Source organism: Pseudomonas sp. ES3-33 (assembly GCF_000952175.1).
Lineage (GTDB): Bacteria > Pseudomonadota > Gammaproteobacteria > Pseudomonadales > Pseudomonadaceae > Aquipseudomonas > Aquipseudomonas gregormendelii.
Window position 1 is genome coordinate 1 of sequence record NZ_JZRI01000055.1, and the last position, 90,882, is coordinate 90,882.

Sequence of the window (90,882 nt, forward strand, 5' to 3'; positions counted from 1 at the left end):
AGAAGTTTTCCAAGTTTCCTTAGTAACTTCAACCACTTGCGCTTTCGATCTCTCGTTAGCGGGAGGCGAATTCTACAGCGTTACACGCTGCTGTCAACACCTCTTTCTCAACTTCTTTTGCGCTTCGATGACCTGAAGCAGCTGACCGTCAAAACTGCGTAACTCATTGTTTACCAAGGAGTTTTCCGTTTCGACTGCGCCGGAAGTGGGGCGAATTATAGACACCTGAGATCTGCCGTCAAGCGTAAATTCTGCTTTTCCATCAATTAGTTAGGAAAGGGCCGAAAACGCGCCTTTCCTTCTATATAAGTACACCTCTATATAGAAGGAACAGCTTAAAGCACCCCGGCTTCCTTGAAGGCGGCCACCGCACCAGCATCCAGACCCAACACCCGCTGCAGCACCTCCAGCGTGTGCTCTCCCAACAAAGGCGGCGCATTACGGTATTCCACCGGTGTTTCGGACAGGCGAATCGGACTCGCCACTTGCGGCACCATGCCAGCGAGCGCATGGGGCAGTTCAATCGCCAGCCCTCGAGCCTTCACCTGGGGGTCGGCAAACATTTGCGCCAGGTCGTTGATCGGCCCGCAGGGCACGCCCGCCTGCTCGAGCTGCAACACCCACTCGGCGGTTGTCTTGAATACGGTCGCCTGGCGAATGAGAGGAATCAGTTCGGCACGATTGGCCACCCGCAACTTGTTGGTAGCGAACCGCGGATCGTCAGCCCACTGTGGCTGACCCGCCACCTCGGCAAACTTGCGGAACTGCCCATCGTTACCCACGGTAAGGATGAAATCACCATCCGCCGTAGGAAAATCCTGATAAGGCACTATGTTTGGATGGGCATTGCCCAAGCGCTTGGGTGCATTACCGGTCGTCAAGTAGTTCATCGCCTGGTTAGCCAGACAGGCCACCTGGACATCCAGCAACGCCATATCAATGTGCTGGCCGCCGCCACTGTGATCCCGATGCGCCAGCGCTGCCAGAATCGCGACGGTCGAATACAGCCCGGTCAATATGTCCGTCAGGGCGACGCCAACCTTCACCGGCCCCGCGCCCTCATCACCCTCAGGCCGCCCGGTGAGGCTCATCAAGCCACCAAGCCCCTGGATCATGAAATCGTATCCAGCGCGCTTGGCATAGGGGCCGGTCTGGCCGAATCCGGTAATCGAGCAATAGATCAGATTGGGATTTATAGCCTTAAGTGACTCATAGTCCAGACCATAAGCAGCCAGGCCGCCGACTTTGAAGTTCTCGATCAGGATGTCCGACTTGGCCGCCAGGTCGCGCACCAGCTTCTGCCCTTCAGGGCGAGTGAAGTCGATGGTCACCGATTGCTTGTTGCGATTGGCGGACAGGTAATAAGCCGCTTCGCTGGTGTTCTCGCCATAGGCATCCTTCAGGAAAGGCGGGCCCCAGGCGCGCGTGTCATCACCATTGCCCGGGCGCTCGACCTTGATCACTTCAGCGCCAAGGTCAGCGAGGATCTGCCCGGACCAGGGTCCGGCCAGTACGCGTGATAAATCCAGTACCCGCAGATGCGAAAGCGCGCCCATGGCCGTTCTCCTATTAGTAGAACGCCTGCAGGCCAGTCTGGGCGCGACCAAGGATCAGCGCGTGAACGTCATGCGTGCCCTCGTAGGTATTCACCACTTCCAGGTTGACCAGGTGCCGTGCAACGCCGAATTCGTCGGAGATACCGTTGCCGCCCAGCATGTCGCGAGCCATGCGCGCGATATCCAGGGACTTGCCGCAGGAGTTGCGCTTCATCATCGAGGTGATCTCGACCGCTGCAGTGCCTTCGTCTTTCATACGACCCAGACGCAGGCAGCCTTGCAATGCCAGGGTGATCTCGGTCTGCATGTCGGCCAGTTTTTTCTGGATCAACTGAGTGGCCGCCAAAGGACGCCCGAACTGCTGACGATCCAGGGTGTATTGACGAGCGGTGTGCCAGCAGAACTCAGCCGCACCCAGCGCGCCCCAGGAAATGCCGTAGCGGGCGGAGTTGAGGCAGGTGAACGGACCTTTCAAGCCGCGCACGTCCGGGAAGATGTTCTCTTCAGGAACGAACACGTTGTCCATGACGATTTCGCCGGTGATCGATGCCCGCAGGCCTACCTTGCCGTGAATTGCCGGTGCGCTCAGGCCTTTCCAGCCCTTCTCGAGTACAAAACCGCGGATATCGCCGGCATCGTCCTTGCCCCAGACCACGAACACGTCGGCGATCGGGCTGTTAGTGATCCACATCTTGCTGCCTGTCAGGCTGTAGCCGCCTTCGACCTTGCGCGCACGGGTGATCATCGCTCCCGGGTCGGAACCGTGGTTAGGCTCGGTCAGACCGAAGCAACCGATCCACTCACCCGACGCCAATTTCGGCAGGTACTTCTGTTTTTGCGCTTCGGTACCGAATTCATTGATAGGCACCATCACCAGCGAGGACTGCACGCTCATCATCGAACGGTAACCGGAGTCGACGCGCTCAACCTCACGAGCGATCAGGCCATAGCTGACGTAGTTCAGGCCACTGCCGCCGTATTGTTCAGGGATGGTTGCGCCCAACAGGCCCACCTCACCCATCTCGCGGAAGATCGCCGGGTCAGTCTTTTCATGACGGAAAGCTTCCAGAACACGCGGCGCCAGCTTCTGCTGAGCGAATTGCTCGGCGGTATCGCGAATCATGCGTTCTTCTTCAGTGAGCTGTTGATCCAGCAGCAGCGGATCGATCCAGTTGAAGCTAGCTTTACCGGCCATGAGCAAGTCCTCTCGAAAGGCATCAAATAACGTGGATTGATCCTAGGCCTGCCCAAGCGCAAGGGCAAACGAGGATTTTGCATACTGTTGTGCTAATTTCTCACTCCGTAACATCGCCAAAGTCGAATCATGCGATGGATTAGTGAGGTTGAGGTACATGCGCAGAAAAATCCCCAGTACAACCGCCCTGATCAGCTTTGAAGCGGCTGCGCGCCACGAGAGCTTTACCAAGGCAGCCCAGGAGCTTTCGCTGACGCAGGGCGCCATTTGCCGACAGATCGCCAGCCTCGAGGAGTTCCTGAGTGTCGAACTGTTCCGACGCTCTCGTCGCGGAGTGAAACTGACCGAAGCCGGGCTTTCCTACAGCCGGCGAGTGGCCACCCAGCTGGACGCGGTTGAGCGCGATACCTTGTCGGTGATGGGTCAGCAAGGCGCCAACGTCATCGAACTCGCTGTGGTGCCGACATTTGGCACACAGTGGCTGCTGCCTCGGTTGAAAGACTTCCAGCACAAGCATCCGGAAGTAACCGTCAACCTGACCAACCGGACCCGCCCCTTCCTGTTTGCCGACACGGATTTCGATGCGGCTATCTACTTTGGCGACGCCGATTGGTCGGGTACTGAATCCCACAGGCTGATGGGGGAAAATCCGATGCCTGTCTGCAGCCCGCACCTGCTTGGACACCAGGATTCGCTGACACCCGCCCAAATTGCAGAGTATCCACTGCTGCAGCAGACCACCCGCCCCTATGCCTGGCGCCAATGGTTCAACTCGCAGCACCTTAATATCCCGCGGGACATGACAGGGCCGCGCTACGAGCTATTCTCCATGCTCGCCCAGGCAGCGATGCACGAGATGGGCATCGCGCTGATTCCGCCTTTCCTGATTCAGCGTGAGCTGGCGGAGAAACGCCTGGTGATTGCGAACCCAAATGCGCTGTCGAGCATCAAGGCCTATTACCTCATGATTCCAGAGCGAAAGGTCGAATCGGCCTCTTTGAGGGCTTTTCGTGATTGGCTGGTCAATCAAGCGCAGGGCTATAGCCTTGAGTTCTAGCGACTTACAGCGATAAGCTGACTTCGTAGTCAGGTAAATCAAAGCACTACAGATATAAGTAATTGTCGCATTTAAGCAGACTGTACTTGAAGGGAGCACAATCGTGCCACAAGCTCGTGCCACCGTGGCTTTGAGCCGGTATTGCCTAGCGATGATTACTCATTCACCTGACTCATGCGCAAAATCCAGAATCTTCCAAAAACGCCCTGCAGGCCCCGATTAACAAGGGCTTGGCCCGAATGCTTGCGACATTCGGTCACGGGGTGACTTGTAGTTAATTTTCCGTCACGCATCATAATCCCTTGAAGGGTGCAAAGTTCGCCTGCAAAATGCCGCGCCCCGCCCTTATTTAGCGGGATCGTGCTGATCGGCCGCCCCAGCTCGCACCATCCGAAGTGCCTGGGTTTACTCAATAAGATCACGCAGGAGATTTGACGTGCACATTGGTGTTCCTCTCGAAACCCAGACGGGTGAAACACGGGTTGCTGCAACCCCGGAAACCATCAAGAAGCTGATCGGCCAGGGTCATAAGGTCACTGTGCAAAGCGGCGCCGGCATCAATGCCAGTGTTGTCGACAGTGCCTATGAAGCGGCAGGCGCGATTATTGGCAGTGCCAATGAGGCGTTTGGTGCCGAGCTGATTCTCAAGGTGGTCGCTCCCAGCGACAGCGAACTCGCTTTGATCAAGAGCGGAACCGTTGTGGTGGGCATGCTCAACCCGTTCAGCAATGAAACCATTGCCAAGCTGGCCGAGTGCGGCGTTACCGCGTTTGCCCTGGAAGCGGCGCCACGCACCTCTCGGGCCCAGAGCCTGGACGTGCTGTCCTCCCAGGCCAACATCGCCGGCTATAAAGCCGTATTGCTGGCCGCTCACCACTATCCACGCTTCATGCCGATGCTGATGACCGCTGCGGGCACCGTGAAAGCGGCGCGGGTGCTGATTCTCGGCGCCGGCGTCGCGGGTTTGCAGGCGATTGCCACAGCAAAGCGCCTGGGTGCAGTGATCGAAGCGTCTGATGTGCGTCCTGCCGTTAAAGAGCAGATCGAATCCCTCGGCGCCAAGTTTGTCGACGTGCCCTACGAAACCGATGAAGAGCGTGAGTGCGCCGTCGGTGTCGGCGGCTACGCCCGGCCCATGCCTGCCAGCTGGATGCAGCGCCAGGCCCTGGCCGTTCACGAACGTGCCAAACAGGCTGACATCGTCATCACCACGGCCCTTATCCCTGGCCGCAAGGCACCGACATTGCTGAGCGCGGAAACCGTGGCGCAGATGAAACCCGGCTCGGTGGTCATCGACCTCGCCGCAGCCCAGGGCGGCAACTGTCCGCTTACCGTGGCGGACCAAGTAGTAGTCGAGAATGGCGTGACCATTTGCGGCCCGACCAACCTGGCCGGCGCAGTGGCGGCAGATGCTTCGGCACTGTACGCACGCAACCTGCTGGACTTCCTGAAGCTGGTCTTCAACAAGGAAGGCCAGTTCGAGATCAACCTCGAAGACGACATCGTCGCCGCGTGCCTGATGTGCCGCGACGGCCAAGTCATCCGCAAAAACGCCTAAGCAGGGATTCAGACGATGGAAGAGCTTATCTCCCCCGGTATCTACAACCTGATCATCTTCGTGCTGGCGATTTATGTCGGTTACCACGTGGTCTGGAACGTTACGCCTGCACTGCACACCCCCTTGATGGCAGTGACCAACGCCATCTCGGCGATCGTGATTGTCGGCGCCATGCTGGCTGCGGCGCTCACCGTGACCCCGCTGGGCAAGACCATGGGCACTCTGGCCGTGGCCCTGGCGGCAGTGAATGTGTTCGGTGGCTTCCTGGTCACCCGCAGGATGCTTGAGATGTTCAAGAAAAAAGCCCCGAAAGTCGTAAAAGAAGAGGCGCCCAAGTAATGAGCATGAACCTTGTCACGACGCTCTACTTGATCGCGTCCATCTGCTTCATCCAGGCCCTCAAAGGGTTGTCCCATCCGACAACCTCCCGACGCGGCAACCTGTTCGGCATGCTCGGCATGGGCCTGGCGATCCTCACCACAGTAGGCCTGATCTACAAGCTGGGCGCTGAGCTCGCCACCGCGGGCATCGGCTACGTCATTGTCGGCCTGTTGGTCGGCGGCACCGCCGGCTCGATCATGGCCAAGCGCGTTGAAATGACCAAGATGCCGGAACTGGTCGCCTTCATGCACAGCATGATCGGCCTGGCGGCGGTATTCATCGCCATCGCAGCGGTGGTCGAGCCGCAGTCCCTGGGCATCGTCAAGCAGCTGGGCGATGCAATCCCTGCGGGTAACCGCCTTGAACTGTTCCTTGGCGCAGCTATCGGTGCAATCACCTTCTCCGGTTCGGTGATCGCATTCGGCAAGCTATCCGGCAAGTACAAGTTCCGCCTGTTCCAGGGCGCACCCGTGCAGTTCGGTGGCCAGCACAAGCTGAACCTGCTGCTGGGCCTGGCAACGCTGGCCCTGGGCATCACCTTCATGCTCACCGGCAACCTCGGTGCCTTCGCACTGATGCTGGCCCTGGCTTTCGTCCTGGGCGTGCTGATCATCATCCCGATCGGTGGCGCGGACATGCCGGTGGTAGTGTCGATGCTCAACAGCTATTCGGGCTGGGCGGCGGCAGGTATCGGTTTCTCGCTGAACAACTCGATGCTGATCATCGCCGGCTCGCTGGTGGGTTCGTCCGGTGCAATCCTCTCGTACATCATGTGCAAGGCCATGAACCGTTCGTTCTTCAACGTACTGCTCGGCGGTTTTGGCAACACGGCAGACGCCGGCCCTGCAGGCGCCAAGGAAGCTCGTCCGGTTAAATCCGGTTCGGCTGACGACGCAACCTTCCTGCTGACCAACGCCGATACCGTGATCATCGTTCCTGGCTACGGCCTGGCGGTCGCTCGCGCGCAGCATGCGCTCAAGGAACTCACCGAGAAGCTCACCCATCGCGGTGTGACCGTGAAGTACGCCATTCACCCGGTGGCGGGTCGGATGCCTGGGCACATGAACGTATTGCTGGCCGAGGCCGAAGTGCCCTACGACCAGGTGTTCGAGATGGAAGACATCAACTCCGAGTTCGGCCAGGCCGACGTGGTGCTGGTGCTCGGGGCGAACGACGTGGTCAACCCGGCGGCGAAGAACGATCCTAAATCGCCGATTGCCGGCATGCCGATTCTCGAGGCGTTCAAGGCCAAGACCATCATCGTCAACAAGCGCTCGATGGCCAGTGGTTATGCCGGTCTGGACAACGAACTGTTCTACCTCGACAAAACCATGATGGTGTTCGGCGACGCTAAAAAGGTCATCGAGGACATGGTCAAAGCCGTCGAGTAAAACCTGCTCCAGCGCAATACCCAAAACCTCAGCCTTTAGTAGGCTGGGGTTTTTTATTGCCTGTAAAAATCCCCGCCAACCCGACCAAAGGCTCTAAATCAGTGGTCTGCATTCGACCATGGTAGCGGGAGGATTTTTCTGGAAATCACTAAACTGCCCACCTTGCTTCCGTTGCCCGAGATAACAATCCATGTATCGTGATCGTATTCGCTTGCCTTCGTTGTTGGATAAGGTGATGAGCGCCGCCGACGCCGCCGCTTTGATTGAGGACGGCATGACCGTCGGCATGAGCGGCTTCACCCGCGCGGGCGAAGCCAAGGCCGTGCCCCACGCACTCGCCGAGCGCGCCAAAATCTCTCCGCTGAAAATCACCTTGATGACCGGCGCCAGCCTGGGCAACGACCTCGACAAGCAGCTCACCGAGGCTGGCGTGCTATCGCGGCGCATGCCGTTCCAGGTGGACAGCACCCTGCGCAAGGCAATCAACGCCGGCGAGGTCATGTTCATCGACCAACACCTTTCGGAAACCGTCGAGCAACTGCGCAACCAACAGCTCAAGCTGCCGGATATCGCCGTCATCGAAGCCGTAGCGATCACCGAACAGGGCCATATCGTGCCCACCACCTCGGTAGGCAACTCGGCCAGCTTCGCGATTTTCGCCAAACAGGTCATCGTCGAAATCAACCTTGCACACAATCCAAACCTGGAAGGTCTGCACGACATCTATATCCCGACCTATCGCCCGACCCGCACGCCCATTCCGCTGGTAAAGGTGGATGACCGCATCGGCAGCACTGCCATCCCGATCCCGCCGGAAAAGATCGTGGCGATTGTCATCACCAATCAATCCGACTCGCCATCCACCGTCTTGCCGCCGGACGTGGACACTCAGGCCATCGCCGATCACCTGATCGACTTCTTCAAGCAGGAAGTCGCTGCCGGGCGCATGACCAACAAGCTTGGCCCCTTGCAGGCTGGCATCGGCACCATCGCCAACTCGGTGATGTGCGGCTTGATCGATTCGCCGTTCGAAGACCTTACGATGTACTCGGAAGTCCTGCAGGACTCGACATTCGACCTGATCGACGCCGGCAAGCTGAGCTTCGCCTCAGGCAGCTCGATCACTTTGTCAGCCCGGCGCAACAGCGACGTGTTCGGTAACCTGGAGCGCTACAAGGACAAACTGGTCCTGCGCCCTCAGGAAATTTCCAACCACCCGGAAGTCGTACGTCGCCTCGGTATCATCGGCATCAACACGGCGCTTGAGTTCGATCTGTACGGCAACGTCAACTCTACGCATGTCTGCGGCACGCGAATGATGAATGGCATCGGCGGCTCCGGCGACTTCGCACGAAATGCCCATCTGGCAATCTTTGTGACCAAGTCGATCGCCAAGGCCGGCGCGATCTCCAGCGTAGTCCCCATGGTCAGCCACGTTGACCATACCGAGCACGATGTCGACATCCTCGTGACCGAAGTTGGCCTGGCGGACCTGCGCGGCCTTGCACCCAGGGAACGCGCACGGGTCATCATCGACAACTGCGTGCACCCCGACTACCGCCAGGCGCTGGATGACTACTTCACCGCGGCCTGTGCCATCGGCGGGCATACCCCCCACATCCTGCGCGAAGCACTGAGCTGGCACATAAACCTGGAAGAAACCGGCCGAATGCTGGCCGTGTAAATAGTACAGATAGCCGCTGGCGCAAACACAGTTTCGCCAGCGACCTATTGGAAAGCCCCTATCCGAATAAAACTGTACTACTGTACTGGTTGTTTCCTACAGAAAAGTCCCCAACGTATCGGTATCAACGGCACAATCGCACCAATAAAGTGCCGACAAGTACAGTTGCCTCAATTTAGACCAGTACACCCCCTATTAACAGTTAACTGGTACCTCACAATACAGTTGAACTGTATCTACAGGGACTGGCCAAACGAGAGGATCATTGGCATCAGTTAAACCACTACCTAATCCCGCCACAAGCGGAAGGATGTCAACCATGGAACGTACACTCAGTTCCGAACTGTTCTTCGAAGATACCGCTGCAAAAACCCAGGCTTCGATGCCTCTTCGCGTTATCGCCAACCTGATGTTGTGGCAGCGCCGCATCTCCAGCCGCCATCAACTGGCTCGTCTGGATTCGCGTCTGCTGGCTGATGCTGGGATTAGCGAAGCACAACGCTACGAAGAGCTGAGCAAGCCGTTCTGGCGCTAAGTAGCGTCGCTGGCTCTGACCTGCAGGGTCCACCGCCAGCAACCCGAATTGCACAAACAAGACCCGTCGCCGGAAACCGCGACGGGTTTTGTCGTTTCAGGCCCCTGAAAAACTCAACCAGTACAGTTTCTTAAGCAGTGAATACTGCAAGTACAGTTCTGTAGGAGCTGCCGAAGGTTGCGATCTTTTGATCGTTGGCGTGGCGAAACAAAGATCAACAGATCGCAACCTTCGGCAGCGCCTACGCAGGGTTTCTTCGGCGCTGGACTGTTCGAACCAGCCCACCCCGGCCTAATATCCAAGGGGAACGTGGCGAATGCTGCAAAACAGACGTCCCATTAAACAAGCCACCTCCCAATCCGGTTCATTTTAAGGAGTTACACCATGTCCCGTCTTCGTCTGCTCAGCGCTGCAGCCCTGCTCGCCGTGGCTGCCAATTCCCACGCCACCAGCTTCATCGTGACCACCGATGCCGTCGTCGGTGCACTGAAAGCCACTTCCGATGCGACTTCCGACGTCACCTCCTCTTTCCGAGATGACAAGATCGTCCGTGCCGCGCGCGATGACGCTGCCAGTTTCGTAGCCAGCGAAGGTTCGATCCGTGGCGTGAAGCTGGAAAGTGCTCTGGACCACATTCGCCACCAGGCACCTCAACTGAACGCAACCGACGCACAACTGGCCCAGGCTATCCTGACCATCTGACTCGGATGACTGCCATGGGGCGCGCAAGTCGTGTCCCATTGTTTCCGCGCTGGCTCTAAAACAGGCATTACGCTAGCCTTCGGACTCGTTTTCCAACTATCGAGCCTCATGCGTTTTCTTTCAAATCTGTTGATCACTCCGGTATTAATGGCCATTGGCTGGTCGGGATCTGCCCAAGCCTACGACGCCTTCAATCTGTCCACCCAGGGCATCGTAGCCAGCGGCTATGCCACGAGCATGGTGACCTCGGCCCCCTTCGACCGTAAGCTACTGCTCGCTGCACAGGATGACGCTGCCGCTTTCATCGCCACCGATGGAGCATTGCTTGGCGCGCGCCTGGAGTCCGCACTGGTTTATCTGCGCCATACACGGCCAAAACTTCATGCAAGCGACCTTGAACTGGCGCAGGCAATTCTCGTCCAATAGTTATCCTTGTCCTTCCGGAGTCGTTCCATGCGTAACCCGCTGATTGCCGCCACCCTTGGCCTGTTGTTGCTGGCCGACCTGGCCCAGGCGCAAACCCTGGTAGCCACCAGTAATATTGTTATTCGTGCCAGCCAGCGCACGCTCGATTTCACCTCGGACACCACCACGTCGATCCGTGATTCGAAAATTGTTCGCGAAGCCCATGACGATGCCGCCAGTTTTGTGGCCAGCAATGGCGACATTCGCGGAGCACACCTTGAAGCCGCCTTCGATACCTTGCGTACCCGCGTGCCCGAAGCGCGCGACGCCAGTGACCAGGTTCTCGCCGAAGCCATCCTCGCACTGTGAGGTCGGTAGGCGCCTGGCTGCTGGCCGGGGTCGTGTTGCTGCTTGGCAACACGGCTCAGGCTGACCTGCAATTACGGCTCAAGACCACAGGCCTGAGCCCCGCACAACAACAGGCCAGCCAGGCGCTCCTTGATGAAGCCATGCAGGCGTTACCGCCACAGTTCATCCAGCAACTGGACCGTCGCATCGACGTTGGCTGGACCGACGACATGCCCGCCAATGCCTATGGCCAGGCTTCATTGGTTTCTGAGCTCGACCTGAACCGCAACCTGCTCGACAGCCTCACGGACGGCAGTGCCGCCAGCAAAAAAACCTATCGCCCCCACGGCACCGTGCGCCGGGAGATGCTCGCCACGGTGTTGCACGAGCTCACGCACATCTATGACCGCTCTCGTCTGTGGACGGGGACCGAACGCACGCTGATCCAGCGCTGCACCCGGCGCAACAGCAGTGCCGGGCTGGTCGGCATGCCAGACGAGTGTCGCGGCCAGAACGACCGCCGCTTCACCCTCAGCGACGATCCACGCCTGCTTGATCTTGCTGGCTGGCAACAATATGTCGGTCGCCGTGGTGAGCGTGAACAGCACAATCGGCAGATCGCGCGCAGCCCGGACATTTACGAGACGAGCAGCCCGAAGGAGTTTGTGGCGGTCAACATGGAGTATTTCCTCCTCGACCCAAGCTACGCCTGCCGTCGCCCGGCGCTCTATCGCTACTACCAGGAACACTTTGGCTGGGCCCCCGCTGCCAAGGAGACCTGCGCCAAATCTTTCGCCTTCCTCAATGCAGGCAACGATTTCGCCAGGCAACCCCTGGGTCAGGTAGACCCGGAGCGGGTTTACGCCGTGGACTATCTGCTGGCCGAAGCCAATCAGAACTGGGTCAGTCGCTGGGGCCACAGCATGTTGCGCCTGGTGATCTGCGCGCCGGGGCGACCGCGGGGGCCGGATTGCCGCCTGGATCTTGATCAACACCTGGTGCTGTCGTACCGCGCCTTCGTCGGCGACGTGCAGCTATCGAGCTGGGACGGGCTGGTCGGCAAGTATCCGTCACGCCTGTTCGTGCTGCCGCTAGCCCAAGTGATCGACGAATACACCAAGACCGAGTTACGCAGCCTGGCCTCGATCCCGCTGACCCTGTCACGCAAAGAGATCGAAGAGGTGGTCGAGCACGCGGCCGAGATGCATTGGAGTTACGACGGCAACTACTTCTTCCTGTCCAACAACTGTGCAGTGGAAGGGCTGAAACTGCTACGTAGTGGCACCAACAACAAGCAATTGGTGGGCCTGGACAGCATCATGCCCAATGGGTTGCTGGAAGTGCTCAAGGGTCGCGGGCTGGCCGATACCAGCGTCCTTGATGATCCGCGCGAGGCCTTGCGCCTGGGCTATCGCTTCGACTCGTTCCGCGACCGCTACCAGGCGATGTTCGAGGTGCTGAAAAAGCATTTGCCAATCAAGCAGGAGAACGTCGAGGACTGGCTGGCGATCAAGGCTACAGAGCGGCGCCAGTGGATCGACCAGGCGGACCTGCGCACCAGTGCCGCCCTGCTGCTGCTCGAGCAGGCAGCGTTCCGGCAACAACTGGTGCTGGCGCAGGATGAGGTCAAGCAACGCTATCTGGGCGCGCGGGAATTGAAGAACGGCGGCATGGACAAGGCCAACGCCACGCTGCAGCAGATTCTTGCCAACAGCGGGTTTCTAAGCCGCCCGGCAGAATTGCTGGGTACTGGCGGTTACGGATTGCCGCAGCCAAGCGAGTGGCAGCGCCTTGAATCGGAAAGCAGCCTTCGGCAGAAACAGCTTCAGGCGCTGACCGGCGATCTGGACAAGGAAGTCAGAGCCCTGCTGGACCCGGCCCGGGCAGCAGAGATGGCGGAGAATGAGGCCAACCTGAAGCAGGTTGGCGAACATTTACGCAAATTGCACAAGGCAGCCGGAGGGCTGGAACTGCCTTGAGCAAAAGCCGCTGACAGGCGTCAGACTCGAGCCTTGCGCACGCCTTCGGACAAGGCTGCGCAAAGGCTCAGTACGCCGTCGATCGCCTGGTCAGGTGTGGAGGCATTGGCAATGTGATCGATCAGTGCCGAACCCACCACTACACCGTCCGCAAGACGCGCGATCGCCGCCGCCTGCTCTGGCGTGCGGATGCCGAAACCAATGCTGATCGGCAGGTCGGTATGGCGTCGCAGGCGAGCAACAGCCTCTTCCACGTGTTCCAGGGTCGCCGCGCCCGCACCGGTCACACCGGCTACCGACACGTAGTACACGAAACCGGAGCTGCCGTTCAGCACCGTTGGCAGGCGCACATCATCAGTAGTCGGCGTGGTCAGGCGGATGAAATCCAGGCCGGCAGCCTGTGCCGGATCGCACAACTCACCGTTATGCTCAGGCGGCAGGTCAACCACGATCAGGCCATCCACGCCGGCAGCCTTGGCGTCTTCAATGAACTGCGGCACGCCATACATGTGGATCGGGTTGAAGTAGCCCATCAACACTAGCGGGGTCTCAGCATTGCCTTCACGGAACTCGCGAACCATCTGCAGGGTTTTCGCCAGGTTCTGTTTAGCGCCCAAGGCACGAATGTTGGCCAGCTGGATCGCCGGGCCATCGGCCATCGGGTCGGTAAACGGCATGCCCAGTTCGATAACGTCGGCACCCGCGCCAGGCAGCCCCTTGAGGATCGCCAGCGAAGTGTCATAGCTTGGGTCGCCGGCGGTGACGAAGGTCACCAGGGCAGCGCGATTCTGTTCCTTGAGTTCGGCAAAACGCGTTTGCAGGCGGCTCATCAGTGTTTCTCCTGCTTGGATTGCATGTGTTGGGACTGCTCCATGTGGTGCATCACAGTCTGCATGTCTTTGTCGCCACGGCCGGACAGGTTGATCACCATCAAATGATCTTTTGGCAACTTCGGCGCACGCTTGAAGACTTCAGCCAGGGCGTGGGCGCTTTCCAGTGCAGGAATGATCCCTTCCAGGCGGCAGCACTTATGAAATGCGCCCAGGGCTTCGTCGTCAGTCACGGAGGTGTACTGCACGCGGCCGATGTCATGCAACCAGGCGTGTTCCGGACCGATACCGGGATAATCCAGGCCAGCGGAAATCGAGTGAGCGTCGATGATCTGGCCGTCATCGTCCTGCAGCAGGAAGGTGCGGTTGCCGTGCAACACACCTGGAACCCCACCGTTGAGGCTTGCCGCGTGCTTGCCGGTTTCGATCCCGTGACCGGCCGCTTCAACGCCGATGATTTCCACGCTCTGGTCATCGAGGAACGGGTGGAACAGGCCCATCGCGTTGGAACCACCGCCGATGCACGCCACCAGGCTGTCTGGCAGGCGGCCTTCCTGGGCTTGCAGCTGGTCCCGGGTTTCCTTGCCGATGACGGCCTGGAAATCACGCACCATGGCAGGGTAAGGGTGCGGGCCAGCCACCGTGCCGATCAGGTAGAAAGTGCTATCGACGTTGGTCACCCAATCGCGCAGCGCCTCGTTCATCGCGTCTTTCAAAGTGCCGGTACCGGCAACGACTGGAATGACTTCGGCACCCAGCAGCTTCATGCGGAACACGTTGGCCTGCTGACGCTCGATGTCAGTAGTGCCCATGTAGATCACGCAGTCCAGACCGAAACGCGCCGCGACCGTGGCAGTCGCCACGCCGTGCATGCCGGCACCGGTCTCGGCAATAATGCGTTTCTTGCCCATGCGCCGCGCCAGCAGGATCTGGCCAATGCAGTTGTTGATCTTATGCGCGCCAGTGTGGTTCAGCTCTTCGCGCTTGAGATAGATTTTCGCACCGCCACAGAACTCAGTGAGACGCTCGGCGTAGTAGAGCGGGCTCGGACGACCGACGTAGTCGCGCTGGAAGTACGCCAGCTCCTCCTTGAAGGCCGGATCTTCCTTGGCCAGTTCATATTCACGGGCCAGCTCGAGGATCAACGGCATCAAGGTTTCAGCAACGTAACGGCCGCCGAAGCCGCCGAACAGGCCGCTGGCATCGGGGCCACTGCGCAGATTGGTCTGGGTCATGAGTTGCTCCAGTTGAATTCGTGTGATGACAATGACGCTCACTTTACCCCTGACGCCCTGCACTGAAAACCGATAAGATCGCTACAACCTGTCAGGAAAACTCACATATCCCATGAGCCATGACCTCCCGCCGTTAAATGCCCTTCGCGCCTTCGAGGCCACTGCGCGCCTGAACAGCGTGAGCCAGGCTGCCGAGCAGTTGCACGTCACCCACGGGGCAGTTAGCCGGCAATTGAAGGTACTCGAGGAGCATCTGGGCGTCAGCCTGTTCATCAAGGACGGTCGTGGCTTGAAACTCACAGATGCAGGCGTTCGACTGCGCGATGCCAGCAGTGAAGCGTTCGAGCGCTTGCGGACAGTTTGCGCAGAGTTGACTCAAAGCACCGCCGACGCGCCTTTCGTGCTGGGCTGTTCGGGGAGCCTGTTGGCGCGCTGGTTCATTCCGCGCCTGGGTCGACTGAATGCAGACCTGCCGGACCTGCGCCTGCACCTTTCAGCGGGCGAAGGTGACCTCGATCCACGGCGCCCCGGGCTGGATGCCTTGTTGGTATTCGCCGAGCCACCCTGGCCAACGGACATGCAGGTGTATGCCCTGGCCAGTGAACGGATCGGCCCGGTGATGAGCCCGCGCTTCACCGGTTATGCACATTTGCAGAATGCGCCGGCCAGCGCACTGCTCGGTGAGCCGTTATTGCACACCACCTCCCGCCCGCAAGCATGGCCAAGCTGGGCACAGCAAAGCGACCTCAACGCCAAGGCGCTGACGTACGGACAGGGTTTTGAGCATTTGTATTATTTGCTGGAGGCGGCAGTAGCAGGGCTGGGCGTGGCAATTGCACCCGAACCGCTGGTGATCGAAGACTTGAAGGCGGGTCGCCTGGTTGCGCCATGGGGTTTCACTGAAACGACGGCGCAACTGGCGTTGTGGTTACCCAAGCGCGCCGCAGACGGGCGCGCCAGGCAGTTGGCGCAGTGGCTTAAAAACGAGCTGCGCCAAGCGGATTAGTCACCACGTTTGCACAGCAGATAAGCGGCCAGCAAACCCAGTGCACCGACAGCGACACCGGCTGTGGTCCAAGGGTGTTCCTGAGCGTAGTCACGAGTGGCAATCCCGGTTTCACGGGTTTTGACTTTGACTTCTTCGTAGGCATCGCTAAGCAGGTGGCGCGAGTGCTTCAGCGCGCTCTCAGCGTTGGCTTTCAAGACTTTCAGGGTTTTGCGCGACTCGTCCGAGGCGTCGTCCTTCAGGCTTTCCAAAGACTTCAGAAGACTCTCGATCTCGGCTTCCATGCTTTGCAATGAGGCTTTACGTAAAGAGGTGTTGGCCATGGTGGCTCTCCTGCATTGATGATGAGTGGCGTGTGTTGGTTGGGACTACAGCCGTTTGAGAAAGTGCAGTAAATCTGAACTTCTGTATCGAGTTGACCGACAGAAGTAATACGAAAATTCACTGCTAGTCTGTATTTCATACCCCAAGGAGAACGCCATGACTGATCACCATACGTACAAAAAAGTCGAACTGGTCGGCTCATCTGCCACCAGCATCGAAGACGCGATCAACAACGCACTGGCCGAAGCAAGCAAGACCATCAAGCACCTGGAATGGTTTGAAGTGACCGAGACCCGTGGGCATATCGAGAATGGTCGGGCCGCGCATTTTCAGGTAACACTCAAGGTCGGCTTCCGGATTGCCAGCAGCTGAGTTTGAGCTAGTCTTCTGAACTTGCGCGCTGGCCGAATGCCATAGGGAATGGCAAAAGCGCTACATGAGTGCACCCCTGTGAAACCGGGGTGCCCCTATTATCCGACCAGAGAATGCATCCGATGAAGAAGTTTATTTTGGCGGTAGGTCTGCTGAGCCTCGCCGGTACAGCATTCGCAGCTGGCAAACCTTGCGAAGAGCTCAAAGCCGAAATCGCCGCGAAGCTCGATGCCAAGGGCGTTTCTGGTTACTCGCTGGAAATTGTCGATAAAGGCGCTGCGGCTGGCGGCCAGGTTGTTGGCACCTGCGAAGGCGGCGCCAAGGAAATCGTCTACAAGAAATAAGCGGGTTGCGCCGCACTGAAAGCCGACGCAATGGCGTCGGCTTTTTTACGCCTGGCGTCTGAGTGTCAGCCTTTCATGACCTGCGCCAACAGCTCGTAGGAATGCACGCGATCGGCATGTTCATACAGGTCGCAGGTGAAGATCAGCTCATCCGCCTGGGTTTGCTCGATCAGCACCTCCAGTTTGGCGCGAATTTTCTGCGGGCTGCCAACCATCGCCAGGCCGAGGAAATCAGCCACTGCCTCCTTCTCATGGGGCAACCACAGACCGTCCATGGTTTTAACCGGTGGACGCTGCACAAGGCTCTGGCCCCGCATCAGCGCGAGGATTCGCTGGTAGACCGACGTCGCCAGGTAAACGGCTTGCTCGTCGGTATCGGCAGCCACCAATGGCACGCCCAGCATCACGTAAGGCTTGTCCAACACCGCAGAAGGCTTGAAATGATTGCGATAGACGCGAATCGCCTCATGCATGAAGCGCGGTGCGAAATGGGAAGCGAAGGCGTAGGGCAAACCGCGTTCACCGGCCAGTTGCGCACTGAACAGGCTTGAACCCAGCAGCCACACCGGAACATTTGTGCCCGTGCCAGGCATGGCGATGATCCGTTGATCCGGCGTGCGGGGGCCCAGGTAGCGCATCAGCTCCGCCACGTCAGACGGGAAATCGTCGGCGCTGCCGGAACGTTCCCGCCGCAGGGCACGGGCGGTCATTTGATCGGAGCCAGGCGCACGCCCCAGACCGAGGTCGATACGGCCGGGGTAAAGACTTTCCAGAGTGCCGAACTGTTCGGCAATCACCAGAGGCGCGTGGTTGGGCAGCATCACGCCGCCGGAACCGACACGAATGGTCGAGGTACCACCTGCCAGGTAACCCAGCAAAACCGAGGTGGCCGAACTGGCGATGCCGTCCATGTTGTGGTGTTCGGCCACCCAAAAGCGGTTGTAGCCGAGCTTTTCGACATGCTGTGCCAGGTCGAGGGAATTGCGCAGGGACTGGGCCGCACTGCCATTTTCCCTTACAGGTACAAGGTCCAGGGTCGAAAACTTTACGTCGGTCAATCGTTTCATAAACCTGCTTCTCCAATCGGGGGGAGCAGGTTTTTTCTTGCGAACGAAAACCTGCCGAATCCATAAGCGTGATTCATGCAATGAGGGCATATACCCGAGATTCAATAGCCAAGGCAAAAAAACCTACGAAAATGGTAGGACTTTTCAGATCGGGTGAACTTTGCACCTGCGTCTATCCTCAGAACCCTAGCAACCGAAAACCACGAAGGCGCGACGATTCGCGCCCGATCTTGAGGAGGCAGACATGGCTATCACAAAGAAAGCATCGGCTCATTGGGAAGGTGACCTGAAAACCGGTATTGGCTCGGTTTCCACGGAAACCGGCGTACTGCGCGAAGCTCCGTATGGCTTCAAGGCCCGGTTCGAAGGCGGTAAAGGTACCAATCCGGAGGAATTAATCGGTGCGGCACACGCAGGTTGTTTCTCCATGGCCTTTTCGATGATCCTCGGCGATGCCGGGCTCAAGGCTGACAGCATCGATACCAACGCCGAAGTGACCCTGGACCAGGTTGATGGGGGGTTTGCGATCACGGCGGTGAAATTGATCCTGAAGGCGAAGATCCCGGGCGCCACCCAGGAGCAGTTCGAAGAATTGAGCAATAAGGCCAAAGAAGGCTGCCCAGTGTCCAAAGTGCTGAATGCCAAGATTACTCTGGATGCGACCCTGGTGAGCTAAATTGGCCCAGGCGTGACAATGATCGCAGCCCGCAGTCGCTTTTACCCAGGTAGAAGAGGCCATGGGCTGCGATTTTTTTGTCCTGAAACAAAACCAGCCAGGTCAAACTGTGGTCGAATAAATGACAGCAGCTCTAGCGCACGACCGTGCGCGCTGCCAGAAAAGGAGCTTCACATGAAACGTTTTGCCTTGGCGATCATCTGCGGTGCACTGGCGACTTCGGCCATGGCGGCGCCCAAGGATTGCGAAGAACTCAGGAAAGAGATCGAAATCAAGATCCAGGCCAATGCAGTGCCTTCCTACACCCTTGAAATCGTGTCCCGGGAAGAAGCCGAGAAGCATGACGTGGCCATGGTTGTGGGTACCTGCGAAAACGGCACCAAAGCCATCGTGTACCAAAAGAACGATAACTGATCCGACTACATCAGGCAGTTGACCTCCCGGTCCTCGGCCACGATCTCGCGCTTGGCGTTGTACAACCTGGCGCTGGGGGTGAACGCCAGATTCCGGGCCTCCAGCAGATAACGCTGGCCAGCCTCGAAATGGTCGTAGTTGATGGTCAGGTAACACAGGCGCTCTACCGGCCCGGTCATCAGGCTCCCGCCGCCGCCAAATACCTCGAAGTCGAAACGTACCAGCAGTTCATGACTGCCGGGGGCGACCTGGAAGAAGCGGCCATCGCGCAACCGCTGCTTATCCAGGCGCTCGGCCATCAGCAACTTGCCACCAGGACTCGGCGTCGCGAAGTCTACCCACGCCATCTGCGGATTGATGGCTGACATCGGGCTTTGGCAACCGGCGACGACACTGGCGGCGAGCAATAGCAGCAACCTGCGCATTATAGATGTCCTTGGGCGTGGACATTCAGCATAGCGCCGATCAAGTGCGCTGGCAGCCTGCCGGTGCACCTTGGCCTACGACTTTGCGCTGTTGATCGTAGAGCTTGGCCCATGGCCTGAAACCGATGTTGCCCGCTTGCAGCTGATAGCGTTCGCCGGCGTTGAAATCCTTGAATTTCACATGCAGTTGGCAATCGCGCCACAACGGCTCGGCGTCAGGACCGATGTTGGCAGGGTCGACCGGAAACTGATAACGCACGGTCAATTCGTGGCTGCCGGGCTCAACCTCGAAGTAACGCTTGTCTATGGAAGCTTTGGCATCGACCTGCAATGCTTGCAGCGCGGTGTCTTCCTGCTGCGAGTCGAGGTCGACCCAAGCCTGGGATGGATCGTGATGAGGCAATCCGAATCCAGCACAGCCTGTCAGCATCAACAGGCCGCCCGTCAGCATCAATTTGCGCATAGCGGAGCTCCAGTGCGGCGGGATAGTCTTGCGGGCAGACTTTCCAGGAATAATTTTATTTTGATCAGGCCTTTTCCAAGCCATGGGTTACTTGATCGCGTTTTACGCATTTTGTTTCCGGGTGTGCTGCTTTTGTTGCTCAATGGCTGCGCCAGCGTCAGCTATTACAGCCAATTGGCCAGCGGACAGTTGCAGCTGTTGCGCGCTCGGGAGCCAGTGTCCGAGGTGATCGCCGATCCCCGGCGCGATCAGCAGCTGCGCGCGCATCTGACCCAGTCGCAAAAGGCCCGCTCGTTTGCCAGCGATCATCTGCGCCTGCCGGACAACCAGAGTTACCGCCTGTATGCCGACATCGGTCGCCCGTTTGTGGTCTGGAACGTCTTTGCCACACCGGAGTTTTCCCTGGCAGCGCAAAATCACTGCTTTCCGATTGCCGGCTGCGTGGCCTATCGCGGTTACTACAGCCAGGGTGCAGCCCGCGGCGAGGCTGCCTTGCAGCGACTGCAAGGTATGGACGTTTCGATTGGCGGCGTCGAGGCCTATTCGACGCTCGGCTGGTTCAACGATCCGATCATCAGCTCCATGATGAATTGGGGCGACGAGCGGCTGGCCACGTTGATCTTCCACGAGCTCGCCCATCAACGTCTTTATGTCAAAGACGACACGGAATTCAACGAGTCATTGGCGACATTCGTGGAGCAGGAAGGCACCAGGCAATGGCGCGCCTTGCGTCGCCTGCCGCCGGATAACGGCGCACAAGCCCGGCAACGTGATCAATTCATCGAACTGGTACTGGCGACCCGCTCGCGACTCGAACAGCTCTACACCCTGCCTCTCACACCTGAACAGATGCGCCAGCGCAAGGCGGCGGAATTTGAACGGTTACGCGCTGAATACCGCAAGATCCGCGACAGCCAGTGGGCAGGAGACAAACGCTATGACGCCTGGATAAATGCCCCGCTGAACAACGCCCGGTTGCTGCCATTCGGCTTGTATGACCAATGGGTGCCGGCGTTCGAGGCGCTGTTCCGGCAGGCGCATGGGGACTGGCCTGCTTTTTATGCGGCCGCAGAGAAACTCGGAGCACTGCCAGTGGCAGACCGCAAGGCGGCGCTGAAGGTGTTGGCAGGACCATGAGAATTTGCAGCTGCGCTGCAAGTACGCCATCGCGGGCAAGCCTTTACAGCGATGGCGTACTGTTTAACCCCGCAAAAACGCCTGATGCAGCTCATCCAGCGTTTCAAAATGATAAGCAGGGGTTTGTGCACTCAGCTCCTCACGGCTGCCGAAACCATACCCCACCGCAGCCGCATCCAGACCGTTGCTGCGCGCGCCGATGAGGTCGTGCTTGCGGTCGCCGATCATCAGGGTGGTGGTCGGGTCCAGACCTTCTTCGGCCATCAGGTGAGCAAGCAGCTCGACCTTATTGGTGCGGGTACCGTCCAGTTCACTGCCGTAGATCACCTTGAAATGTTTGGCGAAATCAAAATGCCGGGCAATCTCACGGGCGAAAATCCATGGTTTGGAGGTCGCGATATACAGCTGGCGGCCCTGCCCGCCGAGGGTTTCCAGCAGAGGTGTAACCCCGTCGAAGACCCTGTTTTCATACAATCCGGTGACCTTGAAGCGCTCACGGTAAAAATTCACCGCCTCCCAGGCCTTGGGCTCGTCGAAGTCGTAAAACTGCATGAAGGCCTGCAGCAATGGCGGACCAATAAAGTGTTCAAGCCGGGAAAGGTCGGGCTCATCGATCCCAAGTTTGGCCAAGGCGAACTGAATCGAGCGGGTGATGCCCTCGCGAGGGTCGGTCAGCGTGCCATCAAGGTCGAACAAAACGTTCTGGTAATGCATGTGCAATCCTGAGTTGAGTGTGCCGGGTCAGAGCTGGTCGTAGCCTTCAGCCAGATGCAGGTCCTTGAGTTTCACGTAGTTCGCCGCGCTGTAGGTGAAAAAAGCGCGCTCCTTGTCAGTCAGCTCACGAACCTGCTTCACCGGGCTGCCGACATACAGAAAACCGCTTTCCAGGCGTTTTCCCGGAGGCACCAGGCTGCCTGCGCCGATGATCACATCATCGGCGACCACCGCGCCGTCCATGACAATACTGCCCATGCCAATCAATACCCGGCTGCCCACACTGCACCCGTGAAGCATGACCTTGTGGGCGATGGTCACGTCGTCGCCGATCAGCAACGGGAAGCCATCAGGATTAAACGGGCCGGCATGGGTGATGTGCAGCACGCAGCCATCCTGGACACTGGTACGCGCACCAATGCGGATGCGGTGCATGTCGCCACGAATCACCGTGAGCGGCCAGACGGAACTGTCTTCGCCGATTTCGACGTCACCGATAACCACCGCCGAACTGTCGACAAAAGCGCCCTTGCCCAGCGATGGCGTGTGGTTCTGATACTTGCGAAGCGTCACGATAGGCTCTCTCTCTGTTGCTGATAGCTGCGGTCGGCGTCGATTGTAATTAAGATGGGGCAATGTTTCTTCCAGCCAAGGTGCCAACCGTGAGCGTGAACAACCCTCTTTTGCAGTCCTACGACCTGCCGCCGTTCTCCGCGATCCGTGCCGAGCACGTGCAACCGGCCATTGAACAGATCCTGGCGGATAACCGCGCCGCCATTATCGAGATCCTCAAGACCCAGGGCAAACAACCGACCTGGGTCGGCCTGGTGTTGGCGATGGACGAACTGAACGATCGCCTGGGCGCCGCCTGGAGCCCTGTCAGCCACCTGAATGCGGTGTGCAACAGCGCTGAATTGCGCGAAGCCTACGAATCCTGCCTGCCAGCCTTGAGCGCCTACTCCACCGAGATGGGCCAGAATCGCGAGTTGTTCCAGGCCTTCGAAGCCCTGGCCAACAGCCCGGAAGCTGAAGGATTTGACGTTGCGCAGAAAACTATCCTGGAACACTCGCTGCGCGACTTCCGTCTGTCGGGCATCGACCTGCCGGAAGCCGAGCAGAAGCGTTACGCTGATGTACAGAGCAAGCTGTCGGAGCTGGGCAGCCGCTTCTCCAACCAGTTGCTCGACGCCACCCAGGCGTGGACCAAGCACGTCACCGATGAGGCCAAACTGGCCGGCCTGACGGATTCCGCCAAGGCGCAGATGGCCGCCGCCGCGCAGGCCAAGGGGCTGGATGGCTGGTTGATCAGCCTGGAGTTCCCGAGCTACTACGCAGTGATGACCTACGCCCACGACCGCGCCCTGCGTGAAGAAGTCTACGCCGCCTACTGCACCCGTGCTTCGGACCAGGGCCCAAATGCTGGCCAGAATGATAACGGCCCGGTCATGGAAGAAATCCTCGACCTGCGCCAGGAGCTCGCCAAACTGCTGGGCTTCGCCAGCTTTTCAGAACTGAGCCTGGCCACCAAAATGGCCGAGTCCAGCGACCAGGTAATCAGCTTCCTGCGCGACCTGGCCAAGCGCAGCAAGCCTTTCGCTGCCCAGGACCTCGAACAGCTCAAGGCCTACGCCGCCGAACAAGGCTGCCCGGACCTGCAAAGCTGGGACAGCGGTTTCTATGGGGAAAAACTGCGCGAACAACGTTACAGCGTTGCCCAGGAAACACTTCGCGCCTATTTCCCGATCGACAAAGTACTCAGCGGGTTGTTCGCAATCGTGCAGCGCCTATACGGTATCGAGATCGCCGAGCAGAAAGGTTTCGACACCTGGCACCCGGATGTACGCCTGTTCGAAATCAAGGAAAATGGTCAGCACGTGGGCCGGTTCTTCTTCGACCTGTATGCCCGCGCCAACAAGCGCGGCGGAGCCTGGATGGACGGTGCCCGTGATCGTCGTCGCACCGCTGACGGTTTGCTACAGAATCCCGTGGCCAACCTGGTGTGCAACTTCACGCCAGCCGACAGTGGCAAACCAGCCCTGTTGACCCACGATGAAGTGACCACGCTGTTCCACGAATTCGGCCACGGTCTGCACCACCTGCTGACCCGCGTCGAACACGCCGGCGTATCCGGCATCAACGGTGTGGCCTGGGATGCGGTCGAACTGCCAAGCCAGTTCATGGAGAACTGGTGCTGGGAGCCCCAAGGGCTGGCATTAATCTCGGGTCACTACGAGACCGGCGAACCGCTGCCTCAGGACCTGCTGGAAAAAATGCTGGCCGCGAAAAACTTCCAGTCCGGGCTGATGATGGTCCGTCAACTGGAGTTCTCGCTGTTCGATTTCGAGCTGCACGCCACCCACGGTGATGGCCGCAGCGTACTGCAAGTACTCGAAGGGGTGCGTGACGAAGTCTCGGTGATGCGTCCACCGGCCTACAACCGCTTCCCCAACAGCTTCGCGCACATCTTCGCCGGCGGATACGCGGCGGGTTACTACAGCTACAAGTGGGCTGAAGTGTTGTCCGCCGACGCTTTCTCCAAATTTGAAGAAGACGGCGTACTCAATGAACAAACCGGTCGCGCCTTCCGCGAGGCGATCCTGGCACGCGGCGGTTCCCAGGAGCCTATGGTGCTGTTCGTCGACTTCCGTGGCCGTGAGCCATCGATTGACGCACTCTTGCGCCACAGCGGCCTGAGTGAGGACGCAGCAGCATGAGCGAGGGGCCTGTGATTACCAAGAGACGCTTCATCGCCGGCGCAGTTTGCCCGGCTTGTAGCGAGCCGGACAAGCTGATGATGTGGAGCGAAAACGACGTTCCCCATCGAGAATGTGTGGCCTGCGGTTATGCCGACACCCTCAATGAACAAGGCTTGTCAGTGCCCAGGGAATTGGGCACTCGGGTCAACACTTCAGCACTGAAAGTCGCGGACGCGAAAGTTCAGGCGGTGCAGTTTTTCCCGAATCCAAAATTGAAAAAGAAGCCTGACGAGCAACAGTGAGTTACCGCCACCCTTTACCCGTGAATGGGAATGGGGTGGCACTGCTCCCCCAGCGCGCGTTTATTCTACATTTGCCGACTTGAGCCAACTCTTCATCGAGCAAGCAGCGAAAGGGCTGGTGCTGCAATCACCATTGGCCAATGCCGTACGCAGTTTGCCAGTATCGGCCTGCAGGATGTAACGCACACCATCGCGGTAATGGGAATTGTCTCCGAAGCCGCCTTGGGTCATTTCATCCAGGGCCTCCTCCTTGCTCCACCCCTGGATGACGACTCGATACATCGCCGCCATCAAACCGGTGCGATCGGAGCCATGCTTGCAGTGCATCAGCACAGGCCCCTTGCTTTCTGCATCGCGGATAGTTCGAAGCACCTTAAGTACATCCGCATCATCGACGTGATTAGTTCGATACGGCAGTTGTACCTGGGTGACTCCAGGTGACGACAACCAGCCCAAATCTGGCTCGGGCAGGAAGTTAATGACCGTGGCTACCTTGAGCCGTCCCAGTAGAGGCACTGCCTCTCGATCTGGCAACGCGCTTCGGTATAGCGTCGGGGTCATCTGAAACAGGTTGTACCGAATTTCCACCGGTTGCGCCCATTCTTCCGGACGCGTCGACCCCGTGTCTTCGGCATGAGCGTACGAGCAACCGAAAATTGCGGCCAGCAAGCATAAGAGTGCAGCAGGTGAAAAACCGGGTGGGAACATGCTCGAACGACCATGGGCAGATGTGGATAATTGACCACAGTTTTACTGCCGAACAGTCAATGATATGTGAGGTATTTGTCAAAGAACCGTGAATGAAAAAAAACGGCGCAAAGATTCGCGCCGAAAGTCAGGGAGCCCGCTCGACAAGTATTCGTTTTAAACAGTTAGAACAGCGTAATGCTTACATCAGGGGTTAACGATTTTTGAATACGCTTTAGCCAATGCCAGAAGAATGGCCTTATCCTGCGGATCGAAATCGCCGTCGCCATCCAGATCGCAGTGGGCTGGGCCCATGGTGAAGGTTATCCCGCCATCGTTCGATACGGCTTCACGATGAATGCACTTCAAGAGATAGTCGACTCTATCGCCATTAACGGGATGATAGCCCTCCTCTTTTGTAGCGAACTGCATGGACACCCGAACTTCCATCGGACTTACGACTGAAGGCCTCAGCAATTGAAGAAAGATGCCGCGCTGGTTGTAGAAAGACATTTATTAAATCCTTTTAATAATTGGGGCATGAACACTTTCCGTGAACCAGGAGCATACTGACAGTGCTGCTGATCACGCCAGCCGCGATATATTTCTCAAGATGACCTGAACCTCTCAATCATAGCCAGGCGCCCAATGGCACTGGTCGAACGCGCCATCGCCATGTACTGTATGGGCATACAGCTCAAGAGACACTTTCGATGGCTACTCCACTTCCGCCGCGTGGCCGGGGCACCGCCACCAACCCGCACAATCGTTTCGCGCCGAACCGTTCGGTAGCCGAGGACGACGGTTGGTACCAGGAAGTACCGCTCACCCAAGGCACGGAAGTACGCTTCGAAACGGCGAAGACCATCATCACCCGTAACAACTCCCCAGACCTGCCTTTCGATCGCTCGATCAACCCTTACCGCGGGTGTGAACACGGTTGCATTTACTGCTATGCCCGGCCCAGCCATGCGTATTGGGACATGTCGCCCGGACTCGATTTCGAAACCCGGCTGATCGCCAAGACCAATGCCGCCGACGTGCTGGAAGAGCAGCTGTCACGACGGGGCTATCAGTGCGCCCCCATCAACCTGGGTTCCAACACCGACCCGTACCAGCCGATCGAACGCGAACACGGGATTACCCGCAAAACCCTGGAAGTTTTGCTGCGCTACCGCCATCCGGTCACCATCATCACCAAGGGTTCGCTGATTCTTCGAGACCTGGACCTGCTGACCGAACTCGCCCGGCGGCGGCTGGTGGCGGTGATGATCAGCCTGACCACGCTGGACGATGAGCTCAAGCGCATTCTCGAGCCCCGCGCCGCAGCACCGAAGGCCCGGCTGCGGGCAATCCGTGTGATGCGTGACGCCGGTATTCCTGTAGGGGTGCTGTGTTCGCCGATGATTCCAATGATCAACGACAGCGAACTCGAAAGCCTGCTTACCGAAGCGCAGGCAGCCGGTGCCCAGAGTGCAGCCTACATGATGTTGCGCCTGCCTCTGGAGGTGGCACCTTTATTCGAGGAATGGCTGGCCGCGCATTATCCTCAGCGAGCTGCGCATGTATTGAGCCTGATCCGCCAAAGCCGTGGAGGGGAGCTGTACGACAGTCGATTCGGCGCTCGAATGCGCGGCGAAGGCCCCTTTGCCGACTTGCTGGCGCAGCGCTTCGCCAAGACCATCAAACGCCTGGGGCTCAATCGTCGGGAAGGTTTTGATCTGGACTGCAGTGCCTTCTGTCCCCCGGGTCGCCAAATGTCGCTGATTTAGGGAGAATTAGCCTATTGTTGAAGCGGCACAAAGCATGTGGCCACCACACCAGTCACGTTTTTTGTGACCTGGAACACATGTTCTAGAGCGGTTGATTCAGTTTGAGTTAAGTTTCGCGGGCTACCTTGTTCATCGAGTGACTGACGGGTCGAGATTTCTTGGCCTGGATGTTTTTAACAGCCACTGGCTTCACATCGGACAACACGGGACAATTCCCCCACTCCGCCCAAGAGGATGAATTTATGAGTGACAAGGATAAACAGCCGCTGGCTGCGTCGGCTTCCGCCCAACCCGAAGCGGAGTCTGCCGATGCAGCGCTGCAGCATATCGTTGATGGCTTCTTGCATTTTCATCACGACGTCTTCCCCCAGCAGGAAGAACTCTTCAAAAAGCTCGCGACGGCACAAAGTCCCCGGGCAATGTTCATCGCTTGCGCCGACTCGCGCATCGTTCCTGAACTGATTACTCAAAGCGCGCCCGGCGATCTGTTTGTGACCCGTAACGTAGGCAACGTCGTGCCACCTTATGGGCAAATGAACGGCGGCGTTTCCACTGCCATCGAATATGCGGTGCTGGCGCTGGGTGTACAGCACATCATCATCTGCGGACATTCCGACTGCGGCGCCATGCGCGCAGTTTTGAACCCCGATAGCCTGGAAAAAATGCCGACGGTCAAAGCCTGGCTGCGGCACGCAGAAGTGGCGAAAACCATGGTTCATGAGAACTGCAACTGCGCCGACGAAAACGAAAGCATGCATGTCCTCACTGAAGAGAACGTGATCGCGCAACTCCAGCACCTGCGCACGCACCCATCCGTGGCTTCGCGCATGGCCAACGGCCAACTGTTCATCCATGGCTGGGTCTACAACATCGAAACCAGCGAAATAAAAGCTTACGACGCGGACAAAGGTTGTTTCCTGCCATTGGATGGCAGCCATCCGATCCCCGTGGCGACGCCCAAAGCGCGCTTCTAACGCCTCCTAAACCCCTGTGTAGCAAAGCCGGCCGCTGAATAAGCAGCCTGGCTTTGCCACGCCTGAAGAAATGTCGGGAGAATCAACATGCGTGCTGCGCAACTCAAAGCTGCACTGCCGCGGGAGCTGCTGGCTTCGGTGGTCGTATTTCTGGTGGCCCTGCCCTTGTGCATGGGTATCGCCATCGCTTCCGGCCTGCCACCCGCCAAAGGCCTGATCACCGGGATCATCGGCGGCCTGGTTGTAGGCTGGCTCGCCGGCTCCCCCTTGCAAGTCAGCGGTCCTGCCGCCGGGCTTGCGGTACTCGTCTTCGAACTCGTGCGTCAGCATGGTATTGCCATGCTGGGGCCGATCCTGCTCTTAGCGGGTTTCCTGCAACTGGTGGCCGGTCGGTTGAAACTGGGCTGCTGGTTTCGGGTGACGGCACCCGCCGTGGTCTACGGCATGCTCGCAGGCATTGGCGTGCTGATCGTATTGTCCCAAGTGCATGTGATGCTCGACGCCGTGCCCAAACCTTCCGGCCTGGACAACCTGGCCACCTTCCCCGCAGCCGTTGCGCAAGCTTTGCCATCGGTGGGCTGGCAGGCTGGTTTGCTCGGCCTGGGGACGATTGCAGTGATGTGGCTGTGGGAAAAATTTCGTCCGCACTCACTGCGCTTCATACCTGGCGCCTTGCTCGGTGTAGGGCTGGCAACCGGGGCCAGCCTGGTGTTGGCCTTGCAGGTCAAACGAGTGGAAGTCCCGGCTAACCTCGCGGAAGCGATCGACTGGCTGAAACCGGCGGACTTGCTCAACCTGGCCGACCCCACCCTGCTGATCGCGGCGTTTGCCGTGGCATTTATCGCCAGCGCCGAAACCTTGCTCTCCGCCGCCGCCGTCGACCGCATGCACAGTGGCCAGCGCTCTGACTTCGATCGGGAGCTGTCTGCCCAAGGTGTGGGCAACATGCTCTGCGGCCTGCTGGGTGCGTTGCCAATGACCGGCGTGATCGTGCGGAGCTCGGCCAACGTGCAAGCCGGCGCGACCACGCGATTGTCGACGATTTTCCACGGGCTATGGTTGCTGGCTTTCGTCCTGTTGCTCTCCAGTGTGCTGCAGAGCATTCCGGTAGCGAGCCTGGCGGGCGTTCTGGTTTACACCGGTTTCAAACTGGTCGACCTCAAGGCGTTTCGCGGCCTGGGGCGTTACGGCAGGATGCCGATGTTCACCTATGCGGCGACCGCATTGGCGATTGTCTTCACCGACCTGCTGACCGGCGTGTTGATCGGCTTTGGCCTGACGCTGGCGAAGCTGGCGTGGAAAGCTTCGCGCTTGAAGATCAGCCTGATCGACCTGCCTGCCGATGGCGAGATGGAGTTGCGCTTGAGCGGTGCCGCGACCTTTCTGAAGGTACCGGCGCTGACGCAGGTGCTGGGGACTATCCCGCCGGGCGCGACTGTGCACGTGCCGCTCAATAACCTGAGCTACATCGATCACTCGTGCCTGGAACTGCTCGAAGAGTGGGGACGAGCCAATGCGGCGAAAGGTTCGAAGCTGCTGATCGAGGCGCGTGGGTTGAAGCGCAGGCTGGAAGGGCGTTTACGGACCACTACTGGCGTAGGGTCTGCAGGGGTCTAAAGCAAAAGATCGCAGCCTTCGGCAGCTCCTACATTGGACCTGTGTGCATTGCGTAGGAGCTGCCGGAGGCTGCGATCTTTCAAGTATTACGGTTAAGCCGCAGGCTGATCCAGGTCCAGGCCCACGCCTAACCGGCGCGACATGCACGGCCAGCGTTTCCACGCGGCGCCAGTGTGCGGGCTGCTGAGCTTCTCGCGATAGGCTTCAACCGACTCCAGCGCAAAACTCTGGTCGTCGAGCATTTCGTCGAGCGCGTGATGCACGGCCTCGTCCAGCTGGTTGGCAAATTCCTCACCGATCAACTGGTGGGCAATCAGGTTGGCAACAGTCATGTCCAATGGGATCAAGGGCTGGCCAAGATGCTTGATGTACAGGTCATTGACCTCTTCGACAAAGCGATGTGCCAGGTACGCTTCATCCAGCAGGCTGTCGAGCCCGATGTGGCCGGCCATGATGGCGGGCGGCTGGAGGAAATACTGCTCGGCGATTTTCAACACTGGGGTGATCTGCGACTGGATACCCGCTTCCTTGGCCACTTCGTTGGCTGCATCCAGCAGGTCAGGCACCTCGTCAATGTAGGCCGCAACAAAACGAGTGAGCACACCCTTGGCGTCCGTCTCCGGCAGCTGGATGGACGGGTGCAGATGTGGCAGTTTGCTTTCCAGCTGACGAGTCAGCAAGCCAGTCTCGGCTTCGTGCTGTTGGGCTTTTTGGATCTGCTCGCGCAATGCGGCGGTGTTCATGAAAACTCCAGGAAACAAGGCAAAGAAATAGGGAAGACATAACTTAGCTGGCGCAGGAAAATTCTTCAGACGCATTTGTCATAATTATTTCACCCTTAAGACATCAAAGTTATATCCATTTGCCACCACTCGTCTGCATCCTTCTCCATTCGTGCCCTTGAGCGCAAGTGCGTCCTGTCACGGTTCATTTACCCCATCGCATTGCGAGGTCTCAGTCGCTGTCTATACTCGGGTTGGAATGGAGTTAGCTGATGACGCCCGACTGCACACGCAGCAAGGCCCGGCAATCAAGTTCGTAGTCTGAAAAGCCGCTCCCTTGCCACTGGTGAAAGCCGGCGGGATAACAAGAACGATAAGGGGAACCCGCAATGATGCGACATCCACACGTCTGGATGGGCCTCCTGTTGTGGTCGATTTTCAGTCAGGCGCAAGCGGCCTGGACTGTGAATATGGCGCCTGGAGCGACTGAAATCAGTCACGCAGTATTTGACCTGCACATGACCATTTTCTGGATTTGTGTAGTGATCGGCATCATCGTCTTCGGCGCCATGTTCTGGTCGATGATCCTCCACCGCCGCTCAACCGGGCAGGTGGCCGCAAAATTTCATGAAAGTACGACCGTAGAAATCCTCTGGACCATCGTGCCCTTCCTGATCCTGGTAGCGATGGCGGTTCCCGCGACTGCAACCCTGATCAAGATGTACGACACCAGTGAGCCGGATATCGATATCCAGGTCACCGGTTATCAGTGGAAGTGGCATTACAAATACCTGGGCCAGGACGTCGAGTTCTTCAGCAACCTGGCCACCCCCGCCGAGCAGATCCACAACAAGGAAACCAAGGGCGAGCACTATTTGCTCGAAGTCGACAAGCCGCTGGTGCTGCCGATTGGCGCCAAGGTGCGTTTCCTGGTGACCTCCGCCGACGTTATCCACTCCTGGTGGGTGCCCGCCTTTGCGGTCAAGCGCGATGCCATTCCCGGTTTCGTCAACGAAGCCTGGACACGCGTCGACAAGCCCGGCATCTACCGCGGTCAGTGCGCCGAGCTGTGCGGCAAGGACCACGGTTTCATGCCGATCGTGGTCGAGGTCAAGGAAAAGGCCGACTATGAAAAATGGCTGGGCGAACGCAAGGCTGAAGCGGCGCAGCTCAAGGAGCTGACCAGCAAAGAATGGACGCTCGACGAACTCAAGGAACGCGGTGACAAGGTCTATCACACCACCTGCGTAGCCTGTCACCAGGCCGAAGGCCAGGGCCTGCCGCCAATGTTCCCGGCACTCAAAGGCTCGAAAATCGCCACCGGACCGAAAGAAGGGCACTTGGGCATTGTCTTCCACGGCAAACCAGGCACCGCCATGGCAGCGTTCGGCAAGCAGCTCTCGGAAGTCGACATAGCAGCGGTCGTGACTTACGAGCGTAACGCCTGGGGCAACAATAAAGGCGACATGGTCACGCCAAAAGAAGTGCTGGAGCTGAAACAGGCGGAAAGCAAATGACCCGGTCTATTGCGTACCCAAGGAACCGGTCGGGGCAGCGTGCCCCGGCCTGCCCAGCCCATCTGTTTGCAGGAGACACGCCATGAGCGCCGTCATCGATGACCATGGTCATGCCGACCACGCCCACGGCCCCGCCAAAGGCCTGATGCGCTGGGTGCTGACCACCAACCACAAGGACATCGGCACACTGTACCTGTGGTTCGCGTTTTCCATGTTCCTGCTTGGCGGTTCGTTCGCGATGGTGATTCGCGCCGAGCTGTTCCAGCCGGGGCTGCAAATCGTCGAACCGGCCTTCTTTAATCAGATGACCACCATGCACGGCCTGGTGATGGTCTTCGGTGCGGTGATGCCGGCATTCGTTGGGCTGGCCAACTGGATGATCCCGTTGATGATCGGCGCGCCGGATATGGCCCTGCCGCGGATGAACAACTTCAGCTTCTGGCTATTGCCAGCTGCGTTCATCCTGCTGGTATCGACCCTGTTCACGCCCGGCGGCGGGCCTAACTTCGGCTGGACGTTCTACGCCCCGCTGTCGACAACCTATGCACCGGAAAGCGTGACTTTCTTCATCTTTGCCATCCACCTGATGGGGATCAGTTCGATCATGGGCGCGATCAACGTGATCGCCACCATCCTCAACCTGCGCGCTCCAGGCATGACGTTGATGAAAATGCCGCTGTTCGTCTGGACCTGGTTGATTACCGCTTTCCTGCTGATTGCGGTGATGCCGGTACTGGCCGGTTGCGTAACGATGATGCTGATGGACATCCACTTCGGCACCAGTTTCTTCAGTGCGGCCGGGGGCGGTGATCCGGTGTTGTTCCAGCACGTGTTCTGGTTCTTTGGGCACCCCGAGGTGTACATCATGATTCTGCCGGCCTTCGGTGCCGTCAGCTCGATCATCCCGACCTTTTCACGCAAGCCTCTGTTCGGTTACACCTCGATGGTCTACGCCACGGCGAGCATCGCGTTCCTGTCGTTCATCGTCTGGGCGCACCACATGTTCGTGGTCGGCATTCCGCTGGTGGGGGAGTTGTTCTTCATGTACGCCACGCTGCTGATCGCGGTACCGACCGGGGTCAAGGTGTTCAACTGGGCCAGCACCATGTGGCAAGGCTCGCTGACCTTCGAGACGCCGATGTTGTTCGCTGTGGCGTTCGTGATCCTGTTCTCCATTGGCGGCTTCTCCGGCTTGATGCTGGCCATCGCTCCGGCGGACTTCCAGTACCAGGACACCTACTTCGTGGTTGCGCATTTCCACTACGTGCTGGTGCCAGGGGCGATTTTCGGGATCTTCGCCTCGGCTTATTACTGGCTGCCGAAATGGACCGGCCACATGTACGACGAAACCCTCGGCAAGCTGCACTTCTGGCTGTCGTTCATCGGCATGAACATGGCCTTCTTCCCGATGCACTTCGTGGGGCTGGCAGGCATGCCGCGGCGGATTCCGGACTACAACCTGCAGTTCGCCGACTTCAACATGGTGTCGTCGATTGGTGCATTCATGTTCGGCACCACTCAGCTGTTCTTCCTGTTCATCGTGATCAAGACGATTCGCGGCGGCCCGCCAGCACCGGCCAAACCATGGGATGGCGCGGAGGGCCTGGAGTGGAGCATCCCGTCACCGGCGCCTTATCACACCTTCACCACGCCGCCGGAAGTGAAATGAACACCCTCGGCCTTGCACGAATTCCTGTGGGAGCTGGCTTGCCAGCTCCCACAGGGGTCTCGGTATGGAGTTGGAATCATGGCTGACTCGATTTCGATGAAAAAACTGGTCACCCGCCTGCTGATGGTGGTGGTGGCAATGTTCGTCTTCGGGTTTGCCCTGGTGCCCATCTACGACGTGATGTGCAAGGCATTCGGTATCAATGGCAAAACTTCCGGACAGTACGAAGGTGAACAGACGGTGGATCTGTCTCGCCAGGTACGCGTGCAGTTCCTGTCGACCAACTCCGCCGACATGTCCTGGGACTTCTATCCCAAGCACGATGAGTTGACCGCCAACCCTGGCGCCGTGAACGAGATGATCTTCATCGCCCACAACCCTACCGATCGCCCGATGAGCGCCCAGGCCGTGCCCAGCATCGCGCCCAGCGCTGCGGCAGCGTACTTCCACAAAACCGAATGTTTCTGCTTTACCCAGCAAGTGCTGCAGCCCGGTGAACGGATCGAGATGCCGGTACGTTTCATTGTTGACCGTGACATGCCCAAGGATGTGAAGCACCTGACGCTGTCCTACACGCTGTTCGATATCACCGCCCGACATCCCCCGGTAGCTGTAAACACTGGCGGCTGAGCGTGCCCGATAAGGAGAACAATAAATGGCAACTCATGAGCACTATTACGTACCGGCCCAGAGCAAGTGGCCGATCATCGCCACGGTCGGCATGTTCGTCACCGTGTTCGGCCTGGCCACCTGGTTCAACGACCTGAAAGCGGCGCGCCCGGAATCCCACGGCCCGCTGATCTTTTTCGTCGGCGGCCTGCTGGTGGCGTACATGCTGTTCGGCTGGTTCGGTACCGTGATCAAGGAAAGTCGCAGCGGCTTGTACAGCGCGCAGATGGACCGTTCATTTCGTTGGGGCATGAGCTGGTTCATCTTTTCGGAGGTGATGTTTTTCATCGCCTTCTTCGGTGCACTGTTCTACGTGCGCCACGTCTCCGGCCCTGCGCTCGGCGGAGAAGGCGCCAAAGGCATAGCTCACATGCTTTGGCCTAACTTCGAGTTCGTCTGGCCATTGCTGAACAACCCTGACTCGAAACTGTTTCCGCCACCCAAGGAAGTCATCAGCCCATGGGGCCTGCCGTTGCTCAACACGGTGTTGTTGGTGAGTTCCAGCGTGACCGTCACCATCGCCCACCACGCCTTGAAAAAGGGCCATCGCGGCGCGCTGAAGATCTGGCTGGCGATCACCGTGCTGCTGGGCTGCGCGTTCCTCTTTTTCCAGGCTGAAGAATACATCCACGCTTACAAGGAACTGGGCCTGACACTGGGTTCGGGCATCTACGGCGCGACGTTCTTCATGCTCACGGGGTTCCACGGCGCCCACGTGACCATGGGCACGATAATCCTGTTCGTGATGCTGATGCGGGTGATGCGCGGGCACTTCGACAACGAGCATCAGTTCGGCTTCGAAGCGGCGAGCTGGTACTGGCACTTCGTGGACGTGGTGTGGATCGGTTTGTTCGTCTTCGTCTACGTACTTTGAGGCATCACCAAGGCGCGTGAGACACCAGCTGGCCGCTGAAGAATCCCCAGGCGATCAAGCCGACGGTAATGGCGGCCAGGGCTACACGAACACTCAAGGCAATGACGAGACGGTTAGAGCTGCTGTCGTCCTTGACCAGAAAAAACAGGCCGCTGAACAGGCTGACAACCGTGGCAATCAGCATCAGGACGATGGCTGCTTTGAGCATGGTGAGACTCCAGGGGAAATGCGATGCACTTGAGTATAGCTATCGCGACTACCGACATTCTGGCGACGTCATGAAGCGCTTCCGGCCAGGCATCGTGCCGAGTTTGGTGGTGGCCTTGTTGCTGCCACTGCTGGTCTCGCTCGGTTTCTGGCAACTGAATCGCGGCGCGGAAAAAAGCGCGCTGCTGGACAGTTATGCCGAGCGCCGGCTGGCGGAACCGATGGCCAGCACTGCGTTACAGCACACCGAGGATCCTGCCTTCCGCCGGGTCGTGCTGCGTGGCCAGTTCGATGCCGCGCACAGCCTGCTGCTGGATAACCGCCAACGGGACGGCAAGGTCGGGGTCGAGTTGCTGCAGCCGTTTCAGGATCAAGCCAGCGGCCAATGGCTGCTGGTCAATCGCGGTTGGCTGCCCTGGCCGGACCGGCGCATCCCCGCGCAATTCACCACGCCTGGCGAGGTCTTGACCCTCACCGCCTGGGTCTACGTTGCTCCGGGCGCTACTTTCCAGCTTCACGCCGACCCGGCCACCACCACCTGGCCGCAACTGGTGACAGCGGTGGAACCGGCGAAGCTCTGGGCAGCATTGGAGCGTGATGGTTTCCCTTACGAATTACGTGCAGAACCGGGTCCCGGGATCTACCAGGCCGATTGGCCGGTGGTCGCCATGGGGCCAGAAAAACACATCGCTTATGCCGTGCAGTGGTTCGCCATGTCGATCGCCCTGCTCGGCCTGTTCATCTACCTCGGCTGGCACAACGCAAAGGAGAAACACCATGGGAGCGGCCATGAATCCACCCAGCATGTCTGAAGCGAAGTCGCCGGCAAGTCGGCGCAAAGGGCGTTTGCAGCTGCTGCTGATTCTGCTTGGGGTGATCGGTCCGATGATCCTCGCCACCGGCATGTACAAACTGCAGTTCTGGGTACCGGAGGGGCGCAGTTATCACGGCGAACTCATCGGCAATGGCCAGACCCGCGCCGATCTTGGCGTGCAGGCTCAGGAGCAACGCTGGCAAATGCTGGTGACTGCACCCAAAGACTGCTCGGTTGACTGCCAGCAGCTGGTGTACCTGGCGCGCCAGGTGCAGATCGGCCTCTCCCGCGATGCATCCCGGGCCAGTCACGCCCTGGCCGCCGCGCAGCCGCTCAACAGCGAGTACGAAGCCAAGCTCGCCCGCGAATACCCACAACTGCAACGTTATCCCATGGACCTGACCACGTTCAGCAAGACCACTGGTGACCACGCCGTGCCGCAGCTGTGGATCATCGACCCCCACGGCAACCTGGTGCTGCGCTACGACCCGACCGTCAAGGGCAAGGACCTGCTCAACGACCTGCGCCACCTGCTGAAACTGTCGAACATCGGATAAGGGCATCGTCATGGCCAAACCTGGATTTCGCCTCGCGCTGTTTGCCACCCTGCTGGCACTGATAGTGGTGCTGCTCGGCGCCTATACCCGCCTGACCCACGCCGGCCTTGGCTGTCCGGACTGGCCGGGCTGCTACGGCTTCATCAGCGTGCCAAAAAGCGAGGCCCAGCTGGCCCATGCCGAATTGCATTTCCCCGACACGCCCGTCGAAGCCCATAAAGGCTGGAACGAGATGATCCATCGGTACTTTGCCGGCACCCTTGGGCTGCTGATTGCCGTACTGGCCGGCCGTGCGTGGGTGCATCGTCGGCACCCGGGGCAACCGGTGAAGTTGCCGTTGTTTTTGTTGGCCGTGGTGATCGCCCAGGCCGCGTTCGGCATGTGGACCGTGACGCTAAAGCTCTGGCCGCAAGTGGTCACCGGGCATCTACTCGGCGGCTTTGCCACCTTGAGCCTGTTGTTTCTCCTGACCTTGCGCCTGTCCGGGGTATTGCCCGCACTGACCGTGCCACGACGCCTGCAGCATTGGGCGACGGCTGGCTTGCTGCTGGTGATCGGACAGATCGCCCTTGGAGGCTGGGTCAGTTCGAACTATGCCGCCGTAGCCTGTATCGACTTCCCGACCTGCCACGGGCAATGGCTGCCGCCGGCTGATTTTGCCAACGGCTTTCACCTCACACAGCACATCGGCCCGAACTACCTGGGTGGACAACTGGACAGCGATGCCCGCACCGCGATTCACCTGACCCACCGAATCGGCGCGTTGCTGGTAACGCTTGTATTGCTCGGCCTGGCGTGGCAACTCAAGGTCGTCGGCATGACCCGGCTGGCGGGGCTGGTGCTGGTGGCACTTGCCGCCCAGATCACCCTCGGCATCAGCAACGTGCTGTTCCACCTGCCATTGCCGGTGGCCGTCGCGCATAACGCCGGCGGCGCGGCACTGCTGCTGACGTTGGTGCTGGTCAATTATCACGCGCGAACCAGCCTGGTTCGGGTCAAGCAGCAATTCCCTGCACGCTGGCGGTTCAGCCCGCGTAAACATTCAGCCGGGCCCATAACAATAAAAGGAGAGATGCCATGGCGACTCTGATCGGCGAACGTCACAGCCAGGCGATCTGGCGTGACTATCTGGAGCTGACCAAGCCGAAAGTGGTGGTGCTGATGCTGATCACCTCACTGGTCGGCATGTTCCTCGCGACCCGCGCCGGGGTGCCCTGGACGGTGCTGATCTTCGGTAACCTGGGGATTGCGTTGTGTGCCGGCGGCGCGGCGGCGGTCAACCATGTGGTGGATCGGCGCATTGATGCAGTCATGGCCCGCACACACAAACGGCCCCTGGCCGAAGGACGGGTTTCACCGGCCGCCGCGCTGACCTTTGCCCTGGTGCTGGCCGTGCTCGGCCAGGCCCTGCTGTTGACGTTCACCAACCCGTTGACCGCCTGGCTGACCCTGGCCTCCCTGCTGGGTTACGCGGTGGTCTACACCGGTTTCCTCAAGCGCGCGACTCCACAAAACATCGTCATCGGCGGATTGGCCGGTGCCGCGCCTCCGCTGCTTGGCTGGACCGCTGCGACCGGCCATGTCAGCGCCGAACCGCTGCTGCTGGTCCTGATCATATTCGCCTGGACCCCGCCGCACTTCTGGGCGCTGGCGATTCACCGCAAGGAGGAATACGCCAAGGCCGACATCCCGATGCTGCCCGTGACCCACGGCGAGCACTACACCAAGGTGCACATCCTGCTTTACACCTTCGCGTTGCTGGCCGTCAGCCTGATGCCTTACGTGATCCACATGAGCGGCCTGCTCTACCTGGCCTGCGCGCTCGTCCTGGGCGCGAGGTTCCTGCAATGGGCCGTGGTGCTGTACCGTGGCACTCGGCCGCACGCGGCGATCAACACCTTCAAGTACTCTATCTGGTACTTGTTCCTGCTGTTTATCGCGCTGCTCGTAGACCACTACTTACTGTTGAACCTATGACTCGAACCCAGAAAACCGTCTTCATCCTCGTCGCCCTGATCGCGCTTGTGCTGGGCCTGACCATCAATAAAGTGCTGTCTGGCAAAGGCCAGGGGGACCCGACGGAGTTGATCGACGCCGGCATCATCCTGCTGCCGCAAAGCCGCAACCTGCCGGATCTGACCATGACCGACCAGGATGGCAAGCCGGTTGCGGTCGACGAGTTGAAAGACAAATGGTCACTGCTGTTCTTCGGCTACACCTTCTGCCCGGACATCTGCCCGACCACCCTCGCCCAACTGCGCCAGATCAAGAGTGAGTTGCCGGCGGACGTGGTGGACAAGCTGCAGATCATCCTGGTCAGTGTCGACCCCAATCGCGACACGCCCAAGCAGCTTAAGCAGTACCTGGGCTACTTCGACCCGCAGTTCATCGGCCTGACGCCGACCTCGATCGCCGACCTGCAAAAATTCGCCAATGCGGTGAGCATCCCGTTCATCCCGGCAGATACCACCAAGCCAAACTACACGGTGGATCACAGCGGCAACCTGGCGGTGATTGGCCCGGATGGGACGCAGCGCGGGTTTATTCGGGCGCCGTTGAATAATGTGAAGCTGGTGGCGCAGTTGCCGGTGATGCTCAAACGCCAATAGTTTTTTGAGGCACAAAAAAAGATCGCAGTCTGCGCCAGCTCCTACGGAATCGGGTCGTTACCGATGCTTGTGCAGGAGCTGCCGAAGGCTGCGATCTTGTGTTTTTATCGCTAGATCAGAACGCTGGCAATACCGCGCCTTTGTACTTTTCCAGGATGAAAGCTTTGACTTCAGGGCTGTGCAGGGCCGCGACCAGTTTCTTCATGTCTTCGCTGTCCTTGTCGTCCGGACGGGCCACCAGAATGTTCACGTAGGGCGAGTCGTTGCCTTCGATGACCAGCGCGTCCTTGGACGGATCGAGCTTGGCCTCCAGCGCGTAGTTGGTGTTGATCAGCGCAAGGTCGACCTGGGTCAGCACGCGCGGGATGGTCGCCGCTTCCAGTTCGCGGAATTTCAGGTCCTTGGAATTCTCGGTGATGTCCTTGACGCTCGACAGGATGTTGTTCGAATCCTTCAACTTGATCAGCCCAGCCTTCTGCAGCAGCAACAGGGCGCGACCGCCATTGGTGGCGTCGTTGGGGATTACCACGTTGGCGCCGCCTGGCAAGTCGGCCAGGGTTTTGTGTTTGCTGGAATAGGCGCCCAGTGGTTCCAGGTGCACGCCGGCAATGGCGACCAGGTTGGTGCCCTTAGCCTTGTTGAACTCATCCAGGTATGGCTGGTGCTGGAAGAAGTTGGCGTCCAGGCGCTTCTCGGCCACTTGCACGTTGGGCTGGACATAGTCGGTGAAGACCTTGACCTTCAGGTCCACGCCGTCCTTGGCCAGGGCTGGCTTGATGAATTCGAGAATCTCTGCGTGCGGGACTGGCGTGGCGGCAACGGTCAGGGTGTCCGCCTGGGCAGAGAACGCAGCAACGGCGGCGAACGCGACGAGTAGTTTTTTCATTCAGCTAACTCCATGTGAGGCGCCAGTTATGCGGCGCCTGCCAGCGAATGGCCGGCTCATTTGCAAAAGACGAGAGTATTTATTTGCGGGAAAAATGCACAACCAATTTGTCACCAACGGTTTGCAGCACCTGGACCAGCACCAGCAGCAACACCACAGTCACCACCATCACATCGGTCTGGAAACGTTGATAGCCGAAACGGATCGCCAGGTCACCCAGGCCGCCAGCGCCGACGACACCGGCCATTGCCGTGTAGGACACCAATGTAATCGCTGTCACTGTAATCGCGGCGAAGATGCCCGGACGGGCTTCCGGCAGCAGGGCATTGGTGATGATCTGCCGAGTGGTCGCACCCATGGCCTGGGTCGCCTCGATGATGCCGCGATCCACTTCACGCAAGGCGGTTTCCACCAGTCGCGCGAAAAACGGCGTGGCGCCCACGACCAGCGGCGGAATCGCACCGCCTACACCCAGGGAGGTGCCGGTGATCAGCACAGTGAACGGAATCATCACGATCAACAGAATGATGAAGGGCAGCGAACGCAGGATGTTCACCACCAGCGACAGCAGGGCGTACAGCCCCTTGGCTTCGAGCAGTTGACGCGGGCTGCACAGGAACAGCAGCACACCCAGCGGCAGGCCCAACAGCACGGTGAACAACAGTGAACCGCCGAGCATCAGCAGCGTGTCGCCAGTGGCCAGCCAGATTTCGAACCAGTCGATGTTGGAGAAGAAACTTGTCAGGGCTTCCATCAGCGCAGCACCTCCATGTGAACGTCAGCCGCGGTGAAGCGGGCAAATGCCGCCTCCATGTCGCCACCGGTGACGGCCAGAGTGAGTTGCCCATAAGGGACGTCTTTGATGCGGTCGATGCGGCCGGCGAGGATGCTGTAGTCCACACCCGTTTCGCGAGCGACAGTACCCAGTAAAGGCGCGTAGGTCGCTTCGCCCTGGAATGTCAGACGCACGATGCGGCCTGGGACATGGGCGAAGTCGTCGCGTTGTTCGCCTTCATCGATCTGCTCGTCTTCCTGCACAAAGCGCTTGGTCGTCGGGTGCTTGGGATGCAGGAACACATCGGCAACCGAGCCCTGCTCGACGATCACACCAGAGTCCATTACCGCCACCTGGTCGCAGACCCGACGAATCACGTCCATTTCGTGAGTAATCAGCACGATGGTCAGCTTCAACTCGCGATTGATCTCAGCCAGCAACTGCAGGACCGACGCGGTGGTTTGCGGGTCCAGGGCGCTGGTGGCTTCGTCGCACAACAGGATTTTCGGCTTGGTGGCCAAGGCGCGGGCGATGCCAACGCGCTGCTTCTGCCCACCAGACAACTGAGCCGGGTATTTTTTGGCGTGATCGGACAGCCCGACCCGCGCCAGCAATTCGGCCACGCGCTGGTCGATCTCGCTGCGCGACAGCTCGCCGGCCAGGGTCAGGGGCAGCGCGACGTTATCGGCCACGGTCTTGGAGGCCAGCAGATTGAAGTGCTGGAAAATCATCCCGACCTGTTGGCGGAAGCGTCGCAGGCTGCTGGCGTCGAGCGCAGTGACTTCTTCGCCGTCGACGAAGATCTTGCCGCCAGTGGAATTCTCCAGACGATTGATCAGGCGCAGCAGGGTACTTTTGCCCGCGCCGGAGTGGCCGATCAGGCCAAACACCTGGCCATTCTCAATCGTCAGACTGGTCGGGTGCAGGGCGGGAATTTCCTTACCGGCGACGCGGTAGGTTTTGTGGACGTTTTGAAACTCGATCACGTAGCGAACCTTGTGGGGCGCGTTGGAAAAGGGTCAGCGGTTAGCCGGGCGCGCATTTTAGCCTGTCCGTATAGAGGTTCTTAGCATTTATTTCGCATTCAACCAGCGATTTGGCAATAACGCGATCAAAGGTCAGAAAAAAGGAACGGCTGAAACGGTCACCAGTCACTAATTAGGCAGCTCGAGAATCGCCAGGTGCCGTGCCTGGAACATTGCTCACAAGTCCGGCTAGGACGAGATCGCAAAGAGGAGTTTACGACTGATGAGTACCAAGAAACCTGCCACACCTAAAAGCGAACTGGCCGGGACCGATACCCTGGACCGTAACAATACCAATACCAAGCTCGACAGCCTGGAAACATTCCGCTCCGACGCCACAGGCCAGGCCTTGCGCACCAATCAGGGCGTAAAGGTTTCGGACAATCAGAACACGTTGAAGGTCGGCGCGCGCGGGCCTTCGCTGCTCGAAGACTTCATCATGCGTGAAAAAATCACGCACTTTGACCACGAGCGTATTCCCGAGCGTATCGTCCACGCCCGCGGCACCGGTGCTCATGGATACTTCCAGGCCTACGAAAACCATGCGGCATTGACCAAGGCCGGTTTCCTCCAGGACCCGGGCAAGAAAACCCCGGTATTCACCCGCTTCTCCACGGTGCAGGGCCCTCGCGGCTCGGGCGATACCGTGCGCGATGTGCGCGGTTTTGCCGTGAAGTTTTTCACCGACGAAGGCAACTTCGATCTGGTGGGCAACAACATGCCGGTGTTTTTCATCCAGGATGCGATCAAGTTTCCCGACTTCGTCCACGCCGTGAAACCTGAGCCCCACAACGAAATTCCTACTGGCGGCTCTGCCCACGATACCTTCTGGGACTTTGTTTCGCTGGTCCCGGAGTCGGCGCACATGGTGATCTGGGCCATGTCCGACCGCGCGATTCCCAAGAGCCTGCGCAGCATGCAGGGCTTCGGCGTGCACACCTTCCGGCTGATCAACGCCGAAGGCAAATCGCGCTTCGTCAAATTCCACTGGCGCCCTTCCAACGGCACCTGCTCGCTGGTTTGGGATGAAGCACAGAAGCTCGCCGGCAAAGACACCGACTTCCACCGTCGAGATCTGTGGGAAGCGATCGAGATGGGCGATTACCCGGAATGGGAATTGGGCGTGCAGATTGTCGAAGAGGAAAACGAACACTCCTTCGACTTCGACATTCTCGACCCGACCAAGATCATCCCCGAGGAAATCGTGCCTATCACGCCACTGGGCAAAATGGTGCTGAACCGCAACCCGGATAACTTCTTCGCCGAAACCGAACAGGTCGCGTTCTGCCCGGGGCACATCGTGCCAGGCATCGATTTCTCCAATGACCCGCTGCTGCAAGGCCGGCTGTTTTCTTACACCGACACGCAGATCAGCCGTCTTGGCGGCCCCAACTTCCACGAAATCCCGATCAACCGTCCGGTGGCACCGTTCCACAACGGCCAGCGCGACGCGCTGCACCGCACCACGATCGACAAGGGCCGTGCGGCCTACGAGCCTAACTCCATCGACGGCGGCTGGCCGAAAGAGACGCCGCCGGCGGCACAGGACGGTGGTTTCGAGTCCTATCCCGAACGCATCGACGCCAACAAGATCCGCCAGCGCAGCGAGTCATTCAGCGACCACTTCTCCCAGGCGCGGCTGTTCTTCCACAGCATGACCAAGCACGAGCAGGAACACATCATTGCGGCCTACAGCTTCGAGCTGGGCAAAGTCGAACGTGAGTTCATTCGTGCCCGTCAGGTGAACGAGATCCTCGCCAACATTGATCTTGAACTGGCCGCACGCGTAGCCGCTAACCTCGGTTTGCCGGCACCCAAGGCCGGCACGGTCGATGTGCCGAAGACGTCGCTGGATCGCTCACCCGCGCTCAGCCAGGCCAACCTTCTGCCCGGCAACATAAAGAGCCGCAAGGTGGCGATTCTGGCGGCCAACGGTGTCGATGGCGCAGCGATTGACGCGCTGAAAAAGGCGCTGGCAGCCGAAGGGGCGCACGCCAAGCTGCTGGGGCCGACTTCGGCACCGGTGAAGACCGCAGACGGCAAGACACTGCCGGTGGATGCGTCGATGGAAGGCTTGCCGTCAGTGGCGTTTGACGCGGTGTTCGTGCCCGGTGGCGCAGCGTCGATCAAGGCCTTGAGCACCGATGGGGTGGCGCTGCATTACGTGCTGGAAGCCTACAAGCATCTGAAGGCGATCGCCTTGCACGGCGAAGCCAAGCAGTTGCTGGACGTGCTGAAGCTAGAAGCGGATGCGGGATTGATCGTGGGGGCGGATACGAAGCTGTTCAAACCGTTTATTGCAGCGATCGGGCAACATCGGGTTTGGGATCGTGAGCCGAAAGCCAAGGCGGTTCCGGCTTAATATTTGTTGCGTTTGTAAGGATGCCATCGCGGGCAAGCCTTGCTCCCACAGGGTTTACGGCTGAACACACAGGCTGTGATCAGCGCTAACCACTGTAGGAGCGAGCTTGCTCGCGATGCTTTTAAGGTTTACGCGGAATCAAAACCATCTGCGCAGGAATATTGCGCAGAATCTGCTTCTTCAGCTTCAGATCAAAGCCCGAATCCAGCTTCTTCACTCGCTTGGTCAACAAAGTTGCCAACCATGGATAGTCCTGGGTGCGCGGCGCCTGAATGCTGACATCGCACTGATAATTCACTACATCGGCAGCGATCGCGTCCAACTGGCGGCGCAACTTGGCCATATCTGTCAGGTTTAGCGCCACCGTGGTGCTTTCGGCCGTAGGGTCGATGACTTTGGCCGGTGGCTTGGCTTCGGCCGCCATGAGCGCCGCTTCCGCTTTATCCAGTTCGGCCTTGCGTGCATTGACGATGGCATTGTTGACTCCGCCGGTCAGCGCGGGTGCCTTGGGCATCAGCGCCCGAGCCCGGCTGAGGGCCGTGGCGGCAGCATTCACATCACCTTTTTGCAGCACAATGCGGCTACGCAGCAGATAAGCCTCGGCCAATTGACGCTGGTACTGCTCGAGCGATTGGTCATTCGGGGCCTCGGCCTGCAAGGCAGCCAGTTGCCCTTCGGCAGTCGCCAGCTCACTGCTGGCGAGGCTTTGTTCCAGTTGCGCGACAGCCGCAGCTCGCGCATCAGTGACCTCGGGGGTCGCCGGTGGCGTACTTTGGCAAGCGCCCAGCAGCATGGAAAATGCGACAAGGAGCAGATAACGGGAGGTGAACGGCTTCATTCCTGCGACTCTCTATTTGCGCAAAAAACGAGCAAGTCTACACCCCTCGACGGGGCAGGACAAAACTCAGCAGAAACAGCGCGGCCGCCGTCACCACAATCGACGGGCCCGCCGGAGTGTCCTTGAACCAGGACAACGCCAGGCCGCCACACACGGCGAGCATGCCCAGCAGGCTCGCGCCCAGTGCCATCTGCTCCGGCGAGCGAGCGTGACGCTGCGCTGCCGCCGCCGGAATGATCAGCAGCGAAGTGATCAGCAACACCCCGACAATTTTCATCGCGACCGCAATGACCACGGCAATCAGCAGCATCAAGGTCAGGCGCAGAGATGCCACCGGCAACCCCTCAACCTTGGCCAATTCCTCGTGCACAGTGATGGCCAGCAAAGGTCGCCACATCGCCAACAGCACCACAAGAACCGCCGCACTTCCGCCGAGAATCCAGGCCAGATCGCCGGGACTGATGGCGAGCAGGTCGCCAAACAGATAGGCCATCAGGTCTATCCGCACTTCATGCATGAAGCTTAGTACCACCAGGCCCAATGAGAGGGTGCTTGGTGCAAGAATCCCCAATAGCGTGTCCGACGCCAGAGGCTGGCGTTGCTGCAAGGTCACCAGCAGCACCGCCAGCAACAGACAGCCCACGGTGACCGCAACGGCAGGACTGACATCCAGCAGGAAACCCAAGGCTACCCCGAGCAGGGCGGCATGGGACAGGGTGTCGCCAAAGTAGGCCATGCGCCGCCACACCACAAACGAACCCAGCGGCCCCGCCACCAGCGCCAGGGCCAAGCCTGCAAGAAGGGCGTAGAGCAGAAAATCAGCCATGCTTGCAGCTATCTCCATGAACATGGGTAGAGGCCGGTGAGGCCGTACTGACCACCGAACCATGCAGGTCATGGGCATGGTCATGGTGGTGGTGGTAGATCGCCAGGCTTTGCGCGTTCTTGCCGAACAACTCGACAAAGGCCGGATCGCCGCTGACTTGCTCGGGGTGCCCGGAACAGCACACATGGCGATTCAGGCACACCACCTGATCGGTCGTGCTCATCACCAGGTGCAAGTCGTGAGACACCATCAGGACGCCGCAACCGTGGCGATCGCGCAATCGGGTGATCAGGCTGTAGAGCTCGGCCTGACCCGCCACGTCCACGCCCTGTACCGGCTCATCAAGCACCAGCAGTTCAGGTTCGCGCAACAGCGCGCGGGCCAGCAGCACCCGTTGCATCTCGCCGCCGGAAACACTTTGCACCGGGCTGTCGATCACGTGCTCGGCACCGACCTCCTTCAAAGCAGCCAAGGCCCTGGCACGGTCTACACCCGGCACCAGGCGCAGAAAGCGCAGCACCGAGAGCGGCAGCGTCGGGTCGACGTGAAGTTTTTGCGGCATGTAACCAACCCGCAGCTTCGGCTTGCGCCAAACGCTGCCACTGTCCGGTTTCAACAGACCTAACACGGCCCTTACCAAGGTCGTCTTACCCGCACCGTTCGGACCGATCAAGGTAACGATTTGCCCGGGTTCCACGCCAAGTTCGATGTTATCGAGGACGTTTTGCCCGGCGAAGGTTACGGTAACCTGTTCAAGACGGATCAGCGCGTTGCTCATCAAGCCCCCTGGCAACCCGAGCACAGCCCGACGACCTCAACGGTCTGGCCTTCAACCACAAACCCGACATCACTGGCGCTGTCGATGATCGCGTCGCTGATGGACTTCTGTTCAAGCTCGATAGCTGCGTGACACTCCCGGCAGATCAGGAACTGGCCCTGATGCGCATGCTCGGGGTGATTGCAGCCGATGAAAGCGTTGAGTGACGAGATCCGGTGCACCAGGCCGTTTTCCAGCAGGAAATCCAGGGCCCGGTATACGGTAGGCGGCGCGGCTCGTCGGCCGTCCTGTTCGCTGAGCACCGCAAGAATGTCGTACGCCCCCAGCGGCTTGTGGCTTTGCCACACCAGTTCCAGCACCCGACGGCGCAAGGCTGTCAGGCGCAGGCCTTGACGCGCGCACAGGGCGTCAGCCTCCGACAGAGCGCTGTGGACGCAATGAGAGTGGTCATGGGGACGACTGGCTATCGGTGTTTTTGGCATGAGCGGCGACGAGTTTTGTGAGAGACGTTATTATGTTACCCCTTCTCGCCTCTTCGAGTGGTCATTGTGTCCCGACTTTTTTCTTTCTTTGTTACATTTCTCGCCAGTTCGATCATGATGGCCAGTGCCCATGCCGAGGTGCGGGTGTTGACCAGCATCAAGCCTCTGCAACTGATCGCTGCGGCCGTCCAGGACGGCGTGGCGATTCCGGAAGTACTGCTGCCGCCTGGCGCTTCTGCGCACAATTATGCCCTGCGCCCATCCGATGTACGAAAGGTGCAGGCCGTCGATCTCGTCTACTGGATCGGCCCCGATATGGAAGGCTTCCTGCCTCGCGTGCTGAAAGGTCGCACGCTGCCAAGCGTCGCCGTGCAGGACCTGCCGGGTCTGAAATTGCGCCATTTTGCCCAAGACAGTCATTCCCATGCCGAGGAAGCGGACGAGCATGATCATGATCATCGTCCGGGCAGCCTGGATGCGCATTTGTGGTTGTCCCCGGTCAACGCCCGGGTAATCGCCACGAAAATGGCCGCCGACCTCAGCGCTGCGGACCCCGCCAACGCTGCGCGTTACGAGAGCAACCTCAAGGCCTTCGATGAGCGCCTGGACGCACTGGACCTGCGTTTGAAAAAGCGCCTGGCAGCCATCGCCGACAAACCGTACTTCGTGTTCCACGAGGCCTTCGACTACTTCGAGGACGCTTACGGCCTCAAGCACGCGGGTGTGTTCAGCGTTGCCGCCGAAGTGCAACCGGGTGCCCAGCACGTTGCCGCCATGCGCACGCGACTGCAGGAAGTCGGCAAGACCTGCGTGTTCAGCGAACCTCCATTACGCCCGCGCCTGGCGGAAACCCTGGTGGCTGGCCTCCCGGTGAAACTGGCAGAGCTGGATGCGCTGGGCGGATACACGCCAGCGACCGCCCAGGGGTATGAGCAGGTGCTGGAGAAGTTGGCCAATGATCTGGCGGGGTGCCTGGAGTCACTGTAAGCAACACCACCCCCTGTAGGAGCGAGCTTGCTCGCGAAGAAATCTGCAGCAATGTGGGGTGCCAGGCACCCCGCGTTATCGTAGAAGACCCTCGCGAGCAAGCTCGCTCCTACACGTAATGGGGTTACAGGGCAAACGGCAGCGGTGTACTCACCTTCTGCCGCTGCGCCAGCCGACGCTGGAACTCCATCGGATCGTGAATCAACACATCCTGGCCGGCAAACGACTCGGCGGCGATCAACCGCGACAGCCAGAACCGCACGCACGCCACTCGCAGCATGGTCGGCCACAACTCAGCCTCCGCCGCGGTGAAGGGACGCAAGCCTGCATAAGCCCCCAATAGCGCCCGGGCCCGCGGCCCATCAATGACTCCGTCTTCGTCCGAACACCAGTCATTCAAGGCGATCGCGACGTCGTACAGCATCGGCCCGGAACAGGCGTTGTAGAAGTCGATCAATCCGGTCAGGTGCGTGCCTTCGAACATCGCGTTATCGCGAAACAGGTCGGCGTGGATATTCGCCCTGGGCAGCGCCAGAATTTTCGTCTTCTGCCGGTTGATTTCGTCCAGCGCGCGCTGCAGCAACTCGTTCTGCTCGGCATCCAGGTGCGAAAGAAACTGCGTGCCCTCCTCCAGCATCCAGTCCAGGCCGCGATCGGTCTTGCGCTTGATCATATTGGCCTGGGTGGCCAGGTGAAGGTGGCCGAGCAGCTCACCGACCTGAGCGCAATGCTGCGCGTTGGCCTCCTTGATGTGCTTGCCCGCCAGGCGCGGCTGCAACAATGCAGGTTTGCCGGCCAGTTCACGCAGGGCCACGCCATCGGTGGTGCGCAAGGCATAGGGCACTGGCAGGTCGGCAGCGTGCAGCACGTCCAGCAGTTCAATGAAGAACGGCATTTCCTGCACCGGCCCACGCTCAACCAGGGTCAGGACGAACTCGCCCTGCTCCAGGCTGATGAAGAAATTGGTATTTTCGCTACCGGCGGCGATCCCCTGGAAATCAAGCAGGCGGCCGAGCCCGTACGGGGCGAGAAAGGTTTCCAGCTCGGGCCGAGCCAGGGGGGTGAACACAGACATGTTTTAACTGCCAGTACGGGCGCCGCCGGGTCAGCCAGCGCCAATTGAAATTAAGAAACTACTTCCACTCGAAGATCTTCCACGACGGAATCAGCATATCTGGCTGATCCGAGCGGATGAAGTTTGCATCGGTCCCGTCTGCGCGCACCAGGAAATACGGCGGCGCTCCCTTCGGCGTGACCTTGATCGCATACAGGAAGCCGTTTTGACGGTATTCCTGAATGACCTTGTCGCCTTCCGTGCGAATGGTGACATCCGGGTCCGAGGATGGCGCATCGTCCGCTGCCATGACGGCCAACGGTGTAATTGCAAACAAGCCAGCCAGCAACAGGCGATTTAGTGTGCGCATGATAACCTTGTCCCTTTGTCGTCAACGGTCCCGCTATTCTAGCGCCGGACCCGCCGAAAAGGTTGATCCTGCTCATGAGCCAAGCCCCCCTCGTCCTGGTGGACGGTTCTTCTTACCTGTACCGCGCCTTTCACGCGCTGCCGCCGCTGACTACTTCCAAAGGCCTGCCCACCGGCGCGGTCAAAGGCGTGCTGAACATGCTCAAGAGTCTGCGCAAGCAGTACCCGGACAGCCCCTTCGCTGTGGTGTTCGACGCCAAGGGCGGGACGTTCCGCGATGAGATGTTTGCCGAATACAAAGCCAACCGCCCAAGTATGCCCGACGACATGCGCGTGCAAATCGAACCGCTGCACCAGAGCGTGAAGGCTTTGGGCTTCCCGTTGCTGTGCGTCGAAGGCGTCGAGGCCGATGACGTGATTGGCACGCTGGCCCGCAGCAGTGCGGCGGCCGACCGTCCGGTGGTGATCTCTACCGGTGACAAGGACATGGCACAACTGGTCGACGGCCACATTACCTTGGTCAACACCATGACCGGTAGCGCGCTGGACGTAGAGGGCGTGAAGGAGAAATTCGGCGTCGCTCCCGAGCAGATCATTGATTACCTGGCATTGATGGGCGACTCCTCCGACAACATTCCAGGCGTGCCGGGCATTGGACCCAAAACCGCATCCGGGCTGCTGGTCGGCGTGAATGGCGGATTGACCGAGTTGTATGCGCAGCTCGACATCGTTCCGACCTTGCCGATTCGCGGCGCCAAGACCCTGCCGGCCAAGCTTGAAGAGCACAAGGAAATGGCATTCCTCTCCTATCGCCTGGCCACGATCAAGATCGACGTCCCTCTCGACATCGGGCTCGACGACCTGCAAATGGGCCAGCCGGACCACGACAAACTCGCCGAGCTGTACACGCTGCTCGAATTCAAGAGCTGGTTTGAAGACAACCAGCGTGAGGCCAAGCGCTCGGGCCAGGAGATTGTCGAAATTGCCCAGGAACAGCCGGGCGCCGTCGAGGCTCAATACGAAACCATCCTTGACCAGGCACGCTTCGAAGCCTGGCTGGACAAGCTCAACAAGGCTCCGTTGATTGCGTTTGTTACTGAAACCAATGGCGGCGATGCCCAGCACTCGCAACTGGTGGGCCTGTCCTTCTCCGTTGCCGCAAATGAAGCAGCCTACATTCCCCTGACCCACTCCTACATGGGCGTCCCGGAACAGCTGGATCGCGACAGTGTTTTACTGGCGTTGAAGCCGCTGCTGGAAAATCCGCACAAGCTCAAGGTCGGCCAGCACGCCAAGTTCGAAACCAACATCCTGGCCAACTGCGCTATTGGTGGCGATCAGAGCAACGGGATCACGGTTCGGGGCATTGCCTACGACACCATGCTCGAATCCTATGTACTGGACTCGACGGCAACGCGCCATGACATGGACAGCCTGGCGCTGAAGTACCTGGGCCAGAGCAAGACTGACATTCAGGAGATCGCAGGCAAAGGCGTCAAACAGCTGACTTTTGACCAGATCTCCCTGGAACTTGCCGGCCCCTACGCCGCCGAAGACGCCGATGTGGTCTTGCGTCTGCACCTCGCCCTGCAGGAAAAACTCGCAGCGACACCGAGCCTGTGCAAGGTCCTGGACGAAATCGAAATGCCGCTGATGCCGGTGCTGGCGCGCATCGAGCGTCAGGGCGCGCTGGTGGACGCCAATCTGCTGGGCATCCAGAGCGTTGAGCTCGGCGAAAAACTCGTCGCCCTTGAGCGCGAGGCGTTTGCCATCGCCGGCGAGGAATTCAACCTGGGCTCACCCAAGCAATTGGGGGTGATTCTTTACGAAAAACTGGGTCTGCCAGTCCTCAGCAAAACCGCCAAGGGTCAGGCCTCCACAGCCGAAGCGGTACTGGCCGAGCTGGCCGAACAGGATTATCCGCTGCCCAAGGTGCTGATGCAGTACCGCTCGCTGAGCAAACTGAAAAGCACCTATACCGATCGGCTGCCAGAGCAAATCAATGCGCGTACCGGCCGCATCCACACGTCCTATCAGCAGGCCGTGGCGGCCACCGGACGCCTGTCGTCGATCGACCCGAACCTGCAGAACATCCCGATTCGCACCGCAGAAGGCCGGCGAATTCGCCAGGCGTTCGTTGCGCCGAAGGGCTACAAGCTGCTGGCGGCGGACTATTCGCAAATTGAACTGCGGATCATGGCCCACCTGGCCAAGGATGAAGGACTGTTGCATGCCTTCCGCAATGATCTGGACGTGCACAGGGCCACCGCCGCCGAAGTGTTTGGCGTCGAGTTGGCCGATGTCACCACCGACCAGCGCCGCAGCGCCAAAGCGATCAACTTCGGCCTGATCTACGGGATGAGTGCGTTTGGCCTGGCCAAACAGATCGGCGTAGATCGCAAGCAGTCCCAGGCGTACATCGACCGTTATTTCGCGCGCTACCCGGGCGTACTGCAATACATGGAGCGCACCCGCGCCCAGGCAGCCGAGCAAGGTTATGTCGAGACCATCTTCGGCCGCCGCCTGTACCTGCCGGACATCAACGCGAAGAACCCGGCCCTGCGCAAAGGCGCTGAACGCACAGCGATCAACGCCCCCATGCAGGGCACTGCGGCGGATATCATCAAAAAAGCCATGGTGGCGGTGGATAACTGGCTGACCGCGTCAGGCCTGGATGCCAAAGTCATCCTGCAGGTGCACGATGAACTGGTGCTGGAGGTGCGTGAGGATCTCGTGGACCAGGTGCGCGAAGAAATCCGCACTCACATGAGTAATGCCGCAAAACTGGACGTGCCGCTGCTGGTCGAAGTCGGTGTGGGTAATAACTGGGATGAAGCTCACTGAGCCCCAATTCATCCCATACTGCAGGGGCGAGATCGCTCGCGAAAAACTTGAGGGCGTCGAGGATGATCTGGCGCCCCGCAGAATCGCTAGACCATCGCCCGGAGCAAGTTCTCTACAGGAACCGCACCGCGGCAATTAGTCGCGGCCTCGCGGGTTAGACCGTAATGTTCTTGGGGTTATTCCAAACGCATTCGAAAATAATCTGAACTAAAGCGCCAAATCACCACTCAGAGTTACTGAATGGCTGGTGAAGCCCTTCGATGCTCCTATGTTGTGTTAAGTGTTGGCAGATATCTGGACCCCGCCCTAGCGGTCCAGAACTTGAACCCCGGAACTTCCCCCTCCCCATAGAAGTCCGGGGTTTTTTTTGCCCGCGATTTATTGCTCGGCCGTTTGCGCACCCTTGTCTGCCAGTTCCATCCAGCCCGCCAGTACAGTGTAGGCGTCTTCCAGGCCCAGGCGCTTTGGCGCCGAAAATAGCTGGATCGAGATCGCGTCGCCCCAGCCTTTACGGATGTCCGACTGCACTTTGAGCAGAACGTTTTTCGCCGCGCCGTAGGTCAGTTTGTCGGCCTTGGTCAGCAGGATGTGCATCGGCATGCCGCTGGCGACAGCCCAGTCGAGCATCAACAGATCGAAATCGGTCATTGGATGACGGATGTCCATCATCAGGATCAGACCTTTCAAACTCTCGCGACCACCCAAATACGCTTCCAGGTGACGCTGCCAGTGCAGCTTCAGCGGGATGGGTACTTTTGCATAACCGTAGCCCGGCAGGTCGACCAGACGGCGATCATCGTCTAGCTTGAAGAAGTTCAAGAGTTGCGTGCGACCGGGCGTTTTCGAGGTCCGCGCCAGGCTGGCATGCGTCAGGGTGTTCAACGCGCTGGATTTACCGGCGTTGGAACGGCCGGCAAAAGCCACTTCGAAGCCTTCGTCGTCGGGACATTGATCGACTTTGGCAGCGCTGAGCATGAAGGTGGACTGTTGGCACAGGCCGAGGATGGGGTTCTTGAGTTGCATGGGATTTCCGATGTGGGCGGCGCCGGGAATGGACGCGGCGAGCAGTGTCGTTTCCGTTTCAGTGACGCCAGTATATAATGCCGCAGATTTTGTGTGCGCTTTGTCCCAGCGTAGGATGAAGAACACGAGAGCGATAGACCTTGATTGCGCATCAGAACGCAGCACGCTCTCAACCCTGAAAAGGTCGTTTTATGACGAAATGGCTGCTAGCTGCCGGTATCTTGATGCCGCTTTACAGCGCTCAGGCTACACAGGATCCGGAAGCTGTGTACAACCGTGTTTGTGGTGCCTGTCATTCCGGCCAGCTACCCATGGCGCCCAGAAAGGGCGATCAGGCAGCTTGGACGCCGAGGTTGGCGAAAGGTATGGAGACGCTGGTGCAACACGTGACCCAGGGTTTCAAGGCGATGCCGCCGCGTGGTTTGTGCATGGACTGCAGTGCCGAGGATTACCAAGCCATCATCCAGTGGATGAGCGAGTGATCCCGGTCCATAACTCTTTAACCCTTAGCCGTAGTTGGATTAGCTGATGAACAAATTGATCGTGAGTCTGCTGTTGACCGTGGGGATCTCCGGCATTGCCCATGCTGCAGGTGATGCGACTGCTGGTCAGGCGAAAGCCGCAGTATGTGGCGCCTGTCATGGCCCGGATGGCAACAGCATGGCGCCTAACTTTCCGAAACTGGCAGGCCAGGGCGAACGTTATCTGAACAAGCAGTTGCACGACATCAAGTCCGGCAAGCGTGTCGTACTGGAAATGACCGGCCTGCTGACCAACCTGAGCGATCAGGACCTGGCTGATATTTCCGCCTACTTTGCCAGCCAGAAAGGCAGCGTTGGCGCCGCCGACCCGAAAGTGGTGTCTCGCGGTGAAGCCTTGTTCCGTGGTGGAGACCTGGCCAAGGGCCTGCCTGCCTGCACCGGTTGCCACTCGCCTAACGGCGCCGGCAACGCTGCTGCCGGCTTCCCGCACCTGGGTGGCCAGCACGCTCAATACATTGCCAAGCAACTGACCGACTTCCGCAAGGAAGAAGGCGGCCGCACCAACGACGGCGACACCAAGACCATGCAGACCATTGCCAAACGCCTGAGCGATGAAGATATCGCCGCGGTGTCGAGCTACATTCAGGGCCTGCACTAAGGCCGGCTGATGGAGCATCACGGGGGACGGACATCTCCTGCAATGTTAACGCTCCATTAATCCGTCGCAGCAAGTATAAAAAGGGTGGCTCTGGCCGCCCTTTTTTGTGGCCGCTGCCGTTACACTACAGAACTCAAGCCCGCCATGACCTGTCTCAATACAGGTCGCGCGAGGCGACCAAAATTGTCCAGGAGTAAAGCATGCGTAATCTGATCATCAGCGCCGCTCTCGTCGCTGCCAGCCTGTTCGGCATGACTGCACAGGCAGCCGAAGCACCTGCCGCCCCCTATGTCGAACTGAGCAACCCGGTTCAGGTCGCCGTGCCCGGCAAGATCGAGGTGGTAGAGCTGTTCTGGTATGGCTGCCCGCATTGCTACAAATTCGAGCCAGTGATCAACCCTTGGGTTGAAAAATTGCCATCCGATGTGAACTTCAAGCGCATCCCGGCGATGTTCGGCGGCCCTTGGGACGCCCACGGCCAAATGTTCCTGACCCTGGAATCGATGGGTGTCGAGCATAAGGTTCATGCCGCCGTGTTCAAGGCGATTCAGGAAGAACACAAGAAACTGGTAACTCCGGAAGAAATGGCCGAGTTCCTGGCAACACAAGGTGTCGACAAGGATAAATTCCTCGCTACTTTCAACTCCTTCGCCATCAAGGGCCAGGTCACTCAGGCTCGCGAACTCGCCAAGAAGTACGAGATTACTGGCGTGCCAACCATGGTCGTCAATGGCAAGTACCGTTTTGACATCGGCTCTGCCGGCGGCGCCGAACAAGCACTGCAACTGGCCGATAAGCTGGTCGAACAAGAGCGAGCGGCTAACAAGGCTGCTGCCAACTAAGCGCGGGGCCTGCCATGCGCCGCTGGGGAACTGAACGAGTGGTTGGCCTGCATGATCCGCGGGTCAACGAACATCACCTGGAATCGACCGGGTTGCCCGCTGACAGCCGTCTGCGGCTACTCAGTTTTAATATCCAGGTGGGCATCAGTACCGAGCGTTATCGGCACTACCTGACCCGGGGGTGGCAGCATTTGCTGCCCCACACCGGGCGCGCCACCAATCTGCAAAAGATCGGCGACCTGCTGGGTGACTTCGATCTGGTCGCCTTGCAGGAAGCCGATGGTGGCAGCATCCGGTCGGGCTACGTCAACCAGGTCGAACACCTGGCCCAGCTCGGGGCCTTCCCCTACTGGTACCAACAGCTCAATCGCAATCTCGGTCGCCTCGGCCAGCACAGTAATGGCGTGCTCAGCCGCCTGCGCCCCTGGGCGATTGAAGATCATCCGCTGCCGGGGCCCAAGGGTCGCGGGGCAATTCTGGTGCGTTTCGGCGAAGGCCCGGAGGCCCTCGTCGTGGTGATGATGCACCTGGCGCTCGGGGCGCGGACGCGTAGCCTGCAACTGGCCTACATCCGCGAACTGATTGGCGGGTACAAGCACCAGGTGTTGATGGGCGACATGAACACCCACGCCAGCGACCTGCTGCAGAATTCGCCGCTGCGCGATCTCGGCCTGCTCGCCCCGCAGCTGGAAGCGACCTTCCCCAGCTGGCGTCCACAACGCTGCCTGGACCATATTTTGCTGAGCCCGACCCTGACCCTTGAAAAGGTCGAGGTCCTGGCACAACCCATTTCCGATCACCTGCCGGTCGCGGTAGAGATTCGTCTGCCGGGTTCGCTCACGGCTGATGCATTCCCCGCATTGAGTCCTGCCCCCTAGCGGATCCCATGAATGAGCGACGAAGCCCAGCGCTGGAAAGAGAAATACCTTCAGAGCATCGAACATCAGGAAAAACTCGAACGGCGCTGGGAGGCCCGGCTCGATTTGCTGCGCCGTGGACTGGTGCGCAGCACGCTGGCGGCCGAGGGCACTGATCGGACGGTCGATGAATGCATGAAGGAAATGCGCGATGTGGTGCGTACCGATGACATGGACGCCGGCCTCGCCGCATTGTTGCCGCGCCTGGAAAAAGCGGTGCTCGATTCCGAGCAACGCCGCGAGACCCGGGTCAATCAAATCAGCGCCGCACTGACGGCACTGGTCGCCCAGTTGCAAACACTGCCGCTGCCGCGAGAAGTGAGTCGCCCCCTCAAGCAGTTTGCCAAGCAACTGGATGCACGGGTTGGCCAGGCTCGGGAGATGCCGCTGCTGCTTAGCGAGTTGAGCGGGCTGCAGGGTAAAGCGCTAAGTCGGCTTGAAAGCCCAGAGGAATCGGGACGACCAAGCCTGTTGCAACGCCTTTTTGGCAACCGTGAAGCGGAGGACACCGCTCCCGCGCAGGTGCCAGCAGCGATGGCGCCAGTACGCGCACCGGTGATTGAGGCGCCCGCTGCCGAGCCCCCCCCGCAACCACCTGCAGCTACTGAACAGCAACCCCCGCTGGCTACAGTGCCAGTGCCAGTGCCAGTAGCGGCACCGGCACCGGCACCGGCACCAAATGCTGCACAGCCAGCGCCAGCGGCGCCGCCGCCGCCGCCGCCGCCGCCGCAAGAGCCTGGGCAACCTGAGCAACCGGAGCAACCGGAGCAACCCGCAGTTGCCACCGAAGCGTCTGCGCCGACCAGCGCTGAAACGCCCACCGTCGAAGACGTGCCCACGCCTCCAGACACGCTCGACACTCCGGTCGCCGAGGCGCAACCTCCCGAGCAAGACACGCTCTACGCGCTTCCGGACTCGCCAGAGCCCACCTACAGCTCGGTGGCCAGGCACATTGAAGACACGTTACTGGGCCTGCTTGACGACCTGACACTGCCCGAACGTCATCGTCCGCAAGCCGAGGCCATGCGCCTGCGCCTGCAAAATGGTTTGAACTGGTATGAGCTGATCCCGATCCTCGACGACCTGGCCACCTTGATGCTGGCGATCACCGGTAGCGGCCAGCATGAATTCGAAACCTACCTGCAGCAGCTCAACGAACGCCTGGAGGCTTTCCAGAGCAACCTGAGGGCGGCCAGCGACGGGCATGCCGACAACCGGTCTGCTGCGCGCGAGATGGACTCGCAAATCCGCGAACAGGTCGATGGCTTGCAGAGCAGCATGCAGGACGCCGCAGACCTGGACGGGCTCAAGCATGCCCTGGAGAACCATCTGGAGGGCCTGCTGGGCACCCTGGACCATTTCCAGAAACAGCGTGACGAGCGTGAACAGGAAGTGGCGAGTCGCCTGCAAGGCCTGGCTGATCGGGTGGCCCACATGGAACACGAAGCCCTGGGCTTTCGCGAACACCTTGAAGAACAGCGCCAGAAAGCCCTGATCGATCCGCTGACCGGCCTGCCCAACCGCGCTGCCTGGAACGAGCGCCTAGATGAGGAAATCAGCCAATGGCACCAACAGGGAAACAGCCTGTTGTTGGCCATGCTCGACCTCGACCATTTCAAGCGGATCAACGACAACTACGGCCACCTGGCGGGCGACAAGGTCCTGAAGATCATTGCCACCGTCCTGCGCAAGCGCTTGCGCGGCTCGGACTTCATTGCCCGATTCGGCGGCGAAGAATTTGTCCTGCTGATGCCCGCGACCTTACCGGCGACAGGTGCCAGTCTTCTCGAAAAATTGCGCGCAGCCATCGAAGGCTGCCCTTTTCACTTCAAGGGTGAACCGGTAACGGTGACCCTCTCGATGGGCATGACCGCCTTCCGGCCTGGCGAGCACAGTGACGCGGCATTAAAAAGAGCCGACCAGGCGCTCTATCGGGCCAAACATGCGGGGCGCAACCGCATCGAATTGGGGTAAGGCCAATTGTTCCATTTTGTTTAAATCAGCGCTTTGGCCTTCGACCCGCCCGGCATTACGTTACACTGTTGCATTATCATCCTACGTGTATCGTCACTCGCCATGAAATATTTCGCCCTTCTTGTGTCGCTCGTCCTGCTGGCAGGTTGCGCCAGTGGCCCGCGCATCGACACCAGTCATCCCTCAGCCAACCACGACAGCCGCATCCAGTTCGTGGTCGTGCACTACACCTCGGCGTCGCTTGAGCGCTCGCTGCAACTGCTGACCCACGGCGAAGTCAGCAGTCATTACCTGATCGGCGATGACAACAAGGCGACCATCTACAAGTTGATGGATGAAGGCCTGCGCGCCTGGCACGCCGGCGAGAGCGAATGGCAAACCCGTACCTGGCTGAACTCCAGCTCAATCGGCATTGAAATCGTCAATCCGGGCTTCAAGGACACGCCGACCGGCCGCCTGTGGTATCCCTACAGCGACGCCCAGATCCAGTCCCTGGTCTTCCTGCTCAAGGACATCAGCAAGCGCTACGGTATCAATCCTCACAACATCATCGGGCACAGTGACATTGCTCCGGGACGCAAACTCGACCCGGGCCCGCTGTTCCCGTGGAAGCGCCTGGCGGAGCAAGGGTTGGGCGTGTGGCCGAACGAACAAGCCGTGGCACGCCAGCAAGCGCAGTTCAATGTGCAGCTGCCGAGTATCAGCTGGTTCCAGGGGCAACTGGCGCGCCTAGGTTATGCCACACCGCAAACCGGTGAACTGGATGTTTCCACTCGTCACGTGTTGTCGGCGTTCCAGATGCATTTCCGGCCCACCCGGTTCGACGGCACGCCGGATGCGCAGACTGCGGCACTGCTACAAGTCTTGAATCAGACAAAATAATGACGCCCGCCCGACGGTCGGGCGTTTTACTCAACCAGCAGCTATAACTCATTGGTAATTCTTCGGATGTTACTGGATGCGACCTGGCCGAGAGACACTACGTAGCTGGTTCTATCGCCCATGGTTTTTGGCGACGCTGGCGGCTGTCTTCAGTGCAACGTTATTGCTGACAGGCAGTTTATTCGTCGCCGTCCACCACATTGATAAAAACGAAAGCGAAGAGATGAATGCCCAGGGCGAACGCTTTCTTGCACGCCTGGAGCAGTTGTTCGGCCAATTGCGAGAAAGCCTCGACGACCTTGAAGCCCAGCCTTTGCGCACCTGCGACGATGAAATGATCGCCACCTTGCAGCAGGTGACATTCAACTATCGCTTCGTTTACGAAGCCGCCTACATGGACTCCTCGCGCATCTGCTCCAACCGGCCTCGCCAGGAAGGCCTGTCGTTGAGCCGCGCCCCGGACATCAAGGGGCCCACATACAGCTACTGGCTGAACACCACCACCGAACCGGACGAAAATCGCGCGGCGCTGATGCTGGGGCGCGGCAATTTTCGGGTCGCCACTTCGCGTGGGCATTTGACCGACATGGTCGACCTGACGCCAGGTAGCAGCCTGCTCGTGGTGCTCGACCATGGCAAACGCGCCATACCCGTCCTCGGTGCTGAGCAGGCCTGGCCGCCGCTGGAAGTCTGGTCGCCAAAAAGCCGCGATGCCTTGCAGATTACCCAAACACACCTGATCTACCGCATGCCCACCAATAACCCCGCCTATCAGTTGGTGCTGATATCACCGCGCACGGGAATCCACGTGCCGCCGGTCTGGTGGTGGCTGGTCCCCGCCAGCCTGGTCTTGGGTGGTTTTGTCGGATTTCTGGTCTTCCTGCTGGTGCGGCAGCGCCAGTCGATGGATGCCGAGCTCAGCGGCGCCATCCGCCGGGGCGAACTGCAAGTGTTGTATCAACCGATTTTCGACCTCGACAGCCGCAACTGCGTCGGCGCCGAAGCCTTGCTTCGATGGCGCCGACCGGACGGCACGCTCACCAGCCCCGACCTGTTCATCCCCATGGCTGAGAATACCGGCCAGATCCGCCAAATGACTGATTTTGTCCTGCAACGATTATTGGAGCAGTTGGGCCAACTGCTGCGCGCCAACCCCCAGCTGTACATCTCGGTCAATCTCGCGGCATGCGATGTGATGGTGCCGCGCGTTGGCCAGGTCATGGCCCGCTTGCTGACCTTGCACCGGGTCGCCGCCAAGCAGATTGCCTTTGAAGTGACCGAGCGCGGATTGATCGACGTAGTCGTCGCCCGGGAAAACCTGCAAGCCTTGCGGGACGTCGGGCACCAGGTGCTGATTGACGACTTCGGCACTGGCTATTGCAGCCTCGCCTATCTGCAAACGCTGCCAGTGGACTGCCTGAAGATCGACAAGGCGTTTATCGACGCCCTGGGACATGACGCTGCCAGCAGCGGCGTGGCGCCGCACATCATCCACATGGCCCAGGCCCTGCAACTCAAGGTGATTGCCGAAGGCATCGAACATGAAGCCCAGGCCGCCTTCCTGAGCAGCGAAGGAGTGAAGTTCGGTCAGGGTTGGCTATTCGCTCGAGCATTGAGCGCAGTGCAGTTCATCGAACTGATTACCCGTGGCCGACGCCTGGCAGGCCGTCGCCTGGACGACGAGGCCTGACCACGCTTCAGACCGCCAGGGCCATGTAGAACTGCGTGCCCTGCCCCGGTCGCGAGTAAACCCCCATTCGCCCGCCGTGCAGTTGCACGATCTCCTTGCACAGCGCCAGGCCGAGGCCCGCGCCGCCTTTCTTGCGACCGACCTGCACGAAAGGCTCGAAAATCCGCCCCTGCTGGCCGTAGGCAATGCCTTCGCCGTTATCCTCTACGCTGATGATCACACGTTCGCCGTGGCGTCTTGCCTGCAGGCGAATCTGCCCGCCCGGGGAGGTGTGGCGCAGCGCATTATCAATAAGGTTATCCAGTACACGATCCAGCTGCGCCTGGTCGGCCTGCAGCCGGGGCAACGGTTCCTGCACTTCCACCACCAGATCGATATTGCTCGCCAGGGCGGTCCCGCAGAAACGCACCCGGGCCTGTTCCAGCAAATCTTCGATGGAGCACGGCGCCAACGTGAGCTTCTGCAGACCGTTCTGGTAACGAGAAAAATTCAACAGATCGTTGATCAACTGCATCAGCCGCTGCATCTCTTCGTTTACCGTATCCAGCAGATCGGCTTCACGAGAATCCTCCGGGAATTTGGCCCTTTCCCGGAACAGGCCGAACGCCATATGCATGCCGGTGACCGGTGTGCGCAACTCATGGGAAGCCCGCAGCACGAACTCGCTGCGCACCCGTTCGAATGCACGCTGTTCGGTCACGTCGTGCAGCACCATCACCGCGCCGAGGATATGCCCCTGGGTGTGGCTCACAGGCGTCAAGCTGTAGGTGAGCAACCGCGATTCGCCGTCGACCTCAATGCTCAGGTCTTCGGGAGCCCGCTCCAGGGTGCCGCCGCGCAACACCAGCTGCAGCTGCCCATCGAGCTCCGGACGTTCGAGGGCCGAACCCAACCCCTGCCCCAAGCGGTCCGAGTCCCAGCCCAGCTGCCGTTGGGCCACTGGGTTCAAATGCTCCAGGTGTCCTTCGCGGTCAATCATCAACAAGCCGTCATCGATGCTATCGAGCACCGCTTGCAGGCGCTGTTGGCCGGCGAGCAATTCGTCAACATTGGTTGCCTGATGCTCGCGCAGGGCCTCGGCCATGATGCCAAACCGCTTGGTCAGCAGATTCATCTCCGCAGCTGACGATATAGGCAGGGTGACTTCAAAATTGCCCTGGCCAATATTGTCAGCCGCCTGGGCCAGCGCCTCGATCGGAGCACCAAAACGCCGGGCAATGGCATGGGCAGTGACAAAGCCGATAATCAGCACCGCGAGGCCAACCAGCCCGATCAGACCGGCAACCAACAAGGCACGGTCTCGCGCTGAGCGTTCAGTTGCATAGATGGCATCCAGGGCGCGCTTGTGCTCGGAAAGCAGACCATTGCGCAGTTTGTTGAATTTTTCCGTGAGCTCTTCGTTTCCGCTCAACACATGGGAGGGGCTACGCGTATCCGCGTAGGCCTGCAAAAAATCCTGGTAGTCAGCCTTGGCCTGCTTGAAACCGTACTTGAAGCCGTCACTCACCTGTTCGTTGGCAATGCCTTCGTCGAGCAACTGCAGGTAGTGATCCCTGGATTTATCGAAAGCCGCGCGGTCAGGGTTCTCGCTGAGCATGACGACCAACTGGTCACCCAGGGTCTGGCGCAGCTTCAGCCCCAGATCCAGGGTGGCGAAATTGTTGCGAACCAGCGACTGCTGGGAACTGGCCATCTGCATCACGCTGACCAACCCGAGCAACAGCCCAAGCAGCGCGACGGTGATCAGCGCGGAAATGCTCAGAAAGAGCCGGGTGCGCAACTTCATCGCCAGTTTCATCGGGGATGACTCACAGGTTGTACTGCTTGCGTTTGCGATACAACGTCGAGGCGTCGATACCCAAGGTCTTGGCAGCCTGGTCCAGCGTGTCGGCAGTGGCCAGGACCGCGCCGATGTGAGCCTTTTCCAGCTCGTCCAGACTCAGTGCCGCGCCAATACGCGGCGCGTTGTTCACCGGCGTTTCCGCCATGCCCAGGTGGCTGATCTCGACTCGTTCCTGCGGGCAAATGATGCTCGCACGCTCCACTACGTTACGCAGTTCGCGGATGTTACCCGGCCAGCGATACCCGAGTAACGCCTCGCGGGCCTCCTCGCTGAAACCCCGCGCCGGTCGCGCATACTCCTTGACGAAGCGGGCCAGGAAGCGATCAGCCAGATTCAGGATATCTTCACGCCGCTCGCGCAAAGGCGGCAGATGCAACGTGATGACGTTCAACCGATAAAGCAGGTCTTCGCGAAAACGCCCATCGCGCACCATGTCTTCGAGGTTGAGGTTGGTCGCCGCCAGAATCCGCACATCGGCACGGCGAGTGACCGGGTCGCCGACTCGCTCATATTCCTTGTCCTGAATAAAACGCAGCAACTTTGGTTGTAACGTGAGGGGAAAATCGCCGATCTCATCAAGAAACAAAGTTCCGCCATCCGCCTGGTTGACTCGACCCAAGGTGCTTTCGCTGGCGCCGGTAAAAGCACCCCGACTGTGACCGAACAGTTCGCTCTCCATCAACTCGGCGGTCAGCGAAGGACAGTTAATAGTGACGCAAGATTTTTTCGCGCGCTTGCTCCAGCCGTGAATGGCATGGGACAACTCGCCCTTACCCGTCCCTGACTCGCCGAGAATAAGGATGTTGGCGTCGGTACCGGCGACTTGGCGGGCAGTTTCCAGCACCACTTTCATGGCCGGGCTATGGGAGTCCAGGCCGTCCTTGGGCTTGCGCACTTCACCTTCCAGCGCTTCAAGACGCGCCGACAGTTGCCGCACTTCCAATTGCTTGGCCGTGGCCAGACGCAACTGGTCGGGGCTGCACGGCTTGACCAGATAATCGGCAGCACCGGCCTGGATGGCATCTACAGCCGTATCCACAGCCGAATGAGCGGTGACTATGACGACACGCATCCATGGCGCCTGAATGCGCATCTGTGCGAGTACGTCGAGGCCGTTGTCTTCTCCCAGGCGCAAATCCAGAAAGCACAGGTCAAACACCTGGCGTTGCAACAAGGCATCTGCCTGGGCAGCGCTGTTGGCAGTGGCGACACTGTAGCCTTCGTCTTCAAGGCAATAACGGAAAGTTCGCAGGATGGCGGATTCGTCGTCCACCAGCAGAATGCGGCCTTGATGCTCAGTGGCTGACTCCATTTTCCTACGCTCCATAAAGAATGATCTTAGGTTAGTCCCGGAAAAATCGGGCAAGTTGCATGGTCAATTCTGTGCCTTTTCATCAAGGGAAGGGTAGCTATCTACCGCCTCGTCAGACAAAGGCTTGATTTAACAGGATTTTTTGTGAAATACGGTGTTTAGGGCAATTGCCCACGTCCATTTCTGACATCCGCGCCCTCCTCTCAATTCAAAAAGAATGAAAGTTCCTACGGCATTATCGTGCATTACGCACGACCGTAGAGAGCCCATCGTGCAGGATGCGTTCAATGTGATTTTCAACAATCTTTTAAGTCATTGTTTTTAAACACTTTTTTCTTATGAAAAAGCTGGCATGCAGGCTGCAATACTCTGGGTAATCAGGGCAAAAGATCGCCCACAACAAGATCACCACCGAAGTGGGAGGAGTTTCCGGATGAATCGCCAACGTGCCGCCCAATTGCGCATCTCGCCCCTGCACATCCAGCAAGGTCTGTTCGCTGTACTTGCGCTTTTGATCACATTGATTGGCGGCCAGCAATTCCAGCGTTGGGAGCAGAGCCAGCAGCAGGAAGCGCCGCATCTGTCATTCAAATATCCGACTCAAACCCACTTCAGTGCCGCCAGCAGTCAAGCGGCAGATAGCACCCCCCTGCGGATGATGGACGTCGACCAGGCACAGCCTGCGAATGAGATGCCTCGTCAGGAGCGCTGGGTGTTCTGATCACCAGACTTGGCGCGCTGCTTGCGCCGGGAAAAGCACCACAAAGCATCACCTCTAAAATAGAAGCGTAAGGAGAATCACCATGTTGAGCTGGGCAATCACATTCTTGATCATTGCCATCATTGCCGCCGTACTGGGCTTCGGTGGTATCGCGGGCACCGCCACGGGTATCGCCAAGATTCTCTTTGTCGTGTTCCTGGTGATGTTCATTGCGTCGTTCTTCTTTGGCCGTCGTGGTCGAGGCTGAACATGAACGTCTCGTTGAAGACACTGGCAGCCGCCCTGCTACTGGGCGGCAGTGCCATGGCGATGGCGGCCAATGATGGCCAGACGCGGGTCAACGAGCTGTTGAATTCCGATCCGCAGTATCGCGAAACCTGGCAAGGCGTGGTGAAGAAGGAAGAACGCCTGCCGGAATGGGTGATGAACCTGTCCGGAGACGCCGAGCAAATGAATGCAGTGGAAGAGGATGGCGACAAGTACCTTGTAGGACCGCTATGCGAATCGCAGGCGACCTGTCTGAACAAGCGTCTGATCGTTGCTGTCAGCTTCGACAAGGATGACGCCTACGGGATGCTGGTTGAAGTGCCAGCCGGTCTGCCGGCTGACAAGTCGCCGACGCGACATGCTACTTACCGGTTCCTCGGCAAGCCCGATGAGGGCATGCAGAACCTGTTGATGGAACAACTGAAAAAAGATCCAAAGTGGTACTGAGTTTGAAATAGAAAGAGGCCGCCAGGCGTCTTTCCGCTGCACTGCCCGATGACGGCAGGCGCATGACCAGGGGGCCGGGACGCTCTGCCTGTTTCAGGGGCGCAGTGACCTACGGGTACAGGGAGTACCTGCGCAAGGGCCGGGTCAGGAAAAAAGCTGCGACGCAGGTTCGCGATATTCAATGTCGACGAACCTGCGAAGAGCTTATGCAATCGAGGCATTCGGTTAGCACTCAATCCTCGTTTGCACCTTCCTCTCTACAATTCGAATCAATTTCACCGGAAAAATACATTTCCCGGTGTTTCCTGGCGACCGTACATCGAGAAAAATAACCTGATTTTTCAAGGCTATTTGACTTTCTGATCAGCGAATTTTGCGCCAAAAATCCCTTTCTACGATTGATCAAAAAACACTCAATACCCGCTGTAATGGCCGGTTCACGGCACTTTTGCCTGCCGAAATGTCGTATTCGAACCGGTTGGGACGCCAGTTTCGATTAAAAAAGCTCATGCCGATTCGGCATAGGGTAGGCGTTTACGGCATTAGACGTCGCTGCCTTGCATCGGAATAGTTGCGCCTTTTTTCGCCTGCCAGAGAGCTACCAACAAGCGCTCCGGGGCACCTTATACGGAGGCCGATGCACAAGACTTTTTCGCCATGAGCGTTCCTGTTCCGCGCATCTGCCTGAGTCAAACGCAAGTAAGGGTAAAGATATGAAGAAGGCAAAGCTTAGCCTCGCCTGGCAGATCCTCATCGGTCTGGTATTGGGGATTGCAATCGGTGCGCTGCTCAACCATTTCGGTGCCGAAAAAGCCTGGTGGATCAGTAACGTTCTGCAACCGGCAGGCGATATCTTTATCCGTCTGATCAAGATGATCGTGATTCCGATCGTAATCTCTTCGTTGATCGTCGGCATTGCAGGCGTCGGTGACGCGAAAAAGCTCGGCAGCATCGGCCTCAAGACCATCCTCTACTTCGAAGTGGTCACCACGATCGCCATCGTCGTCGGGCTGGTACTGGCCAACCTGTTCCACCCGGGCTCCGGCATCGACATGAGCACCCTGGGCACTGTGGATATCTCCAAGTACCAGGCCACAGCTGCCGAGGTCCAGCATGAACACGCGTTCATCGAGACCATTCTCAACCTGATCCCGTCGAATATCTTCGCGGCCATTGCTCGCGGCGAGATGCTCCCGATCATTTTCTTCTCGGTATTGTTCGGCCTCGGTCTGTCGAGCCTGAAACCGGAATTGCGCGATCCGCTGGTCACCCTGTTCCAGGGCGTGTCGGAAAGCATGTTCAAGGTCACCCACATGATCATGAACTATGCCCCGATCGGCGTGTTCGCCCTGATCGCGGTGACCGTGGCCAACTTCGGCTTCGCGTCCCTGCTGCCACTGGCCAAACTGGTGCTGCTGGTTTACTTCGCTATTGCCTTCTTCGCCTTCATGGTGCTGGGCCTGATTGCTCGCCTGTTCGGCTTCTCGGTGATCAAGCTGATGCGCATCTTCAAGGATGAGCTGGTACTGGCCTACTCCACCGCCAGCTCCGAAACCGTGCTGCCGCGGGTTATCGAGAAAATGGAAGCCTACGGCGCGCCGAAAGCCATCTGCAGCTTCGTGGTACCGACCGGCTACTCCTTCAACCTCGACGGCTCGACGCTGTATCAGAGCATCGCGGCAATCTTCATTGCCCAGCTGTACGGCATTGACTTGTCGATCAGCCAGCAACTGCTGCTGGTGTTGACCCTGATGGTAACCTCCAAAGGCATCGCCGGCGTGCCGGGCGTGTCCTTCGTGGTGCTGCTGGCGACCCTGGGCAGCGTGGGTATTCCATTGGAAGGCCTGGCGTTCATCGCCGGTGTCGACCGCATCATGGACATGGCCCGTACCGCACTGAACGTGATCGGCAACGCTTTGGCGGTCCTGGTCATCTCCCGCTGGGAAGGCATGTACGACGATGCCAAGGGCCAACGCTACTGGAACTCGTTGCCGCACTGGCGCAGCAAGGAAAAACTGCCGGCAGGCGAAATTTCCAAAAACTGACGCACGCTGGTCTGCCCCCAAAATGTTGAACATTCATCATGACTTTTGGGGTGCAGATCACTCTGTAGGAGCTGCCGAAGGCTGCGATCTTTTGATTTTTTTTAAAAGCCAGATCAAAAGATCGCAGCCTTCGGCAGCTCCTACAGTAGGTTGAGGCCATCCATGTAAATAGGCCGCCAGACAAACCCCGGAGAAATCCGGGGTTTGTCGTTTCTGGCTACCCCGCTATCATTCGCCGCATTCTTTGGGGGATTTGACTGATGCTTAATGGCCTGTGGCTTGGCTTCTTCATCGTGGCCGCCGTATCGGCGCTGGCGCAGTGGTTGATTGGCGGCAACGCCGGGATCTTTGCCGCGATGGTGGAGAGCATTTTCGCCATGGCCAAGTTGTCGGTCGAGGTCATGGTCCTGTTGTTTGGCACCCTCACCCTTTGGCTGGGCTTTCTGCGGATCGCCGAAAAAGCCGGCATCGTCGACTGGTTGGCAAAAGCGTTGGGGCCGCTGTTCCTGCGGCTGATGCCGGAAGTCCCGGCGGGTCACCCGGCGATCGGCCTGATCACCCTCAACTTCGCCGCCAACGGCCTGGGCCTGGACAACGCTGCCACACCAATCGGCTTGAAAGCCATGAAGGCACTGCAGGAGCTCAACCCCAGCCCGACCATTGCCAGCAACGCGCAAATCCTCTTCCTGGTGCTCAATGCCTCTTCGCTGACGCTGCTGCCGGTGACGATCTTCATGTACCGGGCGCAGCAAGGTGCGCCGGATCCAACCCTGGTGTTCCTGCCGATCCTGCTGGCCACCAGCTGTTCGACTCTGGTTGGGTTGCTATCCGTGGCATTCATGCAACGCCTGCGTCTGTGGGATCCGGTGGTGCTTGCCTACATGATCCCCGGTGCCCTGGCACTCGGCGGCTTCATGGCACTGCTGGCGACGCTGTCAGCCACCGCATTGGCCGGCCTGTCTTCCATTCTCGGCAACCTGACGCTGTTTGGCCTGATCATGCTGTTCCTGGTGATTGGCGCGCTACGCAAAGTTAAGGTCTATGAAGCGTTCGTCGAAGGTGCGAAGGAAGGCTTCGATGTAGCGAAGAATCTGTTGCCGTACCTGGTGGCGATGCTCTGCGCGGTCGGCGTGTTGCGGGCCTCGGGCGCGCTGGATTTTGGCCTGGATGGCATTCGGCACCTTGTGGAGTGGGCGGGTTGGGACACGCGGTTCGTTGACGCGCTACCGACAGCGATGGTCAAACCCTTCTCCGGCAGCGCCGCCCGCGCCATGTTGATCGAGACCATGAAAACGTCTGGGGTCGACAGCTTCCCGGCGTTGGTGGCGGCGACGATACAGGGCAGCACTGAAACCACGTTTTATGTGTTGGCGGTGTACTTCGGCGCGGTAGGAATTCAGCGTGCGCGGCATGCTGTTGGCTGCGCTTTATTGGCGGAGTTCGCCGGAGTAGCCTGCGCAATCGGCGTTTGCTACTGGTTCTTCGGCTAACAAGGGCCCCTTGTAGGAGCGAGCTCGCGATGGTCGTGAGCGATAACGCTGGCAACCTGACACCCAGCGGCCCCCTCAAGCGCTTCGCGATCTAGCTCGCGCCTGGAGAGGGAATGTGCCGGATTTATGGGCGCGGCAGCGGGGCTGCTTTTTGGCCTTGCGCCACCGCCCAATCCACCACCTGCGCCGTCAACTGATCGCTCGCCAGGCCAAACCCGGCCACCACGGCCGGCACCTGCACGTCGGTCAGCGGCTGGCGCACTTCAAAGCGGCGACTGGCGAGAATCCGCTGGTCATACCCGCGCACCAACAACGCATCCAGACGCACCACCACGGTAGCCGCCGTACCCTGATACTCGGTCTGGAACGCCTGCAAATTGCCACCGAGCTCCAGGTCCGCCTGGAAGTTGCTGTCGTCAGTGCTTAGCAGCGTTACCCGGCCGTCACGCTGAAAGCCATCCAGCAGGCGATTGCGCAGCAACACGGGGGCAGGGTCACTCCAGCGCGAGGCTTTGTAACTGCTGATCAGGTCGCCCTGGGGAATGACGGCGATGTTCGGGCTGTTCAGTGCCTGACTTGCTTGGGGTTTGGCCAGACGCAACGACCACGGCTGAACGGCGTCGTGCCTGACCGGAGCAGCGCCTTGAGGCGATGGCAGTCGGTACACATCCGACGGATCCGACTTGGGCAGGATCGAGCAGGCACTGATCAGCGCAAAACCGGTGAAGAGCAGGGCGCGGGTCAGCTTCATGGGGTGAATTCCTTGTTCTTGTCGTTGCCCAGCAGATATCCGCTGGGATTGGCTTCCAGGCGCTGGGAGATGGCGCGCAACGAGGTCAGCGTATCGCGCAGTTCTCGCACAGCGGGTGCGAGCCCGTTAAGACCCTGCATGCCATTGTTGAGCGAGTCCTGGTTGCTGGACAGCAGCTTATTGATGGTGGCGCTGCTTTGTTCCAGCGACTTCATGGCTTGCTCGGCGCTGCCGAACATCTGCTTGCCCTGATCATTGAGCAGGCCGTTGGCATTGCGCATCAGCGCAGAGGTCTGTTCCAGCATGGCGCCCGCCTGCTTGCCCACTGATGCCAGCTGTTGCATGGCCTGGCGGATATCGCCGCGCTGGTCCGCGATGGTGCCCGTCGTCTGCTCCAGGTGCTCCAGGGTCTTGCTGATGCGCTCGACGTTTTCCGTGGAGAACATCAGGTTGGCGTTGTGCATCAGCGTGTTGACGCCCGCCATCAGGTCGTTGCTGTCGTTCAGCAGGCGAGCGATGGGCGAGGGCGACGCCACGATCACCGGCAGCTTGCCGTCCTTGCCCTTGAGCGTCGGGCTCTGGGGCGTGCCGCCGCTCAGCTGAATGATCGACGTGCCGGTAATCCCGGTCAGCGCCAGCTTCGCCTGGGTGTCTTCCTTGATGGGGATGTAAGCCGGAACCCCAGAAATTTCCGTCACCCTAGTTGGGTGGGCTCAACACTCGTGTCACCAGCTACCTTCTGGAGAATCGAGCTCGGCCATCCCTCCCTGGACGGGCATCGCTCGACGATGTTCAACGGCTCCCTCACGGGGCCGTCGTTTTGTGGGGGCTATTCCATCCACAAGTCGTCGAGGTTCTTGAAGTTCCAGAGCGTCGGGTCTTCGGGGCCAGTGATACTGTCCTTGCAACTCGTGGCCGCCAGGTCGATGGTCTGCATCGGGATCGGCTCTCTCGAGCGTAGCGAGAAGAACACGCGAACCTTGGGAGTCAGCAGTGATTCCATTCCCGGCTCAACGACAACGGCCAGACGCTGAGAGGACAGGCGAACCAAGGAGCCGACGGGGTAGATGCCCACGGCCTTGACGAAGGCGTGGAAGATGCGTTTGTCGAAATGGCCCTCCCACTTGGCCATCTGCCGCATCGCCGCGGACGGGTCCCACGGCTTTTTGTAGGCTCGCTCCGACGTCACGGCATCATAGACGTCGCAGATTGCGCCCATGCGGGCCAGGAGTGAAATGGCGTCACCGGCCAAGCGATCCGGGTAGCCGGTTCCGTCGATCTTCTCGTGATGGTGCAGGGCAATGTCCACCACCCCGGGCTCGGCCCCGCCTGCGCGCAGCATCTTTGCGCCCTCCACAGGGTGGCGCTTCATGATGGCGAACTCGGCATCGGTGAGCTTGCCTGGTTTGTTAAGCACTTCCAGCGGCATCGCGGCCTTGCCTAGGTCGTGCATCAGTCCGCCGATGCCAGCCAGGCGCGTTTGCTCCTCGTCTAGATCGAGATGCCGGGCCAGCGATAGCATCAGGGCGCAGACGGCAACCGAGTGCAGGTAGGTGTAATCGTCGTGCGTTTTGATGCGTGCGACGCTGATGAGGGCATGAGGTTGGCGCAGCACCGAGGCAGCGATTTCTCCGACCAGCGGCAACGTCGTGCTTGGGTCGACGGCCTTGCCAAGCCGGGCTTCCTGGAACATGTCCATGACTTGGGACTTGGCCGCAAGACAGAGTTTCCGTGCATAACACATTTCGCTCTCCATTGAGGTTGCGCCGTCACTTTTCTTGCTTAGTGGACTAGACGGCAGAGATTGCTCCTCCGACAATTCTCTGGGCTCTGGGCTCTGGGCTCTGGGCTCTGGGCTCTGGGCTCTGGGCTCTCTGGGCTCTCTGGGCTCTCTGGGTCGACTTGGCTTTTGGCCAAGTCGACCCAGACCTCCCCGACGCCACATTCTCGAATGGCAGAGAGATCCTGAGGCTCGGTCAGCAGGAAGCTGCCGCGCCAGAATGGGTGTCGAACCCAAGAGCCGGCGAGCTTGTGGATGTACATGCCGAGACGAAGCTCGGATACGGGAATGCGTTTTACCAACTTATTTTCCTTTCTGAGTTGGGTGGTTAGGCGTGCGCCGAGGCTGGCACCCAGCGGTAGAGCGGAGGTAAGGTCACGCCAAGATTCTTGGATCAGCCGGAACCGCCGAAATTTCCGTCAGCCGATCAACATGGCTTTGTCTCGCGCTCGGTCGATGCGTTCCTGCATCGCCTGCATGACTTCTTCGTGGGTGTACGACTTGGCGTTGGGGTCGTCGGCCTCTCGGAGAGCTTCCTCGACCTCGCGGGTCATCCGCGCATATTCTTCCGGCCACAGCGCTTGCTCCATGCGCAGCGACGCCTGCCCAAGCAGGTGCAGCAGGCCGAACAGCCGCATGTCATTGGTGGCGACGACGTGCTCTCGAATCCGCTCCTGGATCACCTCGCAGGCCCGATGCGCCTCTGGCGTCGCCGTGCCCTCGTAGCCGGCTGGGAGTTCTGCTTCTTCAGCGATTCGCGCCCAAGCGATAGCCAGCGCCTCGATGGTGGACAGGTTCATTTGCTCATCCACTTGCGCAGCAGACGCTTTTTCAGGGAGGCGCGCTCTTGCGGATTGCGTCCCTTGTGGTTGGCAATGCGATCCGCCGTGGCGGCCTGGCGCTTGATGGGCCAGTAGGAGCGGCCATCCTTACCCATCGACCAGACGTTGCTGACCTGGTTTTCCAGTAGAGGCAGATGGGCGCATAGAGCTTCCGGCGACGCGCTGGCCAGCGCGGTGCGCTCGTGGGTTCGCCAGCGCTGATGCCAGAGTTTCTTGTCCTCGCGCTCGCTACGGCAGGTCGTGTGCCCAACGATGGGCGTTTTGCGGCGGCTGCGGCTCATGATGTGGTTGTCTCCAAGAACATTCAGGACAGGCTTTCTGGGTAGAGCGCCGTCAACCGGGACAGGGTTTCTTGCACTTGTTCCAGCGAGGTCATCAGATGATCAACCTGATCCTGAAGATCCACGGCGAGATCAAATAGCTAAGCCACTCGGCTGCGTGATCCCTCGTTGAACGCGGCCATTGCCAGTTGATGCAGCTTCAACAGGTCGGTGCGCAGTTGCGGAGGTGCGCCGTCTGCGCTGTCATTCAAATCGCCGCGCAGCACGTCCACGGCATCGACTGCACGCAGCAGTGCCGTGGTATCGAAATTCTCGGGAGTCAGTTCGTCCCATTCGTCGTCGGTGATGCGGGCTGCCATCAGGAGAGCTCCGATTAAGCGGTTGCGAGCGTTAGATGCCCGATCGGCTCGGCTGCTGGCCGTACCTTGATTTCGATGTCGTAGCCGAGGCGATTCAGACAATCCATCAGCTTGCGTTCGGATAGATTGGTGAAGTCGCCGCGCATCATGCCCGACACCTTCGGTTGCGGGATGCCCATGCGTTTGGCCGCCGCTTGTTGAGTCAGCCCAAGGGCGCGCATGGCCCTCCTGATCTCGACCACCAGGCCGGTCTTGATCTTGAGCTTTTCAGCGTCAGGCAGTCCAAGGTCGGCAAAGACGTTGCCCGAGCTGCGCTGAACCTCGACGCCTTCAATGATTCGTTTTTGCATTTCGTAGCTCCTGTGCCAATACCTCGGCCACCTTCAGCCGAGCGCGGATGATGTCCATGTCGGCCTTTGGCGTGGCGATTCCGCTCTTGCTCTTCTTCTGGAAGCAGTGCAGGACGAACACCGCTTCCGCAAACTTGACCGTGTATACCGCTCGATAGGTGCCGCCGGCATCGTCTTCGACGACCTCCAGCACGCCGGTACCACCGAACCCCTTGAGCACCTTTGCTGCGTCATCCTGATCGCCTATCTGCGCCAACGAGAGCGCGTAACCGAAACGGCGACGCACGTCGGACGGCAACGCCATCAAATCCTTGTGGCTGCTCGCGATCCATTCGAGCGGTTTTTCTTTGTTTGTCATGACGGAATTTTATACCTGTTCAGGTAATGATGTAAACGCGGCAACCTCAAGGAGGTGTCGTAAAACATTTGTTTTGCGACAGGCTGTCAGCCGCCGCTGTGCTACCTGTGCAACACCCCCTCAAAAATGTACGGAAAACTCTATCGCTATTCACTATTATGCGGAAACCTGTTTTTGATGGTTATCCGCCTATGTTGGTTGGCTACATGCGCGTGTCGTCGGACTCCGACCGCCAGAGCACGGACTTGCAGCGCGACGCGCTGCTCGCCGCCGGCGTCGATCCGCGTCACCTGTTTGAGGATCGTGCCTCTGGCGCGAAGGATGACCGTGCCGGCTTGGCGCGGGCGCTTGAGTTCGTTCGAGCCGGCGATGTGCTGGTGGTGTGGAAACTCGACCGGCTCGGTCGCTCGCTGTCGCACCTGCTCGCCATTGTGACTTCGCTCAAGGACAAGCGGGTGGCGTTCCGCTCGCTGACAGAGAACCTGGACACTACGACGCCCTCGGGCGAATTCCTGTTCCAGGTGTTCGGTGCGCTCGCGCAGTACGAGCGCGCCTTGATTCAGGAGCGCGTCGTCGCGGGCTTGGCCGCCGCACGCAAACGCGGCCGGATCGGCGGCCGGCCGCAGGCGATCACTGGTGAGAAGCTGGACGCCATCGTCGCCGCGCTCGATGGCGGCATGTCTAAGGCGGCGGTGTGCCGCAACTTCAATGTCAAGCGCACTACGTTGATCGAAACATTGACGCGAGCAGGTTGGCGTGGTGCGGGAAGGACGGTCGATGAGCAACAAGAATAAGCTACTCACCGTCTTTTCTGACGCAGAGCAGGAAGCCTTGTACGGCCTACCGGACTTCGACGATGCTCAGCGGCTGGAATACCTGGCGTTGACCGAATCTGAACTGGCGTTCGCCAGCAGCCGGCCTAGCCTGCAGGCCCAAGTCTATTGCGTCTTGCAGATCGGCTACTTCAAGGCCAAGCATGCTTTCTTCCGCTTCGATTGGCATGAGGTCGAGGACGATTGCGCCTTCGTGCTGAGTCGCTATTTCCACGGCGAAGCGTTCGAACGCAAGGCGATCACCAAGCATGAGCACTACAGCCAGAGGGGTCAGATCGCCGAACTGTTCGGCTACCGGTCGTGGGCGGCTAGCTTCCTGCCGCAACTGGCACAGCAGGCTGAACAGATCGTGCGGCGCGACGTAATGCCAGGATTCGTGGCCGCCGAACTGATCGTTTGGCTCAGCGAGCACAAAATCATCCGGCCCGGCCACACCACCTTACAAGAGCTGGTCAGTGAAGCCCTGTCCACCGAACGCAGGCGCTTGGGCGGCTTGCTGGCAGAAGTGTTGGACGAATCGGCCAAAGCTGCGCTGGGCCAGCTCCTGGTGCGTGACGACACCCTGTCTCAACTGGCAGCGCTCAAGCAGGACGCTAAAGATTTCGGCTGGCGTCAGATGGCAGGGGAGCGCGAGAAGCGCGCCACGCTGAAGTCCTTGCACGGGATCGCCAAGGCGCTGCTGCCCAAGCTCGGCATCTCGCAGCAGAACCTGCTGTACTACGCGAGCCTGGCGAACTTCTATACCGTCCATGACCTGCGCCACCTGAAGGCGGAGCAGACCCGGCTCTACCTGCTGTGCTATGCCTGGGTACGTTACCGGCAGCTCACCGACAACCTGGTCGACGCGATGGCCTTCCACATGAAAAAACTTGAGGACGAGAGCCGCACGGGTGCGAAACAGTCCTTTGTCGCCGAACAGCTGCGACGCCATCAGGAAACGCCGCAGGTTGGCCGCCTGCTGTCGCTGTACGTGGACGACAGCGTGGCCGATCCGACGCCGTTCGGCGAGGTGCGCCAACGCGCCTACAAAATCATGTCCAGGGAATTGCTGCAAAACACGGCGCAGCGCATGAGCGTCAAGCCACTGAACAAACTGGCGCTGCACTGGCAGGCGGTGGACGGCCTGGCCGAACGCATTCGACGCCATCTACGGCCGCTGTACGTCGCGCTCGACTTCGCCGGCACGGCCCCCGATAACCCATGGCTCGCGGCGCTGACTTGGGCCAAGAGCGTGTTCGCCAAGCAGCAGCGCCTATCACAACGGCCACTCGACGAATGTCCGGCGGCAACGCTGCCGAAACGCTTGCGTCCGTACCTGCTGATGTTCGATGCCGAAGGCACGCCGACAGGCCTGCATGCCGATCGTTACGAATTCTGGCTTTACCGTCAGGTCAGGAAACGCTTCCAGGCGGGCGAGCTCTACATTGACGACAGCTTGCAGCACCGGCATTTGTCCGACGAGTTGGTTTCGATGGACGAGAAAGCCGCCGTGCTCGCGCAGATGGACATCCCCTTCCTGCGGCAGCCGGTCAGTGCCCAGCTCGATGCACTGGCGGCCGAGTTGCGTGCGCAATGGGTGGCGTTCAATCGCGAGCTGAAACAGGGCAAGCTGACGCACCTGGAATACGACAAGGACACGCAGAGACTGACCTGGCGCAAGCCCAAGGGGGAGAACCAGAAGGCGCGCGAGCAAGCTCTCTACGAGCAACTGCCATACTGCGATGTCGCCGACGTGTTTCGCTTCGTCAACGGCCAGTGCCAGTTCCTGTCGGCGCTGACACCATTGCAGCCACGCTATGCGAAGAAGGTAGCCGACGCCGACAGTCTGATGGCGGTGATCATTGCCCAAGCCATGAACCACGGCAACCAGGTTATGGCACGTACCAGCGACATCCCGTACCACGTCCTGGAGAGTACCTACCAGCAGTACCTGCGCCAGGCGACGCTACATGTGGCCAACGATTGCATCAGCAACGCCATCGCCGCACTGCCGATCTTCCCGCATTACTCGTTCGACCTCGATTCGTTGTACGGTGCCGTTGATGGGCAGAAATTCGGCGTCGAGCGACCAACTGTGAAGGCGCGCTACTCGCGCAAATATTTCGGCCGCGGCAAGGGCGTCGTCGCCTACACGCTGCTGTGCAATCACGTGCCGTTGAACGGCTACCTGATAGGCGCACACGAGTACGAGGCTCACCACGTGTTCGACATCTGGTACCGCAACACGTCGGACATCGTGCCGAGCGCGATCACCGGCGACATGCACAGCATCAACAAGGCCAACTTCGCCATCCTGCACTGGTTCGGACTTCGTTTCGAGCCGCGCTTCACCGACCTCGACGACCAGTTGCAGGAGCTGTATTGCGCCGATGATCTGGCATTGTACGAGAAATGCCTGATCCGGCCGGCTGGCCAGATCGACCGGCAACTCATCGTCGGTGAGAAGGCGAACATCGACCGAATCGTCGCCACACTGGGCCTGAAGGAAATGACGCAGGGCACGCTGATCCGCAAGCTGTGCACCTATACGGCGCCGAACCCGACGCGGCGCGCAATCTTCGAGTTCGACAAGCTCATCCGCAGTATCTACACACTGCGCTACCTGCGCGACCCGCAACTGGAGCGTAATGTTCACCGCTCGCAGAACCGCATTGAGTCCTATCACCAGCTACGCTCGACCATCGCCCAAGTCGGTGGGAAGAAGGAATTGACCGGCCGCACCGACATCGAAATCGAGATCAGCAACCAGTGCGCCAGGCTGATCGGCAACGCGATCATCTTCTACAACTCGGCGATCCTGTCCCTGCTGCTGACGAAGTACGAGGCAGCTGGCAATGCCAAGGCGCTGGCGTTGATCACGCAGATGTCGCCAGCGGCCTGGCGGCACATCCTGCTGAACGGGCATTACACCTTCCAGACTGACGGCAAGTTCATCGACCTGGATGCGCTCGTGGCGGGACTGGAGCTGGGCTGACGGAAATTTCTGGGATTCCGGCGTACAACCCCGTAAAATAGAAGAGTGAGCACTTGATTTGCTGGTGCTTTCAAACAACGGTGTTGTTTTTTTAACAGCCGAACTGGAAAGGGAGGCTGAGCTGCTCAGTGATCACTTTATCCGTTGGCTGATTTACGCCGGCATGTTCGCTACAGGCACTGAACGACAACGCAGATGGTATGGTCTGTGCGTTCTGACTCGTCAAGGATCGGCCAATGGATCGTTTGTCTAATTTGCTCTCGCGGTTCGGCGTGCGGGCCAATCTGTTCTATGACGGCGACCTATGCGGCTCTGCATCTTACGATGGCGCCGAGCGGCGAGGTTATATCCATCTGCTTCAGGCCGGCAGCGTGACGTTGCTTGGTCCCGATCGCAAGGATTTGCAGCTCACTCGCCCTAGCTTGATTTTTATGCCACGCCCCGCCAAGCATCAATTGTTTGCGGGTGAGTCCGATGGCGCAAAGTTGTTGTGTGCTTCCATGGAGTTTGAGGGCGGAATTGATAATCCTTTGTCGGCTTCATTACCGGACTGTTTGGTGCTCGCACTCGATGATCTGCCCATGCTGGCAGACACGTTGGAGTGGATGTTTGCCGAGGCGGCAAATGTGCATTGTGGAAGGGAAGCCGCGCTTGAGCGCTTATTTGAGCTCCTAATCATTCTGTTGCTCCGTTACCTGCTCGATCATCACCAGTTGCGCACCGGAATGATGGCTGGACTGGCCGACATGCGGCTTGCCCGATCGCTTTTACAGATGCACAACTCCCCGGAACATGCCTGGTCAATAGCAGAGCTGGCCAGTGAGTCAAATATGTCACGCGCTGCGTATGCCGTGCATTTCAAGAGTGTCATCGGACAGACGCCTGCTGATTATTTGTTGAGTTGGCGAGTTAGCCTGGCTCAGAAGCTGATGCGAGAAGGGCGCTCGATTACGCTGATTGCAGCTCAAGTCGGCTACGAAAGTCCTTCGGCGCTGTCTCGCGCATTTAGACGCAAGACGGGGTTGAGCCCTCGTGACTGGTTGAAAGATCTGGCGGGGGAAAATGATGGCAAAAAGGCCTAAGGCATTACTGCCTTAAGCCATTGAAAAAATTATGCATTAATTTTACGTTTTTCCAGTTCAACCAGCGAATGGCCTGCCACAAATATCGAAACAGCAAGCAACCCTAAGTCTTTAAGCAGAAACTGACCTGGCGCAACGGAAATCGCCGGAAACCCTAAACTAGGCTCAATGACGCCCGGAGTGGAAAACATAAAGCTAAGGGTTGTGAAGAACAGGCCTGCAGACAGAGCGCCTCCTACCACGGATAGTTTGGGCGACAGCATGCGGCCTGCGATCAGAGTGCCGATCGAAATCTCTAGTATGCCGAGCAGGCTGGAGAACATGTCGACCGAAAAAATGCTATACACCCATCCCAAAAGCGGGCTGTTGCTCACCAGTGGAACCAGGCCCTCGGCCTCGTAGTGGGTAAATTTCATGCCGCCGAACCAGAAGTAAATAATAGCGAGAGCCAAGTACGCGCCATAGATACCTAGCCCCATAGTTTTGGTTCCAAGCGTTAAGTGGGCCTGTACGCTGGACTTCGAGTTTTCAATGCCTATGGTTTTCATGTCTGAGCTTCCAGTAGTGAGTGAGAGTGTGTTGGCTGCCGAACGCCGTATGCGTTGGCGATGAGATGATTATGGCTGGCATCTCTAATCAAGAGGCATCAGAAAGTATTGATTTCAGTGCAGATCGTCTTGGGCGGTGCAATTCGCGATGAAGGGATCGCCGTGGAGAGCGATGAGTGCACTATTTCGATAAAGGAGTCGTTTTACATAGGTCGATGAAGCGCGTTGCGGCATCGCCTACTGTCATTTCTCAAATCTGACTATGGGGCTTGGGGCGAAGGGCGGCACTGACTAGGCTTAGAACAGCTACCAACTAGCCGCGCGGCCGCGATGCACAAAGAATGGTAACTGAGCCGTGAGTGCGGTGGGCGCCCGCATTTATTTCCAAACCCTACAGATACATCGATCTTCGACTTCAACCGGGCAGATAGCTGTTGCAGCAAGCCTATCAATCGACTTTGACGTGTTAAAGAGGATAGGTTTTCCAGGGTTGGGGAACAGCATGCCCTGCAGAACGACACACGTCACTTTTGTTAAATTAATAAGCTAGCTACCTATTGGGCATAACCTTGCAATTTGCTTCAATTTACGCACATGCACCTGCGACCTCAAAATGCAACGTAAGCCCCGAATATCTCCATTATTGTCGCCGCCAGCCTTAGTTACAGCTGCTATGATGAATGAGATCGAAAACTGAAATCCCCCACTAGAATTGTTGACTGGAGTCAAAATGAATAAAAAGCGGCCGGTTAATCTTGATATTCGAACCATTCAGCTTCCTCTCACGGCGCTTACATCGATTCTGCACCGGATTTCAGGAATTATGCTCTTTATTTTTCTGGGACTGATACTGTATATGCTGAGCAAATCGTTGGAGTCAGAAAAGGGTTTTAATGAAGTCAAGGAGATTTTTTCTTCACCTTTCGGCAAAGTTAGTTTCTGGTTGGTATACTCTTCATTTATTTATCATCTCGTAGCCGGAATTCGACACCTAGTTATGGATGTGGGTGTTGGTCATACTTTGAAAGGCAGCAATCGCGCCTCTACTATTGTTTTAGTAGTGTCGGGTGTTTTAATGGTTGCTGGCGCCGTATGGATTTGGTAGCTGTGGAGTCGTAATGCGTATTTACAAGGACTAAAAGCGTCCTTTAAAGCTAACTTACGAAAGTATTTATAATCGACGGTTCACGCTTAAACGGTTGAATCCTTTCGGGCTTCCGAATAGCTGTTAGCTGAAAGCTATCATGAGCTAAGTTTTCTGTGCATCATCAAATGTGTTAATGGGAGCGCCATAGTACTAGGTACAAATATGGCTCTAGGACAATGTTAGATGTTTTGGATTTTGAGGCGGATCGCTCTTATCGAAGATCGTCTAATTCGCTCTGAAGCGCAGGTTTTTTGAAACTATCACCTGGTTGGCACACTGTGCGAATCAACATCAGATATGAGAAAGCCAATCAGGTGAACACTACCCTCGAGGGCTCATCTGTCCAGTTAAAGCCTCGAGTCTTTCTGGGTGCGCAAAAGACAAGAAGGTTATATGGGAAAATTATGAGGCCTGGATACCATGCGTCATGGGCGTGCCGATGCTGTGAGTGACAGAGCGAGAAGCAAGTGAAAGTCCCTGAAGTAGGGGCGGGATGCGCCCGAGTGGCATTTTTTGTCTTAAGGTAGATCGCGTAGCTGTTCTTCAGAATAATCTTCAGAGCGTTGACGACAGCCATCGCTGTGCATTCCTCAAGAATAGAATGTGTCGGAAGGGTGGCGTCATTGGTGTTAGTCATCGCTTAGGATTTCTCAATCTGGCTTACACGGGCGCCTGTACCGATATCCCCGCGGATGGCGACGTATCGATGTTGAATTCCTCGCCAGACGAAGTGCAATGAGCTGCGGCTATAGGCTTGCGCAGCCTTAGATAGCCGGCCGTCGCAGGCGCGCCGGTTGGCCGGGATCTTCTTCTGCCCGTCAGGTGTCCGGTCGGAACTCCAGCACGAACGCTACGACCTTTTCGGCGGACATTTCGCACGGCTTCAACAATGTCCTATCTGATGTAACGCGGAAGAGGTTGAAGCTGACAATGTCAGTCCCGTCCAACTCCCTGGCGAACAGACTGTTGCGACGTCCGTCCCCAGATCGCCGGACGATCAAGCTGAAACGCCGGCCTTCATAAGTCCCTTCTCTGTATCCCTCCGCAAGCTTCGCGAAAGCGGCATCGAACTCGGAATGCTCCATGTCATCCATCCTTATTGATAGAACAGAGGCGCGGCGGGTGCGAGACCGCCAGTGCCGGGTCGCGCTAAGGTGCCGGGCAGATTCCTGCAGCCGACGAGGCCCGGGGTGGGCAGGATAATTGAGATGTCGGCGCCCGCATGGCTATCAGCGAAGTCGTCCGTCCAGTCTGCTAGGCAACGTCCACGCCTTTCCAGAAAGCGATGTAATCCCGGATACCCTCGGCATCCGGAGTGGGGGCGGGATAGGTCCAAGCGGCGTTCACGTTGAGCGCGTCACCCGCGCGAACATGAAAGAAGCGCGCGGCGCCTTTGATCGGACAGACAGATGTGTGCGGGCTCATCTCAAGCAGGCTCAGGTCGACTCCTGACGGTGGGAAGTAGTGATTTCCCTCGACGATGACTGTTTCGTCGCTTGTGGCGATAGTAGTGTCTTTCCAGATGGCTGAGACCAACGGACTCTCCTTTTGTATTCATCAACCGGCGAAGGCTCGCGGGCTGGCTGCCCCAAGCCGCACCTCCTCAGGTGGCAGGCGGGTTGCGCCCGAGAAGTTTGTCGAGCTCGCCTCTGACATCGAGCGCGAATAGCTCATCGGAGCCACCGATAAGGGTGCCATTGATGAAGATCTGCGGCACGGAGCTTCGCCCCGACGCTTCCGCCATGGCCTGCCGGTGAGCCGGATCCGCCTCAATATCGAGCTCCTTCCATCGCACGCCCTTTTCCTTGAGGAGCGCCTTCGCTCGGCGGCAGAACGGGCACCAATTCGTGGTGTACAGCAATACATCAGTTGTCATATTGCATCTCCGGCAGTTGCACGCGGATCGCTGTCATGGCGTTGATCTCCAATTCGCGGCGTTCAAAGATGGCGACTGCACCTTGGCCGACATCGGAGCAGATGCTGACGATTGGCCGCTATCCAGGCGACATGGCCCAAAGTGCTTTCACCGCCAGGCAGAGGCCGCACGCGCCTCCTGTAGCGCCGAGCCGATGCTCTAAGGTAACCGAGCCTCGATTGGGACGGAAGCGGTCCCGCTCGAATCGCCCATCATGCTGGTCGAGCATATCAGGACGACGGATAGTGCAGGAACTTTCAAATTGAGCTTGATGTCGAGCCAGGTATCGCGAGCGAAGGCGTTCTAGAGGCCGGGGGGTACGAAGACTGTGTTCGGCAAAACGGTTCACGTTGATCGCCAAAGCTTCCCAGGGCGCACGTCTACGATCGGCGCGACGTGAGATAGCTCGCGCCGCTAGCCCCCGTAGCGCTCCGTCTTGATGATGGAGGCGTCCAAGCCCGCCAGCAGCGCGCTATCGGTTGCGATGTTGACGAATCCGTTAGACCCGCAGACGAACACTTGCGTCGGCTTTCCCTGAAGCCTGGTTAGAATTTCTTGGACCATCATGCCGTCGATCCGTCGCGCAAAGTCCGATGCGCGAACCGGTTTCTCGCGCGTAATCGCGAGCGCCAGGACGAACGCCGGATCGCTGATTTCGATGCAATGAAGTTCTTCTGAGAAGAGAACGTCCTCGGCGGTTCGTGCGGACAGGAGCAACGCTGTCGGAACGGCTTGGGCCAATGCGCGGCGCTGCCGGATCATTGCCATCAACGGCACGAGGCCGGAGCCTCCCCCGATCAACAGAACCGGATCTATGGCAGGCTCAGGCCAAAGGAAATGGCCACCGAGCGGACCGCGAACTTCGATTTCGTCACCAATCGCCGCGATGTCGTGAAAAAACGGCGAAACTTCGGCATCCGGCATGCGCTCGATAGCTATCTCGACGATCGGGGTCGAAACTGCCGATGACGCGATCGAGTAGCTGCGCATTGCACTGTAGCCGTCGGGCGCGGTCAGCCGGATATCGACGTGCTGACCTGCGGTGTGCGCGAACGGCTTGCTCAACCGAAGGAAGAAGCTCTTGATACTCGGTGTTTGCTGGATGATGTCGTCGATCACGCATGATTGCCACGAACGGACTTGCGCTTCGTTTTCAGTCATGGGTGTATCGTTGTTCGCGCCACGGATCGCCGTAGATGTGATAGCCGTGCAGCTCCCAAAAGCCGGCCTCGTCACGCGTCGTGAATTGCAGCGCATTCACCCATTTGGCGGATTTCCAGAAGTAAAGGTGCGGCACTAGAAGACGCGCCGGCCCCCCATGATCGCGGGAAAGTGGCTTGCCCGCATAACTGAGGGCGACCATCGCTTTCCCGGAAAGCAGATCCGTCAGAGGGACGTTTGTCGAATAATTATCGTAGCAGTGCGCCAAGACGAAATCGGTAGGCCGATCAAGCTCTGCATCTGCAAGGATGTCTTCAATGAGTACACCCTCCCAAACGGTATCCAGTTTGGACCAAGAGGTGACGCAGTGAATATCCTTTGTCACCTGGGTCTTTGGTAGAGTGTTGAATTCGCCCCAATTCCACGTTTTGACGGGCTTCGGACCAATTTTGACTGTGAATTTCCAGTCGGAGGGCTCTACCCTCGGCGTAGGGCCGGCCGACAGAACAGGGAAATCCTCCACCAGATGCTGACCTGGCGGAATCCGATCGGACTGGTCGCCTGAACCGCGACCGGTGAAACCTCTGGTGACCATAGTGACCCCTCTTGCTCGATACGGCAGACCGAAGCCGGCCTTCATTTCAGTACTCTGCGTAAAGCATTTGCCCGCACATCCGCCGAATAAGCCAATCGACTAAAAATCAGATACAGATGCTCTATCATCGTAAAAAATCGCGTATCGAACATAGCGTCAGGCCAGCATGATTCCCAATACCCAATGGCTATAGGGTAGATAACCCCAAGGCTGCGTACGCTGATCTGCGGTATGCGGAGCGGAAGTTGCAGGTTCGCTCTCAAACGGATGGGCAGCGTGCAAAGCTCAAGGCTCACCAGCGCATGGTTGCCCAGTTCGCGCTCGCCGGCAGCTTGAGTATATTAAGGACGAAATGTCGATCTGATCTATTCTGGCTTCAGGAAATAGGGAAAATAAGGTCGGACGTTCGCGCACCGTCGCGACGCGCGATCATCCACTAAGCTTCTGTATCGGGGTTGGAGGATCAGATGAACGAGATCGAACGACAAGCGCCTGAGCTGCGGGTGCAAAAATGGATTGGCAAAGATGGGGAAAGTATCGCGCCGTTCAAACTGTCAGATATCGGGCCCGGCCCGAAAATCTTGTTTGCCTTCCAGCATTGGTGCCAAGGTTGCCATTTGCATGGGTTTCCGACGCTACAAAAGTTGCATGCAGCGTTGAGCTCAAAAGACGTGGGGTTCGCAGTGATCCAGACCGTCTTCGAAGGAACGCATGAGAATACCTTCGAGAAGTTGCGCGTGAACCAGCTCAAGTATGAGCTTCCTATCGTTTTCGGTCACGACGAGCAACCGACCGGCTCGCCGTTTCCAACCTTCATGGAAGACTACCGCACACGAGGAACTCCGTGGTTTACGGTTATCGACGCTGGCGGTAGCATTGTTTTCTCGGACTTCCATCTCGACGCGGAGCGACTAGTGAAGCAACTTGAGCAAGGTTAATCGTTGGAAGGTGGGCAATCATCCTGATTGCCACCCATCCCCTGATGCCCACTACAGGCGTTGCGCGCTGTAACTCTGTTGATCAGCGTGCGAAAACCCGGATCCGGATAGGAGGAGCGTCAACGATTGAATCAATCCGCTGGGAGAGGGCGGCTCCGCTCCGTCAGCTCGGCAATAGATAACCCATTCTCGCCGAGCAACTCTCTGATCCGATCGACGATATGAGCCCCTAGCGCCGCTGTCTTGGTCCCCCCCACAGATTCCCAAGATGCGAGTTCACACGCCGATACCTCGTGGTCAGCGCCGAAGTGCTTCTGTCGGTATGTCACCGCCGCCCTTCAATGATAAAGGCGCGGTAACGGGAACCGGCAAAGCGTTGAGCAGCGATGGTTTGGTAGGCGGGACTGTCATACCAGTCGCGAGCGGCCTGCATCGTCGGGAAACGCAAGATTACGGCCCCTTCGATGGGCGGCCCCTCCAAATGCTGGATCGCGCCATAAGCGGCGAGAAAGGTAACGTCGTGACCATCGAACGATGGTCCGACGCCTGCAGAATAGGTTGCGAGTGCATGTGGGTCGCTGGTTTCTTCCCGCGTAAAGACGACGAACGCTTCCATCATTAGGCCTCTCAAAGGTTGGATCTGTTGGCCATTACCACCGGTGATGGCCTCACAGTCGTCAGGCTGGCAACTGGAACCCGATTTTCATGAGTGCCTCGACGCACGCATCCTGATCCTGCTGATAGTTGCCTCCGGAGATGCCTATGCCGCCGATCAACTTCCCATCCTCCAGAATCGGATAACCGCCGCCGACAGCGACCATCCGAGGGCGATAGGCTAGCGGCGCCACTTTTGGATCGTTGGTCACATAGTCGTTCCAGACATGGGTCGGGAACCCAAACGAGGCGGAACTCCAGGCCTTGTCGATGGCAACATCGACGGTAAGGAACGGCGCATCGTCGGTGCGCTCGAACGCGCGCAGGTTACCGGTGGCGTCGACGACGGCGACGGCAGCCGGGATGCCGATGGCACGGGCCGCAGCGAGCGCCGCGTCGATGAGGGCGACTGCGGTTTCGCGGTTGATCGAGGCGGTGGCAATAGATTTGGTCATGGGATTCTCATCGCTGGGGCATAACCCGTTCGGCTTTTTGAGGTTGGACAAGATGTTTGGCGATCGCGGTCGTTAGAAGCCTTCGAGGACGATCTTGCCTTTAGCCGCGCCACTTTCGATCAGTGCATGCACCGTCTTCAGATTGGCGGCATTGATCGGCGACAGTCGCCGGGTCAGCGTCGTGCGGATTTTGCCGTCGTCAACCAGCGCTGCCATCGCATCCAGAATCTCGCCCTGCTCATTCATGTCGGGCGTGCCGTAGATCGACCGCGTGAACATCAGCTCGTGGTGGATCGACACCGCCTTGCGCTTGAAAACCATGATATCGAATGCCTTGGGATCGTCGATCAGTCCGAACCGTCCTTGTGGGGCGATCAGTTCGGCGATGTCGGCGACATGTTGCTCGGTATGTGTGGTCGAAAAGACGAAAGCGGGAGCACCGATGCCGAGTTCGGCGATCTGTGGCGCGAGCGGACGAGAATGGTCGATGACGTGGTGAGCTCCAAGCCCTCTTACCCACTCTTGGGTTTCCGGTCGAGAGGCTGTGGCGATGACGGTGAGGTCCGTGCGCTGTCGCGCGATCTGGACGGCGATCGACCCAACCCCGCCCGCGCCACCGATGATGAGGATCGCCTCCGCCGCACCGGGTACGGGCTTCGCCACGTCCAGGCGGTCGAACATCGCCTCCCAGGCCGTCAACGTCGTCAGCGGCAGCGCCGCCGCTTCCGCCCAGGAGAGCGACGCAGGTTTGTGACCGACAATCCGGGCGTCGACGAGATGGAACTCCGCATTGGTACCGGGCCGTGTGATCGATCCGGCATAATAGACCTCGTCGCCTAACTCGAACTGCGTGACGTCGGGGCCGACCTCGCGCACAATCCCGGCGGCATCCCATCCCAGCACCTTCCAATCGCCATCTGCCGGCGGCGTGCTGTTGCGGACCTTGTAGTCGACCGGGTTGACCGAGACGGCCTTCACCTCAACCAGGATATCGTATCCTGCAGCGACAGGCCGAGGCAGATTGATGTCGACCAGCGCGGCATCCGCGGCGATGGGTCCCGGAACCTTGTAACCAATGGCTTTCATAAATGTCTCCAGCTTGCTTGATCGGATGACGCGAATGCTCGTTAGTCAACTTCTTCTACATTGAGGTCCCGACTCTTGAACTGGGTCGCGGTAGCAGATTTCATCGAACACGTCGATCAACAGGCCCTTATGCTCGGTCGCCGGATCGGTGATCGCGTAGAGGGTGGAGGCGTTATCGCCATCATCACCGCTTCCGAGGCGAAACGCCGCGTCGACGCAGATGCCGCACGGACCGATGGTTGATCCTGGCTCGAGATCGACGAGATTGCTGTCCTTGACGCGCTATTCGCGGTCTTAGCCCTTGGCGATGAAGGACTGAACTGCTTGTAGAGCGTCGGTCAGCTGCTATGTCATGGACGCACCTTCATCTTGAGTTGGATTGGACAAGCTTCCGTATAAGGCCCGCTGTAACCGTCAGATGACGGCGAAGAAAACGATGGGCAGTATTCACAGCCACTTAGCCTTCTTGAAGCGCACAAATAGGAAAACGCACGATATCGCTATCACTCCGAGCACGACAAAGTATCCGTAGGCCGTGTCCAGCTCCGGCATGTGCTTAAAGTTCATGCCGTATATTCCAGCGATCGCCGTCGGGACTGCCAGTATTGCCGCCCAAGCCGCCAGCTGGCGGGTGATCACCCCCGTCCTTTGCGCTTCAAGAAGGCTGCTGGCCTCAAAGACCGTGGACAGGACAAGCAGGAGGCCGTCGACCATGGACTGCACGCGGTGGACATGGTCCGCGACGTCGTGGAAATATGGTGTCATTTCGGCGCTGATGCAGGGAAAGTGGCCGCGAACGAGCTTTCGCACCAGCTCGGCCATAGCCCCGAGCGTGCGCTGGAACCGCGTGAGTTCGGACCTTAGTTCGAAGATTCGCGCCACCTCTTCTGGCCCGAGGAAATCGTGCAGCGACCGTCGCTCCATCGCCAGGACGTCGTCCTCGATCATTTCGAAGATGGGCAGATACTGGTCGACCACGCGATGCAAGATCGCGTGCAGCACATAGTCGACACCCTTGCCGAACTGCGTCGGCGATGCCTCGAGTTGCTCCCGAAGTTTGCCCAGCGCTCCGGCATTGCCGTGCCGCACGGTGATAAGGTGATTGTGACCGGTGAAGATCGCCATCTTGCCGTAGCTGATCCGGTCGCCGACCAGCTCGGCGGTCTGCGCGACGACGTACAACTCATCGTTGTAGACCTCGAGCTTGGGCGGGCACAGCGGGTGCATCGCGTTGTCGATCGCCAACGGATGAAGATTATATGTCCTTTGGATCGCGAGTAGTTCCTCGGGGGTGGGTTCGCTAAGCGCGATCCAGCAGAAGCCCGAGCGACTCTCGCCCAACTTGACGTGCTCATCGAGCGCGATTTCGCGAACTCGCTTGCCTTCGTTGTAATAATAGGCGGCGATGATGCTCATGCTGGCCTCGCGGGAATGTGGAGGCCACGCTGGACGGCCGGTCGAGCCAGCCCGCGTCCAAGCCATGCGCGGACGTTCGAAAAGCTGCTGAGGCCAAGGATGTCACCCGCAGCGTAGAATTCCACCAGCGCATTCACCCAGCCGAGCGTCGCGATGTCCGCGATCGAATAGTCGTCGACGATCCAGTCGCGGCCTTCCAGCCGGCGATCCAGAATCCCCAGCAGACGCGTGGATTCGTCGATAAAGCGCTGTTGCGGCCGCTTGTCCTCATAGTCCTTGCCGCCAAATCGCAGGAAGAAGCCGAGCTGACCGAACATCGGCCCGATGGCCGACATCTGAAAGAACACCCACGCTAGGGTCTCGTAACGCTGGCCTGGTTCGGTGGAGATGAACTGACCCGTCTTGTCGGCCAGATAGAGGAGGATCGCACCGGATTCCCATAAGGCGATGGGTCTACCGTCAGGGCCAGCCGGATCGATGATCGCCGGTATGCGTCCGTTCGGGTTCAGCGACACGAACGCCGGATCCTTCGACTCGTTGTTCGAGATGTCGATCAGGTGGGGCTCGTACGCCAGGCCAGTCTCCTCAAGCATGATCGAGACCTTGACGCCATTGGGCGTAGGGGCTGCGTAGAGTTGCAGGCGATCGGGATGAGATGCCGGCCAGCGCTGCGTGATCGGAAAGGACGAGAGGTCTGGCATAAATCTGCGATCCTGGTGTTGCGATGGCGACTGACTGGAACGAGCCGTCACTCTGAAGTAGGGTTCGATGACCGCGTCGCTGAACGACGCGGTCACGAAGATTGCGGACCGGATCGGCGCAGTGGCAACGGCAGTGAAGCCTATTCCGCCGCGGTCCCGGCCGCTGGCTGTACGTCGTCAACCTTTTGGCGCTTCGGAAGCACCCAGCCGGGACGGACGAAGTGGCAGGTGTAGCCGCCCGGGCGCTTCTCCAGATAATCCTGGTGATCGGGCTCGGCCTCCCAGAACTCGCCGACCGGCTGGACCTCGGTCACCACTTTGCCATCCCACAGCCCCGAGGCATCCACATCGGCGATCGTATCCTCGGCGACGCGCTTCTGCTCCTCGTCGACATAATAGATGCCCGACCGGTAGGAGAGCCCACGATCATTGCCCTGGCGGTTCAGCGTCGTCGGATCGTGGATCTGGAAGAAGAATTCCAGGATGTTCCGGTAGCTCGTCACTGTCGGGTCGAAGACAATCTCGATCCCCTCGGCATGCGTGCCGTGATTACGATACGTGGCGTTCGGAATATCGCCGCCCGTGTAACCCACACGGGTCGAGATGATGCCGGGCCGCTTGCGGATCAGATCCTGCATGCCCCAGAAACATCCTCCTGCGAGAACAGCGCGCTGATGCATGTTAAGCCTCCTCTACTTGATCGAGATATTCACCGTATCCCTCGGACTCCATCTCGTCGCGCGGGATGAAGCGAAGGGACGCTGAGTTGATGCAGTACCGCAGACCGCCGCGGTCGGAAGGACCATCGGGGAACACATGGCCGAGATGACTGTCTGCGTGTACTGACCTGACCTCCGTCCGGACCATGCCGTGTGCGCTGTCCCGCACCTCGTTCACGTTTGCCGAAACGATCGGCTTGGTGAAGCTGGGCCAGCCAGTACCCGAATCGAACTTGTCCGTCGAAGCGAACAGTGGCTCTCCCGACACTATGTCGACGTAGATGCCAGGCTCCTTGTTGTCGTTGTACTCGCCCGTGAAGGGCCTTTCGGTGCCCGCCTCCTGGGTAATTCGGTGTTGCTCGGGAGTCAGGTGGTCGATTGCTGTCTGTGACTTTTCAAACTTCATTACAGTCTCCAATACTTATCTAGAGGGCCAGGCACGCTACCGCTAATTTTTTATGTCTCCTGATTTGCTCCTACAATGGTAGTGGGATGGCAAACGAGGTTTTACTAAGTGTTGGAAAATTAGAGATTTAAATTTCGCGTCTATTAGTTCTAGCGCAACTGAGTGGTTAAGCAAGTACGTAATCAGTAAATATTAAAAAAATAACACAAAAGCACGATTATATAATAC

The 90,882-nt window shown here is 58.9% G+C and carries 96 protein-coding genes and 2 pseudogenes; 51 read left to right on the forward strand and 47 right to left on the reverse strand.

Translation table 11 applies throughout. The annotated features are described in order from the left end of the window. Positions 1–335: 335 nt before the first annotated feature. A complete protein-coding gene (locus tag UB23_RS09330) occupies positions 336–1,556 on the reverse strand; it encodes a CaiB/BaiF CoA transferase family protein (protein ID WP_045059066.1) in 1,221 nt (406 codons plus the stop codon). Between the two features lie 13 nt (positions 1,557–1,569). Beyond that, complete coding sequence (locus tag UB23_RS09335) at positions 1,570–2,751, reverse strand: acyl-CoA dehydrogenase (protein ID WP_045059067.1); 1,182 nt, start codon at positions 2,749–2,751, stop codon at positions 1,570–1,572. A 157-nt stretch (positions 2,752–2,908) separates the two neighbouring features. On the opposite strand from UB23_RS09335, the gene UB23_RS09340 reads away from it, so the two are divergent. The 10 genes from UB23_RS09340 to UB23_RS09385 all read left to right on the forward strand — a co-directional run bounded on the left by UB23_RS09340 (position 2,909) and on the right by UB23_RS09385 (position 12,791). Continuing rightward, positions 2,909–3,808 carry a LysR family transcriptional regulator gene (locus UB23_RS09340; RefSeq protein WP_045059068.1) on the forward strand — a complete coding sequence of 300 codons (900 nt, stop codon included), beginning with the start codon at positions 2,909–2,911 and terminating at the stop codon, positions 3,806–3,808. A 436-nt stretch (positions 3,809–4,244) separates the two neighbouring features. Then, positions 4,245–5,366: a Re/Si-specific NAD(P)(+) transhydrogenase subunit alpha gene (locus tag UB23_RS09345; protein WP_045059069.1), complete on the forward strand. Its 1,122-nt coding sequence runs from the start codon at positions 4,245–4,247 to the stop codon at positions 5,364–5,366. 15 nt (positions 5,367–5,381) lie between these two features. After that, complete coding sequence (locus UB23_RS09350) at positions 5,382–5,705, forward strand: NAD(P) transhydrogenase subunit alpha (RefSeq protein WP_007947884.1); 324 nt, start codon at positions 5,382–5,384, stop codon at positions 5,703–5,705. Beyond that, on the forward strand, positions 5,705–7,138 hold the full coding sequence (locus tag UB23_RS09355; RefSeq protein WP_045059070.1) for an NAD(P)(+) transhydrogenase (Re/Si-specific) subunit beta: 1,434 nt from the start codon (positions 5,705–5,707) through the stop codon (positions 7,136–7,138). Before UB23_RS09350 ends, UB23_RS09355 begins: the two co-directional genes overlap by 1 nt. Before the next feature lie 190 nt (positions 7,139–7,328). Next, positions 7,329–8,822 carry an acetyl-CoA hydrolase/transferase family protein gene (locus UB23_RS09360; RefSeq protein WP_045059071.1) on the forward strand — a complete coding sequence of 498 codons (1,494 nt, stop codon included), beginning with the start codon at positions 7,329–7,331 and terminating at the stop codon, positions 8,820–8,822. A 319-nt stretch (positions 8,823–9,141) separates the two neighbouring features. Next, the gene (locus UB23_RS09365) at positions 9,142–9,357 is read left to right on the forward strand and encodes a DUF1127 domain-containing protein (protein ID WP_007902752.1); all 216 of its coding nucleotides are present in this window, start codon (positions 9,142–9,144) and stop codon (positions 9,355–9,357) included. 384 nt (positions 9,358–9,741) lie between these two features. Beyond that, positions 9,742–10,059, forward strand: coding sequence for a DUF2388 domain-containing protein (locus tag UB23_RS09370; RefSeq protein ID WP_045059072.1), 318 nt, complete (start codon positions 9,742–9,744; stop codon positions 10,057–10,059). A gap of 108 nt (positions 10,060–10,167) precedes the next feature. Further along, positions 10,168–10,485 carry a DUF2388 domain-containing protein gene (locus UB23_RS09375; RefSeq protein ID WP_045059073.1) on the forward strand — a complete coding sequence of 106 codons (318 nt, stop codon included), beginning with the start codon at positions 10,168–10,170 and terminating at the stop codon, positions 10,483–10,485. 27 nt (positions 10,486–10,512) lie between these two features. Next, the gene (locus UB23_RS09380) at positions 10,513–10,833 is read left to right on the forward strand and encodes a DUF2388 domain-containing protein (protein WP_045059074.1); all 321 of its coding nucleotides are present in this window, start codon (positions 10,513–10,515) and stop codon (positions 10,831–10,833) included. After that, positions 10,830–12,791: a DUF7844 domain-containing protein gene (locus UB23_RS09385; protein ID WP_045059075.1), complete on the forward strand. Its 1,962-nt coding sequence runs from the start codon at positions 10,830–10,832 to the stop codon at positions 12,789–12,791. The genes UB23_RS09380 and UB23_RS09385 overlap by 4 nt, the downstream gene beginning before the upstream one ends. 20 nt (positions 12,792–12,811) lie before the next feature. Here the strand turns inward: UB23_RS09385 and trpA are convergent, their stop codons facing one another. Continuing rightward, positions 12,812–13,621 carry a tryptophan synthase subunit alpha gene (gene trpA / locus UB23_RS09390; RefSeq protein ID WP_045059076.1) on the reverse strand — a complete coding sequence of 270 codons (810 nt, stop codon included), beginning with the start codon at positions 13,619–13,621 and terminating at the stop codon, positions 12,812–12,814. Further along, positions 13,621–14,856 (reverse strand): tryptophan synthase subunit beta, encoded by a 1,236-nt coding sequence (trpB, locus tag UB23_RS09395; protein WP_045059077.1) that lies wholly within the window; start codon positions 14,854–14,856, stop codon positions 13,621–13,623. Before trpB ends, trpA begins: the two co-directional genes overlap by 1 nt. 112 nt (positions 14,857–14,968) lie before the next feature. Between trpB and UB23_RS09400 the strand changes: the two genes are divergently transcribed. Further along, positions 14,969–15,862 carry a LysR family transcriptional regulator gene (locus UB23_RS09400; protein WP_045059078.1) on the forward strand — a complete coding sequence of 298 codons (894 nt, stop codon included), beginning with the start codon at positions 14,969–14,971 and terminating at the stop codon, positions 15,860–15,862. Here UB23_RS09400 and UB23_RS09405 read toward each other — a convergent pair. Then, positions 15,859–16,185 carry a DUF883 family protein gene (locus UB23_RS09405; protein ID WP_045059079.1) on the reverse strand — a complete coding sequence of 109 codons (327 nt, stop codon included), beginning with the start codon at positions 16,183–16,185 and terminating at the stop codon, positions 15,859–15,861. The two genes, UB23_RS09400 and UB23_RS09405, sit on opposite strands and share 4 nt — an antisense overlap. A 157-nt stretch (positions 16,186–16,342) precedes the next feature. Here UB23_RS09405 and UB23_RS09410 point away from each other — a divergent pair, with 157 nt between their 5' ends. Beyond that, complete coding sequence (locus UB23_RS09410) at positions 16,343–16,558, forward strand: dodecin (protein ID WP_045059080.1); 216 nt, start codon at positions 16,343–16,345, stop codon at positions 16,556–16,558. Positions 16,559–16,680: 122 nt separating this feature from the next. After that, positions 16,681–16,902: a DUF1161 domain-containing protein gene (locus tag UB23_RS09415; protein ID WP_045059081.1), complete on the forward strand. Its 222-nt coding sequence runs from the start codon at positions 16,681–16,683 to the stop codon at positions 16,900–16,902. A 65-nt stretch (positions 16,903–16,967) separates the two neighbouring features. On the opposite strand, the gene UB23_RS09420 is transcribed toward UB23_RS09415, so the two are convergent. Next, positions 16,968–17,969, reverse strand: coding sequence for an LLM class flavin-dependent oxidoreductase (locus tag UB23_RS09420; protein WP_045059082.1), 1,002 nt, complete (start codon positions 17,967–17,969; stop codon positions 16,968–16,970). 244 nt (positions 17,970–18,213) lie between these two features. Between UB23_RS09420 and UB23_RS09425 the strand changes: the two genes are divergently transcribed. Together UB23_RS09425 and UB23_RS09430 are read left to right on the forward strand one after the other, a co-directional pair. Beyond that, positions 18,214–18,645, forward strand: a complete 432-nt coding sequence (locus UB23_RS09425) for an OsmC family protein (protein ID WP_045059083.1) — start codon at positions 18,214–18,216, stop codon at positions 18,643–18,645. 174 nt (positions 18,646–18,819) lie between these two features. Further along, the gene (locus UB23_RS09430; RefSeq protein ID WP_045059084.1) at positions 18,820–19,059 is read left to right on the forward strand and encodes a DUF1161 domain-containing protein; all 240 of its coding nucleotides are present in this window, start codon (positions 18,820–18,822) and stop codon (positions 19,057–19,059) included. A 5-nt stretch (positions 19,060–19,064) separates the two neighbouring features. Here UB23_RS09430 and UB23_RS09435 read toward each other — a convergent pair whose 3' ends face one another. Next, on the reverse strand, positions 19,065–19,484 hold the full coding sequence (locus UB23_RS09435) for a PA0061/PA0062 family lipoprotein (RefSeq protein WP_045059085.1): 420 nt from the start codon (positions 19,482–19,484) through the stop codon (positions 19,065–19,067). Positions 19,485–19,524: 40 nt separating this feature from the next. Then, positions 19,525–19,947, reverse strand: a complete 423-nt coding sequence (locus tag UB23_RS09440; RefSeq protein WP_045059086.1) for a PA0061/PA0062 family lipoprotein — start codon at positions 19,945–19,947, stop codon at positions 19,525–19,527. A gap of 60 nt (positions 19,948–20,007) precedes the next feature. Between UB23_RS09440 and UB23_RS09445 the strand changes: the two genes are divergently transcribed. Continuing rightward, positions 20,008–21,084 (forward strand): aminopeptidase, encoded by a 1,077-nt coding sequence (locus tag UB23_RS09445; protein WP_045059087.1) that lies wholly within the window; start codon positions 20,008–20,010, stop codon positions 21,082–21,084. Positions 21,085–21,147: 63 nt separating this feature from the next. On the opposite strand, the gene UB23_RS09450 is transcribed toward UB23_RS09445, so the two are convergent. Both UB23_RS09450 and UB23_RS09455 read right to left on the reverse strand, forming a co-directional pair. Continuing rightward, positions 21,148–21,798 carry an HAD family hydrolase gene (locus tag UB23_RS09450; protein ID WP_045059088.1) on the reverse strand — a complete coding sequence of 217 codons (651 nt, stop codon included), beginning with the start codon at positions 21,796–21,798 and terminating at the stop codon, positions 21,148–21,150. 27 nt (positions 21,799–21,825) lie between these two features. Beyond that, a complete protein-coding gene (locus UB23_RS09455; protein ID WP_045059089.1) occupies positions 21,826–22,371 on the reverse strand; it encodes a gamma carbonic anhydrase family protein in 546 nt (181 codons plus the stop codon). A gap of 62 nt (positions 22,372–22,433) precedes the next feature. On the opposite strand from UB23_RS09455, the gene prlC reads away from it, so the two are divergent. Then, positions 22,434–24,512, forward strand: coding sequence for an oligopeptidase A (gene prlC / locus UB23_RS09460; RefSeq protein WP_177328540.1), 2,079 nt, complete (start codon positions 22,434–22,436; stop codon positions 24,510–24,512). Then, positions 24,509–24,796, forward strand: a complete 288-nt coding sequence (locus UB23_RS09465; RefSeq protein ID WP_045059090.1) for a YheV family putative zinc ribbon protein — start codon at positions 24,509–24,511, stop codon at positions 24,794–24,796. Before prlC ends, UB23_RS09465 begins: the two co-directional genes overlap by 4 nt. Positions 24,797–24,856: 60 nt before the next feature. Here UB23_RS09465 and UB23_RS09470 read toward each other — a convergent pair whose 3' ends face one another. After that, positions 24,857–25,504, reverse strand: coding sequence for a phosphatase domain-containing protein (locus tag UB23_RS09470; protein ID WP_045059091.1), 648 nt, complete (start codon positions 25,502–25,504; stop codon positions 24,857–24,859). A 186-nt stretch (positions 25,505–25,690) separates the two neighbouring features. Then, complete coding sequence (locus tag UB23_RS09475) at positions 25,691–25,996, reverse strand: hypothetical protein (protein ID WP_045059092.1); 306 nt, start codon at positions 25,994–25,996, stop codon at positions 25,691–25,693. A gap of 200 nt (positions 25,997–26,196) precedes the next feature. Here UB23_RS09475 and UB23_RS09480 point away from each other — a divergent pair, with 200 nt between their 5' ends. From UB23_RS09480 to UB23_RS09490, 3 genes are all read left to right on the forward strand, one after another. Further along, positions 26,197–27,255, forward strand: coding sequence for a PA0069 family radical SAM protein (locus UB23_RS09480; protein ID WP_045059093.1), 1,059 nt, complete (start codon positions 26,197–26,199; stop codon positions 27,253–27,255). 242 nt (positions 27,256–27,497) lie between these two features. Further along, the gene (locus UB23_RS09485) at positions 27,498–28,229 is read left to right on the forward strand and encodes a carbonic anhydrase (RefSeq protein WP_045059094.1); all 732 of its coding nucleotides are present in this window, start codon (positions 27,498–27,500) and stop codon (positions 28,227–28,229) included. Between the two features lie 87 nt (positions 28,230–28,316). Next, positions 28,317–29,846 carry a SulP family inorganic anion transporter gene (locus UB23_RS09490; RefSeq protein ID WP_045059095.1) on the forward strand — a complete coding sequence of 510 codons (1,530 nt, stop codon included), beginning with the start codon at positions 28,317–28,319 and terminating at the stop codon, positions 29,844–29,846. Between the two features lie 92 nt (positions 29,847–29,938). Here UB23_RS09490 and UB23_RS09495 read toward each other — a convergent pair whose 3' ends face one another. Beyond that, entirely contained in the window at positions 29,939–30,589 is a 651-nt protein-coding gene (locus UB23_RS09495) for a hypothetical protein (RefSeq protein WP_045059096.1), read from the reverse strand. A gap of 368 nt (positions 30,590–30,957) precedes the next feature. Here UB23_RS09495 and coxB point away from each other — a divergent pair, with 368 nt between their 5' ends. The 4 genes from coxB (at position 30,958) to UB23_RS09515 (ending at position 35,297) form a co-directional block, all read left to right on the forward strand. Further along, positions 30,958–32,085 (forward strand): cytochrome c oxidase subunit II, encoded by a 1,128-nt coding sequence (gene coxB / locus UB23_RS09500; RefSeq protein ID WP_045059097.1) that lies wholly within the window; start codon positions 30,958–30,960, stop codon positions 32,083–32,085. 82 nt (positions 32,086–32,167) lie between these two features. Next, on the forward strand, positions 32,168–33,754 hold the full coding sequence (gene ctaD, locus UB23_RS09505) for a cytochrome c oxidase subunit I (protein ID WP_045059098.1): 1,587 nt from the start codon (positions 32,168–32,170) through the stop codon (positions 33,752–33,754). Positions 33,755–33,832: 78 nt separating this feature from the next. Then, complete coding sequence (locus UB23_RS09510; protein ID WP_045059099.1) at positions 33,833–34,384, forward strand: cytochrome c oxidase assembly protein; 552 nt, start codon at positions 33,833–33,835, stop codon at positions 34,382–34,384. Between the two features lie 25 nt (positions 34,385–34,409). Then, entirely contained in the window at positions 34,410–35,297 is an 888-nt protein-coding gene (locus UB23_RS09515; protein WP_045059100.1) for a cytochrome c oxidase subunit 3, read from the forward strand. A gap of 4 nt (positions 35,298–35,301) precedes the next feature. On the opposite strand, the gene UB23_RS09520 is transcribed toward UB23_RS09515, so the two are convergent. After that, positions 35,302–35,505 carry a twin transmembrane helix small protein gene (locus UB23_RS09520; RefSeq protein ID WP_008064738.1) on the reverse strand — a complete coding sequence of 68 codons (204 nt, stop codon included), beginning with the start codon at positions 35,503–35,505 and terminating at the stop codon, positions 35,302–35,304. 70 nt (positions 35,506–35,575) lie between these two features. Here UB23_RS09520 and UB23_RS09525 point away from each other — a divergent pair, with 70 nt between their 5' ends. The 5 genes from UB23_RS09525 to UB23_RS09545 are packed head-to-tail and all read left to right on the forward strand — an operon-like array spanning position 35,576 to position 39,484. Beyond that, positions 35,576–36,316 (forward strand): SURF1 family protein, encoded by a 741-nt coding sequence (locus UB23_RS09525; RefSeq protein ID WP_045059101.1) that lies wholly within the window; start codon positions 35,576–35,578, stop codon positions 36,314–36,316. Further along, on the forward strand, positions 36,282–36,875 hold the full coding sequence (locus tag UB23_RS09530) for a hypothetical protein (RefSeq protein WP_045059133.1): 594 nt from the start codon (positions 36,282–36,284) through the stop codon (positions 36,873–36,875). The genes UB23_RS09525 and UB23_RS09530 overlap by 35 nt, the downstream gene beginning before the upstream one ends. Positions 36,876–36,885: 10 nt before the next feature. Continuing rightward, entirely contained in the window at positions 36,886–37,965 is a 1,080-nt protein-coding gene (locus tag UB23_RS09535) for a COX15/CtaA family protein (RefSeq protein ID WP_045059102.1), read from the forward strand. Next, complete coding sequence (cyoE, locus tag UB23_RS09540) at positions 37,953–38,852, forward strand: heme o synthase (RefSeq protein WP_045059103.1); 900 nt, start codon at positions 37,953–37,955, stop codon at positions 38,850–38,852. The genes UB23_RS09535 and cyoE overlap by 13 nt, the downstream gene beginning before the upstream one ends. Beyond that, positions 38,849–39,484, forward strand: coding sequence for an SCO family protein (locus UB23_RS09545; RefSeq protein WP_045059104.1), 636 nt, complete (start codon positions 38,849–38,851; stop codon positions 39,482–39,484). The genes cyoE and UB23_RS09545 overlap by 4 nt, the downstream gene beginning before the upstream one ends. Before the next feature lie 115 nt (positions 39,485–39,599). Here the strand turns inward: UB23_RS09545 and UB23_RS09550 are convergent, their stop codons facing one another. The 3 genes from UB23_RS09550 to UB23_RS09560 all read right to left on the reverse strand — a co-directional run bounded on the left by UB23_RS09550 (position 39,600) and on the right by UB23_RS09560 (position 42,131). Next, positions 39,600–40,370 carry a MetQ/NlpA family ABC transporter substrate-binding protein gene (locus UB23_RS09550; protein WP_045059105.1) on the reverse strand — a complete coding sequence of 257 codons (771 nt, stop codon included), beginning with the start codon at positions 40,368–40,370 and terminating at the stop codon, positions 39,600–39,602. Between the two features lie 79 nt (positions 40,371–40,449). Beyond that, complete coding sequence (locus tag UB23_RS09555) at positions 40,450–41,124, reverse strand: methionine ABC transporter permease (protein WP_045059106.1); 675 nt, start codon at positions 41,122–41,124, stop codon at positions 40,450–40,452. Next, positions 41,124–42,131, reverse strand: a complete 1,008-nt coding sequence (locus UB23_RS09560; RefSeq protein ID WP_045059107.1) for a methionine ABC transporter ATP-binding protein — start codon at positions 42,129–42,131, stop codon at positions 41,124–41,126. Before UB23_RS09560 ends, UB23_RS09555 begins: the two co-directional genes overlap by 1 nt. 262 nt (positions 42,132–42,393) lie before the next feature. On the opposite strand from UB23_RS09560, the gene katE reads away from it, so the two are divergent. Beyond that, entirely contained in the window at positions 42,394–44,532 is a 2,139-nt protein-coding gene (katE, locus tag UB23_RS09565) for a catalase HPII (protein WP_045059108.1), read from the forward strand. Positions 44,533–44,653: 121 nt separating this feature from the next. Here katE and UB23_RS09570 read toward each other — a convergent pair whose 3' ends face one another. From UB23_RS09570 to zur, 4 genes are read right to left on the reverse strand one after another with little or no spacing between them, the layout of a single operon-like run. Beyond that, on the reverse strand, positions 44,654–45,370 hold the full coding sequence (locus UB23_RS09570) for a PA5502 family lipoprotein (RefSeq protein ID WP_045059109.1): 717 nt from the start codon (positions 45,368–45,370) through the stop codon (positions 44,654–44,656). Positions 45,371–45,407: 37 nt separating this feature from the next. Then, positions 45,408–46,196 (reverse strand): zinc ABC transporter permease subunit ZnuB, encoded by a 789-nt coding sequence (znuB, locus tag UB23_RS09575; protein WP_045059110.1) that lies wholly within the window; start codon positions 46,194–46,196, stop codon positions 45,408–45,410. Beyond that, a complete protein-coding gene (znuC, locus tag UB23_RS09580; protein ID WP_045059111.1) occupies positions 46,189–46,974 on the reverse strand; it encodes a zinc ABC transporter ATP-binding protein ZnuC in 786 nt (261 codons plus the stop codon). The genes znuB and znuC overlap by 8 nt, the downstream gene beginning before the upstream one ends. Next, positions 46,974–47,456: a zinc uptake transcriptional repressor Zur gene (gene zur, locus UB23_RS09585; protein ID WP_045059112.1), complete on the reverse strand. Its 483-nt coding sequence runs from the start codon at positions 47,454–47,456 to the stop codon at positions 46,974–46,976. The genes znuC and zur overlap by 1 nt, the downstream gene beginning before the upstream one ends. A 66-nt stretch (positions 47,457–47,522) precedes the next feature. On the opposite strand from zur, the gene znuA reads away from it, so the two are divergent. Then, positions 47,523–48,443: a zinc ABC transporter substrate-binding protein ZnuA gene (gene znuA / locus UB23_RS09590; protein ID WP_045059134.1), complete on the forward strand. Its 921-nt coding sequence runs from the start codon at positions 47,523–47,525 to the stop codon at positions 48,441–48,443. A 124-nt stretch (positions 48,444–48,567) separates the two neighbouring features. Here znuA and UB23_RS09595 read toward each other — a convergent pair whose 3' ends face one another. Next, positions 48,568–49,518, reverse strand: coding sequence for a homoserine kinase (locus UB23_RS09595; protein ID WP_045059113.1), 951 nt, complete (start codon positions 49,516–49,518; stop codon positions 48,568–48,570). A gap of 58 nt (positions 49,519–49,576) precedes the next feature. Continuing rightward, complete coding sequence (locus tag UB23_RS09600) at positions 49,577–49,867, reverse strand: DUF2782 domain-containing protein (protein ID WP_045059114.1); 291 nt, start codon at positions 49,865–49,867, stop codon at positions 49,577–49,579. A gap of 74 nt (positions 49,868–49,941) precedes the next feature. Here UB23_RS09600 and polA point away from each other — a divergent pair, with 74 nt between their 5' ends. Beyond that, the gene (gene polA / locus UB23_RS09605; protein ID WP_045059115.1) at positions 49,942–52,710 is read left to right on the forward strand and encodes a DNA polymerase I; all 2,769 of its coding nucleotides are present in this window, start codon (positions 49,942–49,944) and stop codon (positions 52,708–52,710) included. Positions 52,711–53,088: 378 nt separating this feature from the next. On the opposite strand, the gene yihA is transcribed toward polA, so the two are convergent. Then, entirely contained in the window at positions 53,089–53,733 is a 645-nt protein-coding gene (gene yihA / locus UB23_RS09610; RefSeq protein WP_045059116.1) for a ribosome biogenesis GTP-binding protein YihA/YsxC, read from the reverse strand. A gap of 191 nt (positions 53,734–53,924) precedes the next feature. Between yihA and UB23_RS09615 the strand changes: the two genes are divergently transcribed. The 7 genes from UB23_RS09615 to UB23_RS09645 all read left to right on the forward strand — a co-directional run bounded on the left by UB23_RS09615 (position 53,925) and on the right by UB23_RS09645 (position 61,178). Next, complete coding sequence (locus UB23_RS09615) at positions 53,925–54,215, forward strand: c-type cytochrome (protein ID WP_045059117.1); 291 nt, start codon at positions 53,925–53,927, stop codon at positions 54,213–54,215. Between the two features lie 46 nt (positions 54,216–54,261). After that, positions 54,262–54,873 (forward strand): c-type cytochrome, encoded by a 612-nt coding sequence (locus UB23_RS09620; protein WP_045059118.1) that lies wholly within the window; start codon positions 54,262–54,264, stop codon positions 54,871–54,873. A gap of 200 nt (positions 54,874–55,073) precedes the next feature. Next, the gene (locus UB23_RS09625; RefSeq protein WP_045059119.1) at positions 55,074–55,715 is read left to right on the forward strand and encodes a thiol:disulfide interchange protein DsbA/DsbL; all 642 of its coding nucleotides are present in this window, start codon (positions 55,074–55,076) and stop codon (positions 55,713–55,715) included. 14 nt (positions 55,716–55,729) lie between these two features. Then, complete coding sequence (locus tag UB23_RS09630) at positions 55,730–56,593, forward strand: endonuclease/exonuclease/phosphatase family protein (protein ID WP_045059120.1); 864 nt, start codon at positions 55,730–55,732, stop codon at positions 56,591–56,593. 12 nt (positions 56,594–56,605) lie between these two features. Then, positions 56,606–58,606, forward strand: coding sequence for a GGDEF domain-containing protein (locus tag UB23_RS09635; protein WP_045059121.1), 2,001 nt, complete (start codon positions 56,606–56,608; stop codon positions 58,604–58,606). Between the two features lie 102 nt (positions 58,607–58,708). After that, on the forward strand, positions 58,709–59,488 hold the full coding sequence (locus UB23_RS09640; RefSeq protein ID WP_045059122.1) for an N-acetylmuramoyl-L-alanine amidase: 780 nt from the start codon (positions 58,709–58,711) through the stop codon (positions 59,486–59,488). A gap of 76 nt (positions 59,489–59,564) precedes the next feature. Next, the gene (locus UB23_RS09645) at positions 59,565–61,178 is read left to right on the forward strand and encodes an EAL domain-containing protein (protein ID WP_045059123.1); all 1,614 of its coding nucleotides are present in this window, start codon (positions 59,565–59,567) and stop codon (positions 61,176–61,178) included. Positions 61,179–61,185: 7 nt separating this feature from the next. Here the strand turns inward: UB23_RS09645 and UB23_RS09650 are convergent, their stop codons facing one another. Both UB23_RS09650 and algB read right to left on the reverse strand, forming a co-directional pair. Further along, positions 61,186–62,976 carry a KinB sensor domain-containing domain gene (locus UB23_RS09650; RefSeq protein WP_045059124.1) on the reverse strand — a complete coding sequence of 597 codons (1,791 nt, stop codon included), beginning with the start codon at positions 62,974–62,976 and terminating at the stop codon, positions 61,186–61,188. 10 nt (positions 62,977–62,986) lie between these two features. After that, positions 62,987–64,333, reverse strand: coding sequence for a sigma-54-dependent response regulator transcription factor AlgB (algB, locus tag UB23_RS09655; RefSeq protein WP_045059125.1), 1,347 nt, complete (start codon positions 64,331–64,333; stop codon positions 62,987–62,989). 433 nt (positions 64,334–64,766) lie between these two features. Between algB and UB23_RS09660 the strand changes: the two genes are divergently transcribed. The 5 genes from UB23_RS09660 (at position 64,767) to UB23_RS09680 (ending at position 69,303) form a co-directional block, all read left to right on the forward strand. Beyond that, positions 64,767–65,054, forward strand: coding sequence for a hypothetical protein (locus UB23_RS09660; protein ID WP_045059126.1), 288 nt, complete (start codon positions 64,767–64,769; stop codon positions 65,052–65,054). A gap of 82 nt (positions 65,055–65,136) precedes the next feature. Then, positions 65,137–65,301: a DUF1328 domain-containing protein gene (locus UB23_RS28425; RefSeq protein ID WP_003177151.1), complete on the forward strand. Its 165-nt coding sequence runs from the start codon at positions 65,137–65,139 to the stop codon at positions 65,299–65,301. Positions 65,302–65,303: 2 nt separating this feature from the next. After that, the gene (locus UB23_RS09670) at positions 65,304–65,768 is read left to right on the forward strand and encodes an inhibitor of vertebrate lysozyme family protein (RefSeq protein ID WP_045059127.1); all 465 of its coding nucleotides are present in this window, start codon (positions 65,304–65,306) and stop codon (positions 65,766–65,768) included. 713 nt (positions 65,769–66,481) lie between these two features. Continuing rightward, positions 66,482–67,813, forward strand: coding sequence for a glutamate/aspartate:proton symporter GltP (gltP, locus tag UB23_RS09675; RefSeq protein WP_045059128.1), 1,332 nt, complete (start codon positions 66,482–66,484; stop codon positions 67,811–67,813). 260 nt (positions 67,814–68,073) lie between these two features. Next, entirely contained in the window at positions 68,074–69,303 is a 1,230-nt protein-coding gene (locus UB23_RS09680) for a nucleoside recognition domain-containing protein (RefSeq protein ID WP_045059129.1), read from the forward strand. A gap of 124 nt (positions 69,304–69,427) precedes the next feature. On the opposite strand, the gene UB23_RS09685 is transcribed toward UB23_RS09680, so the two are convergent. The 8 genes and pseudogenes from UB23_RS09685 to UB23_RS09720 all read right to left on the reverse strand — a co-directional run bounded on the left by UB23_RS09685 (position 69,428) and on the right by UB23_RS09720 (position 74,024). Further along, entirely contained in the window at positions 69,428–70,054 is a 627-nt protein-coding gene (locus tag UB23_RS09685; RefSeq protein WP_045059130.1) for an ABC-type transport auxiliary lipoprotein family protein, read from the reverse strand. Next, a pseudogene (locus UB23_RS09690) lies at positions 70,051–70,719 on the reverse strand (MlaD family protein); the annotation flags it as partial. The pseudogene UB23_RS09690 and the gene UB23_RS09685, both read right to left, overlap by 4 nt. Before the next feature lie 164 nt (positions 70,720–70,883). After that, positions 70,884–72,136: pseudogene (locus tag UB23_RS30225) on the reverse strand (HD-GYP domain-containing protein). A gap of 117 nt (positions 72,137–72,253) precedes the next feature. Further along, a complete protein-coding gene (locus tag UB23_RS09700) occupies positions 72,254–72,634 on the reverse strand; it encodes a hypothetical protein (protein WP_001054412.1) in 381 nt (126 codons plus the stop codon). Continuing rightward, positions 72,631–72,957, reverse strand: coding sequence for a hypothetical protein (locus UB23_RS09705; RefSeq protein ID WP_000091614.1), 327 nt, complete (start codon positions 72,955–72,957; stop codon positions 72,631–72,633). The genes UB23_RS09700 and UB23_RS09705 overlap by 4 nt, the downstream gene beginning before the upstream one ends. Positions 72,958–73,097: 140 nt before the next feature. After that, positions 73,098–73,316 (reverse strand): hypothetical protein, encoded by a 219-nt coding sequence (locus UB23_RS09710; protein WP_232877936.1) that lies wholly within the window; start codon positions 73,314–73,316, stop codon positions 73,098–73,100. A gap of 14 nt (positions 73,317–73,330) precedes the next feature. Further along, a complete protein-coding gene (locus tag UB23_RS09715; protein WP_001172026.1) occupies positions 73,331–73,666 on the reverse strand; it encodes a helix-turn-helix domain-containing protein in 336 nt (111 codons plus the stop codon). Then, positions 73,647–74,024 carry a type II toxin-antitoxin system RelE/ParE family toxin gene (locus tag UB23_RS09720; RefSeq protein WP_042933781.1) on the reverse strand — a complete coding sequence of 126 codons (378 nt, stop codon included), beginning with the start codon at positions 74,022–74,024 and terminating at the stop codon, positions 73,647–73,649. The genes UB23_RS09715 and UB23_RS09720 overlap by 20 nt, the downstream gene beginning before the upstream one ends. A 191-nt stretch (positions 74,025–74,215) precedes the next feature. Between UB23_RS09720 and UB23_RS09725 the strand changes: the two genes are divergently transcribed. The 3 genes from UB23_RS09725 (at position 74,216) to UB23_RS09735 (ending at position 78,913) form a co-directional block, all read left to right on the forward strand. After that, a complete protein-coding gene (locus UB23_RS09725; protein ID WP_010465829.1) occupies positions 74,216–74,818 on the forward strand; it encodes a recombinase family protein in 603 nt (200 codons plus the stop codon). Then, positions 74,802–77,831 (forward strand): Tn3 family transposase, encoded by a 3,030-nt coding sequence (locus tag UB23_RS09730; RefSeq protein ID WP_010799689.1) that lies wholly within the window; start codon positions 74,802–74,804, stop codon positions 77,829–77,831. Before UB23_RS09725 ends, UB23_RS09730 begins: the two co-directional genes overlap by 17 nt. A gap of 236 nt (positions 77,832–78,067) precedes the next feature. Beyond that, positions 78,068–78,913, forward strand: a complete 846-nt coding sequence (locus UB23_RS09735) for an AraC family transcriptional regulator (protein ID WP_003464995.1) — start codon at positions 78,068–78,070, stop codon at positions 78,911–78,913. Between the two features lie 29 nt (positions 78,914–78,942). On the opposite strand, the gene UB23_RS09740 is transcribed toward UB23_RS09735, so the two are convergent. Further along, entirely contained in the window at positions 78,943–79,461 is a 519-nt protein-coding gene (locus tag UB23_RS09740; protein WP_003464991.1) for a YkgB family protein, read from the reverse strand. A 730-nt stretch (positions 79,462–80,191) separates the two neighbouring features. Here UB23_RS09740 and sdhC point away from each other — a divergent pair. Beyond that, a complete protein-coding gene (sdhC, locus tag UB23_RS09745; RefSeq protein ID WP_005005993.1) occupies positions 80,192–80,566 on the forward strand; it encodes a succinate dehydrogenase, cytochrome b556 subunit in 375 nt (124 codons plus the stop codon). Between the two features lie 860 nt (positions 80,567–81,426). Here the strand turns inward: sdhC and UB23_RS09750 are convergent. The 5 genes from UB23_RS09750 to UB23_RS09770 all read right to left on the reverse strand — a co-directional run bounded on the left by UB23_RS09750 (position 81,427) and on the right by UB23_RS09770 (position 84,324). Beyond that, positions 81,427–81,693 (reverse strand): hypothetical protein, encoded by a 267-nt coding sequence (locus UB23_RS09750; protein WP_003464988.1) that lies wholly within the window; start codon positions 81,691–81,693, stop codon positions 81,427–81,429. A gap of 169 nt (positions 81,694–81,862) precedes the next feature. Then, positions 81,863–82,144 (reverse strand): DUF427 domain-containing protein, encoded by a 282-nt coding sequence (locus UB23_RS09755; protein WP_003464986.1) that lies wholly within the window; start codon positions 82,142–82,144, stop codon positions 81,863–81,865. A gap of 67 nt (positions 82,145–82,211) precedes the next feature. Further along, entirely contained in the window at positions 82,212–82,484 is a 273-nt protein-coding gene (grxC, locus tag UB23_RS09760) for a glutaredoxin 3 (protein WP_005005995.1), read from the reverse strand. A 453-nt stretch (positions 82,485–82,937) separates the two neighbouring features. Beyond that, positions 82,938–83,684, reverse strand: coding sequence for a ferredoxin reductase (locus UB23_RS09765; protein ID WP_002118292.1), 747 nt, complete (start codon positions 83,682–83,684; stop codon positions 82,938–82,940). Further along, a complete protein-coding gene (locus UB23_RS09770; RefSeq protein WP_002118288.1) occupies positions 83,677–84,324 on the reverse strand; it encodes a sulfite oxidase-like oxidoreductase in 648 nt (215 codons plus the stop codon). Before UB23_RS09770 ends, UB23_RS09765 begins: the two co-directional genes overlap by 8 nt. Before the next feature lie 422 nt (positions 84,325–84,746). On the opposite strand from UB23_RS09770, the gene UB23_RS09775 reads away from it, so the two are divergent. Continuing rightward, a complete protein-coding gene (locus tag UB23_RS09775) occupies positions 84,747–85,217 on the forward strand; it encodes a TlpA family protein disulfide reductase (RefSeq protein ID WP_003464979.1) in 471 nt (156 codons plus the stop codon). Between the two features lie 325 nt (positions 85,218–85,542). Here the strand turns inward: UB23_RS09775 and UB23_RS09785 are convergent, their stop codons facing one another. The 3 genes from UB23_RS09785 to UB23_RS09795 form a co-directional block, all read right to left on the reverse strand. Beyond that, positions 85,543–85,836, reverse strand: coding sequence for a DUF1330 domain-containing protein (locus UB23_RS09785; RefSeq protein ID WP_010591688.1), 294 nt, complete (start codon positions 85,834–85,836; stop codon positions 85,543–85,545). A gap of 58 nt (positions 85,837–85,894) precedes the next feature. Next, positions 85,895–86,326, reverse strand: a complete 432-nt coding sequence (locus UB23_RS09790; protein ID WP_005006001.1) for a GlcG/HbpS family heme-binding protein — start codon at positions 86,324–86,326, stop codon at positions 85,895–85,897. 72 nt (positions 86,327–86,398) lie between these two features. Further along, complete coding sequence (locus UB23_RS09795; RefSeq protein ID WP_002118279.1) at positions 86,399–87,412, reverse strand: zinc-binding alcohol dehydrogenase family protein; 1,014 nt, start codon at positions 87,410–87,412, stop codon at positions 86,399–86,401. A 75-nt stretch (positions 87,413–87,487) separates the two neighbouring features. On the opposite strand from UB23_RS09795, the gene UB23_RS29905 reads away from it, so the two are divergent. After that, positions 87,488–87,655 carry a hypothetical protein gene (locus tag UB23_RS29905; RefSeq protein ID WP_016487060.1) on the forward strand — a complete coding sequence of 56 codons (168 nt, stop codon included), beginning with the start codon at positions 87,488–87,490 and terminating at the stop codon, positions 87,653–87,655. A gap of 204 nt (positions 87,656–87,859) precedes the next feature. Here the strand turns inward: UB23_RS29905 and UB23_RS09800 are convergent, their stop codons facing one another. The 4 genes from UB23_RS09800 to msrB form a co-directional block, all read right to left on the reverse strand. Further along, positions 87,860–88,828: a magnesium and cobalt transport protein CorA gene (locus UB23_RS09800; RefSeq protein ID WP_003464971.1), complete on the reverse strand. Its 969-nt coding sequence runs from the start codon at positions 88,826–88,828 to the stop codon at positions 87,860–87,862. Further along, positions 88,825–89,529: a glutathione S-transferase N-terminal domain-containing protein gene (locus UB23_RS09805; RefSeq protein WP_003464969.1), complete on the reverse strand. Its 705-nt coding sequence runs from the start codon at positions 89,527–89,529 to the stop codon at positions 88,825–88,827. Before UB23_RS09805 ends, UB23_RS09800 begins: the two co-directional genes overlap by 4 nt. 140 nt (positions 89,530–89,669) lie before the next feature. Beyond that, on the reverse strand, positions 89,670–90,209 hold the full coding sequence (gene msrA / locus UB23_RS09810) for a peptide-methionine (S)-S-oxide reductase MsrA (RefSeq protein ID WP_003464967.1): 540 nt from the start codon (positions 90,207–90,209) through the stop codon (positions 89,670–89,672). A gap of 1 nt (position 90,210) precedes the next feature. After that, positions 90,211–90,654 carry a peptide-methionine (R)-S-oxide reductase MsrB gene (gene msrB, locus UB23_RS09815; protein WP_003464965.1) on the reverse strand — a complete coding sequence of 148 codons (444 nt, stop codon included), beginning with the start codon at positions 90,652–90,654 and terminating at the stop codon, positions 90,211–90,213. Positions 90,655–90,882: the final 228 nt, after the last annotated feature.

What these genes read in the sequence shown, in the direction of transcription:
- UB23_RS09330 (WP_045059066.1), bottom strand. Translation starts at nt 1,556, where the DNA reads ATGGGCGCGCTTTCGCATCTGCGGGTACTGGATTTATCACGCGTACTG.
- UB23_RS09335 (WP_045059067.1), bottom strand. Translation starts at nt 2,751, where the DNA reads ATGGCCGGTAAAGCTAGCTTCAACTGGATCGATCCGCTGCTGCTGGAT.
- UB23_RS09340 (WP_045059068.1), top strand. Translation starts at nt 2,909, where the DNA reads ATGCGCAGAAAAATCCCCAGTACAACCGCCCTGATCAGCTTTGAAGCG.
- UB23_RS09350 (WP_007947884.1), top strand. Translation starts at nt 5,382, where the DNA reads ATGGAAGAGCTTATCTCCCCCGGTATCTACAACCTGATCATCTTCGTG.
- UB23_RS09355 (WP_045059070.1), top strand. Translation starts at nt 5,705, where the DNA reads ATGAGCATGAACCTTGTCACGACGCTCTACTTGATCGCGTCCATCTGC.
- UB23_RS09360 (WP_045059071.1), top strand. Translation starts at nt 7,329, where the DNA reads ATGTATCGTGATCGTATTCGCTTGCCTTCGTTGTTGGATAAGGTGATG.
- UB23_RS09365 (WP_007902752.1), top strand. Translation starts at nt 9,142, where the DNA reads ATGGAACGTACACTCAGTTCCGAACTGTTCTTCGAAGATACCGCTGCA.
- UB23_RS09370 (WP_045059072.1), top strand. Translation starts at nt 9,742, where the DNA reads ATGTCCCGTCTTCGTCTGCTCAGCGCTGCAGCCCTGCTCGCCGTGGCT.
- UB23_RS09375 (WP_045059073.1), top strand. Translation starts at nt 10,168, where the DNA reads ATGCGTTTTCTTTCAAATCTGTTGATCACTCCGGTATTAATGGCCATT.
- UB23_RS09380 (WP_045059074.1), top strand. Translation starts at nt 10,513, where the DNA reads ATGCGTAACCCGCTGATTGCCGCCACCCTTGGCCTGTTGTTGCTGGCC.
- trpA (WP_045059076.1), bottom strand. Translation starts at nt 13,621, where the DNA reads ATGAGCCGCCTGCAAACGCGTTTTGCCGAACTCAAGGAACAGAATCGC.
- trpB (WP_045059077.1), bottom strand. Translation starts at nt 14,856, where the DNA reads ATGACCCAGACCAATCTGCGCAGTGGCCCCGATGCCAGCGGCCTGTTC.
- UB23_RS09400 (WP_045059078.1), top strand. Translation starts at nt 14,969, where the DNA reads ATGAGCCATGACCTCCCGCCGTTAAATGCCCTTCGCGCCTTCGAGGCC.
- UB23_RS09405 (WP_045059079.1), bottom strand. Translation starts at nt 16,185, where the DNA reads ATGGCCAACACCTCTTTACGTAAAGCCTCATTGCAAAGCATGGAAGCC.
- UB23_RS09410 (WP_045059080.1), top strand. Translation starts at nt 16,343, where the DNA reads ATGACTGATCACCATACGTACAAAAAAGTCGAACTGGTCGGCTCATCT.
- UB23_RS09415 (WP_045059081.1), top strand. Translation starts at nt 16,681, where the DNA reads ATGAAGAAGTTTATTTTGGCGGTAGGTCTGCTGAGCCTCGCCGGTACA.
- UB23_RS09420 (WP_045059082.1), bottom strand. Translation starts at nt 17,969, where the DNA reads ATGAAACGATTGACCGACGTAAAGTTTTCGACCCTGGACCTTGTACCT.
- UB23_RS09425 (WP_045059083.1), top strand. Translation starts at nt 18,214, where the DNA reads ATGGCTATCACAAAGAAAGCATCGGCTCATTGGGAAGGTGACCTGAAA.
- UB23_RS09430 (WP_045059084.1), top strand. Translation starts at nt 18,820, where the DNA reads ATGAAACGTTTTGCCTTGGCGATCATCTGCGGTGCACTGGCGACTTCG.
- UB23_RS09435 (WP_045059085.1), bottom strand. Translation starts at nt 19,484, where the DNA reads ATGCGCAGGTTGCTGCTATTGCTCGCCGCCAGTGTCGTCGCCGGTTGC.
- UB23_RS09440 (WP_045059086.1), bottom strand. Translation starts at nt 19,947, where the DNA reads ATGCGCAAATTGATGCTGACGGGCGGCCTGTTGATGCTGACAGGCTGT.
- UB23_RS09450 (WP_045059088.1), bottom strand. Translation starts at nt 21,798, where the DNA reads ATGCATTACCAGAACGTTTTGTTCGACCTTGATGGCACGCTGACCGAC.
- prlC (WP_177328540.1), top strand. Translation starts at nt 22,434, where the DNA reads ATGTTTCTTCCAGCCAAGGTGCCAACCGTGAGCGTGAACAACCCTCTT.
- UB23_RS09465 (WP_045059090.1), top strand. Translation starts at nt 24,509, where the DNA reads ATGAGCGAGGGGCCTGTGATTACCAAGAGACGCTTCATCGCCGGCGCA.
- UB23_RS09470 (WP_045059091.1), bottom strand. Translation starts at nt 25,504, where the DNA reads ATGTTCCCACCCGGTTTTTCACCTGCTGCACTCTTATGCTTGCTGGCC.
- UB23_RS09475 (WP_045059092.1), bottom strand. Translation starts at nt 25,996, where the DNA reads ATGTCTTTCTACAACCAGCGCGGCATCTTTCTTCAATTGCTGAGGCCT.
- UB23_RS09480 (WP_045059093.1), top strand. Translation starts at nt 26,197, where the DNA reads ATGGCTACTCCACTTCCGCCGCGTGGCCGGGGCACCGCCACCAACCCG.
- UB23_RS09485 (WP_045059094.1), top strand. Translation starts at nt 27,498, where the DNA reads ATGAGTGACAAGGATAAACAGCCGCTGGCTGCGTCGGCTTCCGCCCAA.
- UB23_RS09490 (WP_045059095.1), top strand. Translation starts at nt 28,317, where the DNA reads ATGCGTGCTGCGCAACTCAAAGCTGCACTGCCGCGGGAGCTGCTGGCT.
- UB23_RS09495 (WP_045059096.1), bottom strand. Translation starts at nt 30,589, where the DNA reads ATGAACACCGCCGCATTGCGCGAGCAGATCCAAAAAGCCCAACAGCAC.
- coxB (WP_045059097.1), top strand. Translation starts at nt 30,958, where the DNA reads ATGATGCGACATCCACACGTCTGGATGGGCCTCCTGTTGTGGTCGATT.
- ctaD (WP_045059098.1), top strand. Translation starts at nt 32,168, where the DNA reads ATGAGCGCCGTCATCGATGACCATGGTCATGCCGACCACGCCCACGGC.
- UB23_RS09510 (WP_045059099.1), top strand. Translation starts at nt 33,833, where the DNA reads ATGGCTGACTCGATTTCGATGAAAAAACTGGTCACCCGCCTGCTGATG.
- UB23_RS09515 (WP_045059100.1), top strand. Translation starts at nt 34,410, where the DNA reads ATGGCAACTCATGAGCACTATTACGTACCGGCCCAGAGCAAGTGGCCG.
- UB23_RS09520 (WP_008064738.1), bottom strand. Translation starts at nt 35,505, where the DNA reads ATGCTCAAAGCAGCCATCGTCCTGATGCTGATTGCCACGGTTGTCAGC.
- UB23_RS09525 (WP_045059101.1), top strand. Translation starts at nt 35,576, where the DNA reads ATGAAGCGCTTCCGGCCAGGCATCGTGCCGAGTTTGGTGGTGGCCTTG.
- UB23_RS09530 (WP_045059133.1), top strand. Translation starts at nt 36,282, where the DNA reads ATGGGAGCGGCCATGAATCCACCCAGCATGTCTGAAGCGAAGTCGCCG.
- UB23_RS09535 (WP_045059102.1), top strand. Translation starts at nt 36,886, where the DNA reads ATGGCCAAACCTGGATTTCGCCTCGCGCTGTTTGCCACCCTGCTGGCA.
- cyoE (WP_045059103.1), top strand. Translation starts at nt 37,953, where the DNA reads ATGGCGACTCTGATCGGCGAACGTCACAGCCAGGCGATCTGGCGTGAC.
- UB23_RS09545 (WP_045059104.1), top strand. Translation starts at nt 38,849, where the DNA reads ATGACTCGAACCCAGAAAACCGTCTTCATCCTCGTCGCCCTGATCGCG.
- UB23_RS09550 (WP_045059105.1), bottom strand. Translation starts at nt 40,370, where the DNA reads ATGAAAAAACTACTCGTCGCGTTCGCCGCCGTTGCTGCGTTCTCTGCC.
- UB23_RS09555 (WP_045059106.1), bottom strand. Translation starts at nt 41,124, where the DNA reads ATGGAAGCCCTGACAAGTTTCTTCTCCAACATCGACTGGTTCGAAATC.
- katE (WP_045059108.1), top strand. Translation starts at nt 42,394, where the DNA reads ATGAGTACCAAGAAACCTGCCACACCTAAAAGCGAACTGGCCGGGACC.
- UB23_RS09570 (WP_045059109.1), bottom strand. Translation starts at nt 45,370, where the DNA reads ATGAAGCCGTTCACCTCCCGTTATCTGCTCCTTGTCGCATTTTCCATG.
- znuB (WP_045059110.1), bottom strand. Translation starts at nt 46,196, where the DNA reads ATGGCTGATTTTCTGCTCTACGCCCTTCTTGCAGGCTTGGCCCTGGCG.
- znuC (WP_045059111.1), bottom strand. Translation starts at nt 46,974, where the DNA reads ATGAGCAACGCGCTGATCCGTCTTGAACAGGTTACCGTAACCTTCGCC.
- zur (WP_045059112.1), bottom strand. Translation starts at nt 47,456, where the DNA reads ATGCCAAAAACACCGATAGCCAGTCGTCCCCATGACCACTCTCATTGC.
- UB23_RS09595 (WP_045059113.1), bottom strand. Translation starts at nt 49,518, where the DNA reads ATGTCTGTGTTCACCCCCCTGGCTCGGCCCGAGCTGGAAACCTTTCTC.
- UB23_RS09600 (WP_045059114.1), bottom strand. Translation starts at nt 49,867, where the DNA reads ATGCGCACACTAAATCGCCTGTTGCTGGCTGGCTTGTTTGCAATTACA.
- polA (WP_045059115.1), top strand. Translation starts at nt 49,942, where the DNA reads ATGAGCCAAGCCCCCCTCGTCCTGGTGGACGGTTCTTCTTACCTGTAC.
- yihA (WP_045059116.1), bottom strand. Translation starts at nt 53,733, where the DNA reads ATGCAACTCAAGAACCCCATCCTCGGCCTGTGCCAACAGTCCACCTTC.
- UB23_RS09615 (WP_045059117.1), top strand. Translation starts at nt 53,925, where the DNA reads ATGACGAAATGGCTGCTAGCTGCCGGTATCTTGATGCCGCTTTACAGC.
- UB23_RS09620 (WP_045059118.1), top strand. Translation starts at nt 54,262, where the DNA reads ATGAACAAATTGATCGTGAGTCTGCTGTTGACCGTGGGGATCTCCGGC.
- UB23_RS09625 (WP_045059119.1), top strand. Translation starts at nt 55,074, where the DNA reads ATGCGTAATCTGATCATCAGCGCCGCTCTCGTCGCTGCCAGCCTGTTC.
- UB23_RS09630 (WP_045059120.1), top strand. Translation starts at nt 55,730, where the DNA reads ATGCGCCGCTGGGGAACTGAACGAGTGGTTGGCCTGCATGATCCGCGG.
- UB23_RS09635 (WP_045059121.1), top strand. Translation starts at nt 56,606, where the DNA reads ATGAGCGACGAAGCCCAGCGCTGGAAAGAGAAATACCTTCAGAGCATC.
- UB23_RS09640 (WP_045059122.1), top strand. Translation starts at nt 58,709, where the DNA reads ATGAAATATTTCGCCCTTCTTGTGTCGCTCGTCCTGCTGGCAGGTTGC.
- UB23_RS09645 (WP_045059123.1), top strand. Translation starts at nt 59,565, where the DNA reads ATGCGACCTGGCCGAGAGACACTACGTAGCTGGTTCTATCGCCCATGG.
- UB23_RS09650 (WP_045059124.1), bottom strand. Translation starts at nt 62,976, where the DNA reads ATGAAACTGGCGATGAAGTTGCGCACCCGGCTCTTTCTGAGCATTTCC.
- algB (WP_045059125.1), bottom strand. Translation starts at nt 64,333, where the DNA reads ATGGAGTCAGCCACTGAGCATCAAGGCCGCATTCTGCTGGTGGACGAC.
- UB23_RS09660 (WP_045059126.1), top strand. Translation starts at nt 64,767, where the DNA reads ATGAATCGCCAACGTGCCGCCCAATTGCGCATCTCGCCCCTGCACATC.
- UB23_RS28425 (WP_003177151.1), top strand. Translation starts at nt 65,137, where the DNA reads ATGTTGAGCTGGGCAATCACATTCTTGATCATTGCCATCATTGCCGCC.
- UB23_RS09670 (WP_045059127.1), top strand. Translation starts at nt 65,304, where the DNA reads ATGAACGTCTCGTTGAAGACACTGGCAGCCGCCCTGCTACTGGGCGGC.
- gltP (WP_045059128.1), top strand. Translation starts at nt 66,482, where the DNA reads ATGAAGAAGGCAAAGCTTAGCCTCGCCTGGCAGATCCTCATCGGTCTG.
- UB23_RS09680 (WP_045059129.1), top strand. Translation starts at nt 68,074, where the DNA reads ATGCTTAATGGCCTGTGGCTTGGCTTCTTCATCGTGGCCGCCGTATCG.
- UB23_RS09685 (WP_045059130.1), bottom strand. Translation starts at nt 70,054, where the DNA reads ATGAAGCTGACCCGCGCCCTGCTCTTCACCGGTTTTGCGCTGATCAGT.
- UB23_RS09700 (WP_001054412.1), bottom strand. Translation starts at nt 72,634, where the DNA reads ATGAACCTGTCCACCATCGAGGCGCTGGCTATCGCTTGGGCGCGAATC.
- UB23_RS09705 (WP_000091614.1), bottom strand. Translation starts at nt 72,957, where the DNA reads ATGAGCCGCAGCCGCCGCAAAACGCCCATCGTTGGGCACACGACCTGC.
- UB23_RS09710 (WP_232877936.1), bottom strand. Translation starts at nt 73,316, where the DNA reads ATGGCAGCCCGCATCACCGACGACGAATGGGACGAACTGACTCCCGAG.
- UB23_RS09715 (WP_001172026.1), bottom strand. Translation starts at nt 73,666, where the DNA reads ATGCAAAAACGAATCATTGAAGGCGTCGAGGTTCAGCGCAGCTCGGGC.
- UB23_RS09720 (WP_042933781.1), bottom strand. Translation starts at nt 74,024, where the DNA reads ATGACAAACAAAGAAAAACCGCTCGAATGGATCGCGAGCAGCCACAAG.
- UB23_RS09725 (WP_010465829.1), top strand. Translation starts at nt 74,216, where the DNA reads ATGTTGGTTGGCTACATGCGCGTGTCGTCGGACTCCGACCGCCAGAGC.
- UB23_RS09730 (WP_010799689.1), top strand. Translation starts at nt 74,802, where the DNA reads ATGAGCAACAAGAATAAGCTACTCACCGTCTTTTCTGACGCAGAGCAG.
- UB23_RS09735 (WP_003464995.1), top strand. Translation starts at nt 78,068, where the DNA reads ATGGATCGTTTGTCTAATTTGCTCTCGCGGTTCGGCGTGCGGGCCAAT.
- UB23_RS09740 (WP_003464991.1), bottom strand. Translation starts at nt 79,461, where the DNA reads ATGAAAACCATAGGCATTGAAAACTCGAAGTCCAGCGTACAGGCCCAC.
- sdhC (WP_005005993.1), top strand. Translation starts at nt 80,192, where the DNA reads ATGAATAAAAAGCGGCCGGTTAATCTTGATATTCGAACCATTCAGCTT.
- UB23_RS09750 (WP_003464988.1), bottom strand. Translation starts at nt 81,693, where the DNA reads ATGGAGCATTCCGAGTTCGATGCCGCTTTCGCGAAGCTTGCGGAGGGA.
- grxC (WP_005005995.1), bottom strand. Translation starts at nt 82,484, where the DNA reads ATGACAACTGATGTATTGCTGTACACCACGAATTGGTGCCCGTTCTGC.
- UB23_RS09765 (WP_002118292.1), bottom strand. Translation starts at nt 83,684, where the DNA reads ATGACTGAAAACGAAGCGCAAGTCCGTTCGTGGCAATCATGCGTGATC.
- UB23_RS09770 (WP_002118288.1), bottom strand. Translation starts at nt 84,324, where the DNA reads ATGAAGGCCGGCTTCGGTCTGCCGTATCGAGCAAGAGGGGTCACTATG.
- UB23_RS09775 (WP_003464979.1), top strand. Translation starts at nt 84,747, where the DNA reads ATGAACGAGATCGAACGACAAGCGCCTGAGCTGCGGGTGCAAAAATGG.
- UB23_RS09785 (WP_010591688.1), bottom strand. Translation starts at nt 85,836, where the DNA reads ATGATGGAAGCGTTCGTCGTCTTTACGCGGGAAGAAACCAGCGACCCA.
- UB23_RS09790 (WP_005006001.1), bottom strand. Translation starts at nt 86,326, where the DNA reads ATGACCAAATCTATTGCCACCGCCTCGATCAACCGCGAAACCGCAGTC.
- UB23_RS09795 (WP_002118279.1), bottom strand. Translation starts at nt 87,412, where the DNA reads ATGAAAGCCATTGGTTACAAGGTTCCGGGACCCATCGCCGCGGATGCC.
- UB23_RS09800 (WP_003464971.1), bottom strand. Translation starts at nt 88,828, where the DNA reads ATGAGCATCATCGCCGCCTATTATTACAACGAAGGCAAGCGAGTTCGC.
- UB23_RS09805 (WP_003464969.1), bottom strand. Translation starts at nt 89,529, where the DNA reads ATGCCAGACCTCTCGTCCTTTCCGATCACGCAGCGCTGGCCGGCATCT.
- msrA (WP_003464967.1), bottom strand. Translation starts at nt 90,209, where the DNA reads ATGCATCAGCGCGCTGTTCTCGCAGGAGGATGTTTCTGGGGCATGCAG.
- msrB (WP_003464965.1), bottom strand. Translation starts at nt 90,654, where the DNA reads ATGAAGTTTGAAAAGTCACAGACAGCAATCGACCACCTGACTCCCGAG.